At 60.2% G+C, this 94,390-nt stretch carries 92 protein-coding genes and 1 pseudogene (1 of these 93 running past the window's edge); 47 read left to right on the forward strand and 46 right to left on the reverse strand.

Going from position 1 to position 94,390, the window contains the following annotated elements; genetic code table 11:
- Together hemF and aroE are read left to right on the forward strand one after the other, a co-directional pair.
- On the forward strand, nucleotides 1–930 hold the 3' portion of the coding sequence (gene hemF / locus AC19YS_RS08530; RefSeq protein WP_119741272.1) for an oxygen-dependent coproporphyrinogen oxidase. 3 nt of this gene lie to the left of the window's left edge; 930 of the gene's 933 nt are visible here — the last part of the coding sequence; its start codon lies off the left edge, out of view; the stop codon is at nucleotides 928–930.
- Entirely contained in the window at nucleotides 930–1,754 is an 825-nt protein-coding gene (aroE, locus tag AC19YS_RS08535) for a shikimate dehydrogenase (protein ID WP_200624164.1), read from the forward strand. Before hemF ends, aroE begins: the two co-directional genes overlap by 1 nt.
- A gap of 126 nt (nucleotides 1,755–1,880) precedes the next feature.
- On the opposite strand, the gene AC19YS_RS08540 is transcribed toward aroE, so the two are convergent.
- The 3 genes from AC19YS_RS08540 to betC form a co-directional block, all read right to left on the reverse strand.
- Nucleotides 1,881–3,449, reverse strand: coding sequence for a SulP family inorganic anion transporter (locus AC19YS_RS08540; protein WP_500601456.1), 1,569 nt, complete (start codon nucleotides 3,447–3,449; stop codon nucleotides 1,881–1,883).
- 173 nt (nucleotides 3,450–3,622) lie between these two features.
- On the reverse strand, nucleotides 3,623–4,537 hold the full coding sequence (gene choX / locus AC19YS_RS08545) for a choline ABC transporter substrate-binding protein (protein ID WP_124416082.1): 915 nt from the start codon (nucleotides 4,535–4,537) through the stop codon (nucleotides 3,623–3,625).
- An 18-nt stretch (nucleotides 4,538–4,555) separates the two neighbouring features.
- On the reverse strand, nucleotides 4,556–6,070 hold the full coding sequence (betC, locus tag AC19YS_RS08550; protein ID WP_200624166.1) for a choline-sulfatase: 1,515 nt from the start codon (nucleotides 6,068–6,070) through the stop codon (nucleotides 4,556–4,558).
- Between the two features lie 103 nt (nucleotides 6,071–6,173).
- Between betC and AC19YS_RS08555 the strand changes: the two genes are divergently transcribed.
- The 6 genes from AC19YS_RS08555 to AC19YS_RS08580 all read left to right on the forward strand — a co-directional run bounded on the left by AC19YS_RS08555 (nucleotide 6,174) and on the right by AC19YS_RS08580 (nucleotide 11,858).
- Nucleotides 6,174–7,124 carry a choline sulfate utilization transcriptional regulator gene (locus tag AC19YS_RS08555; protein ID WP_106575994.1) on the forward strand — a complete coding sequence of 317 codons (951 nt, stop codon included), beginning with the start codon at nucleotides 6,174–6,176 and terminating at the stop codon, nucleotides 7,122–7,124.
- A gap of 30 nt (nucleotides 7,125–7,154) precedes the next feature.
- Entirely contained in the window at nucleotides 7,155–7,481 is a 327-nt protein-coding gene (locus AC19YS_RS08560; protein WP_106575995.1) for a DOPA 4,5-dioxygenase family protein, read from the forward strand.
- A 162-nt stretch (nucleotides 7,482–7,643) separates the two neighbouring features.
- Nucleotides 7,644–8,603, forward strand: a complete 960-nt coding sequence (locus AC19YS_RS08565; protein ID WP_448193334.1) for a 2-dehydro-3-deoxygalactonokinase — start codon at nucleotides 7,644–7,646, stop codon at nucleotides 8,601–8,603.
- A gap of 1 nt (nucleotide 8,604) precedes the next feature.
- Complete coding sequence (locus AC19YS_RS08570) at nucleotides 8,605–9,225, forward strand: 2-dehydro-3-deoxy-6-phosphogalactonate aldolase (RefSeq protein ID WP_472526085.1); 621 nt, start codon at nucleotides 8,605–8,607, stop codon at nucleotides 9,223–9,225.
- A 61-nt stretch (nucleotides 9,226–9,286) separates the two neighbouring features.
- On the forward strand, nucleotides 9,287–10,435 hold the full coding sequence (gene dgoD / locus AC19YS_RS08575; RefSeq protein WP_017137927.1) for a galactonate dehydratase: 1,149 nt from the start codon (nucleotides 9,287–9,289) through the stop codon (nucleotides 10,433–10,435).
- A 112-nt stretch (nucleotides 10,436–10,547) separates the two neighbouring features.
- Nucleotides 10,548–11,858 carry an MFS transporter gene (locus tag AC19YS_RS08580; protein ID WP_500601460.1) on the forward strand — a complete coding sequence of 437 codons (1,311 nt, stop codon included), beginning with the start codon at nucleotides 10,548–10,550 and terminating at the stop codon, nucleotides 11,856–11,858.
- Between the two features lie 223 nt (nucleotides 11,859–12,081).
- Here the strand turns inward: AC19YS_RS08580 and AC19YS_RS08585 are convergent, their stop codons facing one another.
- The 3 genes from AC19YS_RS08585 to trpB all read right to left on the reverse strand — a co-directional run bounded on the left by AC19YS_RS08585 (nucleotide 12,082) and on the right by trpB (nucleotide 14,705).
- Nucleotides 12,082–12,531, reverse strand: a complete 450-nt coding sequence (locus tag AC19YS_RS08585; protein ID WP_106575999.1) for an anti-virulence regulator CigR family protein — start codon at nucleotides 12,529–12,531, stop codon at nucleotides 12,082–12,084.
- A gap of 138 nt (nucleotides 12,532–12,669) precedes the next feature.
- The gene (trpA, locus tag AC19YS_RS08590) at nucleotides 12,670–13,479 is read right to left on the reverse strand and encodes a tryptophan synthase subunit alpha (RefSeq protein ID WP_200624169.1); all 810 of its coding nucleotides are present in this window, start codon (nucleotides 13,477–13,479) and stop codon (nucleotides 12,670–12,672) included.
- On the reverse strand, nucleotides 13,479–14,705 hold the full coding sequence (gene trpB / locus AC19YS_RS08595; protein WP_200624170.1) for a tryptophan synthase subunit beta: 1,227 nt from the start codon (nucleotides 14,703–14,705) through the stop codon (nucleotides 13,479–13,481). The genes trpA and trpB overlap by 1 nt, the downstream gene beginning before the upstream one ends.
- Before the next feature lie 109 nt (nucleotides 14,706–14,814).
- Here trpB and AC19YS_RS08600 point away from each other — a divergent pair, with 109 nt between their 5' ends.
- Entirely contained in the window at nucleotides 14,815–15,711 is an 897-nt protein-coding gene (locus AC19YS_RS08600) for a LysR family transcriptional regulator (RefSeq protein ID WP_500601463.1), read from the forward strand.
- An 8-nt stretch (nucleotides 15,712–15,719) separates the two neighbouring features.
- On the opposite strand, the gene AC19YS_RS08605 is transcribed toward AC19YS_RS08600, so the two are convergent.
- Nucleotides 15,720–16,046, reverse strand: coding sequence for an ElaB/YgaM/YqjD family protein (locus AC19YS_RS08605; RefSeq protein WP_003170746.1), 327 nt, complete (start codon nucleotides 16,044–16,046; stop codon nucleotides 15,720–15,722).
- Nucleotides 16,047–16,200: 154 nt separating this feature from the next.
- Here AC19YS_RS08605 and AC19YS_RS08610 point away from each other — a divergent pair, with 154 nt between their 5' ends.
- Complete coding sequence (locus tag AC19YS_RS08610) at nucleotides 16,201–16,416, forward strand: dodecin (RefSeq protein WP_003187305.1); 216 nt, start codon at nucleotides 16,201–16,203, stop codon at nucleotides 16,414–16,416.
- Nucleotides 16,417–16,531: 115 nt separating this feature from the next.
- The gene (locus tag AC19YS_RS08615) at nucleotides 16,532–16,759 is read left to right on the forward strand and encodes a DUF1161 domain-containing protein (protein ID WP_106576003.1); all 228 of its coding nucleotides are present in this window, start codon (nucleotides 16,532–16,534) and stop codon (nucleotides 16,757–16,759) included.
- A 61-nt stretch (nucleotides 16,760–16,820) separates the two neighbouring features.
- Here the strand turns inward: AC19YS_RS08615 and AC19YS_RS08620 are convergent, their stop codons facing one another.
- The gene (locus tag AC19YS_RS08620; protein WP_106576004.1) at nucleotides 16,821–17,822 is read right to left on the reverse strand and encodes an LLM class flavin-dependent oxidoreductase; all 1,002 of its coding nucleotides are present in this window, start codon (nucleotides 17,820–17,822) and stop codon (nucleotides 16,821–16,823) included.
- Nucleotides 17,823–18,038: 216 nt separating this feature from the next.
- On the opposite strand from AC19YS_RS08620, the gene AC19YS_RS08625 reads away from it, so the two are divergent.
- A complete protein-coding gene (locus tag AC19YS_RS08625; protein ID WP_027608131.1) occupies nucleotides 18,039–18,470 on the forward strand; it encodes an OsmC family protein in 432 nt (143 codons plus the stop codon).
- A gap of 250 nt (nucleotides 18,471–18,720) precedes the next feature.
- The gene (locus AC19YS_RS08630) at nucleotides 18,721–18,960 is read left to right on the forward strand and encodes a DUF1161 domain-containing protein (protein WP_010207769.1); all 240 of its coding nucleotides are present in this window, start codon (nucleotides 18,721–18,723) and stop codon (nucleotides 18,958–18,960) included.
- Here the strand turns inward: AC19YS_RS08630 and AC19YS_RS08635 are convergent, their stop codons facing one another.
- On the reverse strand, nucleotides 18,961–19,383 hold the full coding sequence (locus tag AC19YS_RS08635) for a PA0061/PA0062 family lipoprotein (protein ID WP_106576005.1): 423 nt from the start codon (nucleotides 19,381–19,383) through the stop codon (nucleotides 18,961–18,963). It lies immediately after the preceding gene.
- A 142-nt stretch (nucleotides 19,384–19,525) separates the two neighbouring features.
- Here AC19YS_RS08635 and AC19YS_RS08640 point away from each other — a divergent pair, with 142 nt between their 5' ends.
- A complete protein-coding gene (locus AC19YS_RS08640; RefSeq protein WP_448193331.1) occupies nucleotides 19,526–20,569 on the forward strand; it encodes an aminopeptidase in 1,044 nt (347 codons plus the stop codon).
- 94 nt (nucleotides 20,570–20,663) lie between these two features.
- On the opposite strand, the gene AC19YS_RS08645 is transcribed toward AC19YS_RS08640, so the two are convergent.
- Together AC19YS_RS08645 and AC19YS_RS08650 are read right to left on the reverse strand one after the other, a co-directional pair.
- The gene (locus AC19YS_RS08645) at nucleotides 20,664–21,323 is read right to left on the reverse strand and encodes an HAD family hydrolase (protein ID WP_500601465.1); all 660 of its coding nucleotides are present in this window, start codon (nucleotides 21,321–21,323) and stop codon (nucleotides 20,664–20,666) included.
- Nucleotides 21,320–21,862, reverse strand: a complete 543-nt coding sequence (locus tag AC19YS_RS08650) for a gamma carbonic anhydrase family protein (RefSeq protein WP_106576008.1) — start codon at nucleotides 21,860–21,862, stop codon at nucleotides 21,320–21,322. The genes AC19YS_RS08645 and AC19YS_RS08650 overlap by 4 nt, the downstream gene beginning before the upstream one ends.
- 54 nt (nucleotides 21,863–21,916) lie before the next feature.
- Here AC19YS_RS08650 and prlC point away from each other — a divergent pair, with 54 nt between their 5' ends.
- Both prlC and AC19YS_RS08660 read left to right on the forward strand, forming a co-directional pair.
- Nucleotides 21,917–24,016 (forward strand): oligopeptidase A, encoded by a 2,100-nt coding sequence (gene prlC, locus AC19YS_RS08655; protein ID WP_500601467.1) that lies wholly within the window; start codon nucleotides 21,917–21,919, stop codon nucleotides 24,014–24,016.
- Nucleotides 24,013–24,285, forward strand: a complete 273-nt coding sequence (locus AC19YS_RS08660) for a YheV family putative zinc ribbon protein (RefSeq protein WP_065902760.1) — start codon at nucleotides 24,013–24,015, stop codon at nucleotides 24,283–24,285. The genes prlC and AC19YS_RS08660 overlap by 4 nt, the downstream gene beginning before the upstream one ends.
- A 6-nt stretch (nucleotides 24,286–24,291) precedes the next feature.
- Here the strand turns inward: AC19YS_RS08660 and AC19YS_RS08665 are convergent, their stop codons facing one another.
- A complete protein-coding gene (locus tag AC19YS_RS08665) occupies nucleotides 24,292–24,978 on the reverse strand; it encodes a dual specificity protein phosphatase family protein (RefSeq protein ID WP_500601469.1) in 687 nt (228 codons plus the stop codon).
- A 272-nt stretch (nucleotides 24,979–25,250) separates the two neighbouring features.
- Between AC19YS_RS08665 and AC19YS_RS08670 the strand changes: the two genes are divergently transcribed.
- The 6 genes from AC19YS_RS08670 to AC19YS_RS08695 all read left to right on the forward strand — a co-directional run bounded on the left by AC19YS_RS08670 (nucleotide 25,251) and on the right by AC19YS_RS08695 (nucleotide 32,817).
- The gene (locus tag AC19YS_RS08670; RefSeq protein WP_200624175.1) at nucleotides 25,251–26,003 is read left to right on the forward strand and encodes a gluconate 2-dehydrogenase subunit 3 family protein; all 753 of its coding nucleotides are present in this window, start codon (nucleotides 25,251–25,253) and stop codon (nucleotides 26,001–26,003) included.
- A 2-nt stretch (nucleotides 26,004–26,005) separates the two neighbouring features.
- Nucleotides 26,006–27,790: a GMC family oxidoreductase gene (locus tag AC19YS_RS08675; protein WP_106576012.1), complete on the forward strand. Its 1,785-nt coding sequence runs from the start codon at nucleotides 26,006–26,008 to the stop codon at nucleotides 27,788–27,790.
- 12 nt (nucleotides 27,791–27,802) lie between these two features.
- On the forward strand, nucleotides 27,803–29,101 hold the full coding sequence (locus tag AC19YS_RS08680; protein ID WP_106576013.1) for a cytochrome c: 1,299 nt from the start codon (nucleotides 27,803–27,805) through the stop codon (nucleotides 29,099–29,101).
- 70 nt (nucleotides 29,102–29,171) lie between these two features.
- Complete coding sequence (locus AC19YS_RS08685) at nucleotides 29,172–30,230, forward strand: PA0069 family radical SAM protein (RefSeq protein WP_500601471.1); 1,059 nt, start codon at nucleotides 29,172–29,174, stop codon at nucleotides 30,228–30,230.
- 228 nt (nucleotides 30,231–30,458) lie between these two features.
- The gene (locus AC19YS_RS08690; protein ID WP_106576015.1) at nucleotides 30,459–31,190 is read left to right on the forward strand and encodes a carbonic anhydrase; all 732 of its coding nucleotides are present in this window, start codon (nucleotides 30,459–30,461) and stop codon (nucleotides 31,188–31,190) included.
- Between the two features lie 85 nt (nucleotides 31,191–31,275).
- Nucleotides 31,276–32,817: a SulP family inorganic anion transporter gene (locus AC19YS_RS08695; protein ID WP_448193326.1), complete on the forward strand. Its 1,542-nt coding sequence runs from the start codon at nucleotides 31,276–31,278 to the stop codon at nucleotides 32,815–32,817.
- 131 nt (nucleotides 32,818–32,948) lie between these two features.
- Here the strand turns inward: AC19YS_RS08695 and AC19YS_RS08700 are convergent, their stop codons facing one another.
- Complete coding sequence (locus AC19YS_RS08700) at nucleotides 32,949–33,596, reverse strand: hypothetical protein (RefSeq protein ID WP_106576017.1); 648 nt, start codon at nucleotides 33,594–33,596, stop codon at nucleotides 32,949–32,951.
- 369 nt (nucleotides 33,597–33,965) lie between these two features.
- Here AC19YS_RS08700 and coxB point away from each other — a divergent pair, with 369 nt between their 5' ends.
- The 4 genes from coxB (at nucleotide 33,966) to AC19YS_RS08720 (ending at nucleotide 38,363) form a co-directional block, all read left to right on the forward strand.
- The gene (gene coxB, locus AC19YS_RS08705) at nucleotides 33,966–35,093 is read left to right on the forward strand and encodes a cytochrome c oxidase subunit II (protein ID WP_124416095.1); all 1,128 of its coding nucleotides are present in this window, start codon (nucleotides 33,966–33,968) and stop codon (nucleotides 35,091–35,093) included.
- A gap of 58 nt (nucleotides 35,094–35,151) precedes the next feature.
- The gene (gene ctaD, locus AC19YS_RS08710; protein WP_106576019.1) at nucleotides 35,152–36,738 is read left to right on the forward strand and encodes a cytochrome c oxidase subunit I; all 1,587 of its coding nucleotides are present in this window, start codon (nucleotides 35,152–35,154) and stop codon (nucleotides 36,736–36,738) included.
- 150 nt (nucleotides 36,739–36,888) lie between these two features.
- Entirely contained in the window at nucleotides 36,889–37,440 is a 552-nt protein-coding gene (locus AC19YS_RS08715; RefSeq protein WP_106576020.1) for a cytochrome c oxidase assembly protein, read from the forward strand.
- Nucleotides 37,441–37,475: 35 nt separating this feature from the next.
- A complete protein-coding gene (locus tag AC19YS_RS08720) occupies nucleotides 37,476–38,363 on the forward strand; it encodes a cytochrome c oxidase subunit 3 (protein WP_200624184.1) in 888 nt (295 codons plus the stop codon).
- Nucleotides 38,364–38,369: 6 nt separating this feature from the next.
- Here the strand turns inward: AC19YS_RS08720 and AC19YS_RS08725 are convergent, their stop codons facing one another.
- Nucleotides 38,370–38,573: a twin transmembrane helix small protein gene (locus tag AC19YS_RS08725; RefSeq protein WP_016969525.1), complete on the reverse strand. Its 204-nt coding sequence runs from the start codon at nucleotides 38,571–38,573 to the stop codon at nucleotides 38,370–38,372.
- Between the two features lie 28 nt (nucleotides 38,574–38,601).
- Between AC19YS_RS08725 and AC19YS_RS08730 the strand changes: the two genes are divergently transcribed.
- Genes AC19YS_RS08730 through AC19YS_RS08750 form a run of 5 tightly spaced genes read left to right on the forward strand, consistent with a single transcriptional unit; the run spans nucleotide 38,602 to nucleotide 42,525 of the window.
- Nucleotides 38,602–39,366: an SURF1 family protein gene (locus AC19YS_RS08730; protein WP_200624186.1), complete on the forward strand. Its 765-nt coding sequence runs from the start codon at nucleotides 38,602–38,604 to the stop codon at nucleotides 39,364–39,366.
- Nucleotides 39,332–39,916 carry a PA_0111/PP_0108 family redox-active disulfide protein gene (locus AC19YS_RS08735; protein ID WP_124416098.1) on the forward strand — a complete coding sequence of 195 codons (585 nt, stop codon included), beginning with the start codon at nucleotides 39,332–39,334 and terminating at the stop codon, nucleotides 39,914–39,916. The genes AC19YS_RS08730 and AC19YS_RS08735 overlap by 35 nt, the downstream gene beginning before the upstream one ends.
- A 10-nt stretch (nucleotides 39,917–39,926) precedes the next feature.
- Nucleotides 39,927–41,006, forward strand: a complete 1,080-nt coding sequence (locus tag AC19YS_RS08740) for a COX15/CtaA family protein (RefSeq protein ID WP_106576023.1) — start codon at nucleotides 39,927–39,929, stop codon at nucleotides 41,004–41,006.
- Nucleotides 40,994–41,893 (forward strand): heme o synthase, encoded by a 900-nt coding sequence (gene cyoE, locus AC19YS_RS08745; RefSeq protein ID WP_200624187.1) that lies wholly within the window; start codon nucleotides 40,994–40,996, stop codon nucleotides 41,891–41,893. The genes AC19YS_RS08740 and cyoE overlap by 13 nt, the downstream gene beginning before the upstream one ends.
- Entirely contained in the window at nucleotides 41,890–42,525 is a 636-nt protein-coding gene (locus tag AC19YS_RS08750) for an SCO family protein (RefSeq protein WP_106576025.1), read from the forward strand. Before cyoE ends, AC19YS_RS08750 begins: the two co-directional genes overlap by 4 nt.
- A 648-nt stretch (nucleotides 42,526–43,173) precedes the next feature.
- Here the strand turns inward: AC19YS_RS08750 and AC19YS_RS08755 are convergent.
- Genes AC19YS_RS08755 through AC19YS_RS08765 form a run of 3 tightly spaced genes read right to left on the reverse strand, consistent with a single transcriptional unit; the run spans nucleotide 43,174 to nucleotide 45,679 of the window.
- Nucleotides 43,174–43,947, reverse strand: a complete 774-nt coding sequence (locus tag AC19YS_RS08755; RefSeq protein WP_106576026.1) for a MetQ/NlpA family ABC transporter substrate-binding protein — start codon at nucleotides 43,945–43,947, stop codon at nucleotides 43,174–43,176.
- 50 nt (nucleotides 43,948–43,997) lie between these two features.
- Nucleotides 43,998–44,672, reverse strand: a complete 675-nt coding sequence (locus AC19YS_RS08760; RefSeq protein ID WP_106576027.1) for a methionine ABC transporter permease — start codon at nucleotides 44,670–44,672, stop codon at nucleotides 43,998–44,000.
- Nucleotides 44,672–45,679, reverse strand: coding sequence for a methionine ABC transporter ATP-binding protein (locus AC19YS_RS08765; RefSeq protein WP_119741316.1), 1,008 nt, complete (start codon nucleotides 45,677–45,679; stop codon nucleotides 44,672–44,674). Before AC19YS_RS08765 ends, AC19YS_RS08760 begins: the two co-directional genes overlap by 1 nt.
- Nucleotides 45,680–45,943: 264 nt before the next feature.
- Between AC19YS_RS08765 and katE the strand changes: the two genes are divergently transcribed.
- Nucleotides 45,944–48,085 carry a catalase HPII gene (katE, locus tag AC19YS_RS08770; protein WP_106576029.1) on the forward strand — a complete coding sequence of 714 codons (2,142 nt, stop codon included), beginning with the start codon at nucleotides 45,944–45,946 and terminating at the stop codon, nucleotides 48,083–48,085.
- Nucleotides 48,086–48,185: 100 nt separating this feature from the next.
- Here the strand turns inward: katE and AC19YS_RS08775 are convergent, their stop codons facing one another.
- Genes AC19YS_RS08775 through AC19YS_RS08790 form a run of 4 tightly spaced genes read right to left on the reverse strand, consistent with a single transcriptional unit; the run spans nucleotide 48,186 to nucleotide 50,991 of the window.
- Entirely contained in the window at nucleotides 48,186–48,905 is a 720-nt protein-coding gene (locus tag AC19YS_RS08775) for a PA5502 family lipoprotein (protein WP_500601475.1), read from the reverse strand.
- 37 nt (nucleotides 48,906–48,942) lie between these two features.
- A complete protein-coding gene (gene znuB / locus AC19YS_RS08780; protein ID WP_094949676.1) occupies nucleotides 48,943–49,731 on the reverse strand; it encodes a zinc ABC transporter permease subunit ZnuB in 789 nt (262 codons plus the stop codon).
- The gene (gene znuC, locus AC19YS_RS08785) at nucleotides 49,724–50,509 is read right to left on the reverse strand and encodes a zinc ABC transporter ATP-binding protein ZnuC (protein WP_119741322.1); all 786 of its coding nucleotides are present in this window, start codon (nucleotides 50,507–50,509) and stop codon (nucleotides 49,724–49,726) included. Before znuC ends, znuB begins: the two co-directional genes overlap by 8 nt.
- Nucleotides 50,509–50,991: a Fur family transcriptional regulator gene (locus AC19YS_RS08790; RefSeq protein ID WP_500601477.1), complete on the reverse strand. Its 483-nt coding sequence runs from the start codon at nucleotides 50,989–50,991 to the stop codon at nucleotides 50,509–50,511. The genes znuC and AC19YS_RS08790 overlap by 1 nt, the downstream gene beginning before the upstream one ends.
- Nucleotides 50,992–51,049: 58 nt before the next feature.
- On the opposite strand from AC19YS_RS08790, the gene AC19YS_RS08795 reads away from it, so the two are divergent.
- On the forward strand, nucleotides 51,050–51,979 hold the full coding sequence (locus AC19YS_RS08795; protein ID WP_119741324.1) for a zinc ABC transporter substrate-binding protein ZnuA: 930 nt from the start codon (nucleotides 51,050–51,052) through the stop codon (nucleotides 51,977–51,979).
- Between the two features lie 141 nt (nucleotides 51,980–52,120).
- Here the strand turns inward: AC19YS_RS08795 and AC19YS_RS08800 are convergent, their stop codons facing one another.
- Entirely contained in the window at nucleotides 52,121–53,074 is a 954-nt protein-coding gene (locus AC19YS_RS08800; protein WP_500601479.1) for a homoserine kinase, read from the reverse strand.
- Between the two features lie 56 nt (nucleotides 53,075–53,130).
- Nucleotides 53,131–53,421 (reverse strand): DUF2782 domain-containing protein, encoded by a 291-nt coding sequence (locus tag AC19YS_RS08805; protein WP_119741326.1) that lies wholly within the window; start codon nucleotides 53,419–53,421, stop codon nucleotides 53,131–53,133.
- A 74-nt stretch (nucleotides 53,422–53,495) separates the two neighbouring features.
- Here AC19YS_RS08805 and polA point away from each other — a divergent pair, with 74 nt between their 5' ends.
- Entirely contained in the window at nucleotides 53,496–56,291 is a 2,796-nt protein-coding gene (gene polA, locus AC19YS_RS08810) for a DNA polymerase I (protein ID WP_500601481.1), read from the forward strand.
- Between the two features lie 268 nt (nucleotides 56,292–56,559).
- On the opposite strand, the gene yihA is transcribed toward polA, so the two are convergent.
- The gene (gene yihA, locus AC19YS_RS08815; protein WP_106576038.1) at nucleotides 56,560–57,201 is read right to left on the reverse strand and encodes a ribosome biogenesis GTP-binding protein YihA/YsxC; all 642 of its coding nucleotides are present in this window, start codon (nucleotides 57,199–57,201) and stop codon (nucleotides 56,560–56,562) included.
- Nucleotides 57,202–57,393: 192 nt separating this feature from the next.
- Between yihA and AC19YS_RS08820 the strand changes: the two are divergent.
- The 6 genes and pseudogenes from AC19YS_RS08820 to AC19YS_RS08845 all read left to right on the forward strand — a co-directional run bounded on the left by AC19YS_RS08820 (nucleotide 57,394) and on the right by AC19YS_RS08845 (nucleotide 62,959).
- Nucleotides 57,394–57,695 (forward strand): annotated as a pseudogene (locus tag AC19YS_RS08820) (c-type cytochrome).
- Between the two features lie 33 nt (nucleotides 57,696–57,728).
- A complete protein-coding gene (locus AC19YS_RS08825; RefSeq protein ID WP_106576039.1) occupies nucleotides 57,729–58,355 on the forward strand; it encodes a c-type cytochrome in 627 nt (208 codons plus the stop codon).
- A 169-nt stretch (nucleotides 58,356–58,524) separates the two neighbouring features.
- On the forward strand, nucleotides 58,525–59,163 hold the full coding sequence (locus tag AC19YS_RS08830) for a thiol:disulfide interchange protein DsbA/DsbL (RefSeq protein ID WP_200624190.1): 639 nt from the start codon (nucleotides 58,525–58,527) through the stop codon (nucleotides 59,161–59,163).
- Nucleotides 59,164–59,173: 10 nt separating this feature from the next.
- Nucleotides 59,174–60,052, forward strand: coding sequence for an endonuclease/exonuclease/phosphatase family protein (locus AC19YS_RS08835; protein WP_119741332.1), 879 nt, complete (start codon nucleotides 59,174–59,176; stop codon nucleotides 60,050–60,052).
- Nucleotides 60,049–62,094 carry a GGDEF domain-containing protein gene (locus AC19YS_RS08840; protein ID WP_500601482.1) on the forward strand — a complete coding sequence of 682 codons (2,046 nt, stop codon included), beginning with the start codon at nucleotides 60,049–60,051 and terminating at the stop codon, nucleotides 62,092–62,094. The genes AC19YS_RS08835 and AC19YS_RS08840 overlap by 4 nt, the downstream gene beginning before the upstream one ends.
- Nucleotides 62,095–62,182: 88 nt before the next feature.
- A complete protein-coding gene (locus AC19YS_RS08845) occupies nucleotides 62,183–62,959 on the forward strand; it encodes an N-acetylmuramoyl-L-alanine amidase (RefSeq protein ID WP_119741336.1) in 777 nt (258 codons plus the stop codon).
- Between the two features lie 3 nt (nucleotides 62,960–62,962).
- On the opposite strand, the gene AC19YS_RS08850 is transcribed toward AC19YS_RS08845, so the two are convergent.
- Nucleotides 62,963–64,750, reverse strand: coding sequence for a KinB sensor domain-containing domain (locus AC19YS_RS08850; RefSeq protein ID WP_106576044.1), 1,788 nt, complete (start codon nucleotides 64,748–64,750; stop codon nucleotides 62,963–62,965).
- A gap of 10 nt (nucleotides 64,751–64,760) precedes the next feature.
- Nucleotides 64,761–66,107 carry a sigma-54-dependent response regulator transcription factor AlgB gene (gene algB, locus AC19YS_RS08855; protein WP_078740007.1) on the reverse strand — a complete coding sequence of 449 codons (1,347 nt, stop codon included), beginning with the start codon at nucleotides 66,105–66,107 and terminating at the stop codon, nucleotides 64,761–64,763.
- Nucleotides 66,108–66,499: 392 nt separating this feature from the next.
- Here algB and AC19YS_RS08860 point away from each other — a divergent pair, with 392 nt between their 5' ends.
- The 5 genes from AC19YS_RS08860 (at nucleotide 66,500) to AC19YS_RS08880 (ending at nucleotide 70,886) form a co-directional block, all read left to right on the forward strand.
- Entirely contained in the window at nucleotides 66,500–66,784 is a 285-nt protein-coding gene (locus AC19YS_RS08860; RefSeq protein ID WP_106576045.1) for a hypothetical protein, read from the forward strand.
- Between the two features lie 78 nt (nucleotides 66,785–66,862).
- A complete protein-coding gene (locus AC19YS_RS08865) occupies nucleotides 66,863–67,027 on the forward strand; it encodes a DUF1328 domain-containing protein (protein WP_003170804.1) in 165 nt (54 codons plus the stop codon).
- Between the two features lie 2 nt (nucleotides 67,028–67,029).
- Nucleotides 67,030–67,497 carry an inhibitor of vertebrate lysozyme family protein gene (locus AC19YS_RS08870; RefSeq protein WP_119741338.1) on the forward strand — a complete coding sequence of 156 codons (468 nt, stop codon included), beginning with the start codon at nucleotides 67,030–67,032 and terminating at the stop codon, nucleotides 67,495–67,497.
- Nucleotides 67,498–68,227: 730 nt separating this feature from the next.
- Nucleotides 68,228–69,559: a glutamate/aspartate:proton symporter GltP gene (gltP, locus tag AC19YS_RS08875; RefSeq protein WP_106576047.1), complete on the forward strand. Its 1,332-nt coding sequence runs from the start codon at nucleotides 68,228–68,230 to the stop codon at nucleotides 69,557–69,559.
- A gap of 97 nt (nucleotides 69,560–69,656) precedes the next feature.
- A complete protein-coding gene (locus AC19YS_RS08880; RefSeq protein WP_106576048.1) occupies nucleotides 69,657–70,886 on the forward strand; it encodes a nucleoside recognition domain-containing protein in 1,230 nt (409 codons plus the stop codon).
- Nucleotides 70,887–70,989: 103 nt separating this feature from the next.
- Here AC19YS_RS08880 and AC19YS_RS08885 read toward each other — a convergent pair whose 3' ends face one another.
- The 20 genes from AC19YS_RS08885 to AC19YS_RS08980 all read right to left on the reverse strand — a co-directional run bounded on the left by AC19YS_RS08885 (nucleotide 70,990) and on the right by AC19YS_RS08980 (nucleotide 91,457).
- Nucleotides 70,990–71,601, reverse strand: a complete 612-nt coding sequence (locus AC19YS_RS08885) for an ABC-type transport auxiliary lipoprotein family protein (protein ID WP_119741340.1) — start codon at nucleotides 71,599–71,601, stop codon at nucleotides 70,990–70,992.
- A complete protein-coding gene (locus AC19YS_RS08890) occupies nucleotides 71,598–72,536 on the reverse strand; it encodes an MlaD family protein (protein WP_119741342.1) in 939 nt (312 codons plus the stop codon). The genes AC19YS_RS08885 and AC19YS_RS08890 overlap by 4 nt, the downstream gene beginning before the upstream one ends.
- A 1-nt stretch (nucleotide 72,537) precedes the next feature.
- Nucleotides 72,538–73,341 carry an ABC transporter ATP-binding protein gene (locus AC19YS_RS08895; protein ID WP_106576051.1) on the reverse strand — a complete coding sequence of 268 codons (804 nt, stop codon included), beginning with the start codon at nucleotides 73,339–73,341 and terminating at the stop codon, nucleotides 72,538–72,540.
- On the reverse strand, nucleotides 73,338–74,486 hold the full coding sequence (locus AC19YS_RS08900) for an ABC transporter permease (protein ID WP_179610089.1): 1,149 nt from the start codon (nucleotides 74,484–74,486) through the stop codon (nucleotides 73,338–73,340). The genes AC19YS_RS08895 and AC19YS_RS08900 overlap by 4 nt, the downstream gene beginning before the upstream one ends.
- Before the next feature lie 54 nt (nucleotides 74,487–74,540).
- Nucleotides 74,541–75,572 (reverse strand): DUF5924 family protein, encoded by a 1,032-nt coding sequence (locus tag AC19YS_RS08905; RefSeq protein ID WP_106576053.1) that lies wholly within the window; start codon nucleotides 75,570–75,572, stop codon nucleotides 74,541–74,543.
- 70 nt (nucleotides 75,573–75,642) lie between these two features.
- Complete coding sequence (locus AC19YS_RS08910) at nucleotides 75,643–77,025, reverse strand: M16 family metallopeptidase (RefSeq protein ID WP_500601485.1); 1,383 nt, start codon at nucleotides 77,023–77,025, stop codon at nucleotides 75,643–75,645.
- A 57-nt stretch (nucleotides 77,026–77,082) separates the two neighbouring features.
- Nucleotides 77,083–78,741 carry a Na/Pi cotransporter family protein gene (locus AC19YS_RS08915; RefSeq protein WP_106576055.1) on the reverse strand — a complete coding sequence of 553 codons (1,659 nt, stop codon included), beginning with the start codon at nucleotides 78,739–78,741 and terminating at the stop codon, nucleotides 77,083–77,085.
- A gap of 210 nt (nucleotides 78,742–78,951) precedes the next feature.
- Complete coding sequence (locus AC19YS_RS08920) at nucleotides 78,952–79,719, reverse strand: TerC family protein (RefSeq protein WP_106576056.1); 768 nt, start codon at nucleotides 79,717–79,719, stop codon at nucleotides 78,952–78,954.
- A 65-nt stretch (nucleotides 79,720–79,784) separates the two neighbouring features.
- Entirely contained in the window at nucleotides 79,785–81,092 is a 1,308-nt protein-coding gene (locus tag AC19YS_RS08925) for a CitMHS family transporter (RefSeq protein ID WP_106576057.1), read from the reverse strand.
- Nucleotides 81,093–81,366: 274 nt separating this feature from the next.
- On the reverse strand, nucleotides 81,367–83,328 hold the full coding sequence (locus tag AC19YS_RS08930) for a DUF7844 domain-containing protein (protein ID WP_500601487.1): 1,962 nt from the start codon (nucleotides 83,326–83,328) through the stop codon (nucleotides 81,367–81,369).
- Nucleotides 83,325–83,645, reverse strand: coding sequence for a DUF2388 domain-containing protein (locus AC19YS_RS08935; RefSeq protein ID WP_106576059.1), 321 nt, complete (start codon nucleotides 83,643–83,645; stop codon nucleotides 83,325–83,327). Before AC19YS_RS08935 ends, AC19YS_RS08930 begins: the two co-directional genes overlap by 4 nt.
- Nucleotides 83,646–83,671: 26 nt before the next feature.
- Complete coding sequence (locus AC19YS_RS08940; RefSeq protein WP_106576060.1) at nucleotides 83,672–83,980, reverse strand: DUF2388 domain-containing protein; 309 nt, start codon at nucleotides 83,978–83,980, stop codon at nucleotides 83,672–83,674.
- A gap of 105 nt (nucleotides 83,981–84,085) precedes the next feature.
- Nucleotides 84,086–84,406, reverse strand: coding sequence for a DUF2388 domain-containing protein (locus AC19YS_RS08945; protein WP_106576061.1), 321 nt, complete (start codon nucleotides 84,404–84,406; stop codon nucleotides 84,086–84,088).
- Between the two features lie 159 nt (nucleotides 84,407–84,565).
- Complete coding sequence (locus AC19YS_RS08950) at nucleotides 84,566–84,745, reverse strand: DUF1127 domain-containing protein (protein WP_119741354.1); 180 nt, start codon at nucleotides 84,743–84,745, stop codon at nucleotides 84,566–84,568.
- A 262-nt stretch (nucleotides 84,746–85,007) separates the two neighbouring features.
- The gene (locus AC19YS_RS08955; protein ID WP_003214752.1) at nucleotides 85,008–85,223 is read right to left on the reverse strand and encodes a DUF1127 domain-containing protein; all 216 of its coding nucleotides are present in this window, start codon (nucleotides 85,221–85,223) and stop codon (nucleotides 85,008–85,010) included.
- Nucleotides 85,224–85,538: 315 nt separating this feature from the next.
- Entirely contained in the window at nucleotides 85,539–87,032 is a 1,494-nt protein-coding gene (gene scpC, locus AC19YS_RS08960) for a succinyl-CoA:acetate CoA-transferase ScpC (protein ID WP_200624194.1), read from the reverse strand.
- A gap of 179 nt (nucleotides 87,033–87,211) precedes the next feature.
- Nucleotides 87,212–88,648: an NAD(P)(+) transhydrogenase (Re/Si-specific) subunit beta gene (locus AC19YS_RS08965; RefSeq protein ID WP_119741358.1), complete on the reverse strand. Its 1,437-nt coding sequence runs from the start codon at nucleotides 88,646–88,648 to the stop codon at nucleotides 87,212–87,214.
- Nucleotides 88,648–88,968: an NAD(P) transhydrogenase subunit alpha part 2 gene (locus tag AC19YS_RS08970; protein WP_003187417.1), complete on the reverse strand. Its 321-nt coding sequence runs from the start codon at nucleotides 88,966–88,968 to the stop codon at nucleotides 88,648–88,650. Before AC19YS_RS08970 ends, AC19YS_RS08965 begins: the two co-directional genes overlap by 1 nt.
- 15 nt (nucleotides 88,969–88,983) lie before the next feature.
- The gene (locus AC19YS_RS08975; protein WP_119741360.1) at nucleotides 88,984–90,105 is read right to left on the reverse strand and encodes a Re/Si-specific NAD(P)(+) transhydrogenase subunit alpha; all 1,122 of its coding nucleotides are present in this window, start codon (nucleotides 90,103–90,105) and stop codon (nucleotides 88,984–88,986) included.
- A gap of 452 nt (nucleotides 90,106–90,557) precedes the next feature.
- A complete protein-coding gene (locus tag AC19YS_RS08980; RefSeq protein ID WP_119741362.1) occupies nucleotides 90,558–91,457 on the reverse strand; it encodes a LysR family transcriptional regulator in 900 nt (299 codons plus the stop codon).
- 157 nt (nucleotides 91,458–91,614) lie between these two features.
- Between AC19YS_RS08980 and AC19YS_RS08985 the strand changes: the two genes are divergently transcribed.
- Nucleotides 91,615–92,796 carry an acyl-CoA dehydrogenase gene (locus AC19YS_RS08985; protein ID WP_500601490.1) on the forward strand — a complete coding sequence of 394 codons (1,182 nt, stop codon included), beginning with the start codon at nucleotides 91,615–91,617 and terminating at the stop codon, nucleotides 92,794–92,796.
- Nucleotides 92,797–92,808: 12 nt separating this feature from the next.
- A complete protein-coding gene (locus tag AC19YS_RS08990; protein ID WP_106576067.1) occupies nucleotides 92,809–94,029 on the forward strand; it encodes a CaiB/BaiF CoA transferase family protein in 1,221 nt (406 codons plus the stop codon).
- Nucleotides 94,030–94,390 lie beyond the last annotated feature (361 nt).

Here is a 94,390-nt window from a genome sequence, read left to right on the forward strand (position 1 = left end):
ACTACCCGCACCGAGGCTGTTAAAGCCTACCTGCTCGACCTGCAAGACCGCATTTGCAGCGCCCTGGAAACCTTCGAGACGGACACTCGCTTTATCGAAGACGCCTGGACCCGGCCTGCCGGTGGCGGCGGTCGCACCCGTGTGATCGAAAACGGTACGGTCATCGAAAAAGGCGGCGTTAACTTTTCCCACGTGTTCGGCAGCGGTCTCCCACCGTCCGCCAGCGCGCATCGCCCCGAGCTGGCCGGTCGCGGGTTTGAAGCCTTGGGCGTGTCGTTGGTGATCCACCCGCACAACCCGCATGTGCCGACGTCCCACGCCAATGTGCGCTTTTTCATCGCCGAAAAAGAAGGCGAAGAACCGGTGTGGTGGTTCGGGGGCGGCTTCGACCTCACGCCCTACTACGGCAACGAGGAAGACTGCATCCACTGGCACCGCGTTGCCGAGCAGGCCTGTGCGCGGTTCGGGCCGGACGTGTACTCGCGCTACAAAGCCTGGTGCGATACGTATTTCCATATCAAGCACCGCAACGAACCGCGCGGCATCGGCGGCCTGTTCTTCGACGATCTGAACGAGTGGGACTTCGACACCTGCTTCGCCTTCATCCGCGCCATCGGCAATGCGTATATCGACGCCTACCTGCCGATCGTGCAGCGCCGCAAGGCCATGGCTTACACCGAACAGCAGCGCCAGTTCCAGGAGTTCCGCCGAGGACGCTACGTCGAATTCAACCTGGTCTACGACCGTGGCACCCTGTTCGGCCTGCAGTCGGGCGGGCGCACCGAGTCGATCCTGATGTCGCTGCCACCGCAAGTGCGCTGGAGCTATGACTGGAAGGCCGAGGCCGGTAGCGAAGAGGCGCGTCTCACCGATTACTTCCTGCAAGACCGCGACTGGCTCGGCCTCGCCGCGCCCAAGGCGGCTGTCTGATGGACCGTTATGTGGTGTTCGGCAACCCTATCGGCCACAGCAAGTCGCCGTTGATTCATCGCATGTTCGCCGAGCAGACCGGCGAGCAACTGGACTACAGCACCTTGCTCGCGCCTTTGGAGGATTTCACCGGCTGTGCCCGTGAGTTTTTTCAGCAAGGCCGTGGCGCCAATGTCACGGTGCCATTCAAGGAAGACGCCTACCGCTTGGCCAACAGCCTGACTGAGCGTGCCCAGCGCGCCGGCGCGGTGAACACCCTGAGCAAGCTGGCCGACGGCACCCTGCTGGGTGACAACACCGACGGCGCCGGCCTGGTGCGCGACCTGAAGGTGAATGCCGGGTTGAACCTGCAAGGCAAACGCATCCTGTTGCTCGGTGCTGGCGGCGCGGTGCGTGGGGCGTTGGAGCCCCTGCTGGCCGAGCAGCCTGCCGCGCTGATCATCGCCAACCGCACAGTGGAAAAGGCCGAGTTGCTCGCCGAGCTGTTTGACGATCTGGGCCCTGTGTCGGCCAGCGGTTTCGACTGGCTGCGTGAGCCGGTGGACCTGATCATCAATGCCACGTCCGCGAGCCTGTCAGGCGATGTACCGCCGATTGCCAGCAGCCTGATCGAGCCGGGCAAGACCTTTTGCTACGACATGATGTACGCCAAGGAACCCACCGCGTTCTGCCGTTGGGCGACAGAGCATGGCGCAGCAGTGGCGATGGATGGCCTGGGCATGCTCGTGGAGCAGGCGGCGGAAGCGTTCTTCCTGTGGCGCGGTGTGCGCCCGGATTCGGCGCCGGTGTTGGCTGAGTTGCGCCGGCAATTGGCTGCGGCATAAATCTAAAAGTGAACACGGTCTAATGTGGGAGCTGGCTTGCCTGCGATGGCGGTGTAACAGATACAGATGTGCTGGCTGATCCACCGCTATCGCAGGCAAGCCAGCCCCCACATTGTTTAACCGCATTCAGTCTTCGAAATGGATGGGGCATTTATCGGCCCCTTCGAGTTTTTTCAGCTCTTCCACCACCTGCGGCCTGGCCCTGCGCAACGTCAGGCTACGCCCCAACCCCGTCAATCGACGCGCTTCCTGGTGCAGCATCTCCACCCCGGAATAGTCGATAAAGTTGATCTGCTGCGCTTCGATCACCACCCGCTCGCCCTGCAGGCTTTGCAGGCGCACTTGCAGGTAATGGCTGGCGCCAAAAAAGATCGAACCGCCGACCCGCAACACGTCTTCGTCACCGTCGCGCCACTGCTGAACACGCGGTTGCGAGGTGCGTTTGAGGTAGAAGAACAGCGACGCCAGCACCCCGGCGTAAATCGCCGTTTGCAGCTCCAGCAGCAAGGTGGCAACGCACGTCAGGCTCATCACCACAAATTCTGCGCGGCTCACGCGAAACAGCGCGCGGATGCCGCGGTGATCCACCAGGCCCCAGCAAATCAGCAGGATGCTCGCGGCCATGCTGGGGATTGGTATGTGCGCGATCAACGCCACCCCAAATACGGCAAACAACGCCACCCAGCCGGCGGAAAACACGCCTGCCAACGGTGAGCAAGCGCCCGCCTCGTAACTGAGGCCGGAGCGTGTAAAGGAACCGGCCGACAAGTAGCCAGAGAAAAATCCGCCGACGATATTGGATAAGCCCTGCGCGCGGACTTCCTGATTGGCGTCGAGCAATTGCTGCGAACGTGCCGACAGCGAGCGCGCAATCGACAAACTGGTCACCAGCCCGAGCATGCCCACCGCCACCGCGCTCGGCAGCAGGCGCAGGAGCATGTCCAGGTCCATCGACAATGGGCTGAACGGCGGCAGGGTGCCCACAAACGAACTGACCCGCGCCACATGCCCGAACATCGACGGCCACAACCACGCCGCCAGGCTGCCCAAGGCCAGGGCGATCAACAGTGTTGGCCAGCGCGGCACCCGGTATTTGAGCAGCGCGCCCACCAGCAAAGTGCCCAGGCCCAAGGCGAGGGAGGCGTGGTCCCATTCGCCGGCGTGATCGATGAGCGCCAGCAAACTCTTGATCGCTGTGGCTTGGCTGGGCAGGTCCAACCCCAGCAGGTTGGGCAACTGCCCCAAGGCGATCACTACGGCCGCGCCGAGGGTGAACCCCAGCACCACCGAATGAGAGACGAAATTGACCAGCGCGCCAAAGCGCAGCAGACCCAGCAGCCACTGGAAAACGCCGGCAAGGACGGTCAGCAGCAGGATCAGCGTGATGTAGTCCTTCGACCCTGGCACGGCCAAGGGGCTGACGCTGGCGTAGAGCACGATGGAGATGGCGGCGGTAGGCCCGCAGATCAGGTGCCAGGAGGAACCCCACAGGCAGGCGATCAGTACCGGGACGATGGCGGCGTACAAGCCGTATTCGGGTGGGAGACCGGCGATCAGCGCGTAGGCAATCGACTGCGGCAGCGCGAGCACGGCACCGCTTAAGCCAACCATCGCGTCCCGGCCGACGCTGGCGCGGGTTTGGCGCGGGAGCCAGGCGAGGAAGGGCAAGAGAGTGTGTCGGTTGGGCCGGGGCATGAAAGGCTCGGTTCGAAAGGTTTGCATCAGGGTATCAGCACACACAGCCCCCCGTGGGAGCTGGCTTGCCTGCGATAGCATCACCTCTGTCTAACTGACAGACCGAGTTGTCTGCATCGCGGGCAAGCCAGCTCCCACAAAAGCCAGTTCCCAAAAGGATCGATGTCGGGGGGTTAGAGCTTGGCTTTGACTGCCGCCAACGCATCCTGGCCGTCCACGGTTTTTACGCCATCGAGCCACTTATCCAGCACCGCTGGATTGGCCTTGATCCACGCCTTCGCCGCATCAGCGTTGCTGACTTTTTTATTCACCACCTCCGCCATGATGCTGTTCTCCATTTCCTGGGTGAAACTCAGGTTGGTCAGCAGTTTTCCGACATTCGGGCAGGCTTGTGCATAGCCCTTGCGGGTCAAGGTATAAACGCTGCCGGTGTCACCGAAGTACTTCTCGCCACCCTTGAGGTAATGCATTTTCAACTGCACGTTCATCGGGTGCGGCGTCCAGCCGAGGAAGGTCACGAATTTCTGTTTTTTAACCGCCCGCGACACTTCGGCCAGCATCGCCTGCTCACTCGACTCGATCAGCTTCCACTGGCCGAGGTCGAAGTCGTTCTTCTTGATGATGTCCTGCAGCGAGATATTGGCCGGCGCGCCGGAGCCGATGCCGTAGATCTTCTTGTCGAACTTGTCGGCAAACTTGTTCAGGTCGGCAAAGTCATGCACCCCGGCGTCCCACACGTAGTCCGGCACCGCGAGGGTGAACTCGGTGCCGTCGAGGTTTTTTGCCAGTTGCACCACATCGCCATTGGCCACGAACTTGTCATAGAAGCCCTGCTGCGCCGGCATCCAATTGCCCAGGAACACATCCACCTGGCCGTCCTTGAGCCCGCCAAAAGTGATCGGCACCGCCAGGGTGTCGACCTTGGCCTTGTAGCCCATGCCGTTCAACAGAAAACCGGTGATGGCATTGGTGGCGGCGATATCGCTCCAGCCTGGATCGGCCATCTTCACCGTGTCGCAGCCAGTGTCCGCGTACGCATTGGCGCTACTGAGCACCAACATGCCCAGCACTACAGTCAACTTTTGCATGACCTTCCCTCTGTCTATTTATGGGTGTTGGCAGGGTTGTGGGTAACGTGCCTCGCGCTCCAGGTCGTCGAGGTCGATGTGGTTGCGCATGTATTGCTGACTGGCGTCCACCAGTGGCTGGTGATCCCAGCTCTTCAGCTTGCCTTGGGTCAGCGCCTCGAACACCAGGCGGCGACGGCGTTGGCTGGCGAGCACCTGCTGGTGGATCGCCGGGATGTCCCATTTGGCCCGCGCCTCACTCAAAAACGCCTCGAACAGTGGCCGGTGTTCCGGTGACTGGCTGAGGTTTTCCCGCTCGTGCGGGTCGTTGTGCACATCGAACAGTAGACAAGGATCGTCCTCGCTGTAGATGAACTTGTACGCGCCACGGCGAATCATCATCAGCGGGCTGATGGTGCCTTCGGCCATGTATTCGCCAAACACTTCGTCGTGCCCGCCCTGCCCCTGCAAGTGCGGGACCAGCGAGCGTCCGTCCAGCGGCAAGCGTGGGTCCAGCTCGCCGCCGGCCAGTTCCACCAACGTCGGCAACAGGTCGGCCGTGGAAACCGCTTTGGTTACGCGGCCCGCCGCGAATTGCCCAGGCGCACTGACCAGCAGCGGCACGCGGGCGGCCATTTCAAACCAGTGCATTTTGTACCAGAGGCCGCGCTCGCCGAGCATGTCGCCGTGGTCGCCGGAGAAGATGATGATCGTGTCATCGGCAAGGCCGGTGTCTTCCAGGGTTTGCAGGAGTTTGCCGACGTTGCTGTCGATGTAGCTGCACGCGCCAAAATAGGCGCGGCGCGCATCACGGATCTTGTTCAGCGGCAGCGGCTTGTCCCACAGGTCGTAGACCTTGAGCAGGCGCTGCGAATGCGGGTCGAGGTCGGCCTGGGCCGGCGTCGTAGGCAATGGGATGTCGGCATCGTCGTACAGGTCCCAAAACGCCTTGGGAATGGTGTACGGGTCGTGTGGGTGAGTCATCGACACGGTCAGGCAGAACGGCTGGTCACCCTCATTGCGGATATGGTCGAACAGGTACTGCTGGGCCTTGAACACCACCTCTTCGTCGAAATCCAGCTGGTTGGTGCGCACGCACGGGCCGGCTTGCAGCACCGATGCCATGTTGTGATACCAGGTGGGGCGCACGTCCGGCTCATCCCAGTTCACCGCCCAGCCATAGTCGGCGGGGTAAATGTCGCTGGTCAGGCGTTCTTCATAGCCGTGCAACTGGTCAGGGCCGCAGAAGTGCATCTTGCCCGACAGCGCGGTGCGGTAGCCGAGGCGGCGCAGGTAGTGGGCATAGGTCGGCACATCGCCAGGGAAATCTGCCGCGTTGTCGTAGGCGCCGATCTTGCTCGGCAACTGGCCGCTGACCAGCGTGAACCGCGATGGCGCGCACAGCGGGCTGTTGCAATAGGCGGCGTCGAACACCACGCCCTGTTCGGCGAGGCGGCTCAGGTTTGGCAGTTTGATCGGGGAAGGTCCGTAGAACGGAAGCAGCGGCGCGGCCATTTGATCGGCCATGATGAAAAGAATGTTCTTGCGCTTCATGAGTCTTCGGCATTCCATAGGCGATGTTTATGCGAATGAGCATGCGGCCCATGGAAAATGGGGTAAAGCCCATGAAAAGCAATGTCTAGGATAAGCACAGCTTATGTATGAAGCCCTTGGCGACCTTTCCCTCGACCTGCTGCGTGCATTCGAGGCGGCGGCACGCCACCGCAGCTTTACCGCTGCCGCCGTGGAACTGGGCACCACCCAGCCGGCCATCAGCCAGCAGATCAAACGCCTCGAAGAACAGCTTGGGCTGCGTTTGTTTGATCGCATCTACCGTGGCATCGAGCTGACCGACGCGGGTGCGCTGCTGTTTGAGCATGCGCAGGGCGGTTTGCAGGCCATCAACCAAGGCCTGAGCGCGATCACCCAGCAAGACCAGCATGAAGTGCTGCAAGTGGCCACCGACTTCGCCTTCGCCGCCTATTGGCTGATGCCGCGCCTGCACCGCTTTCACCAGGCCAACCCGCAGGTGGACGTGAGCCTGGTCACCAGCGAGCGCAACCACGCCACCTTGCGCAGCGATATCGACGTGGCGGTATTGTTCGGCGATGGACGTTTCAAACAGGGCGACAGCCTCTGGCTGTTCAACGAGGAAGTGTTCCCGGTGTGCAGCCCGCAATGGCTCAAGGACCAGACCACGCCGCTGACCGTGCAGACGCTGCAGGACTGTCCGCTGCTGCACCTGCGCCAGGAAAACAACAGCCAGTGGTTCGACTGGAGCGGCGTGTTTCGCGAGCTGGGCATTACCACCGCGCCCACACCCGGCCAACTGCGCTTCGACAACTACACCCTGTTGATCCAGGCCGCGATTGCCGGCCAGGGCGTGGCCATTGGCTGGCGCCACTTGGTGGATAACCTGCTGGAGCAGAACTGGCTGTGTCGGCCGATCAGCGACACGGTGATCTCACGCTTCGGTTATTACGTGGTCCAGCCCCAGCGCAAACGCCGGGGGCAGTTGGTCGAACGCTTTGTCGACTGGCTGGTGGCCGAGCAAGCCCGCAGCGCACAGTCGCTGACCGGGCTGGCCCTGCCGTCGATTGCGGTCTAGGATCGGCGCATATTGGATCCGGATTTCGCCATGCAACGTATCAAGGGCTACCACGCTCATATCTACTTCGACGCCAGCACCATCGACCAGGCGCGCCAGCTCTGCGAGGACGCGGCCAAGCTGTTTCCGTTGCGCATGGGCCGCGTGCACGAACGCCCGGTGGGCCCGCACCCGGACTGGAGTTGCCAGCTGGCGTTCGAGCCGGAATACATCGGTGTGGTGTTGCCATGGCTGGCTTTGCATCGCGAGGGGCTGGTGGTGTTCCTGCACCCTGATACCGGCGATGACCTGAAGGATCACACCGATTACGCGATCTGGATGGGCGCGATGCGCGAGCTGGACCTGTCTATTTTTTAACCAGTGCGTATAAAAATCCCATCCCCTTGGGCAGAGGCGATGGGATTTTTTATGATTTAACCCACTATATGGGACTGTTATTTATATATTGAGATATCGCCAGTCATAGGTTTATATTCGCCCATCTGCTTTTTTCAGCACCCACTCATTTCAGGTGAAGCGATGCAGGCGCAATTGATCGCGCTCGACTGGGGGACCAGCTCCCTTCGTGCTTATAAACTCGGCCCGGCCGGCAAGGTGCTCGACCAGCGCGCACTGGCGTTCGGCATCATGCACCTGCCCAGCGAACCCCGGGACATTGCCGGCGTGCGTTGCAGTGATGGCTTCGAGTTGGCGTTTGACGCGGCCTGCGGCGACTGGCTCGACGCCCAGCCCGACTTGCCGGTGATCGCCTGCGGCATGGTCGGCAGTGCCCAGGGCTGGAGTGAAGCGGCGTATCGCAACACGCCGGTCGATGTCGCGAGCCTCGGCCAGGCGCTGCACAGCGTGCGCAGCCTGCGCGGGGTGACGGTGCATATCGTGCCCGGCGTGATCGAACAGGTGGGCTTGCCCAATGTGATGCGCGGCGAAGAAACCCAGGTGCTGGGCGTGCTGCAAGGCCTCGCGGCTGAGGTATTGATCGGCCTGCCGGGCAGCCATTCCAAATGGGTCGAGGTGGTGGATGGCTGCATCACACACTTTGACACCTTCATGACCGGCGAACTGTTTGCCGTGCTGAGCCAGCACAGCATTCTCGGCCGTACGCAAAAAACCTCCGACCACTTCCAGGCCGAGGCCTTTGATCGCGGCGTGCAGGTGGCACTCTCCAACGACGGCCAGCGTGGCGTGCTCTCGACATTGTTCAGCGCCCGCACACTCGGGCTGACCGCCGAATTGGCTCCCGACCAGCAACCGGATTACCTGTCCGGCCTGCTGATCGGGCATGAACTTGCCGGTTTACCGGCCCCTGCAAAACACAAGCCCATCGTCCTGGTCGGCACCGCAGCGCTCTGCGCCCGTTATCAGCGCGCCCTCGCCCTCTGCGGCTTCGCCCACGTCAGCCTGGCGCAAGCCGCCACCGAACGCGGCCTGTGGCAATTGGCCGTGGCGGCCGGGCTCACTCAACCGGCCCTGGAGGCCTGACATGCTCAAGCAAGCACTCGCACACAACGGTTTGATCGCAATCCTGCGCGGTGTACGGCCGGACGAAGCTGAAGCAATCGGCCAAGTGCTCTACCAGGCCGGCTTTCGCGTGATCGAAGTTCCGCTCAATTCGCCGGACCCTTACACCAGCATCCGCACGCTGCGCGACAGCCTGCCCGCCGATTGCCTGATCGGCGCGGGCACCGTGTTGACGCCCGAGCAGGTCGAGCAGGTCAAAGCCGCAGGTGGCCAAGTGATCGTCATGCCCCACAGTGATGCCAAGGTGCTACGCGCCGCGAAAGCGGCGGGCTTGTATCTGTCGCCGGGTGTGGCCACGCCCACCGAAGCCTTCGCTGCGTTGGCCGAGGGCGCCGACGTGCTGAAGCTGTTCCCGGCCGAGCAAATGGGCCCGGCAGTAATCAAGGCGTGGCTGGCGGTATTGCCGGCCGGCACATTGCTGCTGCCGGTCGGCGGCGTGACCCCGGACAACATGCAGGTGTATTTCGACGCAGGCGCCAAGGGCTTCGGCCTGGGGTCCGGGTTGTTCAAGCCGGGCATGTCTGTGGGTCAAGTGGCGAGCAGTGCCCAGGCGTATGTCGCCGCCTGGAATGCGCTGAATTGATGCCCTGAAAAGAACGCACGTTTTGCGCCCTCGGCGCTGCATCGACAAGAGAGATAAGAAGATGAAAATCACCAAACTGACCACCTTCATCGTCCCGCCGCGCTGGTGCTTCCTAAAGGTCGAAACCGACCAGGGCGTGACCGGCTGGGGTGAACCTGTGGTCGAGGGCCGCGCGCACACTGTGGCGGCGGCTGTCGAAGAACTTTCCGACTACTTGATCGGCAAAGACCCACGCAATATCGAAGACATCTGGACGGTGCTCTATCGCGGCGGCTTCTACCGAGGCGGTGCCGTGCACATGAGCGCTCTCGCCGGTATCGACCAGGCGCTGTGGGACATCAAGGGCAAGGCGCTCGGCGTGTCGGTCAGCGACCTGTTGGGCGGCCAGGTGCGCGACAAGATTCGCGTGTATTCATGGATCGGCGGCGACCGCCCCGCCGATACCGCGCGTGCCGCCAAAGAGGCCGTGGCCCGTGGCTTCACTGCCGTGAAAATGAACGGCACCGAGGAGCTGCAGTTTGTCGACAGTTTCGAAAAAGTCGACCTGGCCCTGGCTAACGTTGCCGCCGTGCGCGATGCGGTGGGCCCGAACGTCGGCATTGGCGTCGACTTCCATGGCCGCGTGCACAAGCCCATGGCCAAGGTGCTGATGAAAGAACTCGACCCTTACAAACTGATGTTTATCGAAGAACCGGTGCTCAGCGAAAACTACGAAGCGCTCAAAGAACTGGCGCCGCTGACCAGCACGCCGATTGCCTTGGGCGAGCGCCTGTTCTCGCGCTGGGACTTCAAGCGCGTGCTCAGCGAAGGTTACGTCGACATCATCCAGCCGGACGCCTCCCACGCCGGCGGCATTACCGAAACCCGCAAGATCGCCAACATGGCCGAAGCCTACGACGTGGCCCTGGCCCTGCACTGCCCGCTCGGCCCGATCGCCCTGGCGGCCTGCCTGCAATTGGACGCGGTTTGCTACAACGCGTTTATCCAGGAACAAAGCCTGGGCATCCACTACAACGAGAGCAACGACCTGCTCGACTATGTGCGTGACCCGGGCGTGTTCGACTATGACAAAGGCTTTGTGAAAATCCCCAACGGGCCAGGCCTGGGTATCGAGATCAACGAGGAATACGTGATCGAGCGCGCGGCTATCGGCCACCGCTGGCGCAACCCGATCTGGCGGCATGCCGACGGCAGCTTTGCCGAGTGGTGATCAACCCCTGACGAAATCGGACACAAAATGTGCGAGGGGGCTTGCCCCCTCCCACATCCCGGTTTACTCAGTAAGACCTGTCCTCAATAAACATAAGAAGAGGCAACCCCCCATGCACCCTGAATCCTTCACCGGGCAGGCTTCTCTCGTCACGCCCAGCAGAAAGCGTTTCTTCATCATGGTGCTGCTGTTTATCACCGTGGTGATCAACTACCTCGACCGCAGCAACCTGTCGATTGCCGCCCCGGCGCTGACCAGCGAGCTGGGCATCGACCCGGTGCATGTCGGGCTGATCTTCTCGGCGTTCGGCTGGACCTACGCCGCCATGCAGATCCCCGGCGGCTGGCTGGTGGACCGTGTGCCGCCCCGCATTCTCTACACCGTGGCCTTGCTGCTGTGGTCGATTGCCACCGTGATGCTCGGTTTTGCCGCCAGCTTTATCGCGCTGTTTGTGCTGCGCATGGCGGTCGGCGCGCTGGAAGCGCCGGCCTATCCGATCAACAGTCGCGTGGTCACCACCTGGTTTCCCGAACGCGAGCGTGCCACGGCCATTGGCGTTTACACCTCCGGCCAGTTTGTCGGGCTGGCGTTTCTCACGCCGGTACTGGCCTGGCTGCAACACGCGTTCGGCTGGCACATGGTGTTTGTCGCCACCGGTGGCGTGGGCATTGTGTGGGCGCTGATCTGGTACGCGGTGTACCGCGAGCCGAAGGACTTCAAAGGCGCCAATGCGGCTGAAATCGAGCTGATCCGCGAAGGCGGCGGGCTGGTGGATATGCAGACCAAGGCGGTCAAGGCGCCATTCAGTTGGGTCGATCTTGGGATCGTACTGAGCAAGCGCAAACTGTGGGGCATCTACCTGGGGCAGTTCTGCCTGAACTCCACGTTGTGGTTTTTTCTGACGTGGTTCCCGACCTACCTGGTGAAATATCGCGGCATGGACTTCATCAAGTCGGGCTTGCTGGCGTCGCTGCCCTTTCTGGCGGCGTTTGTGGGTGTGCTGTGTTCGGGGCTGTTTTCTGACTGGCTGATTCGCCGCGGCACGTCGGTAGGCTTTGCGCGCAAGTTGCCGATTATTGGTGGGCTGTTGATTTCCACCGCGATCATTGGCGCCAACTATGTGGATTCGACGGCGTGGGTGATTGCGTTTCTGGCGGTGGCGTTCTTTGGGAACGGTTTGGCGTCGATTACCTGGTCGCTGGTGTCGACCTTGGCGCCGGCGCGGCTGCTGGGGTTGACCGGAGGAGTGTTTAACTTCATCGGTAACTTGTCGGCGATTACTACGCCGATTGTGATTGGCTTTTTGGCCAGTGGTGATTCGTTTGCGCCGGCGATTACCTACATTGCGGTGCTGGCATTATTGGGCGCGCTGTCCTATGTGTTGCTTGTAGGCAAAGTCGAACGTATAGAACTGAAGCAATAGCCTGTCGCGAGCGGGCCTCCTGTGCCGAACGGGCTTGCTGTGGCGAGCGGGCTTGCCCCGCGTTGGGCTGCGCAGCAGCCCCATCAAGGCTACTGCGGTCTTTCAGGGAAACTGCGTTATCCGGTTCCGGGGGCGCTTCGCACCCCAACGCGGGGCAAGCCCGCTCACCACGCCAAGCTCCGTCGCCACGACAAGCCCGCTCACCACAGGGTAGTGCGAGGGATTAGTTGAGTACGCCGTCCAGAATCTCGTAGACGATGCCGGTGCCGACTGCGATCAAGACCACGTCCGGGCCGGAACGGCGCCATTCATAACCCTGGTAAACCGGCAGGCGTGCCAGGGCGCGGTTGTCCAGGCGTTCGCCGTAGTAGCCGCGTGGCAGTGGCTGGCCGCGGACCAGGCGTACATTCGGTGGCGGCGGTGCGCCACGGGCGAACTGGCCGTGGTTGTCGTGGATGATCTGCCGTACCGGGCCGAAGTCCTGAGGCGGGCCGCGACGGTTGTCCTGCGGGCCACGGTGGTCATCGCCGCGTTGCTCGTGCTGGCCTTGCGGACCACCACGGCCAGGGCCATTGTCATCGCCCCGTTGGTCGGGCGGCGCGGCCTGCACCAAGGCACTCGCGCCGAGCATCAGCACGCCGAGACCAGCGATCAAGCGTTTAGGCATTTTCATGGGGTGTTTCCTCAGTACTGCACGAACAAAAAAGGGATTTCGAACCGGGTTCGAAATCCCTTGGTCTTGTCAGTTTAGGTACTGATTCGACAGTATGATTCCTCTGTATCAGGAACTTTACCTACTGCTACACGGCGTTTACTTACGGGCGTTGAGAACGCCTTCCGACAGCGCCGCGCACAAGGTCAACACGCCATCAATTGCCTGCTGATCATTTTTGGCAGTGGCGATGTGATCGATCAACGCCGAACCCACCACCACACCGTCTGCCAGGCGCGCGATAGCGGCTGCCTGTTCCGGCGTACGGATACCAAAGCCAATGCTGATCGGCAGATCGGTATGCCGACGCAGGCGAGTCACGGCTTCTTCAACGTGCTCCAGGGTGGCCGCACCGGCACCGGTCACACCGGCCACCGACACGTAGTACACAAAGCCGGAGCTGCCATTGAGCACGGTCGGCAGACGCACGTCATCGGTGGTCGGCGTGGTCAGGCGGATAAAGTCGATGCCTGCTGCCTGGGCCGGGTCGCACAGCTCGCCGTTATGCTCAGGCGGCATGTCGACCACGATCAGGCCGTCTACGCCGGCTTCCTTGGCGTCGCTGATGAACTGTGGCACGCCATATTTGTGGATCGGGTTGAAGTAGCCCATCAGCACCAGCGGCGTGTCGTTGTTGTCTTTGCGGAACTCGCGAACCATCTGCAGGGTTTTCGCCAGGTTCTGCTTGGCTTCCAGCGCTCGAATGTTGGCCAGCTGAATCGCCGGGCCGTCGGCCATCGGGTCGGTGAAGGGCATGCCCAGCTCGATCACGTCGGCACCAGCTGCCGGCAGGCCTTTGAGGATCGCCAGCGAGGTGTCATAGCCCGGGTCGCCGGCAGTGACGAAAGTCACCAGGGCGGCGCGGTTTTGTTCTTTGAGTTGCGCAAAACGTGTTTGCAGGCGGCTCATCAGTGTTTCTCCTGCTTCGACTGTTCCATATGGTGCATCACGGTTTGCATGTCTTTGTCGCCACGGCCGGAGAGGTTGACCACCATCAGGTGATCTTTCGGCAGGTTCGGTGCGCGTTTGAACACTTCAGCCAGGGCGTGGGCGCTTTCCAGTGCAGGAATAATCCCTTCCAGGCGGCAGCATTTATGGAACGCCTCGAGGGCTTCGTCGTCGGTCACCGAGGTGTACTGGACACGGCCGATGTCATGCAACCAGGCGTGTTCAGGGCCGATGCCCGGGTAGTCGAGGCCGGCGGAAATCGAGTGGGCGTCAATGATCTGGCCGTCGTCATCCTGCAGCAGGAAGGTGCGGTTGCCGTGCAGCACGCCAGGTACGCCACCGTTTAGGCTGGCGGCGTGCTTGCCGGTTTCGATGCCGTGGCCGGCCGCTTCAACGCCGATGATCTCGACGCTGGTGTCATCCAGGAACGGGTGGAACAGGCCCATGGCATTGGAGCCGCCGCCGATGCACGCCACCAGGCTGTCCGGCAGGCGGCCTTCCTGGGCTTGCAGTTGGTCGCGGGTTTCTTTGCCGATCACGGCCTGGAAGTCGCGCACCATCGCCGGGTAGGGGTGTGGGCCGGCTACGGTGCCGATCAGGTAGAAGGTATCGTCGACGTTGGTTACCCAGTCACGCAGGGCTTCGTTCATCGCGTCTTTGAGGGTGCCGGTGCCGGCGACCACCGGGATCACTTCGGCGCCCAGCAGCTTCATGCGGAACACGTTGGCCTGCTGGCGCTCGATGTCGGTGGTGCCCATGTAGATCACGCAGTCGAGGCCAAAGCGCGCGGCCACGGTGGCGGTGGCCACGCCGTGCATGCCGGCGCCGGTCTCGGCGATGATGCGTTTCTTGCCCATGCGCCGCGCCAGCAGGATCTGGCCGATGCAGTTGTTGATCTTGTGCGCGCCGGTGTGGTTGAGCTCTTCGCGCTTGAGGTAAATCTTGGCGCCGCCGCAGAATTCAGTCAGACGCTCAGCGAAATACAGCGGGCTTGGACGTCCGACGTAGTCGCGCTGGAAGTAGGCCAATTCTTCGTTGAACGCCGGATCGATCTTGGCCGCTTCGTATTCGCGGGCCAGGTCAAGGATCAACGGCATCAGGGTTTCAGCGACGTAGCGGCCGCCGAACGCGCCAAACAAGCCGTTGGCGTCTGGGCCGTTGCGTAGATCGGTCTGGGACTGAGTCATGGGGCGCTCCAGTAAAGAATGTGAGGAGAGGCAATGAGCGCCACTCTACCCCTGACGCGCTACGCTGAAAACCGATAAGATCGCCGCAACCTGTCAGGAAAACTCACAGATGAGCCGAGACCTTCCACCCCTCAATGCCTTGCGTGCATTTGAAGCCACAGCCCGGCTCAACAGCGTTAGCCAGGCTGCCGAGCAACTCCATGTGACCCACGGCGCCGTCAGCCGCCAGTTGAAGGTGCTGGAGGAGCATTTGGGTGTCAGCCTGTTCGCCAAGGATGGGCGCGGCCTTAAACTCACAGATGCCGGTGTTCGGCTACGCGATGCCAGCGCAGAGGCGTTCGAACGTTTGAGGGATGTCTGCGCCGAGCTGACCCAGGCCAGCGCCGACGCGCCGTTCGTGCTGGGCTGTTCGGGCAGTTTGTTGGCGCGTTGGTTGATCCCGCGCCTGGGCCGCTTGAACGCCGACCTGCCGGACTTGCGCTTGCACCTGTCAGCAGGTGACGGCGATCTCGACCCCAGGCGTCCCGGCCTCGACGCCCTGCTGGTGTTCGCTGAGCCGCCGTGGCCGGCGGACATGCAGGTGTACGAGTTGGCCAGTGAGCGCATCGGCCCGGTGATGAGCCCGCGCTTCGCCGGTTACGAGCGTTTGCGCCAAGCCCCGGCGCACGCCCTGTGCGGCGAAGCCTTGCTGCACACCACTTCGCGCCCGCAAGCTTGGCCCAGTTGGGCGCAGCAATACGGCATCGCACCCGGCGCGTTGAAACACGGCCAGGGGTTTGAGCATTTGTATTATTTACTGGAGGCGGCGGTGGCAGGGCTTGGGGTGGCAATTGCGCCAGAACCGCTGGTGGCAGAGGACCTGCGTGCAGGTCGCCTGATGGCGCCGTGGGGTTTCAGCGAAACCCCGGCGCACCTGGCGCTATGGCTACCCAAGCGCGCCGCAGACGGGCGCGCGGGTCAACTGGCGCAGTGGCTCAAGGCAGAGCTGTTGCGCCAGCCGATGTAGCCGGTATTTCAGTCGCCGCGTTTGCACAGCAGGTAAGCCGCCAGCAGACCCAGCGCGCCAACGGCGACGCCGGCGGTAGTCCATGGGTGCTCTTGTGCGTAGTCCCGGGTTGCAACACCGGTTTCGCGGATTTTGACTTTGCTTTCTTCGTAGGCATCGCTGATCAGATGACGGGAGTGCTTGAGAGCATTCTCGGCATTGCTTTTCAGGGCCTTCAGCGTTTTGCGCGACTCGTCGGACGCATCGTCCTTAAGGCTCTCAAGGGACTTGAGAAGGCTCGAAATCTCGGCTTCCATGCTTTCCAGCGACGCTTTGCGTAAAGAAGTGTTGGCCATGTGGACTCTCCTGAAGTGATTGAGTGGCATGTGTAGATACCGACTCCAGCGTTTTCAGAAAGTGCAGTAAATCTGAACTTTTGAGTGGGAATAGTCGCCAGAAGCAGTACGAACATTGACTGCTACGCTCACTAAAGACCTCAGGAGAAACGCCATGTCTGATCATCACACGTACAAGAAAGTCGAATTGGTGGGTTCGTCGGCGACCAGCATCGAAGACGCCATCAACAATGCCCTCGCCGAAGCGAACAAAAGCATCAAGCACCTGGAATGGTTCGAAGTGACTGAAACCCGTGGGCACATCAAGGACGGCAAGGCCGCGCACTTCCAGGTCACGCTCAAGGTGGGATTCCGAATCGCCAGTAGTTGATCACGTCGGTTGAACTTTGCCGACTGGCCGATTGCCATAACCTGCGCTACAACCAATGGGTGCCGATGCGAAAGCGTCGGCACGCTCTTTTCGATCAGCGCAAGGAAAGTAACGGATGAAGAAGTTCCTGTTAGCGGTAGGTTTGTTGAGCATTGCGGGCACAGCCCTGGCGGCGGGCAAGCCTTGTGAAGAGCTGAAAGGCGAAATCGCAGCGAAAATCGACGCCAAGGGCGCCTCGGGTTACTCGCTGGAGGTGGTAGACAAAGGCGCGGCACCCAGCGACCACAAAGTCGTCGGTAGCTGCGAAGCCGGCACCAAGGAAATCGTCTACAAGCGCGGTTAATCCCTTGCTCCAGACATAAAAAACGACGCACAGGTGCGTCGTTTTTTTTTGCCTGCCGATGTTAGCCCTTCATCAACTGCGCCAGCAGCTCGTAGGAATGAATCCGGTCGGCATGCTCGTACAGGTCGCAGGTAAAGATCAGCTCATCGGCACCGGTCTGCTCAACCAGCACGTCCAGTTTCGCGCGGATCTTCGCCGGGCTGCCGACCATTGCCAGGCCGAGGAAGCTGCCAACCGCGTCTTTTTCATGGGGCAGCCACAGGCCGTCCATGGTCTTGACCGGCGGACGTTGCACCAGGCTTTGCCCGCGCATCAGCGCGAGGATGCGCTGGTACACCGAGGTGGCCAGGTAATCGGCCTGCTCGTCGGTATCGGCGGCCACCAACGGGATGCCCAGCATCACGTAGGGCTTGTCCAATACGGCTGAAGGCTTGAAGTGATTGCGGTACACGCGAATAGCTTCATGCATCAGGCGTGGTGCGAAATGCGAGGCGAACGCGTAGGGCAAACCGCGCTCACCGGCCAATTGCGCGCTGAACAAACTGGAGCCGAGCAACCACACGGGCACGTTGGTTCCGGTGCCCGGCACGGCAATAACCCGTTGATCCGGCGTGCGAGGGCCCAGGTAAGCCATCAGCTCGGCCACATCATCAGGGAAGTCGTCGGCGCTGCCCGAGCGTTCGCGGCGCAGGGCGCGGGCGGTCATCTGATCAGAACCCGGCGCGCGGCCCAGGCCCAGGTCGATCCGGCCCGGATACAGGCTTTCCAGGGTGCCGAACTGCTCAGCGATCACCAACGGTGCATGGTTGGGCAGCATCACGCCGCCGGAGCCGACCCGGATGGTCGAGGTGCCACCGGCCAGGTAGCCGAGCAATACCGAGGTGGCAGAGCTGGCGATGCCATCCATGTTGTGGTGTTCGGCGACCCAGAAACGGTTGTAGCCAAACTTTTCCACGTGCTGGGCCAGGTCCAGGGAATTGCGCAACGACTGCGCCGGGCTGCCGTTGGCGCGCACGGGCACCAGGTCCAGGGTCGAGAATTTCACGTCGGACAGCGATTTCATAAGCCTGCTTCTCCAATAGGTGCGCAGGCTTATAGACGAACCAAAACCTGCCGCTTCATGTGCATGTTCTATGCAATGAGGGCATATACCCGAGATTCAATAGCAGGTGGGGAAATTTCCTACTGGAATGCTAGGTTTCTCCGACAAGATGAACTTTGCCAGAGCTTCTATCCTCAGAACCTTACTGAAGCAAAACCACCGTTCGAGGAGACCGCTATGAGTATCGTTAAAAAAGCATCCGCGCATTGGGAAGGTGATCTGAAGACAGGCCTGGGTTCCATTTCCACTGAAACCGGCGTACTGCGCGAAGCGCCCTACGGCTTCAAGGCCCGTTTCGAAGGCGGCAAGGGCACAAACCCTGAGGAACTGATTGGTGCGGCGCACGCCGGCTGCTTCTCCATGGCGTTTTCGATGATTCTGGGCGACGCCGGCCTCAAGGCTGACAGCATCGACACCCAGGCTGAAGTGACGCTGGACCAGGTCGACGGTGGCTTTGCGATTACTGCCGTGCATTTGGTGTTGAAAGCCAAGATCCCGGGCGCAAGCCAGGCGCAGTTCGACGAACTGAGCAAGAAGGCGAAGGAAGGCTGCCCGGTGTCCAAGGTGCTGAATGCCAAGATCAGCCTGGATGCCACGCTCGTCAGCTAATGCGGTCTGCGTAGCAACGTAGATCCAGTGTGGGAGTGGGTGTGTGTAAGAACCGCACTTGCCCGCGATAGGTACAGCTCGGTTTTGCAGTTGCACCGAGGCGCTGCCATCGCAGGCAAGCCAGTTCTCACACACGCCCACTCCCACATTTAGTTCTGCTTTAAATCAGAACTCGTGTTTCCCCTATGTGGTCCTATAGCCTATGCAGCTAGGTGCACACTCGTGCGCATGCATTCAGGGAGCTTCACACATGAAACGTTTTGCCTTGGCGATCATCTGCGGTGTTTTGGCCACTTCGGCCGTGGCCGCTCCAAAAGATTGTGAAGAGCTTAGAAAAGAGATCGAGGTCAAGATCCAGGCTAACGCCGTGCCGTCCTACACCTTGGAAATCGTCAGCAAGGAAGAAGCAGACAAGCATGACAGCGCCATGGTCGTCGGCAGCTGTGAAAACGGCACCAAAGCCATCGTTTATCAGAAAAACAACGACTGATCAGATGCAGTTCACGCTGCGTTCCTGCGCCAGCAACTGACGCGCTGAGTTATACAGCCGAATGTTGGGCGTGAAGGCCAGCGAGCGCCCTTCCAGCACATAGCGCTGGCCTGCCTGGAAATTGTCGTACTGCAGGGTCATGAAACAGGTGCGGTCGTGCGTCTGGTCCAGCCCGCCAAAGCCTGTACCCGTGTTCACTTCGAAATCAAAGCGCACCATCAGCTCGTGGCTGCCGGGTGGCACTTGGAAAAAACGCCCGTCATTCAGATTCTTGCCGTCCAGGCGCTGGGCCATCACCAGTTTGGCGCCGGGTGTCGGGGTGGCGAAGTCGACCCAGGCTTGGTGCGGATCCACCGGAGGAATCGGCGTAGAAGCACAGGCGCTGAGAAACAGGACGGTGACAGGTAACAGGAGCTGGCGCATGGCAGGCACTCAACGGTAGGAAGGAATTGAGCCCGGCGCCGATGGCAGCAGACTCCTCTTGAGTATAAACACGCTACGCCATGGAAAAATTCCGTGCAGGCAGGATAGGCTGGCGAGCAAATTACCCAGGAGCAGTCGGAGCATGTTGAGGCGTTTTCTTCCAGGGTTGATGGTGGTGCTGCTCAGCGGCTGCTCGAGTGTCAGTTATTACAGCCAGCTCGCCAGCGGCCAATGGCAATTGCTGCGGGCCCGTGAGCCGGTTGCCGCAGTGATTGCCGACCCTTCTCGCCCACAGGTATTGCGTGAGCACTTGGTGCAGTCGCAAAAAGCCCGCACGTTCGCCAGTGAGCACCTGCACTTGCCCGACAACCAGAGTTACAGGTTGTACGCGGACATTGGCCGGCCTTACGTAGTCTGGAATGTATTCGCTACGACGGAATTTTCCCTCTCCCCCGAAACCCATTGCTTCCCGATTGCCGGATGCGTCGCCTATCGCGGTTATTACAACCAGGGCGCGGCGCGCGGTGAGGCGGCGTTGCTGCAGCAACGAGGCATGGACGTGTCGATTGGTGGCGTCGAGGCCTATTCCACCTTGGGCTGGTTCAATGACCCGATCATGAATTCGATGATGAACTGGGGCGATGAGCGTCTGGCCACACTGATTTTTCATGAGCTGGCGCACCAGCGTTTTTATGTGAAGGACGACACCGAGTTCAACGAGTCATATGCCAACTTCGTCGAGCAGGAAGGCACGCGTCAATGGCGTGCGGCGCGGGGCTTGGCGCCTCTGAGCGATGCAGCGTTGCAGCAGCGTGATCAATTTATCCGATTGGTGCTGGATACCCGTAAACGCCTCGAAAAGCTCTACGCACAGCCCTTGGCAGTTGATGTGATGCGACAGGCCAAGGCGGCAGAATTCGAGCGTTTGCGCAGCGATTACCGGCAAATGCGCGATAGCCAGTGGGGAGGAGATAAACGTTACGACGTGTGGATCAACCAACCGATGAACAACGCGCGGTTGCTGCCGTTTGGGCTGTATGACCAATGGGTGCCGGCGTTTGCGGCGTTGTTTGCGCAGGAAGGCGGGGACTGGGTGAAGTTCTATGCAGCGGTGGAGAAGCTGGGTGGGTTGCCGGTGGAGCAGCGGAAGGCGGCGTTGCGGCAGTTGGTGGGCGGTGGCCACTAGGGCCTCTTCGCGAGCAAGCCCGCGCCCACATTCGACCGCATGCTCATGTTGAAACTCGGTCAGTGTGGGAGCGGGCTTGCTCGCGAAAGCGGTATCAAGCGCGCAGCAAAAACGCCTGATGCATCTCATCCAGCGTCTCAAAATGCCAAGTCGGCGCCTCAGCGCTCAACTCTTCAAAACTGCCAAACCCATACCCCACCGCCGCCGAGTCAAGCCCATTGCTGCGCGCGCCGATCAGGTCATGCTTGCGATCCCCGACCATCAACGTGGTCGCCGGGTCCAGGCGCTCTTCATTCATCAAATGCGCAATCAACTCAACTTTATTGGTGCGCGTGCCGTCCAGCTCGCTGCCGTAGATCACCTTGAAGTGCTTGGCAAAATCGAAGTGCCGGGCAATCTCGCGGGCGAATACCCAAGGCTTGGACGTGGCCACATACAGCTGGCGGCCCTGGCCATTGAGCGCTTCGAGCAGCGGCATCACGCCGTCGAACACGCGGTTTTCATACAGCCCGGTAACCTTGAAGCGCTCGCGATAGAAATTCACCGCCTCCCACGCCTTGGCCTCGTCAAAACCGTAGAACTGCATGAAGGCTTGCAGCAACGGCGGGCCGATGAAGTGTTCCAGCTGGGTCAGGTCCGGTTCGTCAATGCCGAGTTTGGCGAGGGCGTACTGGATCGAACGGGTGATGCCCTCACGCGGGTCGGTCAGGGTGCCATCCAGGTCGAACAGGACGGTTTGGTAACGCTGGGTCATTGATCAAATCCTTCAGCCAGGTGCAGGTCTTTGAGCTTCACGTAGTTCGCCGCGCTGTAGGTGAAAAAGGCGCGTTCCTTGTCAGTTAGTGCGCGGACTTGTTTTACCGGACTGCCCACGTACAAAAAACCGCTGTCGAGCTTCTTGCCCGGCGGCACCAGGCTGCCGGCGCCGATGATCACGTCGTCCTCCACTACGGCGCCGTCCATCACGATGCTGCCCATGCCGATCAGGATGCGGTTGCCCACCGTGCAGCCATGCAGCATGACCTTGTGGGCGATGGTTACGTCATCGCCGATCAGCAGCGGGAAGCCGTCCGGGTTGAATGGCCCGGCATGAGTGATGTGCAACACGCAGCCGTCCTGCACGCTGGTGCGCGCACCGATACGGATGCGGTGCATGTCGCCGCGAATCACCGTCAGCGGCCAAACCGAGCTGTCGGCGCCGATTTCGACATCGCCGATCACCACCGCCGAAATATCGACAAAAGCCCCGGCGCCCAGGGTTGGCGTGTGGTTCTGATAGGTGCGAAGGGTCACGATAGCCTCTCTCTCTTCTGCTGATAGCTGCGGTGGGTGTTGATTGTAATTAAGATGGCCCCATCTTTGTTCTTACATGTTTCTTCAGCCAAGGTGCCCACCGTGAGCGCGAACAACCCTCTTCTGCAGTCCTACGACCTGCCGCCGTTCTCGGCGATCCGTGCCGAGCACGTGCAACCGGCCATCGAACAGATCCTCGCCGACAACCGTGTTGCCATCGAAGGCATCCTGCAAAGCCAGGGTAAACATCCGACATGGGCTGGCCTGGTGCTGGCCATGGACGAATTGAATGACCGCCTGGGCGCCGCCTGGAGCCCGGTCAGCCACCTCAATGCCGTGTGCAACAGCGCTGAATTGCGCGAAGCCTACGAGGCTTGCCTGCCGGCGTTGAGCGCCTACTCCACCGAGATGGGCCAGAACCGCGCACTGTTCCAGGCCTTCGAAGCCTTGGCCAACAGCCCCGAGGCTGCCGATTTTGACGTGGCGCAAAAAACTATCCTTGAGCACTCGCTGCGCGACTTCCGCCTGTCGGGTATCGATTTGCCGCCTGAGCAGCAAAAGCGCTACGCCGAAGTGCAAAGCAAGCTGTCCGAGCTGGGCAGCAAATTTTCCAACCAGCTGTTGGATGCCACCCAGGCCTGGACCAAGCACGTCACCGATGAAGCCACCCTCGCCGGCCTGACCGACTCGGCCAAGGCGCAAATGGCCGCCGCCGCCCAGGCCAAAGGCCTCGATGGCTGGCTGATCACCCTGGAATTCCCCAGCTACTACGCGGTAATGACCTACGCCCACGACCGCGCCCTGCGCGAAGAGGTTTACGCGGCCTACTGCACCCGCGCGTCGGACCAAGGCCCGAATGCCGGTAAGAATGATAACGGCCCGGTGATGGAACAGATCCTCGACCTGCGTCAGGAGCTGGCCCAACTGCTGGGCTATGCGTCGTTCTCCGAGTTGAGCCTGGCGACCAAAATGGCCGAGTCCAGCGAGCAGGTGCTGAGCTTCCTGCGCGACCTGGCCAAGCGCAGCAAGCCGTTTGCCGCCCAGGACCTGCAACAGCTCAAGGCGTATGCCGCCGAACAAGGCTGTGCCGATCTGCAAAGCTGGGACAGTGGTTTCTACGGCGAAAAGCTCCGCGAGCAGCGCTATAGCGTGTCCCAGGAAGCCCTGCGCGCCTACTTCCCGATCGACAAAGTGTTGGGCGGCCTGTTTGCCATCGTTCAGCGCCTGTATGGCATCGAGATTGCCGAGCAAAAAGGTTTCGACACCTGGCACCCGGACGTTCGCCTGTTCGAAATCAAGGAAAATGGCCAGCACGTCGGCCGCTTTTTCTTCGACCTGTACGCCCGCGCCAACAAGCGAGGCGGCGCCTGGATGGACGGCGCGCGTGACCGTCGCCGCACGGTTGACGGCGTGCTGCAAAGCCCGGTGGCTAACCTGGTGTGCAACTTCACCCCGGCCGACAGCGGCAAGCCTGCCCTGCTGACCCACGATGAAGTGACCACGCTGTTCCACGAATTCGGCCACGGCCTGCATCACCTGCTGACCCGTGTCGAACACGCCGGTGTTTCCGGCATCAACGGCGTGGCCTGGGATGCGGTGGAATTGCCGAGCCAGTTCATGGAGAACTGGTGCTGGGAGCCGGAAGGCCTGGCGCTGATCTCCGGTCATTATGAAACCGGCGAGCCGCTGCCCCAGGACCTGCTGGAAAAAATGCTCGCGGCGAAGAACTTCCAGTCCGGCCTGATGATGGTGCGCCAGCTCGAATTCTCGCTGTTCGACTTCGAGCTGCATGCCACCCACGGCGATGGCCGCAGCGTTGCGCAGGTGCTTGAAGGCGTGCGCGATGAGGTCTCGGTCATGCGTCCACCGGCGTACAACCGCTTCCCTAACAGCTTCGCGCACATCTTTGCCGGCGGTTACGCGGCGGGTTACTACAGCTACAAGTGGGCGGAAGTACTGTCGGCGGATGCCTTCTCCAAGTTTGAAGAAGACGGCGTGCTGAACGCCGAGACCGGCCGCGCCTTCCGCGAAGCCATTCTGGCGCGCGGCGGTTCGCAGGCACCGATGGTGCTGTTCGTCGACTTCCGCGGACGTGCGCCGTCGATTGACGCACTCTTGCGCCACAGCGGCCTGAGTGAGGACGCGGCAGCATGAGCGAAGGGCCTGTGATTACCAAAAAGCAATTTATCGCCGGGGCGGTCTGCCCGGCGTGCAGTGAGCCAGACAAGTTGAAGATGTGGACCGAAGACAACGTGCCGCACCGCGAATGTGTGGCCTGCGGTTATACCGATACGTTGAATGACCAAGGTCTGTCGGTGCCCAAGGAGTTGGGCACGCGGGTGAATACATCGGCATTGAAAGCGCCGGACCCGAAGGTGCAGGCCGTGCAGTTTTTTCCCAATCCGAAGCTGAAAAAAGACTGACGCCCATCAGGGTGTCAGCACCAGTTCAGCGTCTTTTTTGGTGTCGACACGGCTGCTATTGGCCGTGTTGAGCCAACTGTTCATCGAGCACAGGGCAAACGCACTGGTGCTGCAATCGCCATTCGCCAAGGCCGTACGCAGCTTGTCGACATCGGCTTTCATCATGTAGCGAACACTGTCCCTGAAACCGTTGCTGGTACCAAAACCGCCCAGGGTCATTTCGTTCAGCGCATCTTCCTTGCTCCAGCCCTGGATCACTACGCGATACATCGCCGCCATCAGACCTGTGCGGTCCGAGCCGTGTTTGCAGTGCATCAGCACCGGGCCTTTGGTTTCTGCATCCTGGATGGCCCTTAATGCCGCGAGCACGTCCGAATCGTCGACGTGATTGGTGCGATAAGTCAGCTGCACCTGTTTGATATCAGATGTCTTCAGCCACGTCGCATCAGATTCCGGCAGAAAGTTGATCACCGTGGCGATCTTCAGATTTTCCAATACGGGAAGTGCATTGCTGTTGGGCAGCGCGCTGCGATAAAGCGTGGGCGTGATTTGGTGCAGATTGAACTGGTCGCCCACAGGCTGGGCCCACTCCGGTGAGCGTAGGGAGGAGGCGCCGTCAGCCCGGGCGTGCGCGGTGGCGAACAAGGCCAGGAACGCCATGCCGAGGGCAGGCAGCAATCGAGTCTCGAACATGTGCGTTGTAACCGAATAGGGAAATGGCTGATGGGCCAAAGATTCGCCTACGCGGGGTCAATGCGGCGTGAGGTACTCGTCAAAGAATCGTGAAGGCCGATCTGATCTGCTGTTTTTCTCGCTGAACGGATTCTTCTCAATTCTTGCCTGCTATCATTTGTAACTATTGTTTGCCACTGTGTTCTATCCTTTTGGATCCCATTTCCTGGCAAGCCTTCACGCTGCTCCCAGAAGCGGCTGATAAACCCGTGACCACATGATGAGGTGCACCCATGTCTGATCAAGATCAAGACAACCCCCGGCGTGATTTTTTGCGCAAATCCTTGACCTTGATCCCGGTGGTCACGGTTGCCAGCACCGGCTTTGGTGGTTCGATGCTGATGGCCACGCCGGAACCGGTGCAGGCTGCCGAGGCTAAACCGCCGGTCAGCGACAAAGCCTACGAACCCGGCTACTTCACCGCCGAAGAGTGGGCGTTTCTCAACGCCGCGGTCGCGCGTTTGATTCCCGCTGATGCCCAAGGCCCTGGCGCCCTGGAGGCCGGTGCGCCGGAATACATCGACCGCCAGATGAATACGCCTTACGCCGCGGGCGCGCTGTGGTTCATGCAGGGCCCGTTCAACGCCGATGCGGCCCCGGAGATGGGCTGGCAGAGCAAGCTGGTGCCCAAGGATATTTATCGCCTGGGCATTGCCGCGACGGATGCGTGGTCGAAGGCGTTCAACGGCAAGGCTTTTGCTGCGCAAGACAGCGCTACCCAAGACGATATGCTGCGCCGCCTTGAAGCAGGCGGCAGCGAAGTGACTGCGCACTTTGAGACAGTGCCGGCAAAGATGTTTTTCAACCTGCTGCTGCAAAACACCAAGGAAGGGTTCTTCTGCGACCCGATCCACGGCGGCAACAAAGGCATGGTTGGCTGGACCATGATCGGCTTCCCCGGCGCCCGCGCCGACTTTATGGACTGGGTTGAACGCAACGAGCAATACCCCTTCCCGGCTGTTTCCATTCGCGGCGAGAGGGCATAAACGTGGCGACCATCATGAAGAAAGTGGACGCGGTGATCGTGGGCTTCGGCTGGACCGGCGCGATCATGGCCAAGGAACTCACGGAAGCTGGCCTCAACGTGGTAGCGCTGGAGCGCGGCCCGATGCAGGACACCTACCCGGACGGCAACTATCCGCAGGTCATCGACGAATTGACCTACAGCGTGCGTAAAAAACTCTTCCAGGACATCTCCAAAGAAACGGTGACCATTCGCCATAGCGTGAATGACGTCGCCCTGCCCAACCGCCAGCTGGGTGCGTTTCTGCCGGGCAATGGCGTGGGCGGCGCGGGCCTGCACTGGTCGGGCGTGCACTTTCGTGTCGACCCTATCGAGTTGCGCATGCGCAGCCACTACGAAGAGCGCTACGGCAAAAACTTCATTCCCAAGGACATGACCATCCAGGACTTCGGCGTCAGCTACGAAGAGCTGGAACCGTTTTTCGACTACGCGGAAAAAGTCTTCGGCACCTCCGGCCAGGCCTGGACCGTAAAAGGTCAGGTGGTGGGCGAAGGCCGTGGTGGCAACCCGTATGCGCCGGATCGCTCCAACCCGTTCCCGTTGGAGTCGCAGAAAAACACCGTCTCCGCACAGCTGTTTCAGAAAGCGGCCGCCGAGGTTGGTTACAAACCCTACAACCTGCCGTCTGCCAATACGTCGGGGCCGTACACCAACCCCTACGGCGCACAGATGGGCCCGTGCAACTTCTGCGGTTTCTGCAGCGGCTACGTGTGCTACATGTACTCCAAGGCTTCGCCGAATGTGAACATCCTGCCGGCGCTGCGTCAGGTACCGAACTTTGAGCTGCGGGCCAATTCCCACGTGCTCAAGGTCAACCTCGACAGCACCAAGAGCAAGGCCACCGGCGTGACCTATATCGACGCCCAGGGGCGCGAATGCGAGCAGCCGGCTGACTTGGTGATCATCGGCTCTTTCCAGTTCAACAATGTGCGCCTCATGTTGCTCTCGGGTATCGGCAAACCCTACGACCCGATTACCAATGAGGGCGTGGTGGGCCGCAACTTCGCCTACCAGAACATGGGTACCATCAAAGCCTTCTTCGACAAGGACACCCACACCAATAACTTCATCGGTGCGGGCGGCAACGGCGTGGCCCTTGATGACTTCAACGCGGATAACTTCGACCACGGGCCACACGGTTTCGTCGGCGGTTCGCCGATGTGGGTCAACCAGGCGGGCAGCCGGCCGATTGCCGGTACGTCCAACCCACCCGGTACGCCGGCCTGGGGCAGTGCGTGGAAACGCGCCACCGCCGATTACTACACCCACCAGGTGTCGATGGACGCCCACGGCGCGCACCAATCCTACCGGGGCAACTACCTGGATCTGGACCCGGTGTACCGCGATGCCTACGGCCTCCCATTGCTGCGGATGACGTTTGACTGGCAGGAAAACGACATCAAGATGAACCGCTTCATGATGGAGAAAATGGGCAAGGTCGCCGAAGCGATGAACCCCAAGGCCATTGCTGTGCTCGGCAAAAAGGTCGGTGAGCACTTCAACACTGCCGCCTACCAGACCACTCACCTCAACGGTGGCGCGATCATGGGCACCGACCCGAAAACCAGTGCGTTGAACCGCTACCTGCAGAGCTGGGACGTACACAATGTGTTTGTCCCAGGCGCGTCAGCTTTCCCACAGGGCTTGGGCTACAACCCTACCGGCCTGGTGGCGGCACTGACGTATTGGTCGGCGCGGGCGATCCGCGAGCAGTACCTGAAAAACCCCGGCCCACTGGTTCAGGCATAAGGAGCGATGACCATGAAAGCACTTGTTATCGCCTCCCTGGCCCTCTTGAGCAGCTGTTCGGTAAGCGCCGCTGAAACCGACCTGGTCAAGCAGGGCGAATACCTGGCCCGCGCCGGTGACTGCGTGGCCTGCCACACCGCCAAGGGTGGCAAACCCTTTGCCGGCGGGCTGCCGATGGAAACTCCGATCGGCGTGATCTACTCCACCAACATCACCCCGGACAAGACCGGCCTGGGCGACTACAGCTTCGAAGATTTCGACAAGGCCGTGCGCCATGGCGTCGCCAAGAACGGTAGTACGCTTTACCCGGCGATGCCCTATCCGTCTTACGCGCGTGTCAGCGACAGCGACATGCAGGCGTTGTATGCCTACTTCATGAAGGGTGTGGAGCCGGTCGCCCAAGAGAACAAGGACAGCGATATTCCCTGGCCCTTGAGCATGCGCTGGCCGTTGGCGGCCTGGCGCTGGATGTTTGCGCCGGCCGTTGAGGAGCATCCGGCACAGCCGGCCGCCGATCCGGTGGTCAGCCGGGGCGCGTATCTGGTTGAAGGCTTGGGGCACTGCGGTGCCTGCCATACGCCGCGCGCCCTGACCATGCAGGAAAAAGCCCTCAGCGCCACTGACGGCAACGCCTTCCTGTCCGGCAGCGCGCCGTTGGAAGGCTGGATCGCGAAGAGCCTGCGTGGCGATCACAAGGACGGGCTCGGCAGCTGGAGCGAAGAGCAACTGGTGCAATTCCTCAAGACCGGCCGCAGTGATCGCAGTGCCGTGTTTGGCGGCATGAGCGATGTGGTGGTGCACAGCATGCAGTACATGTCGCAGGACGACCTGACCGCTATCGCCCGCTACCTCAAAAGCCTGCCGGCGGTGGATCCCAAGGATCAGCCGCATCAGTACGACAAACAGGTCGCCGAGGCGTTGTGGAAAGGTGACGACAGCAAGCCGGGCGCGTCGGTGTACATCGACAACTGCGCGGCGTGCCACCGTACCGATGGCCATGGCTATACGCGGGTGTTCCCGGCGCTGGCGGGTAACCCGGTGTTGCAGACAGCGGATGCCACGTCGCTGATCAACATTGTGTTGAACGGCGGTACCTTGCCGGCTACGCACACGGCGCCTTCGACGTTCACCATGCCGGCGTTTGCCTGGCGGTTGTCGGACCAGGAAGTGGCGGATGTAGTCAGTTTCGTCCGCGGCAGCTGGGGTAACAAAGGCGCGCCAGTAAAAGCCAGCGACGTGGCGGACCTGCGCAAGAGCGATATGCGCACCACCTCGGGCGATGACCTGGGGCAAGTGACGCAAAAGCACTGACCGCCAGACGGCACTGGTCATAACCATCACGCCCCTTTACTGTATATAAAAACAGTATTGGGGCGTTTTCATGTCTACACCTTTACCGCCCCGTGGCCGGGGCACGGCCACCAACCTGCACAATCGCTTTGCGCCTACCGTCAGTGTGGCCGAGGATGACGGCTGGTTTCAGGAAGTGCCGCCCACCCAAGGCACCGAAGTGCGCATCGAAACGGCCAAAAGCATCATCACCCGCAATAACTCGCCGGACCTGCCGTTCGATCGCTCGATCAACCCCTATCGCGGCTGCGAGCACGGTTGCATCTACTGCTACGCGCGGCCCAGTCACGCCTACTGGGACATGTCGCCGGGGCTGGATTTCGAAACCAAGCTGATCGCCAAGACCAATGCCGCCCAGGTGCTGGAGCAACAGCTGTCGAAGCCGGGGTATGTGTGCGCGCCGATCAATCTGGGCTCCAATACCGACCCTTACCAGCCCATCGAGCGCGAGTACACGATCACCCGGCAGACCCTCGAAGTGCTGCTGCGCTACCGCCACCCGGTGACCATCATCACCAAGGGCTCGCTGATTTTGCGTGACCTCGACCTGCTGACCGAGCTGGCCCGGCAGCGACTGGTGGCAGTCATGATCAGCCTCACGAGCCTGGACGATGAGCTCAAGCGCATTCTGGAACCGCGCACGGCGGCGCCCAAGGCGCGATTGCGGGCGATTCGGGTAATGCGTGAGGCCGGCATCCCGGTGGGCGTGTTGTGTTCACCGATGATTCCGATGATCAACGACAGCGAGCTCGAAAGTCTGCTGACCGAAGCCCACGCGGCGGGTGCCCAAAGTGCGGCCTACATGATGCTGCGCCTGCCGCTGGAGGTGGCGCCGCTGTTCGAGGAGTGGCTGGCGGCGCATTACCCGCAGCGGGCGGCCCATGTGATGAGCCTGGTGCGCCAGGTGCGCGGGGGTGAGGTGTATGACAGCCGCTTCGGTGTGCGCATGCGGGGTGAGGGGCCGTTCGCCGATCTGCTGGCGCAGCGCTTCAGCAAGGCGATCAACCGCCTGGGGCTTAATCGTCGGGAAGGGTTTAATCTGGATTGCACGGCGTTCTGCCCACCGGGCAGGCAGATGGCATTGTTGTAAACTGACGACGAAGAGCGCGATAGGTCTGTAGGAATAGTCGCGTTTTGATATCACTGAAACCCGCGATCTAGAGCGGTTCATTCAGTTTGAGTTAAGTTTCGACGGTTACCTTGTTCAGCGAGTGACGGGTGGGTCGAAACCGTGGTCTTCAGCGTTTTACAACTAATCCACTGGCCCAGCGTCGAAATGACCTGAACACTCTCTCTGCATTAATCAAGAGGATGAATCATGAGTGACAAGGATAAACAGCCGTTGGCTGCGTCGGCTTCAGCCCCTCAGGTGGCCGAATCCGCCGATGCAGCGCTAAAGCACATCGTTGACGGCTTTTTGCATTTCCATCACGACGTCTTCCCCCAGCAGGAAGAACTCTTCAAAAAACTCGCCACGGCCCAGAGCCCACGGGCGATGTTTATCACCTGTGCCGATTCGCGGATCGTGCCTGAGCTGATCACCCAAAGCTCCCCTGGCGACCTGTTCGTCACGCGTAACGTCGGCAACGTGGTGCCACCCTACGGACAGATGAACGGCGGCGTTTCCACGGCCATCGAGTACGCGGTTCTCGCCCTGGGCGTGCAGCACATTATCGTGTGCGGGCATTCCGACTGTGGCGCCATGCGCGCGGTACTCAACCCCCAGAGCCTGGAAAAAATGCCGACAGTCCGGGCTTGGCTGCGTCATGCCGAAGTCGCCAAGTCGATGGTTGAGGACAACTGCGACTGCGCCAATGAAGGCGAAAGCATGAAGGTGCTGACCGAAGAAAACGTCATCGCCCAGTTGCAGCATTTGCGCACCCACCCTTCCGTGGCCTCACGCATGGCCAATGGTCATTTGTTTATCCATGGCTGGATCTACAACATCGAGACCAGCGAAATTCGAGCCTACGATGCAGATCAGGCGGCATTTCGACCGCTGAGCGGCGACGGCCCCATCCCTTGCGCGACGCCTAAAGCGCGCTTCTAAAACACTTCCCTGCCGGGTAATGCGGTGGCTGCCATGGATGCAGCCAGGCATTGCCGCGCCCGGCGAATGCCTTGGGAGAGTCATTATGCGTGCTGCTCAATTGAAAGCTGTATTGCCTCGGGAGCTGCTCGCGTCCGTGGTTGTGTTTCTGGTCGCCCTGCCCTTGTGCATGGGCATCGCGATTGCGTCTGGCATGCCGCCGGCCAAAGGGCTGATCACCGGGATCATCGGTGGCCTGGTGGTGGGTTGGCTGGCTGGGTCGCCGCTGCAGGTCAGCGGGCCCGCCGCAGGTTTGGCAGTGTTGGTGTTCGAACTGGTGCGCCAGCACGGCATGATGATGCTCGGCCCTATTCTGTTGCTGGCGGGGTTCCTGCAATTGGTAGCCGGGCGATTGCGTCTGGGCTGCTGGTTCCGTGTCACGGCGCCGGCGGTGGTGTACGGCATGCTGGCGGGGATCGGCGTGCTGATTGTGCTCTCGCAGGTCCATGTGATGCTCGACGGCGCGCCGAAGCCTTCCGGGCTGGATAACCTGGCGGGCTTCCCGGCCGCCGTGGTTGAGGCGATGCCGACCCTGGGCGGTGGCCTTGGCTGGCAAGCGGGCTTGCTGGGGCTGTCGACGATGCTGGTGATGTACCTGTGGGATAAATTACGCCCGCAAAAACTGCGATTTGTGCCAGGCGCGTTGTTGGGCGTGGGCTTGGCGACGGTCACCAGCCTGGTACTGGCGTTGCAGGTCAAGCGTGTGGAAGTCCCGGAAAACCTTGCCGATGCCATTGACTGGCTACACCCCAGCGACTTGCTGAACCTGGCCGATCCGCAACTGTTGATCGCCGCGTTCGCCGTGGCCTTTATCGCCAGTGCCGAAACCCTGCTGTCGGCTGCTGCGGTTGACCGCATGCACAGCGGTCAGCGCTCCGATTTCGACAAGGAATTGTCCGCACAAGGTGTAGGCAACATGCTTTGTGGCCTGGTCGGCGCGCTGCCGATGACCGGCGTGATCGTGCGCAGCTCGGCCAACGTGCAGGCCGGTGCGACCACGCGCTTGTCGGCGATGTTCCACGGTGTATGGCTGCTGGGGTTCGTGCTGCTGCTGTCGAGCGTGCTGCAAAGCATCCCGGTGGCGAGCCTGGCGGGCGTGCTGGTGTACACCGGGATCAAGCTGGTGGACGTGAAAGCGTTTCGCGCCTTGGGCCGATACGGGCGGATGCCGATGTTCACCTATGCCGCGACGGCGCTGGCGATCATTTTTACCGATTTGCTGACCGGTGTACTGGTGGGCTTCGGGCTGACGTTGGTCAAGTTGGCCTTCAAGGCGTCGCGACTGAAAATCAGCCTGATCGACCTGCCCCAGGACGGTGAGATGGAGTTGCGCCTGACCGGTGCGGCGACTTTCCTTAAAGTGCCGGCACTGACCCAAGTGCTGTCGACGGTGCCTGCGGGGACCGCGTTGCACGTGCCGCTGAGCAACTTGAGTTACATCGACCATTCCTGCCTGGAATTACTCGAGGAATGGGGCCGGGCCAATGCGGCCAAGGGCTCACAACTGGTAATCGAGGCGCGCGGCCTGAAACGCAGGCTTGAAGGCCGGGTGCGCACGACCGTGGGGATAGGTTCGGCGCCCGTCTGAACACCACAAACCAATGTGGGAGCCGGGCTTGCCCGCGATTAAAGGCGTGTCAGTCAACCCATTAGCTGACTGATCCACCGCCATCGCGGGCAAGCCCGGCTCCCACAGTGATTGCTGTGCAGTCCGCACGTTTACGCCGGCTGATCCAACGCCAGCTCAACCCCCAACTGACGCGACAGGCACGGCCAGCGCTTCCACGCCGCTTCCGTGTTCGGGCTCTTGAGCGTCTCGCGGTAAGCCTCGACCGACTCCAGCGCAAAGCTGTCTTCGTTGAGCATTTCATCCACCGCCAAATGCACGGCTTCGTCCAACTGGTTGGCAAATGCTTCGCCGATCAGCTGATGAGCGATCAAGTTGGCCACGGTGGTGTCCGCCGGAATCAACGGCTGACCAAAGTGCTTGATGTACAGATCGTTGACTTCTTCTACCAGGCGATGGGCCAGGTAGGCCTCGTCCAGCAGGCCGTCGAGGCCTTCGTGGCCAGCAAGAATCGCGGGCGGTTGCAGGAAGAAATGCTCGGCGATTTTCAGTACCGGCTTGATCTGGCTTTCGATGCCAGCTTCGCGGGCCACGTCATTGGCGGCTTCCAGCAAGTCAGGGACAAGCTCGATGTAGGCGGTAACAAAACGGGTCATGACAATGTTGCGATCACCGTCAGCCAGGGAAATGGCCGAATGCAGGTGCGGCAATTGTTTTTCCAGTTGCTGGGCAAGCTGGCCAGTGCTGGCTTCGTGTTGATGGGCACGGGAAATCTGCTCGCGCAATGCGGCGGTGTTCATGAAAGCTCCAGTGAAACAGGCGTAGGAAAAGGGAAAGGACAAGGTAGCTCGTTTATACGAGGGCCTAAGACGCGTTTGTCATAATTATTTCATGGTTATGCGCATGCGTTATATCGAATCGCCATCGTTCGTCGGATAAACGTTTGCGCCCCCGTATTTATTGGGCCCGCCCGTCTGTTTGTGCTCATTTGCCCCTACACATTGCGGGGTTGCCCCGGCTGTCTATACTCGATTTTGTACGCAATTAGCTGATGACGCCCAACTGCATGAAGCAGGCAAGGCTTGGCGGTTGTAAGCAGTATGGAAGCCGCTCCCTTCGCCGCAGGTGCAAACCGGCGGGATAACAAGAAACATAAAGGGGAACCCGCAATGACGCGACATCCACACGTTTGGATGGGCCTACTGTTGTGGTCGGTATTCGGCCAGGCGCACGCCGCCTGGACAACGAATATGGCGCCAGGGGCTACTGAAGTCAGTCACGCCGTGTTTGACCTGCACATGACCATCTTCTGGATTTGTGTGGTGATCGGCATTGTCGTGTTTGGCGCGATGTTCTGGTCGATGATCCTGCACCGCCGGTCCACGGGCCAGGTGGCTGCCAAATTTCACGAGAGCACGACCGTGGAAATCCTCTGGACCGTGGTGCCCCTGCTGATCCTGGTAGCGATGGCCATTCCGGCGACCAAGACCCTGATCAACATCTACGACAGCACCGAGTCGGATATCGATATCCAGGTCACCGGTTACCAGTGGAAGTGGCATTACAAATACCTGGGCCAGGACGTGGAATTCTTCAGCAACCTGGCCACGCCCGCCGAGCAAATCCATAACCAGGCCACAAAGGGCGAGCACTATCTGCTCGAAGTCGATCAGCCGCTGGTGCTGCCGGTGGGCGCCAAAGTGCGCTTTCTGGTGACTGCCGCCGACGTGATCCATTCGTGGTGGGTGCCGGCCTTTGCGGTCAAGCGCGACGCCATTCCCGGCTTCGTCAACGAGGCCTGGACGCGCATCGAGAAGCCCGGCATCTACCGTGGCCAGTGCGCAGAATTGTGCGGTAAGGACCACGGCTTCATGCCGATTGTGGTCGATGTCAAATCCCAGGCCGACTATGACACTTGGCTCGGCGAGCGCAAGGCAGAAGCGGCCAAGCTTAAAGAGCTGACCTCCAAAGAATGGACGCTCGAAGAGCTGGTGGCGCGTGGCGACAAGGTCTACCACACCACCTGCGTGGCCTGTCACCAGGCTGAGGGCCAAGGCCTGCCGCCGATGTTCCCGGCGCTCAAAGGTTCGCCGATCGCCACCGGGCCTAAGGAAGATCACCTGCACCGCGTGTATTTCGGCAAGCCCGGCACCGCCATGGCCGCCTTCGGCAAACAGCTGTCGGAAGTGGACATCGCCGCCGTGGTGACCTACGAACGCAACGCCTGGGGCAACAACAAAGGCGACATGGTCACGCCCAAAGACGTGCTGGCTTTGAAACAGGCGGAAAGCAAATGACGGCCTCAACTGCGTATGCCCTGAACCGCACAGCCCATTCCTTTGCAGGAGAACGGCCATGAGCACTGTGATCGATGACCATGGTCACGCCGACCATGCCCATGGCCCCGCCAAAGGCCTGATGCGCTGGGTGCTGACCACCAACCACAAAGACATCGGCACGATGTACCTGTGGTTCGCCTTCACCATGTTCCTGCTTGGCGGCTCGTTCGCCATGGTGATCCGCGCCGAGCTGTTCCAGCCCGGCCTGCAGATCGTGCAGCCGGCGTTCTTCAATCAGATGACCACCATGCACGGCCTGATCATGGTGTTTGGCGCGGTGATGCCTGCCTTCGTGGGCCTGGCCAACTGGATGATCCCGCTGATGATCGGCGCGCCGGACATGGCCCTGCCGCGCATGAACAACTTCAGTTTCTGGCTGCTGCCAGCGGCGTTTCTGCTGCTGGTTTCCACGTTGTTCACACCCGGCGGCGGGCCGAATTTCGGCTGGACCTTCTACGCCCCGCTGTCCACCACCTACGCGCCCGAAAGTGTGACGTTCTTTATCTTTGCAATTCACCTGATGGGCATCAGCTCGATCATGGGCGCGATCAACGTGGTCGCGACCATTCTCAACCTGCGCGCGCCGGGCATGACCCTGATGAAAATGCCACTGTTCGTGTGGACCTGGTTGATCACCGCGTTCCTGTTGATCGCGGTGATGCCGGTGCTGGCCGGCTGCGTGACCATGATGCTGATGGACATCCACTTCGGCACCAGCTTCTTCAGCGCCGCCGGTGGCGGTGACCCGGTGCTGTTCCAGCATGTGTTCTGGTTCTTCGGCCATCCCGAGGTGTACATCATGATCCTGCCGGCCTTCGGCGCCGTCAGCTCGATCATCCCGACCTTCTCGCGCAAGCCGCTGTTCGGCTACACCTCGATGGTCTACGCCACGGCGAGCATCGCGTTTCTGTCGTTCATTGTGTGGGCGCACCACATGTTCGTGGTGGGCATTCCGCTGGTGGGCGAGCTGTTCTTCATGTACGCCACGCTGCTGATCGCCGTACCGACGGGCGTGAAGGTGTTCAACTGGGTCAGCACCATGTGGCAAGGCTCGCTGACCTTCGAAACGCCGATGCTGTTCGCCGTGGCCTTCGTGATCCTGTTCACCATTGGCGGCTTTTCGGGGCTGATGCTGGCGATTGCTCCAGCGGACTTCCAGTACCACGACACCTACTTTGTGGTGGCGCATTTCCATTACGTACTGGTGCCTGGCGCGATCTTCGGCATCTTCGCTTCGGCCTACTACTGGCTGCCCAAGTGGACTGGGCACATGTACGACGAAACCCTGGGCAAGCTGCACTTCTGGCTGTCCTTCATCGGCATGAACATGGCGTTCTTCCCGATGCACTTCGTGGGGCTGGCCGGCATGCCGCGCCGGGTACCGGACTACAACCTGCAGTTTGCCGACTTCAACATGGTCTCCTCGATTGGTGCATTCATGTTTGGCGCCACGCAGATCTTCTTCTTGTTCATCGTCATCAAGTGCATCCGCGGCGGCCCGCCGGCGCCCGCCAAGCCGTGGGATGGTGCCGAAGGTTTGGAGTGGAGCATCCCCTCGCCCGCGCCGTATCACACGTTCACCACGCCGCCGGAGGTCAAGTGAATACCCGGTTCGCCATGCCGGTACAAATCCCCTGTGGGAGCGGGCTTGCTCGCGAAAGCGGTGTTTCAGTCGCCGCAAATGGGGCCTGGCCCACCGCATTCGCGAGCAAGCCCGCTCCCACGTTGACCGCGTTCGGTTCAGGTGATCGCCATGCTTGAGTCCATCCCCATCAAGCGCCTCGTCACCCGCCTGCTGATTCTGGTGGTGGCAATGTTCGCCTTCGGCTTCGCCCTGGTGCCGATTTACGACGTGATGTGCAAGGCGTTCGGCATCAACGGCAAGACCGCCGGGCAGTACGAAGGTGAGCAAATCGTCGACCCCACGCGCCAGGTGCGAGTGCAGTTTCTGTCGACCAATGCCATCGACATGGTCTGGGAGTTTCATTCCAAGGCTGACGAAGTGGTGGTCAACCCCGGCGCGGTCACCGAGATGCTGTTCGTCGCCTACAACCCCACCGACAAGGTCATGAAAGCCCAGGCAGTGCCGAGCATTTCCCCGGCCGAAGCGGCGATGTACTTCCACAAGACCGAGTGCTTTTGCTTCACCCAGCAAGTGCTGCAGCCCGGTCAGCGGATTGAAATGCCGGTGCGTTTTATCGTCGACCGCGACATGCCCAAGGATGTGAAGCATTTGACCCTGGCGTACACGCTGTTTGACATCACTGCGCGCCAACCGCCGGTGGCCGTCCATACCGGCGGCTAGCTACTGTTTGCCCCCTCAATCAGGAGAGCGAATACATGTCGTCTCATGATACGTACTACGTACCAGCGCAAAGCAAATGGCCAATAATTGCCACCTTGGGCATGCTCACCACCGTGTACGGTTTGGCTGTGTGGTTCAACGATCTGAAGGCGGCGCGCCCGGAATCCCACGGGCCGTGGATCTTTTTCGTTGGTGGGCTGCTGCTGGCCTACATGCTGTTCGGCTGGTTTGGCGCGGTGATCAAGGAAAGCCGTGCCGGTTTGTACAGCCCGCAGATGGACCGCTCGTTTCGCTGGGGCATGACCTGGTTCATCTTTTCCGAGGTGATGTTCTTCGTCGCGTTCTTTGGCGCACTGTTTTATGTGCGGCACATGTCGGGGCCATGGCTGGGCGGTGAAGGGCACAAGGGCATCGCGCACATGCTGTGGCCGAACTTTCAGTTCACCTGGCCGCTGCTCAATAACCCTGACCCAAAAATGTACCCGCCACCGGAGGGCACCATCAGCCCCTGGGGCTTGCCGCTGATCAACACGGTCTTGCTGGTCAGCTCCAGCGTCACCATCACCCTCGCCCACCATGCCTTGCGCAAGGGCCATCGCGGCGCACTGAAAATCTGGCTGGCGCTGACCGTGCTGCTGGGCTGGGCGTTCCTGGCCTTGCAGGCCGAGGAGTACATGCATGCCTACAAAGAACTGGGCCTGACCCTCGGCTCGGGCGTGTACGGCGCAACCTTCTTCATGCTCACGGGCTTTCACGGCGCCCACGTGACCATCGGCACCATCATTCTGTTCGTGATGCTGATGCGCATCCTGCGCGGGCATTTCAATGCCGAGCACCAGTTTGGTTTCGAGGCAGCCAGCTGGTATTGGCATTTTGTGGATGTGGTGTGGATCGGCCTGTTCTTCTTCGTTTATGTGCTGTAAGGCGCCTTACCACGGCGCATGAGACACCAGCTGGCCGCTGAAAAAACCCCAGGCGATCAAGCCCACGGTGATCGCGGCCAGTACGACACGCACGGTCAAGGCAGTGACGAGGCGGTTGGAGTTGCCCTCGTCCTTGACCAGAAAGAACAAGCCACTGAACAGGCTCACGACAGTCGCGATCAGCATCAGGGCAATGGCTGCTTTGAGCATGGTCAGGTTCCCTTCGGATGGGCGGGCAATGAAAACAAGTATAGCCAGCGCCATAAAAGACTTTCGCCCAGGACTCGCACCCACGCTGGTGGTGCTGGTGCTGCTGCCGTTGATGGTAGGCCTGGGGTTCTGGCAACTGGCGCGCGGCCATGAAAAACAGTTGCTGGTGGACAGTTACGCCGAACGGCGCGTGGCCGACCCCATCAGCAGTGTCCAGCTCAATGAGATGCCCGACCCCGCCTTTCGCCGCGTACGCCTGCGCGGCCAGTTCGACGCCGAGCACAGCGTGTTGCTCGACAACCGCATGCGCGACGGCAAGGCCGGCGTCGAGTTGCTGCAACCCTTTCACGATCAGGCCAGCGGCCAGTGGCTGTTGCTCAATCGCGGGTGGCTGCCGTGGCCAGACCGGCGTACGCCACCAGTCTTCACTACACCCGATCAGCCGTTGAATCTCGACGCGTGGGTCTACGTCGCCCCCGGCGAAACCTTCCAACTGCACGCCGACCCGGCCACCACGCAATGGCCGCGCCTGCTCACCGCGCTGCATCCCGCCGCACTGTGGGCTGAGTTAGGGCGTGGCGGCTTTGCCTACGAACTGCGCGCCGAACCCGGCCCGGCCACGTACGACACCACGTGGCCGGTGGTCGCCATGGGCCCGGAAAAACATTTGGGGTACGCCGTGCAGTGGTTCGCCATGGCCTTGGCGCTGCTGGCGCTTTACCTCTACCTCGGATGGCACAACAAAAAGGAGAAGTCCCATGGGAGCGGCCATGAATCCACCCAGCATGTCTGAGGCGCCCGACCGGCGCAAAGGCCGCTGGCAGCTGATCTTGATCCTGATGATGGTGGTCGGCCCGATGGCGCTGGCCACGTTCATGTACAAGTTGCAGTTCTGGGTGCCGGACAGCCGCAGCTACCACGGCGAACTGATCGGTAACGGGCAGACCCGCGCCGACATTGGCGTGCAGGCCGATGAAGATCGCTGGCAACTGCTGGTCACCGCGCCCACTGCCTGCGCCGCTGAGTGCCAGCAGTTGGTGTACCTGGCGCGCCAACTGCAAATCAGCCTGGGCCGTGATGCCTCGCGCGCCAGCCATGCCTTGGCCAGCGCGCAGCCAGTGAGCACCGCCTACGAGGCCAAGCTCAAGGCCGAATACCCGCAACTGCAACGCTACCCGCTGGACCTGTCGACCTTCACCAGGGACGCCGCCGCACCCGGCGATGCGCAACTGTGGATCGTCGACCCACACGGCAATCTGGTGCTGCGCTACGACGCCAAGGTCAAGGGCAAGGACCTGCTCAACGACCTGCGCTTGCTGCTGAAACTGTCGAATATCGGATAAGGGCATCGTCATGGCCAAACCTGGATTTCGCCTCGCGTTGTTTGCCACCTTGCTGGCGCTGATCGTTGTGCTGCTCGGCGCCTATACGCGCCTGACCCACGCCGGCCTCGGTTGCCCGGACTGGCCCGGCTGCTACGGTTTTATCAGCGTGCCGCAGAGCGAAGCCCAGCTGGCGCATGCCGAGCTGCATTTTCCCGACACGCCGGTGCAGGCTGACAAGGGCTGGGCCGAGATGACCCATCGCTACTTTGCCGGCACCTTGGGTTTGCTCATCGTGCTGTTGGCGGCGCGTTCGTGGAGCCATCGGCGTGATCCGGGCCAGCCGGTGAAGTTGCCGCTGTTTGTGCTGGCGGTGGTGTTCGCCCAGGCCGCGTTTGGCATGTGGACGGTGACATTGAAGTTGTGGCCGCAAGTTGTAACGGGCCATCTGCTCGGCGGTTTTGCCACCTTGAGCTTATTGTTTCTGCTGACCCTGCGACTGTCTGGCGTGTTGCCCGCGTTGATCGTGCCCAAGCGCCTGCAATATTGGGCAACGGCCGGGCTGGTGTTGGTGATCGGCCAGATTGCGCTGGGCGGCTGGGTGAGTTCCAACTATGCGGCGGTGGCCTGTGTCGACCTGCCCACCTGTCATGGTGAGTGGTGGCCGGCGGCGGACTTTGCCAACGGGTTTCACCTCACCCAACATATCGGCCCCAATTACCTCGGCGGCCAGCTCGACAGTGAAGCGCGTACCGCTATCCATCTGACCCATCGCCTTGGCGCGATGCTGGTGACACTGGTGCTGTTGGGGCTGGCCTGGCAATTGCGCGCAGTGGGCATGACGCGACTGGCGGGCTTGTTGCTGATCGCCCTGGCGGTGCAAATCAGCCTGGGGGTGAGCAATGTGGCGTTCGGCTTGCCGCTGCCGGTGGCGGTCGGCCACAACGCAGGCGGCGCAGCGTTGCTGCTGACATTGGTGCTGGTCAATTACCACGCGCGTACCAGCCTGGTCCGGGTGCGCCATCAGTTGCCGTTCGGCTGGCGCTTTATTCCACGCAAACACGTTTCGGGCCTCATCACCCTTAAAGGAGAGACGCCATGGCGACCTTGATCGACGCGCGCCGCGATCAGGCGATCTGGCGAGACTATTTGGAACTGACCAAGCCAAAAGTGGTGGTGCTGATGCTCATCACCTCCTTGGTGGGCATGTTCCTCGCCACCCGCGCCGGGGTGCCATGGGCGGTGCTGATTTTTGGCAACCTGGGCATTGCGCTGTGTGCCGGCGGTGCGGCGGCGGTTAACCATGTAGTGGATCGGCGCATCGATGCGGTGATGGCGCGCACGCATAAGCGGCCGATGGCCGAAGGGCGGGTGTCGCCGGTGGCCGCCCTGGCCTTTGCTTTGTTTCTGGCTGTTGCAGGTTTGGCCCTGTTGCTGACGTTTACCAACCCTTTGGCGGCGTGGCTGACGCTGGCCTCGCTGCTCGGTTATGCGGTGATCTACACCGGCTTTCTCAAGCGCGCCACGCCACAAAATATCGTCATCGGTGGCCTCGCTGGCGCGGCGCCGCCGCTGCTGGGCTGGGTTGCTGTTACCGGGCATATCAGCGCCGAGCCGCTGCTGCTGGTGTTGATCATCTTCGCCTGGACCCCGCCGCACTTCTGGGCCCTGGCCATTCACCGCAAGGAGGAATACGCCAAGGCCGACATCCCGATGCTGCCGGTCACCCACGGCGAGCACTACACCAAGGTGCACATCCTGCTCTACACCTTCGCCCTGCTGGCAGTAAGCCTGATGCCGTATGTGATTCACATGAGCGGCCTGCTGTACCTGGCGTGTGCGCTGGTGTTGGGTGCGCGCTTTCTGCAATGGGCCTGGGTGCTGTACCGTGGCAGCCAGCCGCACGCGGCGATCAACACCTTCAAGTACTCTATCTGGTACCTGTTTGTGCTGTTTATCGCCCTGCTCGTAGACCACTACTTACTGTTGAACCTATGACTCGAACTCAAAAAACCGTCTTTATCCTGGTGGCCATCGTCGCGTTGATCATGGGCCTGACCGTCAACAAAGTGCTGAACAGCAAGGGCCAGGGCGACCCTACTGCGCTGATCGACGCGGGCATCATCCTGCTGCCGCAAAGCCGCCAGCTGCCGCCGGTGACCATGACAGACCAGAACGGCCAGCCGGTGGTGGTCAACGAGTTGAAAGGCAAATGGAGCCTGCTGTTTTTCGGCTATACCTTCTGCCCCGACATCTGCCCCACCACCCTCGCCCAGCTGCGCCAGATCAAGAGCGAGCTGCCCAAAGAGGCGGTGGATAAGTTGCAGGTGATTCTGGTCAGCGTCGACCCGAACCGCGACACCCCGGCTCAGCTCAAGCAATACCTGGGTTACTTCGATCCGCAGTTCGAAGGCCTGACCGGCGCGAATGTGGACGATGTGCAGAAGGTCTCGAATGCGGTGAGCATCCCGTTTATTCCAGCGGATACCAGCAAGCCCAACTACACCGTCGACCACAGCGGCAACCTGGCGCTGATCGGACCGGACGGCACGCAGCGCGGGTTTATTCGTGCGCCGCTGAACAATCAAAAGCTGGTGGCGCAGTTGCCGGGGTTGCTGCAGCGGAAATAACAGGCCCCGCACCATACATGTGGGAGCTGGCGTGCCGGCGATGGCGGTGGTTCAGGGGCTAATAGCCTGACTGACCTACCGTCATCGCAGGCAAGCCAGCTCTCACAGGGGTTTTGTGCAAGATTTGAACAATGCGTAAGCAGGCAAGTGTGCTGGCCTGATCTTCCAAGCCACGCAAAAACAAATGTGGGAGGGGGCTTGCCCCCGAAGGCGGTGGTTCAGTCGATAAATTCGGTGACTGACACAGCGCTTTCGCGAGCAAGCCCGCTCCCACAGGGCTTTTGTGCAAGGTTTGAACGATGCGTAAGCAGGCAAGTGTGCTGGCCTGATCTTTCATACAACACAAAACAAATGTGGGAGGGGGCTTCCCCCCGAAGGCGGTGGTTCAGTCGATAAATTCGGTGACTGACACAGCGCTTTCGCGGGCAAGCCCGCTCCCACAGTGGGTTTGTGCAAGGTTTGAGCGATGCGTAAGCAGTTAAGAGTGCGGGCCTGGTCTTTCAAGCAACGCAAAAAACAAATGTGGGAGGGGGGCTTGCCCCCGAAGGCGGTGGTTCAGTCGATGAATTCTGTGACTGACACAGCGCTTTCGCGAGCAAGCCCGCTCCCACATTTTTTGATCTTCAGTGTGTTGCAGGTCGGGTCAGATCAGAACGCCGGCAGAATCGCGCCTTTGTACTTTTCAAGAATGAACGCTTTCACTTCCGGCGTGTGCAGGGCTGCAACCAGCTTCTTCACGGCGTCCGAGTCTTTGTTGTCTTCGCGGGTCACCAGGATGTTCACGTAAGGCGAGTCGTTGCCTTCGATCACCAGGGCGTCCTTGGATGGGTCCAGTTTGGCTTCCAGGGCGTAGTTGGTGTTGATCAGCGCCAGGTCGACCTGGGTCAGCACGCGCGGCAGTGTGGCGGCTTCCAGTTCGCGGAATTTCAGGTTTTTCGGGTTGCCGGAGATGTCCTTGATGGTCGACAGGATGTTGGTCGGGTCCTTCAAGGTGATCAGGTTGTGCTTGGCCAGCAGCAGCAACGCGCGGCCACCGTTGGTGGCGTCGTTCGGAATCACGACATTGGCGCCATCCGGCAGGTCTTCGAGTTTTTTGTACTTGCTGGAGTAGGCGCCCAGGGGCTCCAGGTGCACGGCGCCGACGCTCACCAGGTGAGTGCCCTTAGCCTTGTTGAACTCATCCAGGTACGGCTGGTGCTGGAAGAAGTTGGCGTCCAGGCGCTTTTCAGCCACCTGTACGTTCGGCTGCACGTAGTCGGTGAAAACCTTGACCTGCAGGTCGACGCCTTCTTTGGCGAGCGCGGGCTTCACAAACTCCAGGATTTCCGCGTGCGGCACTGGCGACGCGGCGACCGTGAGGGTCTCGGCAGCGTGGGCGGAAAACGCGGCAACGGCGGCGAAAGCAACCAGTAGTTTTTTCATCCAGCAAGCTCCTTGTTCGGGCATGCGCCGGCGGGGGCCGGCCATGGCCGTTATTTTCGAGAAAAGTGCACCACCAGCTTATCGCCGACGGTTTGCAGAATTTGCACCAGGATCAACAGCATCACCACGGTGACAACCATCACATCGGTCTGGAAGCGCTGGTAACCAAAGCGGATCGCCAGGTCGCCCAAGCCGCCGGCACCGACTACACCGGCCATGGCCGTGTAGGAAACCAGTGTAATGGCCGTCACCGTAATCGCTGCGAAAATACCGGGGCGGGCTTCGGGCAGCAGTGCATTGATGATGATCTGACGCGTGCTGGCACCCATGGACTGCGTTGCTTCGATGATGCCGCGGTCCACTTCACGCAGGGCGGTTTCCACCAGGCGCGCAAAGAACGGCGTCGCGCCTACGACCAGTGGCGGAATCGCACCGGCCACGCCCAGCGAGGTGCCGGTGATCAATATGGTGAACGGGATCATCACGATCAGCAGAATGATGAACGGCAGCGAACGCAGGATGTTCACGATCAGCGACAGCAGCGCGTACAGGCCTTTTTGTTCGAACAGTTGGCGCGGGCTGGTAAGAAACAGCAGCACACCCAGTGGCAGGCCGAGCAGGATGGTGAAGAACAGCGAACCGAGCAGCATGGTCATGGTGTCGCCGGTGGCGAGCCAGATCTCGGACCAGTCGATATTGGCGAAGAAACTCAACAGGATTTCCATTAGCGCAGAACCTCCATGTGGACGTCTGCCGCGGTAAAGCGGGCGAAGGCGGCGTCCATGTCCCCACCGGTCACGGCGAGGGTCAGTTGGCCGTAGGGAATGTCTTTGATGCGGTCAATACGACCGGCGAGGATGCTGTAGTCCACGCCTGTTTCGCGGGCGACGGTACCCAGCAGCGGCGCGTAGGTTGCTTCGCCCTGGAACGTCAGGCGCACGATACGGCCTGGTACGTTAGCGAAGTCATCGCGCTGCTCGCCTTCGTCGACCTGCTCGGCTTCTTGCACGAAGCGCTTGGTGGTCGGGTGCTTGGGGTGCAGGAACACATCGGCCACGGAGCCTTGCTCGACGATCACGCCGGCATCCATCACCGCCACTTGGTCGCACACGCGGCGGATCACGTCCATTTCATGGGTGATCAGCACGATGGTCAGCTTCAACTCGCGGTTGATCTCAGCCAGCAGTTGCAGCACCGAGGCGGTGGTTTGCGGGTCGAGGGCGCTGGTGGCTTCGTCGCACAGCAGGATCTTTGGCTTGGTTGCCAGGGCGCGGGCGATGCCGACGCGCTGCTTCTGGCCACCGGACAACTGCGCCGGGTATTTCTTGGCGTGGTCCGACAGGCCAACACGGGCGAGCAACTCAGCCACGCGCTGGTCGATCTCCTTGCGCGACAGTTCGCCAGCCAGCGTCAGCGGCAGCGCCACGTTGTCGGCGACGGTCTTGGAGGCAAGCAGGTTGAAGTGCTGGAAGATCATCCCGACTTGCTGGCGGAAACGGCGCAAGCCGTTGGCGTCCAGGGCGGTAACTTCTTCGCCGTCGACATTGATCTGGCCACCGCTGGGTTGCTCCAGGCGGTTGATCAGACGCAACAGGGTACTTTTTCCCGCACCGGAGTGGCCAATCAAGCCGAACACCTGGCCGTTTTCGACACGCAGGCTGGTGGGGTGCAGCGCGGGGATTTCCTTACCGGCGACGCGGTAGGTTTTATGGACGTTATGAAACTCGATCACGTAGCGAACCTTGTGGGGCGCATGGAAAAGGGATCAGCGGTTAGCCGGGCGCGCATTTTAGCCTGTCCGTATAGTGTTTCTTAGCATTTATTTCGCATTCAACCAGCGATTTGGCAATAACGCGATCAAAAGTCATAAAAAAGGAACGGTGCAAAACCGTGTCAGTCACTACTTAAGCAACTCAATTTCCCAGGTGCCGTGCCTGGGGGTTTGCTCAAACGAGCCGGGGACCGCTCTGGCCAATTTGATAAGGAGTTTTGACTGATGAGTACCAAGAAGCCAGCTACCCCGCCGAAGAGTGAACTCGCGGGCACCGATACCCTGGACCGTGGCAACACCAACGCCAAGCTGCAGGCCCTGGAAGAGTTCCGTTCCGACGCAACCGGCCAGGCGCTGCGCACCAATCAAGGCGTAAAGATTTCCGACAACCAGAACACCCTGAAAGTCGGCGCCCGTGGCCCATCGCTGCTGGAAGACTTCATCATGCGTGAAAAAATCACGCACTTTGACCATGAGCGTATCCCGGAGCGCATCGTGCATGCTCGCGGTACTGGCGCTCACGGCTACTTCCAGACCTATGAAAACCATTCGGCGCTGAGCAAGGCCGGTTTCCTGCGCAACCCCGAGCATAAAACGCCGGTGTTTGTGCGTTTCTCCACCGTGCAGGGCCCGCGCGGCTCGGGCGACACGGTGCGTGACGTGCGCGGGTTTGCGGTGAAGTTCTTCACCGATGAAGGTAACTTCGACCTGGTGGGCAACAACATGCCAGTGTTCTTTATTCAGGACGCGATCAAGTTTCCCGACTTCGTGCACGCGGTCAAACCTGAGCCGCATAACGAGATTCCTACCGGCGGTTCTGCCCACGACACGTTCTGGGATTTCGTCTCGCTGCAGCCAGAATCGGCGCACATGGTGCTGTGGGCCATGTCCGACCGTGCCATCCCCAAAAGCCTGCGCGCCATGCAGGGCTTTGGCATTCACACCTTCCGCTTGATCAATACCGAAGGTAAGTCGAGCTTTGTGAAGTTCCACTGGCATCCAAAAGTGGGCACCTGCTCGCTGGTGTGGGACGAAGCGCAAAAGCTTGCCGGTAAAGATACCGATTACCACCGTCGCGACCTGTGGGAAGCGATCGAGAGCGGCGACTACCCTGAGTGGGAATTGGGCGTGCAAATCGTTGCGGAAGAAGACGAGCACAAGTTCGACTTCGACCTGCTCGACCCGACCAAGATCATTCCTGAAGAGCTGGTTCCGATTACGCCGCTGGGCAAGATGGTGCTTAACCGTAACCCGGATAACTTCTTCGCTGAGGTTGAACAGGTCGCTTTTTGCCCAGGCCATATCGTGCCGGGTATCGACTTCACCAACGACCCGCTGCTGCAAGGCCGTCTGTTTTCCTACACGGATACGCAGATCAGCCGTCTCGGTGGCCCGAACTTTCATGAGCTGCCGATCAATCGGCCGGTCACGCCGTTCCATAACGGCCAGCGTGACGCTCAGCATCGCACTGTGATCGACAAAGGCCGCGCTGCCTACGAGCCGAACTCGATTGATGGCGGCTGGCCGAAAGAAACGCCACCGGCTGCGCAGGATGGCGGTTTCGAGACCTATTACGAACGTGTCGACGCCAATAAAGTGCGTGAGCGCAGCGAGTCGTTTGGCGATCACTTCTCACAAGCCACGCTGTTTTTCCACAGCATGAGCCACCACGAGAAAGAGCACATCATCGCGGCGTACAGCTTCGAGTTGGGCAAGGTGGAGCGTGAGTTTATCCGCGCCCGTCAGGTCAACGAGATTCTGGCCAATATCGACCTGGAGCTGGCCAAGCGCGTAGCACAGAACCTCGGTTTGCCAGCGCCAACCAAAGGCACCGTGCCACCGCGTGAATCGTCGCTCAAAGAGTCGCCGGCGTTGAGCCAGGTGAACCTGCTGTCGGGCGATATCAAAACGCGCAAAGTCGCGATCCTCGCGGCTAACGGTGTGGACGGCGCGGCAATTGCTGCGTTGAAGAAAGCGCTGGAGGCTGAGGGCGCGCACGCCAAGTTGCTGGGGCCGACTTCGGCGCCGGTGACCACCGCCGATGGCAAGAGCCTGAAGGTGGATGCGTCGATGGAAGGCATGCCGTCGATTGCCTTTGACGCGGTGTTCGTGCCGGGCGGCGCCAAATCGGTGCAGGCATTGAGCGGCGATGGTGTGGCGTTGCACTTCCTGCTGGAGGCGTACAAGCACCTGAAGGCGATTACGGTTGCCAATGATGCCAAGCCGTTGCTGGATCTGCTGAAGCTTGAGGTGGATGCGGGGCTGATCGTGGGGTCGGATGCGAAAGCGTTCAAGGCGTTTTTCGCCGCGATTGCACAGCACCGGGTTTGGGATCGTGAGCCGAAGGCCAAGGCGATTCCGGCTTAATTCATTGGTTGTGTGTTAGATAGCTATCGCGGGCGAGCCCGCTCCCACAGTTGAAGTGTGAATACATTCAAGTAGGGGAGCGGGCTTGCCTGCGATGCTTTTATTGCGCCTTGCGCGGAATCAGCACTACCTGCGCCGGAATGTGTTTCACAATCTGCCGGTGTATCTTCAGGTCATACCTCGAATCAATTCGCTTCACCCGTTTGGTCAGCAATGTGGCCAGCCATGGGTAGTCCTGCGTGCGCGGCGCCTGAATGGTCACGTCACACTGGTAATTCACCACGTCGGTGGCGATCGCGTCCAATTGATGGCGAAGTTCTTCGATATCGACGAGGTTCAGCGCCACAGTGGTGCTTTCAGCGGCCGGGTCGATGACCTTGGCGGGCGGCTTGGCTTCAGCGGCTTTCAAGGCGGCTTCGGCTTTATCCAGCTCGGCTTTGCGCGCATGGCTGATGGCGCTGTTGACGCCACCGGTGAGCGCCGGGGCCTTGGGCATCAGTGCACGGGCACGGCTCAGGGCCGTGGCGGCGGCGTTGACATCGCCTTTTTGCAGCACAATCTGGCTGCGCTGCAGGTAGGCTTCGGCCAATTGACGCTGGTAAGGCTCAAGGGCCGGGTCGTTGGGCGACTGGGCCTGTAACGCAGCCAGTTCGTCTTCGGCGGTGGCAAGCTCACTGCTGGCCAGGTTTTGCTCCAGCTGCGCGATGGCCGCAGCGCGTGCGTCCGGTACCTCGGGGGCGGCGGGCGGCGTACTTTGACAGGCGCCCAGCAGCAGGGAAAATGCGGCAAGGAGCAGATAACGGGCATTGAACAGCTTCATTCCTGCGACTCTCTATTTGCGCAAAAAGCGAGCAAGTCTACACCCCTCGACGGGGCAGGACAAAACTCAGCAGAAAGAGGGCGGCCGCCGTGACGACAATCGACGGGCCGGCTGGCGTGTCCTTGAACCACGACAGCGCCAGGCCCCCGCACACTGCAAGCATGCCCAACAGGCTGGCGCCGATGGCCATTTGCTCGGGTGAGCGCGCATGGCGTTGGGCGGCGGCTGCGGGAATGATCAGCAGCGAGGTGATCAACAATACGCCGACAATCTTCATCGCGACAGCAATCACCACCGCGATCAACAGCATCAGGGTCATGCGCAGCGCCGGCACGGGCAAACCTTCCACCGTGGCCAGTTCTTCATGCACGGTGATTGCCAGCAGTGGGCGCCACAGGGCCACCAGCAAGAGCAGCACCGCAGCGCTGCCACCGAGTATCCACGCAAGGTCTGTAGGGCTGATCGCCAGCAGGTCGCCGAACAGGTAGGCCATCAAGTCGATGCGCACTTCATGCATAAAGCTCAGCACCACCAGGCCCAGCGACAGCGTGCTCGGCGCCAGGATTCCCAGCAGTGTGTCGGAGGCCAGCGGTTGGCGCTGTTGCAGGGTCACCAGCAGCACGGCCAGCAGCAGGCAGCCCACGGTGACGGCGATGGTCGGGCTCACGTCCAGCAAAAAGCCCATGGCCACGCCCAACAGCGCGGCATGCGACAACGTGTCGCCAAAATAGGCCATGCGCCGCCACACCACAAACGAGCCCAACGGGCCCGCCACCAGCGCCAGAGCCAAGCCTGCCAGCAGGGCGTAGAGCAGAAAATCAGCCATGCTTGCAGCTATCTCCATGAACGTGTGTATGAGGGGTGGCGGGGTCGTCAACCACGGCGCCGTGCAAATCGTGGGCGTGGTCGTGATGGTGGTGGTAGATCGCCAGGCTCGGGGCATTTTTACCGAACAACTCGACAAACGCCGGGTCGCTACTGACTTGTTCCGGGTGGCCGGAGCAGCAAACGTGGCGGTTGAGGCACACCACCTGATCGGTGGTGCTCATGACCAGGTGCAGGTCGTGGGAGACCATCAACACGCCGCAGCCGTGGCGGTCACGCAGGCGGGTAATCAGGCTGTACAGCTCGGCCTGGCCGGCAACGTCGACGCCTTGCACGGGTTCATCGAGCACCAGCAGTTCAGGCTCGCGCAGCAAGGCGCGGGCCAGCAGCACGCGCTGCATTTCGCCGCCGGAGATGCTTTGCACCGGGCTGTCGATCACCTGTTCGGCACCGACTTCCTTGAGCGCAGCCTGCGCGCGGGTGCGGTCTACACCGGGCACCAGGCGCAAAAAACGCAGCACGGACAGCGGCAGTGTCGGGTCGACGTGCAATTTTTGCGGCATGTAACCGACGCGCAGCTTGGGCTTGCGCCATACGCTGCCACTGTCCGGCTTCAATAAACCGAGTACTGCGCGCACCAGCGTAGTCTTGCCGGCGCCATTGGGGCCGATCAGCGTGACGATCTGGCCCGGCTCGACGCTCAGCGCGATGTTATCCAGCACGTTTTGCCCGGCGAACGTGACACCGACCCCTTCGAGGCGGATTAACGCAGTGCTCATCAAGCCTCCTGGCAACCCGAGCAGAGCCCGACCACTTCGACCGTTTGCCCTTCGACCCTGAAGCCGACATCGGCCGAGCTTTTGATGATGGCGTCGCTAATGCTTTTTTGTTCAAGCTCGATGGCGGCATGGCACTCGCGGCAAATCAGGAACTGGCCCTGATGCGCGTGTTCCGGGTGGTTGCAGCCAACAAAGGCATTGAGCGAAGCGATGCGGTGCACCAGGCCGTTTTCCAGCAGGAAATCCAGCGCGCGGTACACCGTCGGCGGCGCGGCGCGGCGGCCGTCCTGCTCACTAAGCACGCCAAGAATGTCGTAGGCGCCCAGCGGCTTGTGGCTTTGCCACACCAGTTCCAGCACCCGGCGACGCAGCGCGGTCAGGCGCAGGCCCTTCTGTGCGCACAGGGTATCGGCCTCCGACAGCGCGGTGTGCACGCAGTGAGAGTGGTCGTGGGGGCGGCTGGCAATGGGTGTTTTAGGCATGAGCGGCGACAGACATTTGATAGAGACGTTATTATGTTACCCGTTCCTACGTCATTGAGTGGTCATCGTGTCCCGACTTTTTCCCGTTTTTGTCGTATTTGTCACCAGTTTGTTCATTGCTGGGGCCGCTCAGGCCGAGGTCAAGGTGCTGACGAGCATCAAGCCGTTGCAGTTGATTGCCGCGGCTGTGCAGGACGGTGTGGCCATTCCCGAGGTGTTGTTGCCGCCCGGCGCATCACCGCACAACTACGCCTTGCGTCCATCCGACGTACGGCGCGTGCAGTCGGTGGACCTGCTTTATTGGATCGGCCCGGACATGGAAAGCTTCCTGCCACGCGTGCTTAAAGGCCGAAGCCTGCCGACCGTGGCGGTGCAGGATCTTGCGGGGATGAAATTGCGGCGTTTCGCCGAAGATAGCCACTCGCACGCCGATGATGCTGATGAACATGACCATGATCACCGCCCAGGCAGCCTGGATGCGCACTTGTGGTTGTCGACGGTCAATGCTCGGGTGATTGCGGCGCGCATGGCGGCTGATCTGAGCGCTGCCGACCCGGCCAATGCTGCGCGTTACCAGAGCAACGTGCAGGCATTCGATGAGCGTCTGGATGCGTTGGATGCCCGTTTGAAAGCGCGCTTGGCGAGTGTGGGCGACAAACCTTACTTCGTGTTCCACGAAGCCTTTGATTACTTCGAAGACGCTTACGGGCTCAAGCACACTGGTGTGTTCAGCGTGGCCGCCGAAGTGCAGCCAGGCGCCCAGCACGTGGCAGCAATGCGTACACGGCTGCAGGAAGTCGGCAAGACCTGTGTATTCAGCGAACCGCCGTTGCGTCCGCGATTGGCTGAGACGTTGGTGGCCGGGTTGCCGGTGAAGTTGGCGGAATTGGATGCGTTGGGTGGTTACACCCCGGCCACGGCGCAGGGTTACGAGCAGGTATTGGAGAAATTGGGGAATGACCTGGCTGGGTGCCTGGAGTCGTTGTAATAGCCGACACAGAACCACTGTGTGAGCGGGCGTGTGTGGGAGCGGGTTTGCTCGCGAATGGGAGTGTCAGTCAAACCTCTGTTACTGATCCACCGCATTCGCGAGCAAGCCCGCTCCCACAATTTCTGACCACGTGCAGCTTTAGAGCGCGAACGGCAGGTGGACGCTGACTTGCTGGCGCTGCGCCAGCCGATGCTCGAACTCCGCAGGGTCATGAATCAACACGTCCTGCCCGGCAAACGACTCCGCCGCGATCAGGCGTGACAGCCAGAAGCGCACACACGCTACCCGCAGCATCGTTGGCCACAACTCCGCTTCCTTGGCCGTGAACGGCCGCAGGCCCGCGTAGGCACCTAGCAGCGCACGGGCGCGTTGCCCATCAATCACGCCGTCGGCGTCCGAACACCAGTCATTCAAGGCGATCGCCACGTCGTACAGCATCGGGCCTGAGCAAGCGTTGTAAAAGTCGATCAGCCCGGTCAGGTGCGTGCCTTCGAACATCGCATTATCGCGGAACAGATCGGCGTGAACGTTGGCGCGTGGCAGTGCGAGGATTTGAGCCTTGTGGGCTTCGATCTCGCTCAGCGCCTCTTTCAGCAGGCGCTGCTGCGCGTCGTTAAGGTGCGAAATCAGCTGCGCACCCTCAGTGAGCATCCAGTCCAGCCCTCGATCGGTCTTGCGCTCCAGCACTTTCTCGCCTTGAGTCGCCAGGTGCAAATGGCCGAGCAGGTCGCCAACCTGGGCGCAATGCTGTGTGTTGGCTTCCTTGATGTGTTTGCCGGCCAGGCGAGGTTGCAGCAGCGCCGGTTTGCCCTTCAATTCGCGCAAGGCCACGCCGTCGGTGGTGCGCAGCGCATAGGGCACCGGCAAGTCAGCGTCATGGAGCACGTCGAGCAGTTCGATGAAAAACGGCATTTCTGCGACTGGGCCGCGCTCAACCAGGGTCAGGACGAATTCGCCCTGTTCCAGGCTGATGAAGAAGTTGGTGTTTTCGCTACCGGCGGCAATCCCCTGGAAATCAAGCAGGCGGCCGAGCCCGTAAGGGGCGAGAAAGGTTTCCAGCTCGGGCCGAGCCAGCGGGGTGAACACAGACATGGTTAAAACTGCCAGTACGGGCGCCGCGAGGGGCGGCGCCAATTTAAGTTAAGAAATCATTTCCATTCGAAGATCTTCCATGACGGGATCAGCATATCCGGCTGGTCAGAACGGATGAAGTTTGCATCGGATCCGTCCGCGCGCACCAGGAAATACGGCGGCGCGCCCTTCACGGTGACCTTGATCGCGTACAGGAAACCGTTTTGGCGGTACTCCTGGATGGTTCTGTCACCTTCGGTGCGGATCGTGACTTCCGGGTCTCCCGAGGGTGCGCTGTCAGCTGCCGTGGCGGCCAGCGGCAAGAACGCAATCAAGCCGGTCAACAACAGGCGATTTACTGTACGCATGATAACCTTGTCCCTTTGTCGTCATTGGTCCGGCTATTCTAGCGCCTGACCCGCCGAAAAGGTTGATCCTGCTCATGAGCCAAGCCCCCCTCGTCCTGGTGGACGGTTCTTCTTATCTGTACCGCGCCTTTCACGCGCTGCCACCGCTGACCACCTCCAAAGGCCTGCCAACCGGTGCGGTCAAGGGCGTGTTGAACATGCTCAAAAGCCTGCGCAGGCAGTACCCGGACAGCCCGTTCGCCGTTGTGTTCGACGCCAAGGGTGGGACCTTCCGCGATGAGATGTTCGCCGAATACAAGGCCAACCGCCCGAGCATGCCCGATGACATGCGCCTGCAAATCGAGCCGCTGCACCAAAGCGTCATCGCGCTGGGCTTCCCGCTGCTGTGCGTCGAAGGCGTCGAGGCTGATGACGTCATCGGCACTTTGGCCCGCAGCAGTGCGGCGGCAGACCGCCCGGTGGTGATTTCTACTGGCGACAAGGATATGGCGCAGTTGGTCGACGGGCACATTACCTTGGTCAACACCATGACCGGTAGCGCGATGGACATTGAGGGCGTGAAGGAGAAATTCGGTGTCGCTCCCGAGCAGATCATCGATTACCTGGCGCTGATGGGCGATTCGTCCGACAACATCCCGGGCGTTCCGGGTATTGGCCCGAAGACCGCCTCCGGCTTGCTCGTAGGCGTGAATGGCGGCCTCAAAGAGCTTTATGAACAGCTGGATATCGTGCCGACCCTGCCGATTCGCGGGGCCAAGAATCTGCCGGCCAAGCTGGAAGAGCACAAGGAGATGGCGTTTCTGTCCTATCAACTGGCGACGATCAAAATCGACGTACCGCTGGATGTAGGCCTGGAAGATCTGCACCTGATCGAGCCTGACCGCGAAAAGCTGCTGGAGCTGTACACGCTGCTGGAGTTCAAGAGCTGGATTGATGAGATTCAGCGCGACGCCAAGCGTGTCGAGCTCAAGGCCTCGACCGAGGCGGCGCCGTCTGCCGAAACCGTCGCTGAGGTGGTAGCGGCCGCGCCGTTGGAGGCGTCCTACACGACCATCCTGGACCAGGCGACATTCGATAGCTGGCTGAAGAAACTCAACGACGCCAAGCTGTTCGCATTCGATACCGAAACCACCGGGATCGACGCGCAAAAAGCGCAGTTGGTCGGTGTTTCCTTCGCCGTGCAGCCCCATGAAGCCGCCTACATCCCGTTGACCCATTCCTACGTCGGTGCGCCTGAGCAGTTGGATCGCGACACGGTTCTGTTGGCGTTGAAGCCTCTGCTCGAAGACCCGACCAAACTCAAGGTCGGCCAGCACGCCAAGTTCGACATGAACATCCTGGCCAATTGCGCCATCGATGGTGACCCTGCGCACGGCATCACCGTGCGCGGCATCGCCTTCGACACCATGCTTGAATCCTACGTGTTGAATTCCACCGCAACCCGGCACGACATGGACAGCCTGGCCAAGAAGTATCTGGACTACGACACTGTCAGCTTCCAGGACATCGCCGGCAGAGGCGCCAAGCAACTGACATTCGACCAGATCGCGCTTGAGCAGGCTGGCCCGTACGCGGCTGAAGATGCGGATATAACGCTGCGCCTGCACCAGGCGTTGCATGCACAGCTGGCAGCCATACCGAGCCTGGCCAGTGTGCTGACGGATATCGAAATCCCGTTGGTGCCGGTGCTGGCGCGTATCGAGCGCCAGGGCGCGTTCGTGAATAAGGACCTGCTGGGCATCCAGAGCATCGAGCTGGGTAACAAGATGGTTGAGCTGGAGCGCCAGGCGTTCGAGATCGCCGGTGAAGAATTCAACCTGGGTTCGCCCAAGCAGCTCGGGGCGATTCTCTACGAAAAGCTCGGCTTGCCGGTGCTGAAAAAGACGGGCAAGGGGCAGGCGTCCACGGCCGAGGAAGTGCTGGCCAAGTTGGCCGAAGACGATTTCCTGCTGCCAAAAGTGCTGATGCAGTACCGCAGCATGAGTAAGCTGAAAAGCACCTACACCGATCGGCTGCCCGAGCAGATCAACCCGCGTACCGGGCGTATTCACACCTCTTATCACCAGGCTGTGGCGGCGACTGGACGCTTGTCTTCGAGCGATCCGAACCTGCAGAACATTCCGGTGCGAACCGCTGAAGGTCGGCGAATTCGCCAGGCGTTTGTCGCGCCCAAGGGCTACAAGCTGCTGGCGGCGGACTATTCGCAGATCGAGCTGCGGATCATGGCGCACTTGTCCAAGGACGAGGGCTTGATGAACGCGTTCCGTAACGATTTGGACGTGCACACCGCTACAGCGGCTGAGGTGTTCAAGGTTGAGTTGGCTGAGGTCAGTTCCAACCAGCGTCGCAGTGCCAAGGCGATCAACTTTGGCCTGATCTACGGCATGGGCGCGCAGAAGCTGGGCAAGGATATCGGCGTCGATACCAAGACCGCCAAGGCGTATATCGACGTGTATTTCGCGCGCTACCCTGGCGTTCGCGAGTACATGGAGCGCACGCGGGCCCAAGCGGCAGACCAAGGCTATGTAGAAACCTTCTTCGGGCGTCGGCTGTACTTGCCGGATATCAACTCCAACAAGCCTCAGGAGCGCGCGGCGGCCGAGCGCACGGCGATCAACGCGCCGATGCAGGGCACCGCGGCTGACATCATCAAGAAGGCCATGGTGTTGGTGGATAACTGGCTGACGGAGTCGGGCCTGGATGCCAAGGTCATCCTGCAAGTGCACGATGAACTGGTGCTTGAGGTGCGCGAGGACTTGGTTGCGCAAGTCAGCGAGAAGATCCGCGAGCACATGAGCGCAGCGGCCAAGCTGGATGTACCGTTGGTCGTGGACGTAGGCGTGGGCGATAACTGGGACGAGGCGCACTGATTTCGCGGCTCTGCCACTGCCGGGGGTGGTGGCAGAGCGCTTTAGATCGGAAACCGGTGTCAGTTATTTCCAATAGTTTTTTAAGCTGCCGGAACTTAACCTGTGAACTGCTACTCAGAGTTACTGAATGGGTGGTGAAGCCCTTCAATGCTCCTATGTTGTGTTAAGTGTTGGCAGATATCTGGACCCCGCCCTAGCGGTCCGGAACTTGGACCCCGAACTTCCCCTCCCCATACGAAGTCCGGGGTTTTTTTTGCCCGCAGAAAAGTTATTCCGCGACTTCAGCGCCCTTGTCCGCCAATTCCATCCAACCGGCCAACACCGTGTAGGCGTCTTCCAGGCCCATGCGCTTGGGCGCGGAGAACAGCTGGATGGTGATTGCATCACCCCAACCCTTACGGATGTCGGACTGCACTTTGAGCAGGGTGTTCTTGGCTGCGCCGTAGGTCAGCTTGTCTGCCTTGGTCAGCAGGATATGCATCGGCATGCCGCTGGCGACGGCCCAATCGAGCATCAGCAGGTCGAAGTCGGTCATTGGATGACGGATGTCCATCATCAAAATCAAACCCTTCAAACTCTCCCGGCCACCCAGGTAAGCCTCCAGGTGACGCTGCCAGTGCAGCTTCAACGGGATAGGTACTTTTGCGTAACCGTAGCCCGGCAGGTCGACCAGACGCCGATCATCGTCTAGCTTGAAGAAATTGAGAAGTTGCGTGCGGCCCGGGGTTTTCGAGGTGCGTGCCAGGCTGGCATGGGTCAGGGTGTTCAGCGCGCTGGACTTGCCGGCGTTGGAACGACCGGCAAAGGCGACTTCAAAGCCTTCGTCGTCGGGGCATTGGTCTACTTTGGCGGCGCTGAGCATGAACGTGGACTGTTGGCACAGGCCGAGGATGGGATTCTTGAGTTGCATGAGATTTCCGATGTGGGCGGTGCCGAAAAAGGGTGCGGCAAGCGGTGTCGTTTCCGTTTCAGTAGCGCCAGTATATAATGCCGCAGATTTTGTGTGTGCTTTGTCCCAGCGAAGGATGAGGTTCACGGGAGCGAAAGACCTTCATTGCGCATTAGAACGCAAAACGCTCTCAAACCCTGAAAAGGTCGATGTATGACCCGATGGTTGCTCGCTTTTGGTGTCCTGATTCCGCTTTACGGCGCTCAGGCTACACAGGATCCGGAGGCGGTGTACAACCGAGTTTGCGTAGCTTGCCATGCCGGCCAGCTGCCTAATGCCCCTAAACGGGGTGACCAGGCAGCCTGGCAGCCAAGACTGGCCAAGGGCATGGACACGTTGGTGCAACACGTAACCAGGGTTTCAAGGCGATGCCGCCGCGTGGTTTGTGCATGGACTGCAGTACTGAGGATTACCAGGCCATCATTGAATTGATGGTGAGTAAACCCGGTAGATAACTCTTAAACCCTTAGCCGTAGTTGGATTAGCTGATGAACAAACTGATCGTGAGTCTGCTGTTGACCTTGGGCATCACCGGTGTTGCCCATGCTGCAGGCGACGCTACAGCGGGTCAGGCGAAAGCCGCCGTGTGTGGTGCTTGCCATGGACCGGATGGCAATAGCCCGGCACCAAACTTCCCCAAACTCGCCGGCCAGGGTGAACGTTACCTGACCAAGCAGATGCACGACATCAAGGACGGCAAGCGCACGGTGCTGGAAATGACCGGCCTGCTGACCAACCTCAGTGATCAAGACCTGGCGGACATCGCGGCGTATTTTGCCAGCCAGAAAGGCAGTGTGGGAGCTGCCGATCCGAAACTGGTGGAAAAAGGCCAAGCGTTGTTCCGCGGTGGCAAGCTCGCCGAAGACCAGCCTATCGGCGGCATGCCGGCGTGCAAGGCTTGCCACATTCCGGACGGCGGCGGTGTCGCAGCGGCGGGCTTCCCTCACCTGAGTGGTCAACATGCTCAGTACACGGCCAAGCAATTGAAGGATTTTCGCGAGAAGGTTCGCTATATCGATGGCGACGCGGGTAACAAAATGATGACTGATATTGCGGCCAAGCTTTCGGATAAAGACATCGAAGCGCTGTCCAGCTACATCCAAGGCCTGCACTGATCCGGGCAGGACGTTAACGCTCGATTAATCCGTCGATGCAAGCATAAAAAGGGTGGCTTAGGCCGCCCTTTTTTGTGGCCGGTGCCGTTACACTAACGAACTCATGCCCGCGTAGACCTGTCACACCTAAAGGTCGCGTGAGGCGACTTTATTTGTCCAGGAGTAAAGCATGCGTAATCTGATCCTCAGCGCCGCTCTCGTCACTGCCAGCCTCTTCGGCATGACCGCACAAGCTGCCGATAATGTGCCGCTTGAAGCCGGTAAAACCTATGTTGAATTGGCCAACCCGGTGCCGGTTTCGGTGCCAGGCAAGATCGAAGTCGTGGAGCTGTTCTGGTATGGCTGCCCGCATTGCTATGCTTTTGAGCCGGTCATCAATCCATGGGTCGATAAGCTGCCTGAGGATGTGAATTTCAAACGCGTCCCAGCGTTGTTCGGCGGCCCATGGGATGCTCATGGTCAACTCTTCATCACGCTGGACACCATGGGTGTAGAGCACAAAGTGCACGCAGCGGTGTTCAATGCCATTCAGAAAGAAGGCAAGCGCCTGGTCAAACCTGAAGACATGGCTGATTTCGTCGCCACTCAGGGCGTCGATAAAACCAAATTCCTTGAAACGTTCAACTCGTTCGCTGTGAAGGGCAAGATGGCCCAATACAAAGAGCTCGCCCAGAAGTACGGCGTACAAGGCGTACCTACGCTGATCGTCAACGGTAAATACCGTTTCGACATCGGCAGTGCTGGTGGCGAAGAGCAAGCGCTGAACGTTGCCGACCAACTGATCGCCAAAGAGCGCGCAGCCAAGTAAGGGGCCTACCATGCGCCGCTGGGGTACTGAACGTGTCGTTGGCCTGCATGATGCGAAGGTCAACGAGCATCACCTGGAATCCACAGGCCTTCCGGCAGATAGCCGCTTGCGCTTGCTCAGCTTCAATATTCAGGTGGGCATCAGCACTGAAAAGTATCGGCACTACCTCACCCGTGGCTGGCAGCATTTGCTGCCCCACAATGGGCGTGCCGTTAACCTGCAAAAAATCGGCAACCTGCTGAACGACTTCGATTTGGTCGCCCTGCAGGAAGCTGACGGCGGCAGCATACGCTCCGGCTACATCAACCAGGTGGAACACCTGGCCCAGCTCGGTGCGTTCCCGTACTGGTATCAGCAACTTAATCGCAACCTCGGGCGTCTGGCGCAGCACAGCAATGGCGTGCTCAGCCGCTTGAAGCCGACTGCCATCGAAGATCACCCCTTGCCAGGCCCCAAAGGGCGCGGGGCGATCCTCGTGCGTTTCGGCGAAGGCCCCGAAGCCTTGGTGGTGGTGATGATGCACCTGGCACTCGGGGGGCGTACGCGCAACCTGCAGCTCGCCTACATTCGTGAATTAATTGGCAACTACAAGCACCAGGTACTGATGGGTGACATGAACACCCATGCCAACGACCTGCTGCAGAATTCCCCGTTGAGGGACCTCGGGTTGCTGGCGCCGCAAGTCGAAGCCACGTTCCCCAGTTGGCGCCCGCAACGCTGTCTCGACCACATCCTGCTCAGTCCGACACTCACACTCGAAAGTGTTCAAGTACTGGCGCAGCCCATCTCCGATCACCTGCCCGTCGCGGTAGAGATTCGTCTGCCGGGTTCGCTTACGGCTGATGCATTACCCGCGTTGAGCCCAGGCCCTCGCGGACCCCTTGCATGAGCGACGACGCCCAGCGCTGGAAAGAGAAATACCTGAAAAGCGTCGAGCAGCAAGACAAGCTCGAACGTCGCTGGGCTGCCCGCCTCGACTTGTTACGTCGAGGCCTGGTGCGCAGCACGCTGGCGGCTGAGGGCACCGATCGCGCGGTTGACCAATGCATGAAAGAGATGCGCGACGTCGTGCGTACCGACGACATGGACGCGGCCCTCGCAGCCCTGCTGCCGCGCCTGGAAAAGGCCGTGCTGGATTCAGAACAGCGCCGCGAAACCCGGGTCGACCAGATCAGCACTGCGCTCACGGCCCTGGTCGCGCAGTTGCAAAAGCTGCCGCTGCCGCGTGAAGTCGCGCGCCCGCTGAAAACCTTTGCCAAGCAACTGGAGGGGCGAGTCGGTCAGGCACGCGAGATTCCATTGTTGCTCAGCGAGCTGAGCAGCCTGCAAGGGCAGGCGCTGAATAACCTGGATTCGGATGGCGAAACCCCGCGCCCTGGACCGGGTCTGCTGCAACGTCTGTTTGGCGCGAAAGAGGGTTCAAATGAAGCGCCGGTGGTTGAAGCTACACCAGCGCCGGCTGCGCCAAAATCCACGGCGCCCAAGCTCGCCCCTGAGCCTCAGGAACCGGACCAATCCGAAGAACTGACCCAAGCCTTGCGCGCCTTTGCGCCACTGCCGAAAACGCCGGCAGCGTCACAACCCGAACACGTTGTGCCTGTCAAAGTGGCGGAGGTTGCCGGCGAAACCTTTGTCTTCGAGGCACCGGCTGCAGAGGGGCCTGTCGAGGTGCCTGAACCTGAAGCGGTGGAGGTGCTGGTAGAAGAAGCCGCCCCAGAAAGCGCACTTGCTGCCTTTATCGAAGAGGCGCAGGTCGAGGTCGATACTCCAAACGAAACCGCCATTGGCAGCTTGTCGCTCCCGCCTGTGCTGGAAGGTCTGGAGCCTGACCCGGATGCGTTGGAATCGGATGGCGTCTACGCACTGCCCGACTCGCCCGAACCTTCGTACAGCTCGGTTGCCAAGCACATCGAAGACACCTTGCTTGGCCTGCTGGAAGACCTGTCACTGCCCGAGCGTCACCGTCCCCAGGCTGAGGCCATGCGCGAACGCCTGGCTCATGGCTTGAACTGGTACGAACTGCTGCCGATTCTCGATGACTTGGCGGTGTTGATGCTAGCGATCACCGACAGTGGCCAGCACGAGTTCGAGGCTTACCTCAAACAGCTCAATGAGCGCCTCGAAGCGTTCCAGGGCCATCTGCAAGTAGCCAGTGATGGTCACGCTGACAGCCGCTCGGCCGCGCGCGAGCTGGACACGCAGATTCGTGAACAAGTCGACGGCCTGCAAAGCAGCGTGCAGGAGGCAGCCGACCTTGACAGCCTCAAGCAGGTGCTAGAGAGCCACCTTGAAGGCCTGCTCGGCACCATGGATCAACATCAGCAGCAGCGTGATCAGCGAGAGCAGGAAGTGGCGGCGCGCCTCAAGGGGCTGGCTGAACGGGTGGCGAATATGGAGCAGGAAGCCCAAGGGTATCGCGAGCATCTGGAAGTCCAGCGCCAGAAGGCGTTGATCGATCCGCTCACCGGCCTGCCCAACCGGGCAGCCTGGAGCGAGCGTCTGGACCACGAAGTCAACGCCTGGCACCAGCGCGGCAACAGCCTGTCGCTGGCCATGCTGGACCTTGATCACTTCAAGCGCGTCAACGACGGCTACGGACACTTGGCGGGCGACAAAGTGTTGAAGATCATCGCCAATGTGTTGCGCAAGTGCCTGCGCCCGACTGACTTTATCGCGCGGTTTGGCGGTGAAGAATTTGTATTGCTGATGCCTGACTCCGCTTTGTCGGACGCCTTGGGCGTGGGTGAGGTGTTGCGCGCGGCTATCGAGGCCTGCCCTTTCCATTTCAAGGGCGAACCGGTGACGATTACGGTGTCCATGGGTGTGGCGCAGTTCCAGCCGGGTGAGCGCAGTGACTTGGCGCTAAAGCGTGCCGACGAAGCGCTTTACCGAGCGAAGGCGGCGGGACGTAATCAGGTGCAGGCGGCGTAAAAGATGTTCCATTTTGTAATTTGACCGCTCAGGCACAATCCGTACGTTACACTGTTGCATTATCGTCTTCAGCGTAATGTCTTCTGCCATGAAATCCTTTTACCTCGCCTTCGTATTGCTCCTGCTCGCCGGCTGCGCGAGCGGCCCTCGCCTGGACACCAACCATCCTTCGCTCAATCACGACAATCGTGTGCAGTTCGTTGTCGTCCATTACACCTCCACCAACCTTGAACGCTCCCTGGCGCTATTGACGCATGGCCAGGTCAGCAGTCATTACCTGATCGGCGACGATGCTTCAGGCACCATCTATAAGCTGGTGGATGAGAGCCAACGCGCCTGGCACGCCGGAGAAAGCGAGTGGATGGGCCGTACGTGGCTCAACTCCAGCTCCATTGGTATCGAGATCGTCAACCCGGGTTATCGCGACACACCGACTGGCCGCGTCTGGTACCCGTATTCCGAGGCGCAGGTGCAGTCGTTGGTGGTGTTGCTCAAGGACATCAGCAAGCGCAATGGCATCGACCCCAAGAACATCATTGGTCATAGCGATATCGCGCCGCTGCGCAAGCTCGATCCGGGCCCGTTGTTCCCATGGAAGCGCTTGGCAGCTGAGGGTCTGGGAGCTTGGCCGAATGCGCAGGCCGTCGCTCGATTCCAGATGCAGTACGCCGCTAACCTGCCGAGCATCACCTGGTTCCAGGAAGAGTTGGCGCGGTTGGGCTATCAGACACCACAGACCGGCGAGCTGGATGTTGCCACGCGGCATGTGATCGCGGCGTTCCAGATGCATTTCCGGCCATCGCTGTTTGATGGCACGCCGGATGCCGAAAGCGCTGCGATCCTGCGCGCATTGAACCGGAGTTAGGCGTTAAAGCGGCAGCGCCATGTAGAACTGGGTGCCCTGCCCCGGCCGCGAGTAGACGCCCATGCGCCCGCCGTGCAGTTGCACAATTTCCTTGCACAGCGCCAGCCCCAGGCCGGCGCCGCCTTTCTTGCGTCCAACCTGCACGAAAGGTTCGAAGATACGTCCTTGCTGGCCATAGGCGATACCTTCGCCGTTATCCTCGACGCTGATAATCACCCGTTCACCATGACGGCGCGCCTGCAGGCGAATTTGCCCGCCATCGGCGGTATGTCGCAATGCATTGCCTAAAAGGTTGTCGAGTACGCGCTCAAGCTGGGCCTGGTCTGCGTACAGCCTGGGCAAGTCAGATTGGGCTTCCACCAGCAGTTCGATGTGCTGAGCATTTGCCAGCTCGGTAAATCGGGCTCGTGCATGCTCCAGCAGATCGGTGACATCGCACGGCCCTAGCGTGAGTTTTTGCAGGCCATTCTGGTAGCGCGAGAAGTTGAGCAAGTCGTTGATCAACTGCATCAAGCGCTGCATTTCTTCATTAACCGTGTCCAGCAGGTCCGCTTCACGGGACTCTGCGGGAAACTTCGCGCGCTCGCGAAACAGCCCGAAGGCCATGTGCATACCGGTGACGGGCGTACGCAGTTCGTGGGAGGCCCGCAAGACGAATTCGCTACGCACGCGCTCGAAAGCGCGCTGCTCGGTCACATCGTGCAGCACCATCACCGCCCCAAGAATATGCCCTTGGGTATGACTGACTGGCGTCAGGCTGTAGGTCAGCAGGCGCAATTCGCCCTCGACCTCCACTTCCAAGTCCTCAGGTGCCCGCTCCAGGTTGCCGCCGCGCAGCACCAGTTGCAGCTGCTCATCCATTTCCGGGCGACCCAATGCTTCGCCCAAGCCCTGCCCCAACCGCGCCTCGTCCCAGCCCAACTGGCGCTGTGCCACAGGGTTTAGGTGTTCGAGGCGGCCTTGGCGGTCGATCATCAGCAGGCCATCGTCGATGCTGTCGAGCACCGCTTGCAGACGCTGCTGGCCGGCCAGCAGTTCGTCGACATTGGTTGCCTGATGCTGGCGCAATGCTTCGGCCATGATGCCGAAGCGGCGGGTCAACTGGTTCATCTCCGCGGCAGACGAGATGGGCAGCGTCACTTCGAAATCACCCTGCCCGATCTTGTCGGCGGCTTTGGCCAAGGCTTCGATGGGGCCACCAAAGCGTCGGGCGATACCGTGTGCAGTGATGAAGCCGATGATCAACACTGCCAGCCCGACCAGGCCCAAAAGACCGGCAATCAGCAGCGCCCGGTCGCGGGATTTGTGTTCACTCTCGTTGATATTCTCCAGCGCGTGCTTGTGCTCGGCGATCAGGCCATTGCGCAAGGCGTTGAAGGTTTCGGTCAGCTTCGGGTCTTTGCTATTTGCCAGTGGGCTTTGCTGGGCTTCGTCAAATGCCTTGAGGAAGTTCAGGTAGTCAATGCGTGCCTGGCTGAACCCGCTGAGCTTGCCGTCTTGCTGTTCATGGGCGATGCCCTCATCCAGCAAGGCGAAATATTGCTCTTTTGAAGTTTTCAGTACCTCGGGGTCCGGTTGCTCCTGCAGCATCAGGATCAACTGGTCACCCAGGGTCTGACGCAGCTTGAGGCCAAGGTCCAGGGTGATGAAGTTGCTGCGGATCAGCGACTCCTGGCTCTTGGCCATTTGCATGACACTGACCAGTCCCAGGACCAGTCCCAGCAGGGCGACGGTGATCAGCGCTGAGATACTCAGGAACAAACGAGTGCGCAGTTTCATCGCTAGCTTCATAGGGTACAGCTCACAAGTTGTACTGTTTACGTTTGCGGTACAGGGTCGACGCGTCGATACCGAGAGTGCGGGCCGCCTGGTCCAGCGTGTCACTGGTGGCGAGTACCGCGCCGATGTGGGCTTTCTCCAGCTCATCCAGGCTCAGTGCCGCACCAATGCGCGGTGCATTGTTGGTCGGCTGCTCGGCCATCCCGAGGTGGCTGATTTCAACCTTTTCCTGAGGGCAGATGATGCTGGCTCGCTCCACAACGTTTCGCAGTTCTCGGATATTCCCCGGCCAGCGGTAGTTGAGCAGTGCTTCGCGCGCTTCATCGCTGAAGCCGCGTGCCGGTCGGGCGTATTCCTTAACAAAGCGCGCCAGGAAGCGGTCGGCCAACGTCAAGATGTCTTCACTGCGCTCACGCAGCGGTGGCAAGTGCAAAGTGATGACATTCAGGCGGTAGAGCAAATCTTCACGGAAGCGGCCGTCGCGTACCATGTCTTCCAGGTTGAGGTTGGTCGCCGCGAGAATGCGTACATCGGCGCGTCGGGTGACCGGGTCGCCCACGCGTTCATATTCCTTGTCTTGAATGAAGCGCAGCAACTTTGGTTGCAAGGTGAGGGGAAAATCGCCGATTTCGTCGAGAAAAAGCGTGCCGCCATCCGCCTGGTTGACTCGGCCCAAGGTGCTCTCGCTGGCACCGGTAAAGGCGCCGCGGCTGTGACCGAAGAGTTCGCTTTCCATCAGCTCTGCCGTCAGCGATGGGCAGTTGATGGTCACGCAGGACTTCTTCGAGCGCTTGCTCCAGCCGTGAATGGCGCGGGCCAACTCACCCTTACCTGTGCCTGATTCACCAAGGATCAAGATGTTGGCGTCGGTGCCCGCGACTTGGCGCGCGGTTTCCAGCACTACCATCATGGCCGGGCTGTGGGAGTCGAGGCCATCCTTTGGCTGGCGAACTTCGCCTTCCAGTGCTTCGAGGCGAGCGGAGAGTTGGCGCACTTCCAATTGCTTGGCGGTAGCGAGGCGCAGTTGGTCTGGGCTGCAGGGCTTGACCAGGTAGTCGGCGGCGCCAGCCTGGATCGCGTCTACTGCGGTATCCACGGCCGAGTGTGCGGTCACAATCACCACGCGCATCCACGGCGCCTGGATGCGCATCTGCGCCAACACGTCCAGGCCATTGTCCTCGCCCAGGCGCAGGTCCAGGAAGCACAGGTCGAACACCTGGCGCTGCATCAGCGCATCCGCCTGCGCAGCGCTGTTGGCGGTGGCTACGGTGTAGCCTTCATCTTCCAGGCAGTAACGGAAGGTGCGAAGGATCGCGGATTCGTCATCCACTAAAAGAATGCGGCCTTGAAGTTCCTTGGCTGATTCCATCTGTCCCGCGCTCCCCTTAACTATGAATGATGGTGTTTAGTCCCGGAATAATCGGGCAAGTTGCATGGTTTATTCTGATCGATAAAAGCCATCTTCGGGCAGGTATCTGCACAACCTCCTACAAACGCGCGATTTGATGGCCTTTTCATGCCTAGTAGCCACTTCGGCAACGCTATTTCTCTTTTCGATCCGTTGACCCGACCACTGACCATCGTGCATTTCGCACGGCCTGGATAGGGGCATCGTGCAGGATGCTGGGCTGTCGATCCGAGATGTATTGTTAACCTATTGATTTTATTGAGTTTTATTTTGTAAAAAAACTGGCACGCGCCCTGCAATATCCCTCTCAACAGTGTCATGACCGAATAATCAGAATGCGGGAGAAATGCAGCATGACTCGCCAAAGCCTCAGCCAATTGCGTGTATCGCCACTGCGCTTGCAGCAAGGTCTGTTTGCCAGCCTGGCCTTGATGGTCACGTTGATTGCGGGCCAGCAGTTCCAGCATTGGCAGCAGAGTCAGCAGCAAACCCTGCAATTCGAACGTCCGGTAATGACCCAGCACCATTTCAGTTCCGTCAGCAGCGTGGCTGCCGACGTTACCGCCCCGCAATTGAGAGTGGCAGACCAGGATTCGACTCTTGGCGAGTTGCCTGCTCAAGAACGTTGGGTGTTCTAGGCAACAAAAGGTCGCTTGTGTTGAGCGGCTGCACGGCACTACCGCTGTTACCCCTATAAAAGCGTAAGGAGAATCACCATGTTGAGTTGGGCAATCACATTTCTGATCATCGCCATTGTGGCTGCAGTCCTGGGCTTCGGTGGTATCGCGGGCACCGCCACGGGTATCGCAAAAATTCTGTTTGTGGTCTTCCTGGTGATGTTCATCGCTTCGTTCTTCTTTGGTCGTCGCGGCCGAGGCTGAATATGACCACTTTGTTTATCAAAGCCTGTGCTGCCGCTCTGATTCTGGGCGGTAGCGGCCTGGCGATGGCCGCCAACGACGGCCAATCCCGGGCTAACGAATTGCTCAGTGCGGACAAGCAATACCGCGAAACCTGGCAAAGCGTGGTGAAGAAAGAACAGCGCCTGCCGGAATGGGTGATGAACCTGTCCGGTACGGCCGAACAAATGAATGCCGTGGAAGAAGATGGCGACAAATACCTGGTCGGGCCACTCTGCGAGACCGCAGACACGTGCCTGAACAAGCGCCTGATCGTCGCCTTCAGCTACGACAAGGAAGACGCCTACGCCATGTTGGTTGAAGTGCCGGCCGGTTTGCCGGCAGACAAATCCCCGACGCGGCACGCCGATTACCGTTTTATCGGTAAACCGAACGAAGGCATGAAACAACTGCTGATGGAACAGCTTAAGAAAGATCCGAATTGGTACTAGGTTCCGTCTGACGCATCTGTCGTCAACGGAGCCGGCGTCCATAGAAAGAGGCCCCTTTGCTTCTTTCTGTCTGCATCACTCGCCAAGAGTGATGCATGACCAGGGGGCCGGGTTGCTCTGATCGATTCGGATCGGCGTGACCTACGGGTACAGGGAGTGCCTGCGCAAGGGCCGGGTCAGGCGAAAAGCTGCGACGCAAGTTCACAAGTCCTCAAGCTTGATGAACTTGCGGCGGGCTTATCGCGCGCATTAACCCTCTTTTATGTCGCCCATAGTCGCTATTTTCTATCTCGCCTCTTTCTAACTATTACTTGGTGTGTCGGTGCGACCTTCTATCTAGAAAATTATGCTCGCGCTATAGGACTCTTCGGACGCCAACCCCATCTAATTCCAGGCATTTTTGCCAGTAGCTCACAGACGTCCAACATCTCTGAGCGAGCCGCTAGTGGCCGGTTCACGGCATATTCACCGGGTTGAATGGCGGAATCGAACTGACCGTTCAGACAACTATTTTCAAAAAAAGCCATGCCGATTCGGCATAGGGTAGGCGTTTACGGCATTAGACGTCGCCCCCTTGCATGGGAATAGTTGCGCCTTTTTTCGCCTGCCAGTAAGCCATTTCGGCCACGCTGCGGTGACCTTCTACGGAGGCAGATGCACACACTTTTTCGCTTCCGAGCGTTCCAGATGGCGCATTTGCCTTAAGTCCACTTGAAGTAAGGGTAATGACATGAAGAAGGCAAAGCTAAGCCTCGCCTGGCAGATCCTCATCGGTTTGGTGCTGGGGATCGCAATCGGTGCAGTGCTCAACCATTTCAGTGCTGAAAAAGCCTGGTGGATCAGCAATGTGTTGCAGCCGGCGGGCGATATCTTTATCCGCCTGATCAAGATGATCGTGATCCCGATTGTGATTTCCTCACTGATCGTTGGCATCGCCGGCGTGGGTGACGCGAAGAAGCTCGGTCGCATCGGCGTCAAAACCATCCTTTACTTCGAAGTGGTCACCACCATCGCCATCGTGGTCGGCCTGTTGTTGGCCAACCTGTTCCACCCAGGCGCTGGCATCGACATGAGTACCCTGGGTACCGTCGATATCTCCAAGTACACCGCCACCGCTGCCGAAGTGCAGCATGAGCATGCGTTCATCGAGACCATCCTCAACCTGATTCCTTCGAATATCTTCGCCGCCGTCGCCCGTGGCGACATGCTGCCGATCATCTTCTTCTCGGTGCTGTTCGGCCTCGGCTTGTCGAGCCTCAAGCCGGAACTGCGCGAGCCTCTGGTCACAATGTTCCAGGGCGTCTCCGAGAGCATGTTCAAAGTCACCCACATGATCATGAAGTACGCCCCGATCGGCGTATTTGCCTTGATCGCGGTGACCGTCGCCAACTTCGGCTTCGCCTCGTTGCTGCCGCTGGCCAAGCTGGTGATTCTGGTTTACGTCGCCATTCTGTTCTTCGCCTTCGTGGTGCTGGGCCTGATCGCTCGCCTGTTCGGCTTCTCGGTGATCAAGCTGATGCGCATCTTCAAGGATGAGCTGGTACTGGCCTACTCCACCGCCAGTTCCGAAACCGTGCTGCCGCGCGTCATCGAGAAGATGGAAGCTTACGGCGCGCCGAAGGCCATCTGCAGCTTTGTGGTACCGACCGGCTACTCGTTCAACCTCGACGGTTCGACCCTGTATCAGAGCATCGCGGCGATCTTTATCGCCCAGCTGTACGGCATTGACCTGTCGATCGGCCAGCAACTGATGCTGGTGCTGACCCTGATGGTGACCTCCAAAGGTATCGCCGGTGTGCCGGGTGTGTCCTTCGTCGTCTTGCTGGCTACCCTGGGCAGCGTGGGCATTCCGCTGGAAGGCCTGGCGTTCATCGCCGGTGTCGACCGTGTGATGGACATGGCGCGTACCGCACTCAACGTGATCGGCAACGCTTTGGCCGTATTGGTCATCTCCCGTTGGGAAGGCATGTACGACGACGCCAAAGGCGAGCGCTACTGGAACTCCCTGCCGCACTGGCGCAGCAAAGAGGCCTCGCCAGCCACCCAAGCCACCCGCGGCTGATAGCCCGCGGCGTGAACACAAACCCCGGAAAATTCCGGGGTTTGTCGTTTCTGCCAGCCCCGCTATCATTCGCCCCATCTTTCGGGGGATTCAACAGATGCTTAATGGCCTGTGGCTTGGCTTCTTTGTCGTGGCAATGGTGTCAGCACTGGCGCAATGGCTGATTGGCGGTAATGCCGGGATTTTTGCGGCGATGGTGGAAAGCATTTTCGCCATGGCCAAATTGTCGGTGGAAGTCATGGTGCTGCTGTTCGGCACCCTGACCTTATGGCTGGGCTTTTTGCGCATCGCCGAAAAAGCCGGGATTGTCGACTGGTTGGCCAAGGCCCTCGGCCCGCTGTTTCGCCGCCTGATGCCGGAAGTGCCGGCCGGCCACCCCGCCATTGGCTTGATCACCCTCAACTTCGCCGCCAATGGCCTTGGGCTGGACAACGCCGCCACGCCGATTGGCCTGAAAGCCATGAAGGCGCTGCAGGAACTCAACCCGATCCCCAACACCGCCAGTAACGCGCAGATTCTGTTCCTTGTGCTGAATGCGTCTTCGCTGACGCTGTTGCCGGTGACCATCTTCATGTACCGCGCCCAGCAAGGCGCAGCGGACCCGACGCTGGTGTTTCTGCCGATCCTGCTGGCAACCAGCGCCTCGACCCTGGTTGGCCTATTGTCGGTGGCGGTGATGCAGCGCCTGCGGCTGTGGGATCCGGTGGTGCTGGCCTACCTGGTGCCCGGCGCATTGATCCTCGGTGGCTTTATGGCGTTGCTGGCGACCTTGTCCGCCACGGCGCTGGCCGGTTTGTCATCGATCCTTGGCAACCTGACGCTGTTCGGGTTGATCATGCTGTTTTTGCTGATCGGTGCGCTGCGCAAGGTCAAGGTATACGAGGCGTTCGTCGAAGGCGCCAAAGAGGGCTTCGACGTTGCCAAGAACCTGCTGCCGTATCTGGTGGCGATGCTGTGCGCGGTGGGCGTGTTACGCGCCTCGGGTGCGTTGGACTTCGGCCTTGAAGGCATTCGCCACCTGGTGGCGTGGACGGGCATGGACACGCGTTTTGTCGACGCGTTGCCGACCGCCATGGTCAAGCCCTTCTCCGGCAGTGCCGCGCGGGCGCTGCTGATCGAGACCATGCAAACCAAGGGCGTGGACAGCTTCCCGGCATTGGTGGCGGCGACGATTCAGGGCAGTACCGAAACCACCTTCTACGTGTTGGCGGTGTACTTCGGCTCGGTGGGGATCCAGCGGGCGCGGCATGCGGTGGGGTGTGCGTTGCTGGCAGAGTTTGCCGGTGTCGTGGCGGCGATTGCGGTGTGCTATTGGTTCTTCGGTTAAGGCTCACACCGCTTTCGCGAGCCAGCCCGCTCCCACATTCGAACGCATTTCGTCAGAATAAACGCGGTCAAATGTGGGAGCGGGCTTGCTCGCGAAGAAGCCCTCAGCGTTTCGCAGCACTTTGGCCCTGCTGCACCACCCAATCCACCACCTGCCTATTCAACTGATCCCCCGCCTGCCCAAACGCGGCAACCACCGCCGGCACTTTGGTGTCACCCACTGGCTGTCTCACCTCAAACCGGCGGCTGGCAATAATCCGTTGATCACTCCCGCGCACCAACCGCGCATCCAGGCGGATCAGCACTTCCACCGCGCTGCCATGGTACTCACTCTGAAACGCCTGCAATTGCCCGCCCAGCTCATAATCGGCCTGCAAGTTGGTCTCGTCGGTACTCAAGAGCGTCACCCGCCCATCGCGCTGGAAACCGTCCATGAACCGGTTGCGTAGCAACACCGGCGTCGGGTCGCTCCAGCGTGAGTTCGCATAGCTGCTGATCAGGTCACCGTTGGGCACCACGGCAATGCGCGGGCTGTCGAGAAACTCGCTGCTCTGCGGCTTGCTCACGCGCAGCGACCAGCTCACCGGCGCGCCTTGGGTGGTCGTCTGGGCCGAAGCCAGGCGGTACACGTCCGAAGGGTCGGGCTTGGGCAAAATCGAGCAGGCGCCGACCAGCACCAAGGCCACAGGGGCGATCAGTTGATAAGCGCGCTTCATGGCGTGAACTCCTTATTCTTGTCGCTACCCAGCAGGTAGCCGCTGGGGTTGGCTTCCAGGCGGCGGGAGATGGCGCGCAGCGAACCCAGGGTTTCGCGCAGTTCGCGCACGGCCGGCGCCAGTTCGTTGAGGCCCTGCATGCCGCTGTTCACCGAGTCCTTGTTATTGGTCAGTAAGGTGTTGATGGTTGCGGTGCTTTGTTCGAGCGATTTCATTGCCTGCTCGGCGCTGCCGAAGGCTTGCTTGCCTTGATCGTTCAACAGGCCGTTGGCGTTGCGCATCAGCACGGTGGTTTGCTCCAGGGCGGCAGTCGCCTGTTTGCTCACCTGCATCAATTGCTGCATCACCACCTTGATGTCACCGCGTTGCTCGGCGATGGCGCCAGTGGTTTGTTGCAGGTTGTCCAGCGTGTTGCTCAGGCGCTCGACGTTCTCCCGGGAGAACATGTGGTTGGCGTTGTGCAGCAGCAGGTTGATGCTGGTCATCAGGTCGTTGCTGTTATTGAGCAGGCGCGCGATCGGGGATGGTGAGGCGATGATTTCCGGCAGGTTGCCGTCCTTGCCCTTGAGCTCCGGGCTTTGCGGTGTGCCGCCGCTGAGCTGGATGATCGAGGTGCCGGTGATGCCGGTCAGGGCCAGCTTGGCCTGCGTGTCTTCCTTGATCGGCGTCTGCCCGGCCAGGCGGATACGTGCCAGTACGCGGCGCGGGTCGTTGGGGTCCAGGCGCAGGCTGGTGACGTCACCCACCTTGATCCCGCTGTACTGCACCGAGCTGCCTTGCGACAGGCCGCTGACCGCCTCGTTGAACACCACTTCATAATCCTGGAAGGCACTGTCGACGCTGGACTTGGCCAGCCACAGGCCAAACAGCATCGCGCCGACCACCACGATTACGCTGAACAGACCGATCATCACATGATGGGCTCGGGTTTCCATGTCATACCTCGTTGAGCGATTGAGCGGCATCCAATGCCGCGCGGCCGCGGGGGCCGTGGAAATATTCGTGAATCCAGGGGTCGTTCGTTTCCGAGACGACATCAATGGCATCGGCCACCAGCACTTTCTTCTGCGCCAGCACCGCCACACGGTCGGTGATGGTGTACAGCGTGTCGAGGTCGTGGGTGACCAGGAACACGCTCAGCCCCAGCGCATCGCGCAAGGTCAGGATCAGTTGGTCGAATTGCGCCGCGCCAATCGGGTCGAGGCCGGCGGTGGGTTCGTCGAGAAACAGGATGTCCGGGTCCAGCGCCAGGGCTCGGGCCAGGGCCGCACGCTTGATCATGCCGCCGGAGAGCGACGCCGGGTATTTGTCGGCCGCCGACAGCGGCAACCCCGCAAGGGCAAGCTTGACTGCGGCCAGGTGCTCGGCATCGGCGCGGCTGAGGCCCGCGTGCTCGATCAGCGGCAGGGCGACGTTTTCGGTGACGGTCAGCGACGAAAACAGCGCGCCCTTCTGAAACAGCACGCCAAAGCGTCGCTCCACCTGTGAGCGTTGCTGTTCCGGCAGGCTCGGCAGGTTCTTGCCGAACACCCGCACCTCGCCTTCGCTGGGCCGGCGCAGGCCGACGATGCTGCGCAGCAACACCGACTTGCCGCTGCCGGAACCGCCCACCACCGCGAGGATCTCGCCTTTGTATAAATCCAGATCGAGGTTCTCGTGCACGCTCTGGCTGCCAAAGCGGTTGCACAGGCCGCGCACTTCGATCACCGCCTCGGTGGGCGCTCGGTGTAGACGACTCACCAGCCCATCTCCATAAAGAACAGCGCGGCAACCGCGTCCAGCACGATCACCACAAAAATCGATTGCACCACGCTGGAGGTGGTGTGGGCGCCGACCGATTCGGCGCTGCCGCTGACCTTGAAGCCTTCGAGGCAGCCAATCGCGGCGATCAGGAAGGCAAAGATCGGCGCTTTCACCATGCCCACCAGAAAATGTTGTACACCGATGTCCGATTGCAGCAGCGAGAGAAACATCGCCGGTGAAATATCCAGTGCCACCGCGCACACCACGCCGCCGCCGACAATCCCCGAGAGCATCGCCAGAAAGGTCAGCATCGGCAGCGACACCAGCAGCGCCATCACGCGCGGCAACACCAGCAGCTCCATCGGGTCCAGGCCCAGGGTGCGGATGGCGTCGATTTCTTCGTTGGCCTTCATCGAGCCGATTTGCGCGGTGAAGGCACTGGCAGTGCGGCCGGCGATCAGGATTGCAGTGAGCAGCACGCCAAATTCACGCAGGAAAGAGAACGCCACCAAGTCCACGGTAAAAATGGTTGCGCCGAAACTCTTGAGCACCGTAGCGCCGAGAAATGCCACCACTGCGCCGACCAAGAAGGTCAGCAAGGCCACGATGGGGGCGGCGTCGAGGCCGGTCTGTTCGATATGCGCGACCATTGGCGTAATGCGCCAGCGCTTGGGGCGCAAGATGCCGCGGGCAAAGGTTTCCAGGATCAAACCGATAAAGCCGAGCAGCTTCTTGCTGTCTTGCCACACGGTGTCCACCGCGCGGCCGATGCGCGCCAGCACCTGGATACCGGCGGCCTCTTCCGGGGCTTTGTCCGGCACACAAAAATCATTCAGCGAGCGGTAGACGGTCTTGAGCAGTGCGCGGTCGGCGGCGGACAAGCTGCAATCGGTCTGTTCGGCCGATTGCTCGATACGGTCGGGCCCCAGCAGCTCAACCAGCAGCGACGCGCCCGCGGTATCCAGGGCGCCCAGGCCGTTGAGGTCGATGCGTGCGCCGGCGTCGTATTGGCCGTCGAGTGTGGCCGACAGCTGCTTCAGGTTTGCATAGTGAGCAAGCGTCCAGTCCCCCGTAATCCTGAGTAACGGAGGAGCGGTGGTCGTGTCGAGATGGGCGGCGCCCGCCGTAGTACTGGTGGTCATAAGCTCCGAGCTTGTTTGGCTATCCAGAATTCCTACGTAATAGCACGATACGGCCTACTTTGGCGTGTCCGTTTGTGCTGTGTCAGTGACTTTGAAGCGCAGCACGCCAATGACCTGTCCGTCCTCCGTCAGCACCCGCACTTGCCAGCGGCCTACCGCATCGGCGGGGAAGTTCTGCTTGTGCGTCCAGGCGCGGTAGCCTTCGTCGCGCCCGCCGTGAATATCCAGGGCAATGCGGTCGACCTCTTTGCCGTTGAACTTCCACACATGGTAAATCCGCTCATCCAGCCCGCGCGGCGCGTTGATCGCGGTGTAGGCGTACAGCCCGCCACTGCGCAGTTGGGCGGCGGTGACTTCCTTGAGGTCATCTCCGGGCGTCCGGTCCTGCAGTTGGGTGCTGATCGCCACTTCGGTCATCCACAGCGTGGCCGGCGGTACCCACGTGCGCAGGAACCAGCCGGCGCAGCCGATGGCGGCGGTCACCCCCAGCAGCATCGCCCAACCTTTGAAGCTGCGCAGCGGCAAGCTGACCGCCAGGCTCGGGATCGACAGCGCCATGGCCACACCCAGCGCCAATTTGTAACTTTCAGCGGTGGTCAGGTGCAGGATGATCGGCAGCGCGGTGAGCAGCGCGGCGAACAAGGTCAGTGTGTGCAGCGCCAGGAACAGCGAGCGTTTCGGCGCCAGCCATTTGTAGTACAGCGGGTCGGTGATCGACACCAGTGCCGCCGCGCCGAGCAGGCCGGTGAAAACCGACTGGCCGCTGTTCCAGGTGGTGGTGACGAAAAAGAAGGGCAGCACAAAAAACAGACTTTCCTGGTGGATCATCTGGGTGGCGTAGCGCAGCAGGGGTTCGGGGATTTCGCGTTTGAAGACCTTGGCGAACAGCTGGGTGAAGCTGTTTTCCAGCATCAGCCACAGCCAGCTCACCAGCATGATCACGGCGATCCAGCTGGCCATGCCCTGTTGGCGATCCACCAGCATGAAACTGCACACACCCGAGATAAAGCCGCCGAGTGCGATGACCCCAGGGTAGCGCTTGATCAGGACGAGAATGCGCTGGATAAGGGGCGGCAGCTTTGGCATGAGCGATCCACAATGTGTGTAGGAAAAAACCCAGACAGAATAGCGTCTTAGCCCTGTGTTCGGTGCCTCATTACGCGATCCGTTTGCGATAAAGCCGCAGGCCGCCCAACACAATGGCGATCAACCCGAGCACACCCGCGCCGATCCAGGTCAGGCTGTCGTAGCTCAGCAGCGGTTTTTCGATACGCCAGTAACCCGCCTGGTCAAACAGTTGGCGCATGGCCTGGTTGGCCTGCTTCAGGTTGACGGCCTTGATGCGTTTGACCGGGTCGCTGAAGTGGCCGTCGGCGTAGTCGCCGGATGCACTCCAGTAGTAATCGGCCAACGCACTGTTGCCCTGCACGGCCCACGCCTGGCGCGCGATGGCAGCTTGCTGCAGGCGGGCGAAGGTGGCCGCGTCGAGGCCGTCCTTGAGCAGTTGCGCCTTGAGCGCTTGCAGCACCTGTTCGGCTTGCGGCAGGTTTTCGCGCTCAAGGTCGGCATTCAGGCTCAGGAAACCGACGCCGCCGAGCACTTCACGCTCGCTCCAGGGGCCGTAGGACAAACCGTGCTTGAGGCGCAGTTGGCGGTACAGCGCCCAGTCGAGGTAGTCCTTGAGCAGGTCGTAGGTTTCATCATGCTGGTCGTCCAGTACCGGTTCCGGGAACAGCCAGTGCAGTTTGGCGCTGTCACCGATCCAGCCGTGGATCAGGTCGCGATGGCTGGCGGCGGCGTGCTGGATTTCCGGAAGTGGCAAATGCTCGCTCGGCTCGATCGGATCAAGTTGGCCGTAGGTGCGTTCCAGGTAGGCCGGCAGCAGTTTGTCGAGGTCGCCGACAATGATCAGGGTCATGTTGTTGGGCGCATACCAGTTTTTGCGCAGCGCTTGCAATTGATCGCGGGTCAAGTGGTCGACCTCGGCGCGTTCAGCGCACTTGAGCCCTAGCTCGACGGCCAATTGGTTGCTGGCGGTGTGGCCAAGGTCCTGGCGGTCGAGCAGGCGTTGCAGGTGCGAGTAATGCCCGCCGTCTTCGCGTTCGACCACGCGCTTGGCCGCAGTGATGTTGGCGTCGGTCAGTTCTGTGCGAGTGATGATGGCCAACAGCAAATCCAGCACTTTGCGCTGGTTTTGCGCGGGCGCTTCAATCACGAAAGTGGTGTCGGCGTTGCTGGTGTAGGCGTTCCAGTCGCCGCCCAAGGCCTGCATGCGTTCTTCGAGGTCGCCTTCGCCGCCGCCATCGATGCCACTGAACAACACGTGTTCGAGCAGGTGCGGCAGCTCTTTTTCTTCACAAGGGAAGTCATCCAGGCCTACGCCTACCACCAGGCGGATAGCCACGTGCCCGCGCTCGGTGCCCGGTTTGAGCAGCAATTGCAGGCCGTTGGGCAAGGTGTAGCCCTCGACTTGCAGGCGGTCAAAGGCAAAGGTATGTGCCGAGCCCAAGAGCAGGCAGGCGAATAACAGGCGACGCATAACAGCTTCCTGGCGAGTGAGATCCACTGTTAACTGACTTCACTCACCGTCGTACGTTCAGGGTGAATGGGTGATGTCGGCGATATCTTCGGCCGAGAGTGCGCCGGTGTCGGACGTTTCGAGCACGACGTAGGCGCTGCTGCAGAACAGTGAGTTGAGGCGTTTCATGTCGGCAATCAGCTCCAGGTGCAGGGAACTGGTTTCCAGGCTCTGTACGATCTTGCGTTGCAGACGGCTGACGTGGGCGTGAGCCAAGCGGCGTTCCTGAGCGCGGAAGCGGCGCTTCTCGCGCAGCAGTTGGCGGGCGCTTTCCGGGTCGGCACTGAGGAACACCGACAGGCCCAGACGCAGGTTGGCAATCAGCTGGGTATGCAGGCCGGCCAGCTCCTCCAGGCCTACTTCGGAGAACTGCCGACGTTGCGAGGTTTTCTGCTGCTGGACTTTGCGCAGCATGCGCTCGATCAGGTCGCCAGCCAGTTTCAGGTTGATCGACAGTTCGATGATCTCGGCCCAACGACGGCTGTCCTGTTCGCTGAGGTCTTCACGGGGCATTTGCGCCAGGTAAAGCTTGATCGCGCTGTACAGGGCTTCAACGTCGTCACTGAGGCTGCGCATTTCCTGAGTGATGGCGGTTTGCTTGCCGCGCAACACTTCGAGCATTGCGGTGAGCATGTTGTCGATCAGGTCGCCCAGGCGCAGGGTTTCGCGCGCGGCGTTGGCCAATGCCAGGCTTGGGGTGTCGAGTGCGGCAAGGTCGAGGTGGCGCGGTTTGGCTTTGCCGTTGGTCTCGGCTTGTTCCGGCAGCAACCAGGCGCACAAGCGCGCCATTGGGCCGATCGTCGGCAGCAGGATGAGGCAGCGGCTGACGTTGTAGAGCAGGTGGAAGGTAATGACCATGCCTTGGGCGCTGTAGTCCAGGCCGTCCATCCAGCCTACGAGCGGGTCGAGCACCGGGATGATCAGCAGCAAGCCGATCAGTTTGTACAGCAGGCTGCCCAGTGCCACTTGCCGACCGGCCGCGTTTTGCATGCTGGTACTGAGAAACGCCAGCACGCCACTGCCGATGTTGGCGCCGATCACCAGGCCAATGGCCACGTGCAGGCCGATCACGCCCGCCCCGGCGAGGGTTGCCGTGAGCAGTACGGCAGCCAGACTGGAGTAGGAAATCATCGCGAACAATGCACCGACCAGGGCATCCAGCAGGATGTCGCCGGTCAGCGAGGCAAACAGCACTTTGACGCCTTGGGCGTGAGTGATGGGCCCGGCGGCTTCGACAATCAGTTGCAGTGCCAGAATGATCAGGCCCAGGCCGATGCCGACGCGGCCCATCTGCCCTGCTCGCGTCTGTTTACGCGACAGGAAGAAAATCACCCCGAGAAAAATCAGCAGCGGCGACAGCCAGGACAGGTCAAAGGTCAGCACGCGCGCCATCAACGCTGTACCGACGTCGGCACCGAGCATGGTCGCCAAGGCAGGCGTGAGCCCCATCAGGCCCTGCCCGACAAAGGATGTCACCAGCATTGCCGTGGCGTTACTGCTTTGCACCATGGCCGTCACCAGGATACCGGCGACAAACGCCAGCCAGCGCTTGGACATGTTCTGCCCGATGACTTGGCGCAAGTTGGAGCCGTAGACCCGCAAGATGCCGGTACGGACGATATGCGTGCCCCAGATAAGCAGGGTCACGGCGGAAAGCAGATTGAGCAAGGTCAGCATGCTCGGCCCCCCGTGTGGGTTAGCTCAAAAAGAGCAAATAAGAATTGCCGCGTGCCGCTCTACGTCTTGTACTTAAGCTGTAGTTGGCGAATGGGCTGCGCGCCAGCATCGCATAGCTAAAGTCGTGTTTGAAATAAAACTGTCATGAAATCAGTTTTTTGCAGATGAAAAAAAGGGGCTCGAAAGCCCCTTTTCAGCAGCGGGTCGGTGTTATTGACCCGGAATGTCCTTGCGCAGTTTCACTGGATCCTGCTGTTTCTTCTTTTTCGCGATGGCGGTGCGCATCTTGATATTGATCGCTTCCACCGCCAGCGAGAACGCCATGGCGAAGTAGACGTAGCCTTTTGGCACGTGCACGTCGAAGGATTCGGCAATCAGCACCGTACCCACTACCAGCAGGAACGACAGCGCGAGCATCTTCAGCGACGGGTGCTTGTCGATGAATTCGCTGATGGTGCCGGCAGCCAGCATCATCACCAGAACGGCCACCACGATCGCTGCCACCATCACCGGCACGTGAGAAACCATGCCAACCGCAGTAATCACCGAGTCCAGCGAGAACACGATGTCGATGATGGCGATCTGAATGATGGTGTAGATGAACTTGCCGCCGGCGCCTTTCGGCTCGTCGTGGGTTTCGTCTTCGCCTTCCAGTGCGTGGTACATCTCCTGGGAGCTTTTCCACAGCAGGAACAGGCCACCGAAGAACAGGATCAGGTCGCGGCCGGAAATGCCTTGGCCGAAGACCACGAACAGGTCGGCGGTCAGTTGCATGACCCAGGTGATCGACAGCAGCAGCAGGATTCGCGTGACCATGGCCAGGGCCAGGCCGAAGATCCGGGTGCGCGCCTGCATATGCTTGGGCATGCGGCTGACCAGGATCGAAATCATGATGATGTTATCGATGCCCAGGACGATCTCGAGGGCCGTCAGGGTGAAGAAGGCAATCCAGATTTCCGGATTGGTCAGCCATTCCATGTGTATTCCTTTGAGCAAATGTTAAACCGCGCAAGCTGCAGCGCCGCGCGGGTGAGTGGGTACGATTATAGAGTGCTGAACAGCGGAAAAATCCCCATCAGCAAAGCGGCGAACATTATGCACAGGCATACCAGCACTGCCCACTTGAGGGTAAAGCGTTGGTGATCGCCAAATTCGATACCGGCCAGGGCTACCAGCAGGTAGGTCGAAGGGACCAGCGGGCTGAGCAGATGCACGGGTTGGCCGACGATAGACGCGCGGGCCATTTCCACGGCAGTGATGCCATAGTGGCTGGCGGCTTCGGCGAGTACCGGCAGTACGCCGTAGTAAAACGCATCGTTGGACATGAAGAAAGTAAACGGCATGCTCACCAGCGCGGTGATCACCGCCAGGTAAGGGCCCATGGCTTCAGGAATGACCGCCAGCAGGCTTTTGGACATGGCGTCGACCATGCCGGTGCCCGACAGGATGCCGGTGAAAATACCGGCAGCGAAGATCAGCCCCACCACCGCCAGTACGCTGCCTGCGTGGGCAGCGACGCGGTCTTTCTGCTGTTGCAGGCACGGGTAGTTGACGATCATCGCGATGCTGAACGCCACCATGAACAGCACTGGCAGCGGCAACAAGCCGGCGATCAGGGTGCACATCAGGGCAAAGGTCAGGGCGCCGTTGAACCAGATCAGCTTCGGACGACGAGCATCCGGGAACTGCGACACGCTGATCTCGCTGTGGTCGATCTCGTCACCCTGCAGGTGCAGTTCGCCCAGGCGCGCTCGTTCGCGTTTACCGTACATATAAGCAATCGCCAGGATGGCCACGACGCCGGCGGCCATGGCCGGGATCATCGGTACGAAAATATCCGAGGGGTCTACGTGCAGCGCACTGGCGGCGCGGGCGGTCGGGCCGCCCCATGGCGTCATGTTCATTACGCCACCGGCGAGGATGATCAGGCCGGCCATGATCCGCGGGCTCATGCCGATGCGCTGGTACAACGGCAGCATGGCGGCGACGCAGATCATGTAGGTGGTAGCGCCGTCACCGTCGAGAGACACCACCAGTGCCAGCACGGCGGTACCGACCGACACTTTCAGCGGGTCGCCCTTGACCATCTTGAGGATCTTGCGCACGGCCGGGTCGAACAGACCGGAGTCGATCATCAGGGCAAAGTACAGAATGGCGAACATCAGCATCACGCCGGTCGGCGCAAGCTTGGTGATGCCCGCAAGCATCATCGGCCCGATCTCGGGTGCAAAGCCACCAAACAGGGCGAACAGGATGGGCACGATGATCAAGGCAATCAGCGCGGAAAGGCGCTTGGTCATGATCAGGAACATGAACGTGATGACCATGGCAAAGCCAAGGAAAGTCAGCATAGGAATACTCCAGGCGTAGCGCGGCTAGGGAATGGCGAACCGGTTTGGGGTCAGCGCAGTACGAAAGGCACGTGGCGTACGGGTGGAGTTGGAGCGAAAAGGCAAGGACGAGCGGACATCGGGAATCACCATTGTTGTTGTTAACAGCCGGTCTGTTGCCGACAGTGGTGGCGATCCTAGACGTGGAAGCTTTCAGCCAGCTTTCGCTGTGTAATCAGATGATGAGAGGTTTTTCTGGTTCTTCTGTAGGGCGAGTTAGCTTGTGTGGGGCGAATTATGGAAGCTCCAGGCCCCCCGCCGCTTTGTGCAGCGCCCTCAGGTGCTCGCCCACCTGTTTGAGATTGGCTTCACACGCGGCAATTTCGGCGGCGCGGGAAGGTTCGAGCAGCACCCTCACCTCTTTATCCAGATCGCCGGTCAAAGATTGCAGCTGCTTCTGGCGCTCGGCGCTTTCCGATTCCAGGCGTTTGGATTCCGACGGTTGTGGCAGGCCGTAGCCACTGCTGCCCAGTAGCTCCGCCGGGCGGCTGAGGAAGCCGCTGTTGGCGAGGATCTGTTGCAGGGTGTTGTTGGCTTTTTCCATGCCGCCGTTTTTCAGCTCGCGAGCACCGAGGTAGCGTTGTTTGACTTCGTCCTGGGCCAGCATCAGCTGTTTGCGATAGCTCGCCTGTTCCAGCAGCAACAGCGCGGCGCTGGTGCGCAGGTCGGCCTGGCTGAACCATTGGCGGCGTTCTTCTGCGCTGAGGGACAGCCAGTCTTCGACCTCGGTCTGCTTGATCGGCAAGTGTTTGCGCAGGACATCGAACATCGCCTGGTAACGCTCGCGGAACGAGTCGAAGTGATAACCCAGGCGCAGTGCCTCGCGTTTGACCTTGAGGACGCTGGTGTCGGCCAGGCCGCGTGCACTGAGCACTTCCAGCAGGCCGTTGGGGGTGATGTTGTCCAGCCCGGTCAGCTGTGGGTTGGCGCTGCCACTGCGCAGGAGTTTGAGGCTTTCGACCGCGCAGTTGTTGGAGATGAAGAAGTAGTTGCCGTCGTAGCTCCAATGCATTTCGGCGGCATGCTCGACGGTGTCGTTGATCTCTTGGCGGGTGAGTTTCAGCGGTACGGATGCCAGCCCGCGCAGTTCGGTCTTGGTGTATTCGTCGATGACTTGGGCCAGGGGCAGCACGAACAGGCGTGACGGGTATTTGCCAACCAGGCCATCCCAGCTCGACAGCTGTACGTCACCGACAAAGGCGCGGTAGGACAGGACCAGGTGTTGGTCCAGGTCCAGGCGGCAATCCGGGCCGCGCGGGCGACCGGGCGCGCAGATCACCAGGCGCAACATGCTGTGGCCCCAGCGGCTGACCAGGTTCTGATTGGCTTCGGCCAGCAGGTAGTCGATTTCGTACACGCGCTCCGGATCGATCTGGCCCAGTGGCGTCTTGGCGAAATCGTTGCCTGCATTCAGGAAGGCGTAGGTTTTGGCGCAGGTGTCTTGCTCGGGCGGCGCCCAGCCGAAGTGTTCCTTGTAGTAGCGAAACAGCGCGGGGCGACGGCAGGCGTAGCTCGGGTCGAGCAGGAAGTACTCCATGTTGACTGCCACGAACTCCAGTGGGCTGGTGGTTTCGTAGATGTCCGGGCTACGGGCAACCTGATGGTTGTGTTGTTCACGCTCGCCGCGACGGCCCACGTATTGCGGCCAGCCGGCGAGGTCCAGCAGGCGCGGGTCGTCACTCAAGGTAAAGCGGCGATCATTCTGGCCACGGCATTGATCGGGCAGGCCGATCAGGCCGGTGATGTTGTTTTGGCGGCTACACCGCTGGATGAGCGCGCGGTCGTCTTTGGACCACAGGCGCGCACGGTCATAGATGTGGGTCAGCTCATGCAGCACGGTGGCGAGCATTTCGCGGCGCACAGTACCGTGTGGGCGATTGGTTTTTTGAGTGGCGGCGCTGCCGTCGGTCAGGCTGGCGAGCAGGTTCTGATTCAGATCAAGCTCGGACACCAGTGAGGCCTGACCATAGGCGTTTTCAGGCATTTTGTCGGTCCAGCCGACATCGATGCGTCGGTCCAGTTGCTCGACAAAGCGCGGCGGCAAGGAGCGCATCGCTTCATCAAGCAATGCCTGACTGGCCTGCTGTTCGGCCGGGCTCAAGCCATCGGTCTTGAGCCGCAGTTGCAGGCTGGCCTGGGCTGCGCCTGCACAAAGCAGCACAGTCCCGGCCAATAGCCAGGCGACCAGGCGCCTCACAGAGCGAGGATGGCTTCGGCGAGCGTCTGGTCACTGGCATCGCGAGCTTGCGGCACGCGGGTTCGCAGGGTGTCAAAGGCGGCTTCCAATTGCGCACCACGGATCTCGCCATTGGTGGCGACGAAACTGGCGGCGTCGTCGTGGGCTTCGCGTACGACTTTGGAGTCGCGTATGGACGTGGTGGTGTCCGAGGTGAAGTCAATGGTGCGGGCCGAGGCACGCACGACGATGTTACTGGTGGCCTTCAAGGTTTGCGCGTGGGCGACATCGGCCAACAACAGCAGGCCGAGAGCGGCGGCGATCAGCGGGCTACGCATGGAGTAACTCCAAAATACAAAGATGATTATTGGACGAGAATTGCTTGCGCCAGTTCAAGGTCGCTTGCATGAAGTTTTGGCTGGGTGCGGCGCAGATAATCCAGCGCGGATTCCAGACGAGCGCCCCGCCATTGGCCGTCAGTGGCGATAAAAGCGGCAGCGTCATCCTGGGCGGCCATTACCAACTTTCTGTCAAAGGGCGCTGACGTCACCTTGCTGGTGGCGTAGGCACTGATGACGGTGCTCTGGGTGGACACATCAAAGGCCGAAGCCAAGGGTGACCAGCAGACGGAAAATAATACGGGAACGATCAACAGGCGGTATGAAAAAACCATGAGACTCGACAACTGAAAGCGAGCGCCAAGGCTAGCGCAACGCCCGGGCGAGAGCCAGCGCTGACACATCAGGTAGCAGCTGGCGCGCTTTTATGTCGATCTGCGTCAGATAGCCAGGATCGCTTGGGCGAGCTGCGTGTCACTCGCGGCATTCAGTTGCGGGGCTTGTTGGCGGATCTGGGCCAGGGCGCTTTCCAGCTTCACGCCACGGATGGCACCTTCGCTGGCAACGAAGCTGGCGGCGTCATCGCGAGCGGCCTGGACGACCTTGTTGTCACGCAGGGAGGAGGTAGCATCCGAGCTGGCATCGGAGGTGGCTTTCAGCGCGCCGACGATCGAATCGGTGGTCACGATAAGGCTGCTTGCGTTGGCATTGGCAGCCACGGCCAACAGGGCTGCAGCACTCAGCAGGCGAAGACGGGACATGGAATGACTCCTGTAGATGAACAAATAAAGCGGCGCAAAGCGGCCACCGTGAAACCGACGTTGTTGCAATTGAGCATCAGACGTCGGTTCTACAAGGTTCGCCACGTGATGACGCGATCTTAAGCTGCCGTTTATCTATTCGGAAAGCCTCACAGCGGTTTAGTCGCGCCAGAACGGTTTGGACAGCTCGGCGATCCGGTCGCCCTGGCTGATGCCTGCGTCCGACAGCTCCCGAGCGCTGAGTTGGGCCAGTTGTTGGCGCTCATAGGCCTGTTTAGCCCATCGAGCCAGGGCACTGGCGGTACGAATAAGCAGTCGTTTACTGGACGAGGCGCGCATGGGGATGGCCTTTCATGAGGGAGTGAAACTCCATGGTGGGCGCGTCTTTGATACCAATACAGATACACCAAGTCTAAATTGTACTGCTTAACTGTAGTATTTTTTAAACTGTACTGGTCGCGAAACAGCTCATCTGTTTAGCGATGCAAGAACCGAAATCCAGAAACAGCAAAGCCCGCCTCCGGTTACCCGGGGCGGGCTTTGCTTTGACAAATCAGGGTGCTGGCAGTGGACCCGGTGGGTCAGGGCCAGCGGGCGCCAATTAGCGCCAGAACGGCTTGCTCAGCTCTTCGTAGCGTTGAGCTTCGCTGATACCGGCGTCAGCCAGCAGACGCGAATCCAGACGAGCCAGTTGATGGCGGCTGGAGATGCGGCGCTGCCACAACATCAGGTTGGCGAGAACGCGCAAAGGCAGGGAAGCCTGGGTGTTTACAGCTTTTTCTTCGAAGAACAGATCGGAACTGAGTGTACGTTCCATGATGACATCCTTCCGCTTGTGGCGGGATTAGGTAGTGGTTTAACTGATGCCAATGATCCTCCTCCGGCGCAAGACTCTGTAGATACAGTTCACCTGTATTGTGAAGGGCCAGTTAACTGTTTATACCCGCTGTACTGTACGGAAATGGGGCAACTGTACCTGTCCGCACTGAAACAGTGCGAAATAGGCGATTTAGGTGATATATGTAGGAATATTCGGTGGGAAATGACCGGTACAGCAGTACAGTTTTTTGCAGAACTGATGCGGGTGGTTCGAGCTGATGCAACTGTGTGCATCAGCTCGAAGCTGTATCGATCACGCCTTGAGCATATGCCCGGTTTCTTCCAGGTTAATGTGCCAGCTCAGTGCCTCGCGCAGGATATGCGGGGTATGCCCGCCGATAGCACAGGCAGCATTGAAGTAGTTGTTCAGCGCATCGCGGTACGCCGGATGCACACAGTTGTCGATGATCACCCGGGCCCGTTCCCGTGGCGCTAGGCCGCGCAAGTCGGCAAGGCCAATTTCGGTGACCAGGATGTCGACATCATGCTCAGTGTGGTCCACATGGCTGACCATCGGCACGACGCTGGAGATGGCGCCGCCCTTGGCGATCGACTTGGTAACGAAGATTGCCAGGTGCGCATTGCGCGCGAAGTCCCCGGATCCGCCAATACCGTTCATCATCCGCGTGCCACATACATGGGTGGAATTGACGTTGCCGTAGATGTCGAATTCCAGCGCGGTATTGATGCCGATAATGCCCAGGCGACGCACCACCTCAGGGTGGTTGGAGATTTCCTGTGGGCGCAGCACCAGCTTGTCCTTGTAGTGCTCCAGGTTGCCGAACACGTCGGCGTTGCGCCGTTGCGACAAGGTAATCGAGCTGCCGGAAGCAAAGCTCAGCTTGCCCGCATCGATCAGGTCGAAAGTCGAATCCTGCAGGACTTCCGAATACATCGTCAGGTCTTCAAACGGCGATTCGATCAAACCGCACATCACTGCGTTGGCAATGTTGCCAATCCCGGCCTGCAGCGGGCCGAGCTTGTTGGTCATGCGACCGGCGTCCACTTCCTGTTTGAGGAAATTGATCAGGTGATTGGCGATGCCTTGGGTATCGGCGTCCGGCGGCGTCACGGTGGACGCGGAATCAGGCTGGTTGGTGATTACGATGGCGACAATCTTTTCCGGCGGGATCGGAATCGCGGTGCTGCCGATGCGGTCGTCGACCTTGACCAGCGGGATTGGCGTGCGCGTCGGCCGGTAGGTTGGAATATAAATGTCGTGCAACCCTTCCAGGTTCGGGTTGTGCGCCAGGTTGATCTCAACGATCACGTGCTTGGCGAAAATCGCAAAGCTGGCCGAGTTGCCCACGGAGGTGGTCGGCACGATATGGCCTTGCTCGGTAATCGCGACGGCTTCGATCACGGCAATATCCGGCAGCTTGAGCTGGTTGTTGCGCAGTTGCTCGACGGTTTCCGACAAATGCTGATCGATAAACATCACCTCGCCGGCGTTGATCGCCTTGCGCAGGGTGCTGTCGACCTGAAATGGCATGCGTCGGGACAGCACACCGGCTTCGGTCAGTTGCTTGTCCAGGTCATTGCCCAGGCTGGCGCCGGTCATCAGGGTGATTTTCAGCGGCGAAGTCTTGGCGCGTTCGGCCAGGGCGTGAGGGACGGCCTTGGCTTCACCGGCTCGGGTGAAGCCGCTCATGCCGACGGTCATGCCGTCCTCGATCAGTGCGGCGGCGTCTGCCGCGCTCATGACCTTGTTCAACAACGAAGGCAAGCGGATACGATCACGGTACATGAATTGTTATCTCAGGCTACGGAAGCAAGGTGGGCAGTGTAGTGATTTCAAAAAAATTCGGCCCGCTACCATGGTCGAATGCCAGGCGGCGATTTAGAGCCTTTGGTCGGGTTTAATCCAGCAATAAAAAACCCCAGCCTACTGCAGGCCAGGGTTTCGGGTATTGCGCTGGCGCAGTGTTATTCGACGGCTTTGACCATGTCTTCGATGACCTTCTTGGCATCACCGAAGACCATCATGGTTTTGTCCAGGTAGAACAACTCGTTGTCCAGGCCCGCGTAGCCGCTGGCCATCGAGCGCTTGTTGACGATGATGGTCTTGGCCTTGAACGCCTCAAGGATCGGCATGCCGGCAATCGGCGAGTTAGGGTCGTTCTTGGCGGCCGGGTTGACCACGTCGTTCGCGCCCAGCACCAGTACCACGTCGGCCTGACCGAACTCGGAGTTGATGTCTTCCATTTCGAACACCTGGTCATAAGGCACTTCGGCCTCGGCCAGTAGCACGTTCATATGGCCAGGCATACGGCCCGCCACCGGGTGGATCGCATACTTCACGGTCACGCCGCGGTGGGTCAGCTTCTCGGTCAGCTCTTTAAGCGCATGTTGCGCACGTGCCACCGCCAAGCCATAGCCCGGCACGATGATCACGGTGTCGGCGTTGGTCAGCAGGAAAGTCGCGTCGTCGGCAGAGCCGGATTTGACCGGGCGCGCTTCTTTCGAGCCCGCAGGACCCGCCGCGTCGGCTGTGTTGCCGAAGCCGCCGAGCAGTACATTGAAGAACGAGCGGTTCATCGCCTTGCACATGATGTACGACAGGATCGCGCCGCTGGAGCCTACCAGCGAGCCGGCGATGATCAGCATCGAGTTGTTCAGCGAGAAGCCGATACCCGCCGCCGCCCAGCCGGAGTAGCTGTTGAGCATCGACACGACGACCGGCATGTCGGCGCCGCCAATCGGGATGATGATCAGCACCCCAAGCACAAACGCCAGGGCCAGCATCAATGCGAAGGCGCTGAGGTTGCCAGTGAACATGAACGCCAGGCCCAGACCCAGGGTTGCAAGGCCCAGCACCAGGTTCAGCTTGTGCTGGCCGCCGAACTGTACCGGTGCGCCCTGGAACAGGCGGAACTTGTACTTGCCCGACAGCTTGCCGAACGCGATCACCGAACCGGAGAAGGTGATGGCACCGATGGCCGCGCCGAGGAACAGTTCCAGGCGGTTACCGGCAGGGATCGAGTCGCCCAAGTGTTTGACGATGCCCAGGGATTGCGGCTCGACCACGGCGGCGATGGCGATAAACACTGCGGCCAGGCCGATCATGCTGTGCATGAAGGCCACCAGCTCGGGCATCTTGGTCATTTCTACGCGCTTGGCCATGATTGAACCGGCGGTGCCGCCGATCAATAGGCCGACAATGACGTAACCAATGCCTGCGGTAGCCAACTCTGCGCCCAGCTTATAGATGAGGCCCACGGTGGTCAGCACCGCCAGCGCCATGCCGAGCATGCCAAACAGGTTGCCGCGTCGCGACGTGGTGGGGTGTGACAAGCCTTTAAGGGCCTGGATAAAGCAGATCGACGCGATCAGGTAGAGCGTCGTTACAAGATTCATGCTCATTACTTCGGCGCCTCTTCTTTTACTTTCGGGGCTTTTTTCTTGAACATCTCGAGCATCCTGCGCGTTACCAGGAAGCCGCCGAACACGTTGACCGCCGCCAGAGCCACAGCCAGAGTGCCCATGGTCTTGCCCAGGGGTGTCACGGTAAGGGCCGCCGCCAGCATGGCGCCGACGATCACAATCGCCGAGATCGCGTTGGTCACGGCCATCAATGGCGTGTGCAACGCGGGGGTGACGTTCCAAACCACGTGGTAACCGACGTAAATCGCCAGCACAAAGATGATCAGGTTGTAGATACCGGGGGAGATAAGCTCTTCCATCGTCTGAATCCCTGCTTAGGCGTTTTTACGGATGACTTGGCCGTCGCGGCACATCAGGCACGCGGCGACGATGTCGTCTTCGAGGTTGATTTCAAACTGCCCTTCCTTGGTGAAGACCAGCTTCAGGAAGTCCAGCAGGTTGCGTGCATACAGAGCAGACGCATCAGCAGCGACTGCGCCGGCCAGGTTGGTCGGGCCGCAGATGGTCACGCCGTTTTCCACGATCACCTGATCGGCGACTGTCAGCGGGCAGTTACCGCCCTGGGCTGCGGCGAGGTCGATGACCACGGAGCCGGGTTTCATTTGTGCGACGGTTTCAGCACTCAACAGGGTCGGTGCCTTGCGGCCCGGGATCAGCGCGGTGGTGATAACAATGTCGGCTTGCTTGGCGCGTTCGTGCACGGCCAGGGCCTGGCGCTGCATCCAGCTGGAAGGCATGGGGCGCGCATAACCGCCGACGCCGACGGCGCATTCGCGTTCTTCATCGGTTTCGTAGGGCACGTCGACAAACTTGGCACCCAGGGATTCGATCTGCTCTTTTACTGCCGGGCGCACGTCGGACGCTTCGATCACTGCGCCCAGGCGTTTGGCCGTGGCAATCGCCTGCAAGCCTGCAACGCCAGCGCCGAGGATCAGCACGCGCGCGGCTTTGACGGTGCCGGCGGCAGTCATCAGCATTGGCATGAAGCGTGGGTAGTGATGGGCTGCCAGCAATACCGCTTTATAGCCGGCGATGTTCGCTTGCGATGACAGCACGTCAAGACTCTGGGCCCGCGAGGTGCGCGGTGCAGCTTCAAGGGCGAAGGCCGTAATGCCGCGCTCGGCGAGTTTGGCGATGGTTTCGTTGCTGAACGGGTTGAGCATGCCCACCAGCACGGTGCCGCTTTTGATCAGCGCCAGTTCGCTGTCGCTGGGGGCAACCACCTTGAGAATCAGCTCGGCACCCAACGCATCCTCGGCACTGCCAATGGTTGCGCCTGCCGTTTCATAGGCACTGTCCACGACACTGGCTTTAATGCCTGCACCGCTTTGAACCGTGACCTTATGGCCCTGGCCGATCAGCTTCTTGATGGTTTCCGGGGTGGCAGCCACCCGCGTTTCACCGGTCTGGGTTTCGAGAGGAACACCAATGTGCACGTCAAATCTCCTGCATGATCTTTTTGCTTTTGATCTTTTTGTAAAAAGGCCAGTGCACCGCGAGTGGCGCAACTGGGGCGGCCGATCAGCACGATCCCGCCGAAATGACAGCGGGGCGCGGCATTTTGCAGGCGAACTTTACGGCCATCAAGGGATTATGACGGGTGACGAAAAATTAACTACAAGTCACCCTGTGACTGATTGTCGCAATGCCCTTTAATAACCGCTTTAAATACAGGTGTTTAGAGGGGTTCAGGCTGTTTTTAGACTTTTTATAATTGTCGCGGTGAATGGGCGGGCATTGGCTGCTCATCGGCGCTGCAAGCCATGTAGATCATAGCTTCGCGCCGGATTTCTGGCTGGCAGGTACAGTCTGTGTAAATGCGACATATCCGTACATCTGTAGGATTTATAATTTCCTGACTACAGGGTCAGCAAGCGGCATCGGGCCTTTAAACATTGGGGTTATAGCGCTGTGATTGATCAATTAACCAGTCTCTGAAGGCGTGCAGTGAGGCGGATTCGACTTTTCTTTCGGGAATCATCAGGTAGTACGCCTTCGAGCTGCTGAGAGCCTCGGTGCTTGCGATCACTAATTGCTTCTCCTCAAGCTCGCGCTGGATAAGGAATGGCGGAATCAGCGCAATGCCCATGTCATGCATGGCGGCCTGAGACAACATCGAGAATAGCTCGTAACGTGGGCCTGTCATGTCACGGGGTATGTTCAGTTGTTGCGCGCTGAACCACTGGCGCCAGGCGTATGGCCGAGTGGTTTGCTGCAGTAGCGGCAATTGCGCGATCTGCTGAGGGCTGAAGTGGTCACGGTCACCCAGCAAGCGCGGGCTGCACACCGGCAGAGGATTTTCCCCCATCAAGCGGTGGGACTCGGTGCCGGACCAGTCCGCATCGCCGAAGTAGATCGCAGCATCGAATTCGGTATCGGCAAATAGAAACGGGCGCGTCCGGTTGGTGAGATTGACGGTCACCTCTGGGTGCTGTCGTTGAAAATCTTTCAGTCGAGGGATCAGCCATTGCGTGCCGAAGGTCGGCACCACGGCCAGTTCAATGACGTTGGCACCCTGCTGTCCCATTACAGACAAGGTGTCGCGCTCTACGGCGTCCAGTTGCATGGCAACACGCCGGCTATAGGACAGGCCCGCTTCCGTCAGTTTTACCCCGCGCCTCGAGCGCCGAAATAGCTCGACACTCAAAAACTCTTCAAGGCTGGCGATCTGTCGACAGATGGCGCCTTGAGTGATGGAAAGCTCGTGCGCCGCCTTGGTAAAGCTCTCGTGGCGGGCGGCAGCCTCAAAGCTGACCAGGGCCGTCGTACTGGGAATTTTTCTGCGCATGTACGGAGTACTCACTTATAAAGCGCGTCTGCGCCCTTCTCAGTCGTTTCGGAGTGAGAAATTAGCACAACCCTATGCAGAAACCTCGTTTGCCCTCTGCGTCTGCCCAGCCTAGGCTGCATCCACGACTTCTGATTTTTTCCGCGAGGGCTTATTCATGGCTGGTAAGGCAAGCTTCAACTGGATCGATCCGCTGCTGCTGGATCAACAGCTCACCGAAGAAGAGCGCATGGTGCGTGACAGTGCTGAGCAATTCGCCCAGGACAAGTTGGCGCCGCGTGTGCTCGAAGCCTTCCGCCATGAAAAGACTGACCCGGCGATCTTTCGCGAGATGGGCGAAACCGGCCTGCTCGGCGCGATGATTCCTGAGCAGTACGGTGGCAGTGGCTTGAATTACGTCAGTTATGGACTGATCGCCCGTGAGGTCGAGCGTGTCGACTCCGGCTATCGCTCGATGATGAGTGTGCAGTCGTCACTGGTCATGGTGCCGATCAACGAATTTGGTACCGAGGCGCAAAAGCAGAAGTACCTGCCGAAGTTGGCATCCGGGGAATGGATCGGCTGCTTTGGCTTGACGGAGCCTAACCATGGTTCTGATCCGGGCGCGATGATCACGCGGGCGCGCAAGGTAGACGGCGGCTATAGCCTGACTGGCGCCAAGATGTGGATCACCAATAGCCCGATCGCCGATGTGTTTGTGGTATGGGGCAAGGACGATGCCGGGGATATCCGTGGTTTTATCCTTGAGAAGGGCTGGAAGGGTCTGAGCGCTCCAGCGATTCACGGCAAGGTCGGCTTGCGGGCTTCCATTACCGGTGAAATTGTCATGGATAACGTATTTGTGCCGGAAGAAAACATTTTCCCGGATGTGCGTGGTTTGAAAGGGCCTTTCACCTGCCTTAACTCGGCGCGTTACGGCATCTCCTGGGGCGCGCTGGGTGCTGCCGAGTTCTGCTGGCATACCGCTCGCCAGTACACCCTGGATCGTCATCAGTTCGGGCGTCCATTGGCGGCAACCCAACTGATCCAGAAGAAGCTGGCCGATATGCAGACCGAGATCACGTTGGCGCTGCAAGGGTGCCTGCGTCTGGGTCGCATGAAAGATGAGGGAACGGCGGCGGTTGAGATCACGTCGATCATGAAGCGCAACTCGTGCGGCAAGTCCCTGGATATCGCCCGTATGGCGCGTGACATGTTGGGTGGCAACGGTATTTCCGATGAGTTCGGGGTGGCGCGCCATTTGGTCAACCTGGAGGTGGTCAACACCTATGAAGGAACGCATGACGTGCACGCCTTGATTCTTGGGCGTGCGCAAACCGGTCTTCAGGCGTTCTATTAATAGGAGCACGGTATGGGCGCGCTTTCACATCTGCGGGTGCTGGACTTATCGCGAGTGCTGGCGGGCCCCTGGTCCGGGCAGATCCTTGCGGACCTTGGGGCTGAAGTGATCAAGGTCGAGCGGCCTGGTAATGGTGACGACACGCGTGCATGGGGGCCGCCCTTTCTCAAGGATGCATTTGGCGAGAACACCAGTGAAGCGGCGTATTACTTGTCGGCCAACCGTAACAAGGAGTCGGTGACTATCGACTTCACGCGACCGGAGGGGCAGAAGCTGGTGCGTGACCTGGCGGCCAAGTCCGACATCCTGATCGAGAACTTCAAGGTGGGTGGTCTGGCGGCATATGGGCTGGACTATGAATCGCTGAAGGAGATCAATCCCGAGTTGATCTATTGCTCGATCACAGGCTTTGGTCAGACGGGGCCCTATGCGACGCGCGCGGGTTATGACTTCATGATCCAGGGGCTGGGTGGCCTGATGAGCCTGACCGGTCGGCCAGAGGGTGACGAAGGGGCCGGGCCTGTGAAGGTTGGCGTGGCGTTGACCGACATCTTGACCGGGCTCTACTCGACGGTGGCCATTCTCGCAGCGCTGGCCCATCGCGATCATGATGGTGGCGGCCAGCACATTGATATGGCGTTGCTGGATGTGCAGGTGGCATGCCTGGCTAACCAGGCGATGAATTACCTGACGACAGGTATTTCGCCAAAGCGTTTGGGCAATGCTCATCCCAATATCGTGCCTTATCAGGATTTCCCCACGGCTGATGGTGACTTCATCCTCACGGTGGGTAACGACGGGCAGTTTCGCAAGTTCGCTGAAGTGGCGGGTCAGCCTCAATGGGCAGAGGATCCGCGCTTTGCTACTAATAAGCTGCGGGTGGCTAATCGCGCGGAGCTGATTCCGTTGATTCGCCAGGCTACGGTCTTCAAGACCACGGCTGAGTGGGTATCGCAGCTGGAGCGAGTGGGTGTGCCTTGCGGGCCTATCAATGACTTGGCACAGGTGTTCGCCGACCCACAGGTCAAGGCGCGGGGGCTGGCGATGGCATTGCCGCACGCGTTGGCGGGGATGGTGCCTCAGGTAGCGAGCCCGATTAGGCTATCCAAGACGCCGGTTGAGTATCGTAGCGCGCCTCCCCTATTGGGGGAGCACACGGTTCAGGTGCTGCAAGGAGTGCTTGGGCTGGGGCCGGCGAGTGTGGCTGCTTTAAAGGAAGCGGGTGTTATATGAGCGGTTCCCTCTATATAGAGTGTGTGAAGAGCTCCATATCGGTCGTTTTTTAATCAATTCTAACTAATTGATAGAAAAGCAAAATTAAGGGTTGACGGCAGATTCTGGAAGTCTATAATTCGCCCCACTTCCGGCGCAGTCGAAACGGAAAACTCCTTGGTAAACAAAGAGTTACGCAGAATTCGACAGCGAGTTGCTTCAGTTCATCGAGGCCCAGAAGGAGTTGGTAGAGCGGTGTTGTTTGGCTCTATTAACGTTTCGATCTTCTCGGTCGAAAGCGGAGAAAAAGAGGTGTTGACAGCAGCGTGTAACGCTGTAGAATTCGCCTCCCGCTAACGAGAGATCGGAAGCGCAAGTGGTT

Source organism: Pseudomonas sp. MF08831 (assembly GCF_059862645.1).

Coding starts and splice junctions, on each gene's coding strand:
- aroE (WP_200624164.1), top strand. CDS start 930: ATGGACCGTTATGTGGTGTTCGGCAACCCTATCGGCCACAGCAAGTCG.
- AC19YS_RS08540 (WP_500601456.1), bottom strand. CDS start 3,449: ATGCCCCGGCCCAACCGACACACTCTCTTGCCCTTCCTCGCCTGGCTC.
- choX (WP_124416082.1), bottom strand. CDS start 4,537: ATGCAAAAGTTGACTGTAGTGCTGGGCATGTTGGTGCTCAGTAGCGCC.
- betC (WP_200624166.1), bottom strand. CDS start 6,070: ATGAAGCGCAAGAACATTCTTTTCATCATGGCCGATCAAATGGCCGCG.
- AC19YS_RS08555 (WP_106575994.1), top strand. CDS start 6,174: ATGTATGAAGCCCTTGGCGACCTTTCCCTCGACCTGCTGCGTGCATTC.
- AC19YS_RS08560 (WP_106575995.1), top strand. CDS start 7,155: ATGCAACGTATCAAGGGCTACCACGCTCATATCTACTTCGACGCCAGC.
- AC19YS_RS08565 (WP_448193334.1), top strand. CDS start 7,644: ATGCAGGCGCAATTGATCGCGCTCGACTGGGGGACCAGCTCCCTTCGT.
- AC19YS_RS08570 (WP_472526085.1), top strand. CDS start 8,605: ATGCTCAAGCAAGCACTCGCACACAACGGTTTGATCGCAATCCTGCGC.
- dgoD (WP_017137927.1), top strand. CDS start 9,287: ATGAAAATCACCAAACTGACCACCTTCATCGTCCCGCCGCGCTGGTGC.
- AC19YS_RS08580 (WP_500601460.1), top strand. CDS start 10,548: ATGCACCCTGAATCCTTCACCGGGCAGGCTTCTCTCGTCACGCCCAGC.
- AC19YS_RS08585 (WP_106575999.1), bottom strand. CDS start 12,531: ATGAAAATGCCTAAACGCTTGATCGCTGGTCTCGGCGTGCTGATGCTC.
- trpA (WP_200624169.1), bottom strand. CDS start 13,479: ATGAGCCGCCTGCAAACACGTTTTGCGCAACTCAAAGAACAAAACCGC.
- trpB (WP_200624170.1), bottom strand. CDS start 14,705: ATGACTCAGTCCCAGACCGATCTACGCAACGGCCCAGACGCCAACGGC.
- AC19YS_RS08600 (WP_500601463.1), top strand. CDS start 14,815: ATGAGCCGAGACCTTCCACCCCTCAATGCCTTGCGTGCATTTGAAGCC.
- AC19YS_RS08605 (WP_003170746.1), bottom strand. CDS start 16,046: ATGGCCAACACTTCTTTACGCAAAGCGTCGCTGGAAAGCATGGAAGCC.
- AC19YS_RS08610 (WP_003187305.1), top strand. CDS start 16,201: ATGTCTGATCATCACACGTACAAGAAAGTCGAATTGGTGGGTTCGTCG.
- AC19YS_RS08615 (WP_106576003.1), top strand. CDS start 16,532: ATGAAGAAGTTCCTGTTAGCGGTAGGTTTGTTGAGCATTGCGGGCACA.
- AC19YS_RS08620 (WP_106576004.1), bottom strand. CDS start 17,822: ATGAAATCGCTGTCCGACGTGAAATTCTCGACCCTGGACCTGGTGCCC.
- AC19YS_RS08625 (WP_027608131.1), top strand. CDS start 18,039: ATGAGTATCGTTAAAAAAGCATCCGCGCATTGGGAAGGTGATCTGAAG.
- AC19YS_RS08630 (WP_010207769.1), top strand. CDS start 18,721: ATGAAACGTTTTGCCTTGGCGATCATCTGCGGTGTTTTGGCCACTTCG.
- AC19YS_RS08635 (WP_106576005.1), bottom strand. CDS start 19,383: ATGCGCCAGCTCCTGTTACCTGTCACCGTCCTGTTTCTCAGCGCCTGT.
- AC19YS_RS08640 (WP_448193331.1), top strand. CDS start 19,526: ATGTTGAGGCGTTTTCTTCCAGGGTTGATGGTGGTGCTGCTCAGCGGC.
- AC19YS_RS08645 (WP_500601465.1), bottom strand. CDS start 21,323: ATGACCCAGCGTTACCAAACCGTCCTGTTCGACCTGGATGGCACCCTG.
- prlC (WP_500601467.1), top strand. CDS start 21,917: ATGGCCCCATCTTTGTTCTTACATGTTTCTTCAGCCAAGGTGCCCACC.
- AC19YS_RS08660 (WP_065902760.1), top strand. CDS start 24,013: ATGAGCGAAGGGCCTGTGATTACCAAAAAGCAATTTATCGCCGGGGCG.
- AC19YS_RS08665 (WP_500601469.1), bottom strand. CDS start 24,978: ATGTTCGAGACTCGATTGCTGCCTGCCCTCGGCATGGCGTTCCTGGCC.
- AC19YS_RS08670 (WP_200624175.1), top strand. CDS start 25,251: ATGTCTGATCAAGATCAAGACAACCCCCGGCGTGATTTTTTGCGCAAA.
- AC19YS_RS08680 (WP_106576013.1), top strand. CDS start 27,803: ATGAAAGCACTTGTTATCGCCTCCCTGGCCCTCTTGAGCAGCTGTTCG.
- AC19YS_RS08685 (WP_500601471.1), top strand. CDS start 29,172: ATGTCTACACCTTTACCGCCCCGTGGCCGGGGCACGGCCACCAACCTG.
- AC19YS_RS08690 (WP_106576015.1), top strand. CDS start 30,459: ATGAGTGACAAGGATAAACAGCCGTTGGCTGCGTCGGCTTCAGCCCCT.
- AC19YS_RS08695 (WP_448193326.1), top strand. CDS start 31,276: ATGCGTGCTGCTCAATTGAAAGCTGTATTGCCTCGGGAGCTGCTCGCG.
- AC19YS_RS08700 (WP_106576017.1), bottom strand. CDS start 33,596: ATGAACACCGCCGCATTGCGCGAGCAGATTTCCCGTGCCCATCAACAC.
- coxB (WP_124416095.1), top strand. CDS start 33,966: ATGACGCGACATCCACACGTTTGGATGGGCCTACTGTTGTGGTCGGTA.
- ctaD (WP_106576019.1), top strand. CDS start 35,152: ATGAGCACTGTGATCGATGACCATGGTCACGCCGACCATGCCCATGGC.
- AC19YS_RS08715 (WP_106576020.1), top strand. CDS start 36,889: ATGCTTGAGTCCATCCCCATCAAGCGCCTCGTCACCCGCCTGCTGATT.
- AC19YS_RS08720 (WP_200624184.1), top strand. CDS start 37,476: ATGTCGTCTCATGATACGTACTACGTACCAGCGCAAAGCAAATGGCCA.
- AC19YS_RS08725 (WP_016969525.1), bottom strand. CDS start 38,573: ATGCTCAAAGCAGCCATTGCCCTGATGCTGATCGCGACTGTCGTGAGC.
- AC19YS_RS08730 (WP_200624186.1), top strand. CDS start 38,602: ATGAAAACAAGTATAGCCAGCGCCATAAAAGACTTTCGCCCAGGACTC.
- AC19YS_RS08735 (WP_124416098.1), top strand. CDS start 39,332: ATGGGAGCGGCCATGAATCCACCCAGCATGTCTGAGGCGCCCGACCGG.
- AC19YS_RS08740 (WP_106576023.1), top strand. CDS start 39,927: ATGGCCAAACCTGGATTTCGCCTCGCGTTGTTTGCCACCTTGCTGGCG.
- cyoE (WP_200624187.1), top strand. CDS start 40,994: ATGGCGACCTTGATCGACGCGCGCCGCGATCAGGCGATCTGGCGAGAC.
- AC19YS_RS08750 (WP_106576025.1), top strand. CDS start 41,890: ATGACTCGAACTCAAAAAACCGTCTTTATCCTGGTGGCCATCGTCGCG.
- AC19YS_RS08755 (WP_106576026.1), bottom strand. CDS start 43,947: ATGAAAAAACTACTGGTTGCTTTCGCCGCCGTTGCCGCGTTTTCCGCC.
- AC19YS_RS08760 (WP_106576027.1), bottom strand. CDS start 44,672: ATGGAAATCCTGTTGAGTTTCTTCGCCAATATCGACTGGTCCGAGATC.
- katE (WP_106576029.1), top strand. CDS start 45,944: ATGAGTACCAAGAAGCCAGCTACCCCGCCGAAGAGTGAACTCGCGGGC.
- AC19YS_RS08775 (WP_500601475.1), bottom strand. CDS start 48,905: ATGAAGCTGTTCAATGCCCGTTATCTGCTCCTTGCCGCATTTTCCCTG.
- znuB (WP_094949676.1), bottom strand. CDS start 49,731: ATGGCTGATTTTCTGCTCTACGCCCTGCTGGCAGGCTTGGCTCTGGCG.
- znuC (WP_119741322.1), bottom strand. CDS start 50,509: ATGAGCACTGCGTTAATCCGCCTCGAAGGGGTCGGTGTCACGTTCGCC.
- AC19YS_RS08790 (WP_500601477.1), bottom strand. CDS start 50,991: ATGCCTAAAACACCCATTGCCAGCCGCCCCCACGACCACTCTCACTGC.
- AC19YS_RS08800 (WP_500601479.1), bottom strand. CDS start 53,074: ATGTCTGTGTTCACCCCGCTGGCTCGGCCCGAGCTGGAAACCTTTCTC.
- AC19YS_RS08805 (WP_119741326.1), bottom strand. CDS start 53,421: ATGCGTACAGTAAATCGCCTGTTGTTGACCGGCTTGATTGCGTTCTTG.
- polA (WP_500601481.1), top strand. CDS start 53,496: ATGAGCCAAGCCCCCCTCGTCCTGGTGGACGGTTCTTCTTATCTGTAC.
- yihA (WP_106576038.1), bottom strand. CDS start 57,201: ATGCAACTCAAGAATCCCATCCTCGGCCTGTGCCAACAGTCCACGTTC.
- AC19YS_RS08825 (WP_106576039.1), top strand. CDS start 57,729: ATGAACAAACTGATCGTGAGTCTGCTGTTGACCTTGGGCATCACCGGT.
- AC19YS_RS08830 (WP_200624190.1), top strand. CDS start 58,525: ATGCGTAATCTGATCCTCAGCGCCGCTCTCGTCACTGCCAGCCTCTTC.
- AC19YS_RS08835 (WP_119741332.1), top strand. CDS start 59,174: ATGCGCCGCTGGGGTACTGAACGTGTCGTTGGCCTGCATGATGCGAAG.
- AC19YS_RS08840 (WP_500601482.1), top strand. CDS start 60,049: ATGAGCGACGACGCCCAGCGCTGGAAAGAGAAATACCTGAAAAGCGTC.
- AC19YS_RS08845 (WP_119741336.1), top strand. CDS start 62,183: ATGAAATCCTTTTACCTCGCCTTCGTATTGCTCCTGCTCGCCGGCTGC.
- AC19YS_RS08850 (WP_106576044.1), bottom strand. CDS start 64,750: ATGAAGCTAGCGATGAAACTGCGCACTCGTTTGTTCCTGAGTATCTCA.
- algB (WP_078740007.1), bottom strand. CDS start 66,107: ATGGAATCAGCCAAGGAACTTCAAGGCCGCATTCTTTTAGTGGATGAC.
- AC19YS_RS08860 (WP_106576045.1), top strand. CDS start 66,500: ATGACTCGCCAAAGCCTCAGCCAATTGCGTGTATCGCCACTGCGCTTG.
- AC19YS_RS08865 (WP_003170804.1), top strand. CDS start 66,863: ATGTTGAGTTGGGCAATCACATTTCTGATCATCGCCATTGTGGCTGCA.
- AC19YS_RS08870 (WP_119741338.1), top strand. CDS start 67,030: ATGACCACTTTGTTTATCAAAGCCTGTGCTGCCGCTCTGATTCTGGGC.
- gltP (WP_106576047.1), top strand. CDS start 68,228: ATGAAGAAGGCAAAGCTAAGCCTCGCCTGGCAGATCCTCATCGGTTTG.
- AC19YS_RS08880 (WP_106576048.1), top strand. CDS start 69,657: ATGCTTAATGGCCTGTGGCTTGGCTTCTTTGTCGTGGCAATGGTGTCA.
- AC19YS_RS08885 (WP_119741340.1), bottom strand. CDS start 71,601: ATGAAGCGCGCTTATCAACTGATCGCCCCTGTGGCCTTGGTGCTGGTC.
- AC19YS_RS08890 (WP_119741342.1), bottom strand. CDS start 72,536: ATGGAAACCCGAGCCCATCATGTGATGATCGGTCTGTTCAGCGTAATC.
- AC19YS_RS08900 (WP_179610089.1), bottom strand. CDS start 74,486: ATGACCACCAGTACTACGGCGGGCGCCGCCCATCTCGACACGACCACC.
- AC19YS_RS08905 (WP_106576053.1), bottom strand. CDS start 75,572: ATGCCAAAGCTGCCGCCCCTTATCCAGCGCATTCTCGTCCTGATCAAG.
- AC19YS_RS08910 (WP_500601485.1), bottom strand. CDS start 77,025: ATGCGTCGCCTGTTATTCGCCTGCCTGCTCTTGGGCTCGGCACATACC.
- AC19YS_RS08915 (WP_106576055.1), bottom strand. CDS start 78,741: ATGCTGACCTTGCTCAATCTGCTTTCCGCCGTGACCCTGCTTATCTGG.
- AC19YS_RS08920 (WP_106576056.1), bottom strand. CDS start 79,719: ATGGAATGGCTGACCAATCCGGAAATCTGGATTGCCTTCTTCACCCTG.
- AC19YS_RS08925 (WP_106576057.1), bottom strand. CDS start 81,092: ATGCTGACTTTCCTTGGCTTTGCCATGGTCATCACGTTCATGTTCCTG.
- AC19YS_RS08935 (WP_106576059.1), bottom strand. CDS start 83,645: ATGCGTAGCCCGCTGATCGCCGCCGCTCTCGGCCTGCTGTTGTTGGCC.
- AC19YS_RS08940 (WP_106576060.1), bottom strand. CDS start 83,980: ATGGTTTTTTCATACCGCCTGTTGATCGTTCCCGTATTATTTTCCGTC.
- AC19YS_RS08945 (WP_106576061.1), bottom strand. CDS start 84,406: ATGTCCCGTCTTCGCCTGCTGAGTGCTGCAGCCCTGTTGGCCGTGGCT.
- AC19YS_RS08950 (WP_119741354.1), bottom strand. CDS start 84,745: ATGCGCGCCTCGTCCAGTAAACGACTGCTTATTCGTACCGCCAGTGCC.
- AC19YS_RS08955 (WP_003214752.1), bottom strand. CDS start 85,223: ATGGAACGTACACTCAGTTCCGATCTGTTCTTCGAAGAAAAAGCTGTA.
- scpC (WP_200624194.1), bottom strand. CDS start 87,032: ATGTACCGTGATCGTATCCGCTTGCCTTCGTTGTTGAACAAGGTCATG.
- AC19YS_RS08965 (WP_119741358.1), bottom strand. CDS start 88,648: ATGAGCATGAATCTTGTAACGACGCTCTACCTGATCGCGTCGATCTGC.
- AC19YS_RS08970 (WP_003187417.1), bottom strand. CDS start 88,968: ATGGAAGAGCTTATCTCCCCCGGTATCTACAACCTGATCATCTTTGTG.
- AC19YS_RS08980 (WP_119741362.1), bottom strand. CDS start 91,457: ATGCGCAGAAAAATTCCCAGTACGACGGCCCTGGTCAGCTTTGAGGCT.
- AC19YS_RS08985 (WP_500601490.1), top strand. CDS start 91,615: ATGGCTGGTAAGGCAAGCTTCAACTGGATCGATCCGCTGCTGCTGGAT.
- AC19YS_RS08990 (WP_106576067.1), top strand. CDS start 92,809: ATGGGCGCGCTTTCACATCTGCGGGTGCTGGACTTATCGCGAGTGCTG.